This is a genomic window from Mesorhizobium sp. M2A.F.Ca.ET.043.05.1.1, from assembly GCF_003952445.1.
In the GTDB taxonomy this organism is placed as follows: Bacteria; Pseudomonadota; Alphaproteobacteria; order Rhizobiales; family Rhizobiaceae; genus Mesorhizobium.
The window spans coordinates 1,359,754-1,470,232 of record NZ_CP034446.1 but is presented as its reverse complement, the minus strand read 5'-3'; the positions used below and the strand labels follow the sequence as shown (position 1 = coordinate 1,470,232).

The following is a 110,479-nucleotide window of genomic DNA, read 5'->3' as shown; positions in this document are numbered from 1 at the left end:
CACCGCGAGGTTGAGCAGCGGCACGATGATGGCTGCCGCGAGCAGCGCGACGACCGTAATGGCAATGCGGTGGTCGGCGGAAAAGAAGCGCTGCGCGATCATGCTTCCACCGCCCTGCCCTTCAACGCGAACAGGCCGCGCGGGCGCTTCTGGATGAACAGGATGATCAGCACCAGGACGACGATCTTGCCGAGCACCGCGCCGGCATAGGGCTCGAGGAACTTGTTGACGATGCCGAGCGAGAAGGCGCCGACCAGCGTGCCCCACAGATTGCCGACGCCGCCGAACACCACGACCATGAAGCTGTCGATGATGTAGCCGCGGCCGAGATTGGGCGACACGTTGTCGATCTGGCTGAGCGCCACGCCGGCGATGCCCGCAATGCCTGAGCCCAGCGCGAAGGTCAGCGCGTCGACCCAGGGCGTCTTGATGCCCATGGAGGCCGCCATGCGCCGGTTGGCGGTCACGGCGCGCATCTGCAGCCCCCAGGGCGTGCGCTTCATGACGTAGAGCAGGACGCCGAACACCGCTAGCGCGAACACCAGGATCCACAGCCGGTTCCAGGTAATCGCGAGCTGGCCGATGTCGAACGAACCCGACATCCAGGATGGGTTGCCCACCTCCTGGTTGGTCGGCCCGAAAATGGTCCGCACCGCCTGCTGCAGGATCAGCGAAACGCCCCAGGTGGCCAGCAGCGTCTCCAGCGGACGGCCATAGAGGAAGCGGATGATGCCGCGCTCGATCGCGAGCCCGACAAGCGCCGCGACCAGGAAGGCGAGCGGCAGCGCGATCACCAGCGACCAGTCGAACAGGCCGGGAAACGAGGTGCGGATCACCTGCTGGACGACGAATGTGGTATAGGCGCCGAGCATGACCATCTCGCCATGCGCCATGTTGATGACGCCCATGACGCCGAAAGTAATGGCGAGGCCGATTGCCGCGAGCAGCAGCACCGATCCGAGCGAGATGCCGTACCAGATGTTCTGCCCCGCATCCCAAAATGCCAGCGTCGAATTGATACTCGCGATTGCGGCCGTCGCCGCTTCCTTGACCGCTCCGGAGGCGTTGGCCTCGACGGAGGTGAGGAGCGAGAGCGCGTCGCGGTCGCCGCGGGCGCCGATCAAGGCAATTGCGGCGAGCTTGTCCGTATCGGGCTTGTCCGAAACCAGTATGGAAGCGCCACGCGCCTGCTCCAGCAAAGCCTTGACGCTCGCCACGGTTTCACTGGCGATCGCCGCGTCGAGCGGCTCGATGTTCGCAGCATCAGGTGTCTTGAACATGGTGTCGGCGGCGGCGATGCGGACAGTCGGATCCTTGGAACCAAGCGTCAGCGTGCCCAATGCATCGCGGATGGTGCGACGCAAGGTGTTGTTGACGCCGATCTGGGTTAAGTCATCTGCGGAAGCCTCGCCCGCTGCCTCGCCGCTCAGCGGGTCGAAAAGCTGGATGCTGTCGCTGCCTTCCTTGCCGACAAACACCATCGAGTCGGCGGCGCGAATGTAAAGATTGCCTTCCGCCAATGCAGCAAGCGGCCGTTCGACAGCCGGATCGCCTGTGGCTGTCAACTCGCGAACGATAACTCCAGTCTCGGAAAAGTCCGCAGCTGTCGCGAATTTGGCGATGATGGCACGCAGATCGGCTTCCGCAGCGCCCGAGGACGACAGCGTCGTCAGCAGGAACAAAAGCGTGAGGCCAATCGCACGGAAAATCTTCATCGGTATTTGGCGGCCCTTGAGGGTTTAATGGGCGTCCGGACGGTGGAGGAAACCGTCCGGACGCACGCAGTCTTGGGCTCGGACCTGATGGTCCAGCCCGGGAGGATCAGTTCGTGCCCTTGCCGCCGCACTTGCCGGTTTTGACATTGAAGTTGCCGCAGCTGAGCGGCGCGCGCCAATCGGAAATCAGGTCCTTGGAATCGGGCAGGTAGTCGGACCATTCGTCGCCCATCACCAGGCCGGGCGTCTTAGAGACCGTCTGGAACTGGCCATTGGCCTGGATTTCACCGATCAGCACCGGCTTCGTGATGTGGTGGTTCGGCATCATCGCCGAATAGCCGCCGGTCAGGTTCGGCACCGAAACGCCGACCATGGCGTCGATGACCTTGTCCGGATCGGTGGTGCCGGCCTTCTGGACCGCCTTCACCCACATGTTGAAGCCGATATAATGAGCTTCCATCGGGTCGTTGGTGGTGCGCTTGTTGTTCTTGATGAACTTGTGCCAGTCGGCGATGAACTTCTTGTTCTCGGGCGTGTTGACGCTCTCGAAATAGTTCCAGGCGGCGAGATGGCCGACCAGCGGCTTGGTGTCGAGACCGGCGAGCTCTTCCTCGCCAACGGAGAAGGCCATGACCGGGATGTCCTCGGCCTTGATGCCCTGGTTGCCGAGTTCCTTGTAGAACGGCACGTTGGCATCGCCGTTGACGGTCGAGACCACCGCGGTCTTCTTGCCGGCCGAGCCGAACTTCTTGATCGCCGAGACCTCGGTCTGCCAGTCGGAGAAGCCGAACGGCGTGTAGTTGACCATGATGTCCTCGGCCGGCACGCCCTTCGACTTGAGATAAGCTTCGAGGATCTTGTTGGTGGTGCGCGGATAGACGTAGTCGGTGCCCTCGAGCACCCAGCGCTTCACGGAACCGCCATCGGCGCTCATCAGGTAGTCGACGGCCGGAATGGCCTGCTGGTTCGGCGCAGCGCCGGTGTAGAAGACGTTGCGCTCGCTCTCCTCGCCCTCATACTGGACGGGATAGAACAGGATGTTGTCGAGCTCCGAGAACACCGGCAGCACCGACTTGCGCGACACCGAGGTCCAGCAGCCGAACACCGCCGCGACCTTGTCCTTCGAGATCAGCTCGCGCGCCTTCTCCGCGAACAGCGGCCAGTTGGACGCCGGGTCGACGACCACGGCTTCCAGTTTCTTGCCGAGCAGGCCGCCCTTGGCGTTCTGCTCGTCGATCAGCATCAGCATGACGTCTTTCAGCGTCGTCTCCGAAATCGCCATGGTCCCCGACAGCGAATGGAGAATACCGACCTTGATCGTGTCTTCCGCCGCTTTGGCGGAAGCCGACGCCAGCAGGCCAGCCGCGACGACGCCCGCCGACAGGATCTTTGTTATTTTCGCGAAGTTACCCCTCATATGACACGCTCCCAAGCTTGTGTTTGCACCGCATCATAGACTGTGCAAGCGACGTGCCAGACGGGAATGCGCGCAACGGAATTGCGGGATAACGATGCGATTACAGCCGGTTACCCAGTAGCCGGGAAACTTTTCGATCTGCCGCCCCCGACCAAGTTGAGAAAAGTTTACGCAGTGCTGCCTAGATTTTGCCCAAATGGTAAAACTGCCTTAAAATTCATCATGCAGGCAAAGACTGGCTGATCGGCCCTGTTGCAGGGCCATGGCGAAATGGGGCAAGGTCGCCGCGCAAACGAGCGACGTCATGACCCTGCGAACGATCCTGAGCTTCCTGCTTCTGCTGTCCGCCGCCGGCAGCGCGCAAGCCGATTTCACCGACGGCAAGCTGCCCGACGGCGCCTATCACTGCGAGGTCTACCTGCTCGGCCTGTTCCTCGATCTCGGCGTGATCACCATCAAGGGCAACCTCTATAGCGGCCCGGTGACCTTCGGCGCCGCGCCGCAAGCCTACGACTACCAGATGAACCCCAATGGCGAGATCACCTGGCTTGGCCCGCTCGGCGGCTACACCAGCGGCGGCAACTCGATCTCGATGACCCAGGCGACGCTCGACGACCCGAGCGGCCCCTCCTTCGACATCATCATGAAGCAGCAGGACGGCGCCTTCACCGCCTCGACCTGCACCAGAAGATAGCCGCCGGCTTCACACAAAAAAAGCGCGGAACCCTTTCGGGTCCCGCGCCAGCAGGCAGTCGGGAGGATGAACGCAATTCCAGGAAAAGTGCTTAGCGGTTTTCCGTCCGGAATTGCGTCAGACAAAAAATAGCTGGAGCGGGTCGGCGGTAACGCCGAATCGCTTCAGATAGTTTTGGCCGACATCTGCGCCGCGATGTAGTCGGCCTGGCGGATCGCCAGTGTCACGATGGTCAGCGTCGGGTTCTCCGCCGCGCCGCTGGTGAACTGGCTGCCGTCGGAGACGAACAGGTTCTTGATGTCGTGCGACTGGCCGTGCTTGTTGACGACGCCGTCCTCGGGTTTCTCGCTCATCCGGTTGGTGCCGAGATTGTGGGTCGAAGGGTAAGGCGGCGTCGGGAAGGTTCGCGTCGCCCCGACAGCGGCATAGAGCGCCTGGCCTTGCTTGTAGGCATGGTCGCGCATCGCCGTGTCGTTGGGGTGATCGTCGAAATGGACGTCGGCGATCGGCATGCCGTGCTCGTCCTTTTCGTCCTTGTGCAGCGTGATGCGGTTCTCCTCGCGCGGCATGTCCTCGCCGACGATCCACAGGCCCGCCATATGATCGTAGTGGTCGAGCGCCGTGGTGAAGGAACGTCCCCAGCCGCCGGGATTGAGGAAGGCCGCCATGAACGGCAGCCCAAGCGACAATGTCTCCATCTCGTAGCCGCCGACGAAGCCGCGCGACGGATCGTGGCGCGCCTCGTCGCGGATGATGCCGGCCATGGTGGTGCCGCGATACATGTGCACCGGCTTGTCGAAAATCGCGTAGACCGAGCCGGTGGTGTGGCGCATGTAGTTCTTGCCCACCTGCCCCGACGAGTTGGCGAGCCCGTGCGGGAACTTGCTCGATTCCGAATTGAGCAGCAGGCGCGGGCTCTCGATCGAATTGCCGGCGACGGCGACGATGCGGGCCTTCTGCTCCTGCAGCTTGCCGTCCTTGTCGGCATAAACGACGCCGGTCACCTTGCCGGAAGCGTCATGGTTGATCTTGATCACCATCGAGTTCGGCCGCACCTCCAGATGCCCGGTCGCTTCGCCCTTCGGGATTTCGGTGTAGAGCGTCGACCATTTGGCGCCCCATTTGCAGCCCTGGAAGCAGAAGCCGGTCTGCTGGCAGGAATTGCGGTCGTCGCGCTGCACCGAATTGATCGCCATGTTGCCGGTGTGGCATTCCTTGTAGCCGAGCTTGTCGGCGCCGGCCTTGAGCACCTTGAAATTGTTGTTGCCCGGCAGCCGCGGCCAATTGTTGGTGCCGGTGACGCCCATCTTGGCTTCGGCCTTGGCGTAATAGGGCTCCATCTCGGCCAGCGTTACCGGCCAGTCGAGGAGGTTCGCGCCCTTGACCTTTCCGTAGGTCGTGGCCGCCTTGAATTCATGCTCCTGGAAGCGCAGCGAGGCGCCCGCCCAGTGCGTGGTCGAACCACCGACCGATTTCACGATCCAGGCCGGCAGGTTCGGGAAATCCTTGGCCACGCGCCAGTCGCCCGAGGTGGTGCGCTTGTCCTTCCAGGCGAGCTGGGCAAAGGAATCCCACTCGTCGTTGATGAAATCCTCATATTCGTGGCGTGCGCCCGCCTCGAGGATGACGACGTCGATGCCTTTCTGCGCCAGCTCGTTGCCGAGCGTACCGCCGCCGGCGCCGGAGCCGATGATGACGACCACGCCATCGTTCTTGAGATCAAATGATGCTGCCATGGTTTCCTCCCATGAAATCCGTCGAAATGCGGTTCAGGACAGAGCGGCCTACAGCCACTCGATGTCGTTGAAGCCGCGCGCGATGTAGCCGCCCTTGGAATAGGACTCGCCCTCATAGCCAAAGATCGGCCACAGCTCCTTCTGATTGTAGAGGCTGACGACGAGGCCGCCGCGCACCGCCTGGAAGAAGGGCGTCTTCTCGATGCCGGCGAGCAGCGCGACCCGCTGCTCTTCCCAGCCGATCCCGCGATAACCGCCCTTGCCGGCCTTCTTGTCGAGCTCGGCGATGCCCTTCTCGATCAGTTCCTTGTGGGCCGGGTCCTTGGCCGCCGTCTCGTCATGGCCCTTGACGGCAATGGCGTAGTATTTGTCCGGCACCTGGTCGTGCGGATAGATGTCGCGCGCCACCTGGATCAGCGTCGCCATCGTCTCGGGCTTCAGCGCCGAGGTTTCGAGACCCCAAGCGTGTTCGGGGCTGATGACGGCGCTGCCGGAGATGATGAGCAGCGCGCCGGCGCCGCCGCGCTTGAGAAGCTCTCGCCGCGAAAGCCCGGCTTTCTTCTCATAAACTGTAACCATGATTTCCTCCCTGCTTGCTGTTCGCGCCCCTGAGGGCGCCGTTGCTGGCGCCGCGCCTCTCCGCGGCGGAATGTCCCCTATTGGAAGCGCCCTCCTCGCTGCAGGACCTCGATCTTGTAGCCGTCGGGATCCTCGATGAAGAAGAAGCGGGCAATCCGCACCCCGTCGTGATTGAACTCGACGATCTTCCTCGGATTGAACCCGAGCGCGCCGATCCGGTCATGCTCGCTATCGAGATCGGCGACCGACACGGCGAGATGGCCGTAGCCGTCGCCCAGCGCATAGGGTTCGGTGCGCCCCTTGTTCACGGTCAGCTCCACCTCGAAGGGCGAGTCCGCATTGCTGAGATAAATCAGTGTGAAGGTCTCGAAATCGAGCCGCTGCGCCACCTCGAGGCCGAAGGCCTTGTTGTAGAAATCGACGGACCGTGCCTCGTCGAGAACCCTGATCATGGAATGGATCGCCTTCGCCAAATCGGACTCCGCAGCTTTCTTGATTTCGAAGCCGATTATGCGTGCTGGCGAAAAAAGGTGGTGGCAGCCGATTACCACGCATGCGGCTTGGAAATGGGTAGTCTCCCGGCGCGGGCGAGGATGGGCGCGCCTAAGGACGAAAGTCTGATTGCCGTTGCCGGCCATTGGATCGAAGATGACAAACGCAGGCAGTGTTCAAAAAGGCGCCGGCTCGCTCAATCGGCGCCCAAGACAAACAAAAACGGGAGGTACTGATGTGCAGAGTCTTCGCCGGACAAAACCCGGAAGGCTACCGGCAGATCAACCGGTCGATTCGCATCGACGGTCATTCGACCAGCATCCAGCTCGAGGCGACGTTCTGGGATCTGCTTGACGAGATCGCCGACAGCCAGGGACTGACGACACCGAAATTCATCTCGAAGCTCTATGACGAGGCGATCGAGATCAACGGCCAGATCCCGAACTTCGCCTCCATGCTGCGCACGACCTGCGCGCTCTATCTGCGCGGCCACCGGCCCAATGCCGAGGAACAGGCTGCGTTGAAGCGGGAAGCCGCCTAAGCCGCTGCCGCGACTTCGAGCGCCAGCCGGCTCATGTCGGTGAAGAGGGCCTGACGCTCCGCATAGTCCGTCAGCTCGCCGGTGGCGATGTGATCGACCACGGTGAGCAGCGACAAGGCGCGGGCGCCGAACTGTGCGGCAATCCGGTAGAGCGCGCTGGTCTCCATATCGACCGCCAGCGCCCCAAGCGCCCTCGGCTCGTCGAACCGCGCGCGGCCGTCGGGATGGTGGAACACGTCGCTACAGATTGTCAGCCCGGCGCTGCAGGCGATGCCGAGATCAGCCGCGCGTCGCAGCGCCAACGCATGCAGCGCCGGATCCGGTCCCGCCGGGTGGTACAGCCCGAACACCTGTCCGCTAACTGCACTCTCTGCCCGCACTTCGCTGGAGATGACGAGCCCGCGCAAGGGCACATCGTCCGACAAGCCGCCACTGGTGCCGGTGCGTATCAGCGTCTTCGCGCCATGATAGTCGAGCAATTCATGGGCGTAGATCAGGAAGGATGAAACGCCGATACCGGTCGCCTGGATGCTGACCGGCTTGCCGCGGAAGCGACCGGTGAAGCCCAGCGCGCCCCTTCGGCGGTTGACGCAGCGAGGCGCCTCGAGAAAGGTCTCCGCCATCCATTGAGCGCGCTCGGGATCGCCCGGCAACAGCACCGTTTCGGCATAATCGCCCCTGTCCGCCTCGATATGCGGCGTCACGCGCTGCTACCCTCTGATAGACCCATCCGGCGACCATCATGGCAGGGCCGTCGCAATGTGCAAGCGATAGCTCATTTGGAAGCAATTCCAGCGAGCTGTAAGGCCGGTCAGGCACCACCGCCTTCGCCTTGGGTCGTCCGTCCGCAATTGCGTCGGCGCTCTAGGATTCCAGCACGTCCTTGACGATCGTCGCCAATTGCTTGAGCGAGAACGGCTTCGGCAGGAAGCCGAAATGGGCGTCGGCCGGCAGGTTCTTGGCAAAGGCGTCCTCGGCATAACCCGAAACGAACACGAACTTGATGTCCGGCTGACGCTTGCGCAACTCGCCGAGCAATGTCGGCCCGTCCATCTCCGGCATCACCACGTCGGACACGACGATATCGACCTTGCCGCCGAGCGCCTCGAACACTTCCAGCGCCTCGACGCCGGACGACGCCTCATGCACGGTGTAGCCGCGCGACGTCAGCGCCCGCACACCGCCCATGCGCACGGCGTCCTCGTCCTCGACCAGAAGCACGGTGGCCGAGCCGGACAGGTCCTTGGCCGTGTCGGACGGCTTGGCCGGGGCCGCCGCCATGGCTGCCGGCGCTTCGCCGGGCTCGGCCTGCTTCTTCACCTCGGCGATGTGGCGCGGCAGGAAGATGCGGAACACCGTGCCCTTGCCGACCTCGGACTCGCAGAAGATGAAGCCGCCGGTCTGCTTGATGATGCCGTAGACCATCGACAGGCCGAGGCCCGTGCCCTTGCCCACTTCCTTGGTCGTGAAGAACGGCTCGAAGATCTTCTTCAGAACGTCGGGCGCGATGCCGCTGCCGGTGTCCTCGACATCGACGAGCACATAGTCGGCCGGCGTTAATTCGCGATAGGCGAAGGATTTGCACTCTTCCGCCGTGACGTTGCGGGTGCGCACGGTAAGATCACCGCCGCTCGGCATGGCGTCGCGCGCGTTGACGGCGAGGTTGACCACCACCTGCTCGAATTGGCCGATGTCGACCTTGACCGGCCACAGGTCGCGCCCGTGGTCGATCTTCAGCTTGATGTCGTTGCCGACAAGGCGGGCAAGCAGCATCCGGAGATCGGCCAGGACATCGGTCAGGTTGAGCACTTCCGGCCGCAGCGTCTGCTTGCGCGAGAAGGCCAGCAATTGCCGCACGAGCGAAGCCGCCCGATTGGCGTTCTGCTTGATGTTCATGATGTCGGGAAAGGACGGGTCCGACGGCCGGTGGTTGGTCAACAGAAGGTCGGACGCCATGATGATGGCGGTGAGCACGTTGTTGAAGTCGTGCGCGATACCGCCGGCAAGCTGACCGACCGCCTGCATCTTCTGACTCTGCGCCATCTGGCCCTCGAGCGCCTTCTGCTCGGTGGTCTCGACCGCATAGACGATGGCCGATTCCTCGGCGCCCTCGCCGCCCGCGCTGTCGGCGACGGCGTTGACGTAGAAGCGGATGTGGCGCTCCTCATTGCCGGGCAGCACGGAGTCGATCGGCTCGATATTGGCCTGCCGCTGCCTGGCCCTCTCGAGGGCGGCGGCGAAGGCCGGACGGTCGCGTTCGTGGACGATGGTCTCGAACCTCACCCGCCGGTCGACGGCGTCCCGGTCGACCACGGATGAAAACAGCTGCAGGAATGGCGCGTTGGTGCGCAGGATGCGCCCGCTCGCGTCGACGCCCGCGATAGCCATGGGAGTCGAGTTGAAGAAACGGGTGAAGCGGACCTCGGAAGCCCTGAGTTCCGCCGAAGCGTCCTCGCCCTGGGTACGGTTGAGCACGATGGTGCGGGTCGGGCCGTTCACGCCCTCGCGGCTTGCCGAAACCCGGTGCATGAAGCGCACCGGCAGCGCCTGGCCGCTCATGGTGGTGAGGTCAAGGTCGATGACGGCATTGCGGGTCGTGCCGGGATCGGCCTTGACCGAGCGGACCAGCGCCATGCCGTCGCCGGCGATGATTTCAGGCAGCGTGATGGCGCCCGGCGTGAAGGAGGCAAGGTCGATGCCCAGCCACTCGGCGAGCGTGGCGTTGATATAGGTGACGCGGCCTTCCTGGTCGGCCGAGAAGAACCCGGCCGGCGCATGGTCGAGATGGTCGATGGCCTTTTGCAGGTCGAGGAAGAAACGCTCCTGCTCCGCCCGTTCCTGCGAGATGTCGGCAAGCTGCCAGGCCAGCATCGGCAGCCTTTGCCCGGGCATGCTGAAGGCGCGGGCGCGGGCCCGGTACCAGCGCGCGCCGGGCTCGGCGCCGGGCTTGATCGACTGCGCCAGCCGGAACTCGCCGTCGCCCGCCTGGCCGTCGCGCAGGCCCGACGCCAGCCTGTAGATCGTCATCGAGGCCTCGGGAACATCAGACAAGAGACCTTCGACGGTCTTGAGATCGGCCGCCGAGGCGGCGCCCGTCATGTCGGCATAGGCGCGATTGGCGTAGACGACGCGGCCCTTGGTGTCGGTCACCAGCAGCCCCTGCGACATCGAGTCGACAAAGGCTTTCGACAATTCGTCGCCAGTCGACCGCGGCGCGATCTGCACGAAGCCAATCGCGGTCGCGAACAGGAAGCCGACGCCGATCATGGCGAGCACGCCGAGCATGCCGAGCAGGAATGGATCGCCGAGCCGCTCGCGGAAAAGTCCGAAGACGATCGCGGCGCCGGTCAAGACGACGATGAAGACGATGAGCCTGGTGACGGCGCCCGGACGCGTGTTCTGGTCGACGATCGGTACCGGATAGAAATCGCCGCGCGCTTCCTTGGCCATGTTCCCCCTGCTCGTGATTCCGGTGTCCGACGGGCGCGGACGGCCGGTTGAATCACATTCTCCTGTAGCGGAAAAGGCCCCGGCGGCAAATGTCCGATAAAATCAATGATTCATGTTTCAAACTGTTCACGATGGGTGATGTGAACTTGCGGCGGGCCGCCACCGCGGTCTAGTGTCGCCTGACCTCAAGAGGCGATTGGGTGCACCGATGCTGCAGTGGCTGGATAGCGTGGCGGGTCCGGGTTATGTCGCCGCAATCCTGTGGACGTTTGCAGCACTCATTTTGCTCGTCGTCATCCTGCTCGTCATCAAGGTGGTGCGCAATCTTACCTTCGGCACTTTCGTGGCCGGCGGCAGGAACCGCAAGACGCGCCTCGCGGTCATGGACGCGACCGCCGTCGACAGCCATCGCAGGCTGGTGCTGGTGCGCCGTGACGACATCGAGCATCTGATCCTGATCGGCGGGCCGACCGATGTCGTGGTCGAGCGCGATATCAGGCTGGCGGCGCCGCGCCGGCCGGCGCTGACCGGGGACAGCGGCCAGCAGCAGGCAACCGCCGCCGCGCGCACGCGCGCGCCGCAGCCGGCACCTCCGCCCGCCCCTGGCCCCGTCAGGCAACCGCCGCCTGCCGCCCAGCCAGCTGCCGCCGCACGCCCGCGCGCGCCGGCGGCGCCGAGCCAGCCGACCGCCAAGGTCACGCCCCTGCCGAGCTACGGAACGACCAACGGCAGCGCCAGATACACGCCGCCGCCCTCAAACGATTCCATCGACGACACATTGATGCACGAGCTCGAGACCTCTCTCGACGAGACGCACTCCCAGCCGGCAGCGCCAAGCAAACCCGCACCCAAGCCCTCGCTCGATGATGAGATGGCCAAGCTGCTTGGCGAACTGGGCAACCACAAGCGCTGACCTAAAGCATGTCTCCCGAAAGTGGGAACCGGTTTCGGGATAAAGACATGCGTAAAATCAAAACCTAAAGCGCATGAAGCGAATCTGAAAGGAACGCGACGCGCTTTAGCGGCAGCTTGCCGGAACGCGCGAACTCTCCACAGCTCAGGAGCTGAAAACAAAAATGGCCGGAAAACCGGCCATTTTTGACGTTTTTGCTTTCAGCTCGCGTCAGTCGTCGCGATAAACCTTCTCGCGGCGCTCGTGGCGTTCCTGCGCTTCGATCGACAACGTCGCGATCGGACGCGCGTCGAGCCGCTTCAGCGCGATCGGCTCCCCGGTTTCCTCGCAATAGCCGTAGGTGCCTTCGTCGATGCGCTGGAGCGCGGAGTCGATTTTCGAGATGAGCTTGCGCTGGCGATCGCGGGCGCGCAATTCGATGGCGCGGTCTGTTTCCGAGGAGGCGCGGTCGGCAAGATCCGGGTGGTTGGCGTTTTCCTGCTGCAGGATTTCTAGGGTTTCGCGCGCTTCGCGCAGAATGTCGTTCTTCCAGGTGATAAGCTTTTGGCGGAAGTACGATTTTTGCCGTTCGTTCATGAACGGCTCGTCTTCGGAGGGTACGTAATCGGCGGTAACGATGTCGTTCATTCGACTCACCCAACAACCCCAAATTTGGCGCCTATATATTCGGGGACAAGAGCCTGCACAAGCGGTATCGACGACAGTTTCACGCAATTGTTAGTCTCGCATCGGCAGCTCCGGCAACGACGTTGTTTCAACGGCATAAAACGAATTCGCATATGATTCGTTGCAGGTGCTCGCGCCGGCCATTGTGCATGACGCGGTTCTGGTGACTAATCGCGCTTTGCCTGTCAGGCAGCGCCATGGGGGGACGGTTGAGCAGACTTTATCTGTTGCGGCATGCCAAGGCTGGCTGGGCGCTGCCCGGCGTGCGCGATTTCGACCGCCCGCTCGATGCATCGGGCATGGCCGACGCCGAAGCGATGGGAGAGGCCATGCGGGCCCGCAACTACGTGCCGGATGTCACGCTTTGCTCCAATGCCAAACGGGCGCGGCAGACGCTGGAAGGCCTGGCGGGGCGCACCGACACCGGCCGGGTCCTGTTCTTCGACACGCTCTACAGCGAGGATGCGGCCGGCTATCTCGACATCATCCGCAAGAATGCCGGCGCCGACCAGCTTCTGGTGATCGGCCACAATCCCATGACCGAGGATCTGGCCATGGCGGTGTCGGGCGACGGCGACGAGGCGGCGCGCGGCATGATGAAGCACGGTTTTCCGACCTCGGGCCTCGCCGTGGTGCGCTTTCCCGGCAATCTTGCCGAGGCGGCGCAGGGCAGCGGCTACCTCGAAGCCTTTCTCACGCCCGCCGACCTCTGAGCCATTTCAAACGCCAGGTCCAGCGCCTATATCGGGCGCGGACGCGCAACCAGAGGCCTGATTTGGCATCATCGCTGACCACTTTCACCGACGAGGCAAGGATTGCGCTCGACACGCTGTCGGGCCGGACCGCCGGGCTCTTCTCCCCCTCATTGCGTCTTGGCGTCACCGGCCTATCCCGCGCCGGCAAGACGGTGTTCATCTCAGCCCTTGTCCACAACCTCATCCATGGCGGACGCCTGCCGCTCTTCGAAGCGCAAAAATCCGGCCGCATCGCCCGCGCCTTCCTCGAAGAGCAGCCGGACGATGCCGTTCCGCGTTTCCAGTACGAGGATCACGTCGCGGCCTTGGTGAACGACCGCGTCTGGCCGGACTCCACGCGCGCCATCTCGGAACTGCGGCTCACCATCGAATATGAGTCGGCTTCCGGCTGGAACCGGTTGTTCTCAGCCGGGAAACTGTCGATCGACATCGTCGACTATCCCGGCGAATGGCTGCTCGACCTGCCGCTGCTCGGCAAATCCTTCGCCGACTTTTCGCGCGAGGCGGTCGAGTTGGCTACCCTGCCCGTCCGCTCCGACCTGTCTCAAGCCTGGCGCGAACTGGCTTCCACCGTCAGCCCCGATGCCGACGCCGACGAGATGACGGCGCGGCGCTTGGCCGAGAGCTTTGCCGCCTATCTCAAGGCCTGCAAGCTCGACGAACGCGCCCTGTCGACGCTGCCGCCCGGCCGCTTCCTGATGCCGGGCGACCTCGAAGGCTCGCCGGCGCTCACCTTCGCGCCGTTGATGACGCTGTCCCAGGGCCGGCCGCGCTCCGGATCGCTGCAGGCGATGATGGAGCGCCGCTACGAGGCCTACAAAACGCATGTCGTCAAACCGTTCTTTCGCGAGCACATCACCCGCCTGGACCGGCAGATCGTGCTGATCGACGCCATGCAGGCGCTCAATGCCGGTCCGGCCGCCATGGCGGATCTGGAACGCGCCGTCACCGAGATCCTGTCCTGCTTTCGGCCCGGACGCGGCAATTTCCTCACCGATTTCTTCTCGCGTCGCATCGACCGCATCCTGGTCGCCGCGACCAAGGCAGACCATCTGCACCACGAAAGCCACGACCGGCTGCAGGCGATCGTACGCCGGCTGACCGACCGCGCCGTGGCGCGGGCGAACTTCAGCGGCGCCGCCGTCGATGTCGTCGCCATGGCCGCGGTCCGCTCGACCCGCGAAGGGTCGGTGAAGCAAGATCGCGAGACGCTGCCGGTCATCATCGGTACGCCGCTGAAAGGCGAGACGATCAACGGCGAGACGTTCGACGGAAAGACCGAAACCGCCATATTCCCGGGCGATTTGCCGGAAAAGGTGGATGCGGTGTTCGACAGGTCCGGATTATCGCCTGACAACGCCGAGCCGGCGATCCGCTTCGTGCGGTTCCGCCCGCCGAAGCTCGAGCGTACAGCCGAAGGCGTCACGCTGTCCTTGCCGCATATCCGGCTCGACCGCACGCTGCAGTTCCTGATCGGAGATCATCTGGCATGACCGCGCCCCGCAAACCGGCGGCCTTCCGCATCGAGCCTGAGACCGAGCCGAAGTCGCAAGTCACCCAGAGCCGCGCCGCCGCGGAGCAGCCGGCGCGCAGGCCGCGGGCCGCGCGGGCCGACGTGGCGGTCGTGATCCCCTCGGAGGTCGACGTTTTCGACGAGCCGGACATCGAGGCCGCGGCCCCGCCGCCGGCGACAGCGCCGCGAAAGCGTTCGCTGCTGGCGCGGCTGTTCTTCGGCGCCCTCGGTGTGCTCGTCTCGCTGGCGGTCGGCCTGTGGGCGGACCAGCTGATCCGCGACCTCTTTGCGCGCGCCGAATGGCTGGGCTGGCTGGCGGCCGGCATGGCGGGAATCGCGCTGCTGTCGCTGCTCGTCATCCTTATCCGCGAATTCCTTGCCATTGCTCGCCTTGCCGAAGTCGAGAAGATGCAGAAGCAGGCCCTGGATGCCGTGGCGCGCGACGATCCCAAGGCCGCGCGCGCTCTCGTTGATGAGCTCTCGGCCTTCGTCGCGGCAAAACCCGAGACCGCCGCCGGCAGGCGTTCGCTCGCCGAATTGCGCGGCGAGATCATCGACGGTGCCAATCTGGTGCGACTGGCCGAAACAGAGATCCTGTCGCCTCTCGATGCCCGCGCCAAAATCATGATCCTTGAGGCCGCCAAGCGCGTCTCCCTGATCACGGCGGTCAGCCCGCGCGCGCTGGTCGACATCGCCTATGTCGTGTTCGAGGCGGGCCGCCTGATCCGGCGGCTATCCGAGCTTTATGGCGGCCGCCCAGGCACGCTCGGCTTCTTCCGGCTGGCGCGCGGCGTGCTCGCCCATCTGGCGGTGACCGGCTCGATCGCTGTGGGCGACAGTTTCGTGCAGCAGATCGTCGGTCACGGGCTTGCCGCAAAACTCTCGGCAAAGCTCGGCGAAGGGGTCGTCAACGGCATGATGACGGCGCGCATCGGCATCGCGGCGATGGAGACCGCCCGCCCATTGCCATTCATTGCCGTGAAGCGACCAGGCGTCGGCGATTTCCTCTCGGCGCTGACCTCGTTCGCGGCCAAAAAAGACGGTCAGGCGGAGCAATAGAGTAAACGCGAAAGCCACCTCCAGTGACGAAGCATTAACCAATCTTCGCCATGGTCGATCAGGTCCCAAGAATAGACTCTGTCATGCCGGGTGTCGTCCATGAGAAGCGTAATCCTGTCCTGCGTGCTGCCTGCGACCGTTGCCATTGCCGCGCCGCTCGGATTGGTCGAAAAAGCCTTTGGCGCCGAGCCGGACAAGCAGTTCTTCCGTTCCGTCGAGGGCCGATGGGTAGGCCCTGGCGAGATCATCGCCGGCAAGTACAAGGGCACCAAATTCATCTGCGATTTCAATGGCTCGACGCCTGACGGCAAGGTCGGCATGACGCTGGACGGCAACTGCCGGGTCGGCGTCTTCACGCAGAAGATGTCCGCGACCGTCGAGCGCAAGGGTCGCGACGGCTACAGGGGCGCCTTCATGGGCGGCTCGACCGGCAACGGCATGGATATTGTCGGCGGCAACGTCGTCGACGCTCAGAAGGTCGTCTTCACCATCAACCGCAACCAGTTGAACGGCGTCATGCAGGCCCGCGTGCCCGACGACAATTCGATGACCGTGACGGTGGCGGTGCGTGTCGACAAACAGCTGGTGCCAGTGATCGGCATGAGCCTGAAGCGGGTCGATTCGGTCGAAGTCGGCGCTATCGCCAAGAACTGACCAGAGGCGCCGACCTTAGCGAAACAAAAAGGCGGCGGCCGCCTGGCCACCGCCTTCGCGTTACTCGACGGCTGCGCTCAACCCTTGAAGGTGGCAGTCAATTCGTCATAAGCCTTGCAAGCCTCGTCGAGGGTCGTCGCGCCCTGGTACTTGGCGGTCACGGCCTGAGCCTTTGCGGTCAGGTCGGCGGCCTTGCTTGGATCCTTGGTGATCGCCGCCTGAAGTGCGGCAGCCATGTCCTGCGCCTTCTTGGCGGCTATTTCCTGCGTGCATTCCGGCCCCTTGGAGCAAGCCGAGGCAGCCAACGCCGCAACACCTACGGCGACGAGCAAAAACTTCTTCATGTCAATTATCTCCTCAAAAAAGGCGGCCGCCCATCGCAGCCGCCTCCCATGGCCGAAGCCGAACGTGCCATAACCGCTGATTGTGGCGGCACGCAACGACCGGGCCGCATAAACTTGTGTAACCAGGCTGCAATATCGCGGCGTTCCAGGTTCAGGCCGCCCAATACATTGAGCACCTCACCGTTTTCGTGAAACGGTGAGGTGCTCTACCGGAACAAGTTCACCCGCGAGGCTGCGACAGCGCCAGCACGACTGTCGATGCGGCAAGGACGACGGTAAGGGTCAAAGGTCCCGAGGCGCCATAGGTGTCCACGACATAGCCGCCGACAACCGCGCCGGTGGTGATGGCAATCTGGAAAGAGACGACCATCAGGCTACCGGCCGCTTCCAGCGCATCAGGCGCCGCGCGCGACAGATTGGTTGGCAGCACGACGGGCCCCATGCCGAAGGCCAAGCCCCACAGCGTGACGAATCCGAAGGCCACGCCAATGTGCACACCCCAAAGCACCAATGCCAACGCCGCAATCGCCATCAACGCGGCGGTGACCACGAGGGCCAAGCGGATATCGGCGTCGGCCATGCGGCCTCCGGCAACGTTGCCGATCACGGCGGCGACGCCAAATCCGAGCAGGGCCAGGGCAATTGGCCCTGTTGCAAGCTGCGTCACCTGTTCGAGGAAGGGGCGCACATAGACCGAGCCGGCAAAATGCCCCGTCATCAGCAAAAGGATGGCCAGCATGCCGAGCTGAACGCCACGACGCCGTGTCAGCCGAAATACATCCGCAAGACTATTGCTGGCCGTGGCAGCGAGGGTCGGCAGGCTAAGCAACTGCAGCAGCATGGCAATCACAGCCAGCCCCGCCGTCAAGGCCATGGCGCTGCGCCATCCCATCCAGTCGCTGATCAACGCACCCGCCGATGGTGCGGCAATGGTGGCAAGCGAGACGCCGAGGGTGACGATGCCCATGCCTCGACCTGTGGCATTGGCGCCAACCAGCCGGGCCACGACGGCAACCGAGAGTGCCCAAAAGGCGCTGAGAGCAATTCCTAGCCCTGCCCGGCCCAACAGCAGCAACCAGAAATTGGGCGCCAGCGCCGCAAGGAGGTTGGAGCCGACCGCCAAGGCGCTGAGGCCAACCAGCACCGTCTTGCGGTTCAATCGGCCGATGAGAACATTGCTCAACATGGCCGTCACGGCGCCGACCGAAGCGGTGGCGGTAACCACCTGTCCGGCCGTTCCTTCGCTGATGCCGAGATCGCGCGCCATTGGCGTCAGCAGACCTGCCGGCAGGAATTCGGCTGACACCAGGGCAAAGCTGGTGGCCGCCAATGAAATGACCGAGAACCAGGTGGCTGCGTTCCACGTGGTCGGCGCGGCGGTATCGAGGTCCAATGCCTCGTCTTCAAGCTGTAATGTTGTGTCTGTCACCGGAAGGATCTCCAAGGAATGGAGGCCTTCAATAGACGAGTCCTTTCGGATGATATGTATCCTAAAATCCGAAATTCATATCCGATCGTCCGGAAATTGTGCGACGCACAACGCCAGGCGAGACATTGGTGATGCGTTTGAACGCGCGCGCGAAGGACGCTTCGCTGTCATAGCCCAAACGGGTAGCGACCTCGGCAACCGACAAGCCGTTTTGCCCCAGCAACTCGCGGGCAAGCTGCATACGCAGACGGGCGAGATAGTGGGCAGCGCCCTCCCCTAATACGGTGCTGAAGCGCTCGGCGAAAATCGAGCGCGATTGGCCTGCCAGGCCGGCAAGGCTTTCCAAGGTCCAGTTATGGCCGGGGTTTCGGTGCATGGCTGCCAGCGCACGTCCGATATGGGGGTCGCGGATAGCGGCAAGCCAACCGGTGGTCGCGGCTCCCGTGCAATTGACCCAGCAGCGGATGAGCCGGGCTGTCAGCAAGTCCGCCATGCGCGACAGAATCGTGGCGCTGCCCATCTGCGGTTGCGCGGCCTCGGCTGTCATAGCCGCCAGCAAAGGACGCATGACCGGGTCATTGCCGGCCACGTCGCAGCCTTTGATGACGGGCGGCATCAACGTGATCAATGGATCGAGCGCACAGACGCCCAAGGCCATGGAGCCGCAGAAAAGAGTGCTTGTCGCGCCCGTCCCTTCCCGCACCACCTCGCAGACATTGCTGCCCAACTTGGTCACCTGGCAGCTCTCGAGGGAGTCGCCGACAACGTCCGGCGCGCTGGCCAGCCGATGGGCTATGCCTTGCGGCAGCAGGACCAGGTCGCCATCGCGCAACTCCTGCCAGCCTTCCGCTTCAGTATAGATCCAGCACGGACCCTGGCCGACAAAGTGAAAGCGAAGCAGCCTCTGTTGCGGAAAGGCGATGCTCCATGGATGTCGCAGCTCGCAGCGGCCATAGTTCACGCCACTCAAGCGAAAGTCCTGCAGGACTTCGCTGAGCGCATCCATCGGGACATGCGGAAGCGGGCGGGACGAATAGTCAGACATTTTGCCATTATAGATGCCGAACGTCCGACAGGCAAGCGAAGGTCCCGCCCACGGCGCCTACCCTTCCAGTCAGTCTCCCGCCCTTGCCTCTCCCTCCCGGTGCATGCAAGGAGTGCTTCCAATGCATGTCGCCCAGAAGTGCGCAGCGGTTCTGGGATAACGACATGCATCCAGCAAATGCATGTCGCCCAGAAGTGTGCAGCGGTTCTGGGACAACGACATGCATCAAGCAAAGACCTGAAGCGCGTCCACCTGATTCTTTTCCAGGCGAACGCGCTTTTGAGCAACAGGATGACAGCCATGGCAGCTGAAACGTCGAGCAGCGATCTGGTGCAGGTGGTGGCGTTGCTCGCGGCCGGCGTCATCGCCGTGCCGATCTTCAAGCGCATGGGGCTGGGCTCGATCCTCGGCTACCTTGCCGCAGGCGTGGTCATCGGCCCGTTCGGCCTGCGCGTCTTTTCCGAATCGGGATCGATCCTCCACGTCGCCGAGCTCGGCGTCGTCATGTTCCTGTTCATCATCGGGCTGGAAATGCAGCCATCGCGGCTCTGGGGCCTGCGTCGCGAGATCTTTGGATTGGGTGCCCTCCAGGTCGGCGTCTGCGCGGTCCTGCTCACCCTCGTCGGACTGGCCGGAGGCTTTCCCATCGCGCAGTCCTTCGTTGCCGGGGCCGGCTTCGTGCTGACCTCGACGGCGATCGTCATGCAGCTGCTGGAAGAGCGCGGGGAGATCGCCACGCCGAAAGGCCAGCGCATCGTCTCCATCCTGCTGCTCGAAGATTTGATGATCGTGCCGCTGCTGGCGCTGGTCGCCTTCCTCGCGCCGGGCGGCGCCGAAACCAGTATTTCGGAGCGGCTGAGCGAAGTCGGCATCGGCATTGCCGCGATCGTCGGACTGGTCGTGGCCGGCCGTTACCTGCTCAATCCGCTCTTCCGCGTCCTGGCGGACGCGCGTGCCCGCGAGGTCATGACCGCCGCGGCCCTCCTGGTGGTGCTGGGATCGGCTCTCGCCATGCAGCTCTCCGGCCTGTCGATGGCGATGGGCGCCTTCCTCGCCGGCGTGCTCTTGTCGGAATCGACATTCCGACACCAGCTCGAAGCCGATATCGAGCCGTTCCGCGGCATCCTGCTCGGCCTGTTCTTCCTCGCAGTCGGCATGTCGCTCGACCTCGGCGTCGTTGCCCATAACTGGCGGCTCGTCGCCATCTATGTCGTCGCCTACATGGTCATGAAGGCGCTCGGCATCTACATCGTCGCGCGCATCCTGAAGAGCGGCCACCGCGAGGCGCTAGAACGCGCCGTCTTCATGGCGCAGGGCGGCGAGTTCGCCTTCGTGCTTTATTCGTCTGCCGCCGCGGTCGGCATCATCGACGGCCAGGCCAACGCAACGCTCACCGCCATCGTCATCATCTCGATGGTGCTGACGCCGCTCGCGATCCTGGCGCTGCGCTACCTCACCCCGCGCGACGAGCAGTCGCTCGACGGCGTGGACATCGCCGAGGGCCTCACCGGCAGCGCGCTGATCATCGGTTTCGGCCGCTTCGGCCAGATCGCAAGCCAGCCGCTGCTATTGCGGGGGCTGGACGTCTCGATCATCGACAACGAGGTGGAGATGATCCAGGCGGCGGCCAATTTCGGCTTCAAGGTCTATTATGGCGACGGCACAAGGCTCGATATCCTGCATGCGGCCGGTGCCGGGAGGGCCCGCGCGGTGCTGATCTGCGTCGACAAGCCGGACGCCGCCGTGCGCATCGCGCAGCTGATCAAGGCCGAATTCCCGCTGGTCACCATCCTGGCGCGCGCCTACGACCGCGGCACGGCGCTGCAGCTCATTCGTGCCGGCGTCGACTACCAATTGCGCGAAACCTTCGAATCAGCGCTGGTCTTCGGCGGCTCGGCGCTGGAGGCATTGGGCGTCGATCCGGAGGAGGTTGCCGAGGTCATCGAGGACGTGCGCCGTCGCGATACCGCTCGCTTCGAAACGCAGCTTGCCGAGGGCATCCGCGCCGGCCAGCGTTTCCTCAAGGGCAACATCGGCACGCCGATCCCGACGCCGCTCACGCAACCGCGCCGGGCCGGCCGCGCGCTGAACCAGGAAACAGCCGTCGTGCTGAACGAGGCAGAGACCAACAACTGAGGGGCAAGGCATGGCAGAGCTCGACGCGCGGGCGCTTTCGGTCACCAAATTCTGGCGCGACGCCGGCGAGGACGCCTGGTTCGAGAAGAACGACGCCTTCGACACCGATTTTCGCAGCCGCTTCCTGGAGTTGCATTACGCTGCCGCGCGGCGCGAATGCGACGATTGGAACGCCCATGCCGAAGGATCGCTGGCGCTGATGATCCTGCTCGACCAGTTCCCGCGCAACTGCTTCCGGGGCACCGGCCACATGTACGCGACCGACCCGCTGGCAAGGCATTTTGCCGACCGGGCGATCGCCGCCGGACAGGATCTGGAACTCGACGAGGCTCTGCGCGTCTTCCTCTACCTTCCTTTCGAGCACTCGGAATCGCTTGGCGATCAGAAGCGTTCGGTGGAGCTCACCGCCGCGCGAGCACCGAACGATCTTAAATATGCCGAGGAGCATCTGGAGATCATCGAGCGCTTCGGCCGCTTTCCGCATCGCAATCGGATGCTCGGTCGAGAAACGACGCCCGAAGAACAGGCGTTTTTGGACGGCGGCGGGTTCTCCGGCTGACCGGCAGCCTTAGCCGAGCCACCACTCCCGGCCGGAGGGCAGCCGCTCGATCCCCGATGTGTCGACGGCGCCGAGCCGTTCCGAGACGCTCCTGCCGCCGACCGACAGCCCCGGCGCGATCTCGGCCAACGGCGCCAGCACGAAGGCGCGCTCCAGCATACGCGGATGCGGCACTTCGAGCCCGGTCTCGTGGATAACCCGGTCGCCGAACACCAGGATGTCGACGTCGATCAGGCGCGGCCCCCAGCGCTCCTCGCGCACGCGCTTCAATCGCCTCTCGACGTCGAGGCAAAGGTCGAGCAGCGCGCGCGGCGAGAGCGCCGTCTCGATCGCGGCGGCGGCGTTGAGGAAATCGGGTTGGTCGAGCTTGCCCCAGGGCGGCGTGCGGTAGAGCGACGAGACCGCGGTGACGCGCGTCGCGTCGTCGCCATCCAGTATGCGCAATGCCGCGCCCATGGACTTCGCCGGATCGCCGAGATTGCCGCCGAGGCTGAGGTAGACGACGCTATTCTGGCCAGACAACGGTCACCTCGACATAATCGAGCACGCCGGGCACCGGGGCGTTCGGCTTGCGCACGGTGATCGCGGCCTTCCTGATCTGCGAGAACCGCGCCGTCAGCGCCTTTGCGACCTCCAGCGCCAGCGCCTCGATCAGGAAGCGGCGATGTCCGGTCACGATCTTCTCGATGACCGCGAAGGCGACGCCGTAATTGACGGTATCCTCGATGGAATCCTCCGTCAGCGGACGGCTGGGTTCGACGGTCAGCTCGGCATCGACATAGAAACGCTGGCCAAGCGTCTCCTCCTCGTCCAGCACGCCGTGGCGGGCGAAGAAGGCGCAGTTCTTCATACGGATGACGTACATGATCAGGGTCCGGGGGGAGGCTCGGTTTCGCGGGCAAGCATAGCATCGGTCAGCGCCAGCGCGTCCACGTTGATTGCGACATCGTGGACGCGAAACAGGTCGGCTCCCTTCAAGCGCAGGATGACGCTGGTGGCCGCCGTGCCGGCGGCCCGATCGCCAGGCTCGCGCCCGGTCGCGTTGCCGATGAAGCGCTTGCGCGAGGTCCCCGCCATCAGCGGATAGCCAAGCGCCTGAAGCTCGGAAAACCGCGCCATCAGGTCGAGGTTCTCAGCCGCCGTTTCCTTGGCGAAGCCGAAGCCTGCATCGAGCACGATCTGACTGTCGGCGACGTTGGCCGCACGCGCGATCTCGAGCGATTTGCGCAGGAACAGGAACTGGTCCTCGATCACATCAGGCAGTTTCTGCCGCTCGCGCCCGGTGTGCATGATGATGAGCCCGGCGCCGGTTTCGGCGGCGACGCGCGCGATGGCGGGCTCGCGCTGCAGCCCCCAGACATCGTTGACGATATGGGCGCCGGCGGCGACTGCGCGCCGCGCGGTATCCTCGCGATAGGTGTCGACCGAGATCAGCGCCTCGCCGGAAGCGGCGAGCGCCGCGATGACCGGCAGCACGCGGCCCTGCTCTTCTTCAGCCGTGATCGGAGCGAAACCCGGCCGCGTCGATTCCCCGCCGACGTCGATAACGGCGGCGCCCTCTTCCACCATCCGTCGCGCCTGCTCGAGCGCCTTTTCCGGCGCGATGAAGAAACCGCCGTCCGAAAAACTGTCAGGCGTCACGTTAAGGATGCCGACGACGACCGCCTTCGGACCGAGGTCGAGATAGCGCCCATGCGCCAACTGCCATCGCCTTGTCGTCATCGTCCATCAACCATGCGTGATCCGCCGGAAATCAATTCCGTTGCGCTGGCGACGGCCCTAAAGCAAGGTGCGTGAAGAGGCAATATGATGAAGCGTCCCCTGCTCTGCGCCCTGATGCTCGCGCTCGCCGCCACGCCGGCGGCCGCTGCGAATCTGGTGAAGACCTACAGCTATTTCAGCGTCGGCGGCCGCACGCTCGACGATATCCAGAACCAGCTGTCGAGAAACGGCCCCGAAGTGAAGAGCACCGGTTCGCGACATCCAGGCGCCACGCAGATGGCCTTTACGACCCGTATCAGCTACGCCCAGAGCGCGCAGTCCTGCCGCATCGCCGACGCGGCCGTCACCGTGAAGGTCAAGGTGATCCTCCCCGAGTGGCGGCGCCCGCGCAAGGCCGATCCCGACGTCAGGCTGTTCTGGGACACGCTCTCGGCCGACATCAAGCGGCATGAGGAACGCCATGTCGAGATCGCCAAGAACCATGCGCGCTTGCTCGAGGATGCGCTGAAGGCCAGCCCCGCGCAAAGGACGTGCGAACAGGCAAAAGGGGAGGCCGCATCGATCCAGGCAGCCGAACTCGCCAGGCACGATCAGGACCAGGTGCGCTTCGACCGGGTCGAGGGCGCCAATTTCGAAAGCCGCATCCTTCGGCTGATGCGCTATCGGATGCAGCGCATTGAAGCCGGCCAGTTGCCGCCGCCCTGACCAGAGGCAAGGCCATCCGGCCAATTTCGTCCAAGCATCGTGCCAGATAGGAAGAACTTTCGAGCGGTGGTCGAAATCGGCCTATACCGACCGACATATAGCGGGTTCGAAACACCCCCTATCCACGATGGGAAATGACAGGCGCGACCAGCCAAAGCCACCTTGGCGCGCCAAGCACCGGCCTTTGAAAGAATGATGCATGGACCAGACCGTCGAGACGATGGCGCCGAAAGCCGCGCCGATAAGCGAGAGCGAGAAGAACGCCATCATCGGCGGCGTGCTGTTGTCGATGCTGCTGGCAGCCCTTGACCAGACCATCGTCGCCCCCGCGCTGCCGACGATCGCGCTCGCGCTTGGCCATGCCGAGTATCTGCCGTGGATCGTCACCGGCTATCTTTTGACCGCGACCGCGATGGCGCCGCTCTACGGCAGGATCTCGGATGTCTATGGTCGCCGTTCCGTCATCTACGCCGCCATTATGATCTTTCTGTTCGGGTCGCTCGTCAGCGCGCTCGCGCCCAACATGCTGGTGCTGGTCATCGGCCGCGCCATCCAGGGCGCCGGCGGCGGCGGCCTGTTCGCCCTCGCCCAGACCGTCATCGGCGATCTCGTGCCGCCGCGCGAGCGCGCCCGCTACGCGGCCTGGATTTCCGGCACATGGGCGGTCGCCAGCGTCGCCGGCCCGCTGCTCGGCGGCGTCTTTGCCGAGCATTTGCACTGGTCGCTGATCTTCTGGATCAACCTCCCCATCGGCTTCCTGGCCATGGCGATCATCAACAACCCGCTGAAGAAGCTGCCGATCGCGGCCAAGAACCATCGCATCGACGGGCTGGGCGCCGTGCTGCTGGTTATCGCTACGTCGCTCCTGCTCCTGGCGCTGAACTGGGGCGGCAGCGCCTATCCCTGGTTATCGGGCGAAATCCTGGGGCTGGTGGCCTGCTCGGCCGTGTTCTGGGCTTTCTTCGTGCTGAGGCTGCTCAAAGCGGCCGAGCCCTTGATCTCCCTCGACGTGCTGGGCAACCCGATCGTGCTCGCCGGCACGCTGTCGATGTTCCTGTTGCAGGCCGCGAACATCGGCGCTTCGGTTTACCTGCCGGTCTACCTGCAGTCGGTGGTCGGTCTTTCGGTCAGCCAATCCGGTACCGCCATGCTCGGCCTGCTGCTCGGCACGGTTGCCGGCGCCACTTTCAGCGGGCGCATGATCCCGCGTTTCGTCCACTATAAGCGCATCGCCATGATCGGCGTCAGTCTTGCCATCGTCTGCGTTGGCGTGCTCAGTGCCATTGCGGGACACGCCTCGCTGCTCGAGGTCCTGATCCTGACCACGCTCACCGGCCTGGGCAGCGGAACGACCTTCCCGGTCGCCACCGTCTCGGTCCAGAACGCCGTCGACCGCGCTCACCTGGGCGTGGCGACCGGCGTGCTGACCTTCCTGCGCACGCTGGGCGGCGCGCTCGGCGTGGCGATCCTTGGCGCCGTGGCGCTGGGCTACGGCTTGCCGCTGTCGTCCGAAGGCGACGCGACGCGTATCGAATTGTCATCGGCCCTGCCGTTCGTGATGATTTTCCTCACCACCGGGATCACGCTTGTCCTTGCGCTGATCGTGCTGGCGCTCATGCCGGAAAAGGAACTGCGCGGCCGCGACGAGCACGCCGCGCCGGTGCTTGCGGAGTAATCTCTCCGAGATGCGTTGAGATTCAGGTCAGGCCGGCATCACCTGAATTCAACATACTCAGTCGTGGACGCCGAGCTTCTTCTGCAAGCTGGTCGATGAGGTCGTATATTGGAAGACGATGCGCTCACCCGGGCTGATGATGCGCTTGGCGGCCTGCGCCATCAGCGCCACCTCGTGAAAACCTGACAGGATCAGCTTCAGCTTGCCCGGATACCAGTTGATGTCGCCCACGGCAAAGATGCCCGGGATCGAGCTCTGGAACTTCTCCGTGTCCACCGGGATCAGGTTCTCATTGAGGTTGAGGCCCCATTCGGCGATCGGTCCGAGCTTCATGGTGAGGCCGAAGAAGGGCAGCATGCGGGTGCATGGCACCTCGACGTCGCCGTCCGGACCGCCCTTGATGGTCGCCGACGACAACTGGCCGTCGGTCCCGGCAAGCCCGCTGACCTGACCGACCAGGAATTTGAGCTGCTTCATCTCCTGCAAGGCATACATCTTGTTGACGCTGTCGGGTGCCGCCCGGAATTCGGGGCGGCGATGCACCAGCGTCACGCTCTTGGCGATCGGTTGCAGATTGAGCGTCCAGTCGAGCGCCGAATCGCCGCCGCCGACGATGACGAGATCGTGGCCGCGGAATTCCTCCATGCGCCGGACCGAATAAAACACGCTCTTGCCTTCATAGGCCTCGATGCCCGGAATGGGCGGGCGCTTGGGCTGGAACGAGCCACCGCCGGCGGCGATCACCACCACCTTGGCCTCGAACAGCTCGCCCTCGTCGGTGGCGACGCGGAAGCTGCCGTCGTCGAGCTTTTCCAGGCTGGAGACCATGCGGTTGAAAGTGAACTCCGGCTTGAACGGATGGATCTGCTCCATCAGCTTGTCGACCAGGCCTTGCGCGGAGATCGTTGGCCAGCCCGGAATGTCGTAGATCGGTTTTTCCGGATAGAGCTCGGCACACTGGCCGCCGGGACGGTCGAGAATATCGATGAGATGGCATTTCATGTCGAGCAGGCCGAGCTCGAACACGGCGAAAAGGCCGACCGGCCCGGCGCCGACAATGAGAACGTCCGTCTTGATGGTATCGGCCATGCGCTGCGCCCCTTCTGGGAATGGAGCGAGACTGCATGAGCTGTTGCCTGCTGCCAAGCAGCCAGCGCGAAGAAAACTGGAAGCCGGCTTTAGCCTTGGCGCTCGGGCACGCGCACGACAAGCCCGTCCAGCGCGTCGCGCACCTTGATCTGGCACGAGAGACGAGAATTCGGCCGGACGTCATAGGCGAAGTCCAGCATGTCCTCTTCCATCGCCTCCGGCTCGCCGACCTCGGCCGTCCATGCCTCGTCGACATAGACATGGCAGGTCGCGCAGGCGCAGGCGCCGCCGCATTCGGCCTCGATGCCGGGCACCGCGTTGCGGATGGCGTTTTCCATGACGGTCGAGCCGTTTTCGGCCTCCACGTCAAATCGGGTCCCGTCATGGGCGATGTAAGTCAGCTTGGTCATTAAGTCACCTGAGGAGTCGCGACGGAGATAATCACTCCACCGGACAAGTCAACTGCGGCGCGAAAGCGCCACGAAATGACGTTTTTCAAGAAGATAGTGCTAAGAGCAATTCCAGGAAAAGTGCGCAGCGGTTTTCCGCCCGGAATTGCGTAAAAATGAAGAGCTAGAGCGAGTCAGCGATTCCATGAAACGCTGAACCGCTCTAGCGGCTGATGCCCGCGATGAAGTCGCGCACTTCCTCGATCAGCATGCCGAGCCGCTTGAGCGCCCGGACGTCTTCCGGCTGCTTCTCGATGATCGCCGCGCATTCGGCGACCGCGAACGCGCCGATGCCGCGCGCCGAGCCCTTCAAGCCGTGCGCCAGAATTATCCTCTGCCTGGTGTCGGCGTCCGCGATCTGGTCACGAACGTTGAGCGACTGCTGCACGAACAGCGCCAGCACCTCCCGTTCGAGGTCGCGGTCACCCATTGTCTGGCGCGCCAGATGGCCGAGATCCACAGGTCGGGCTCGAGCCGTTCCGGAGGCATCTCCCCCCGGCATGGAAAACGCAATACCACTTTCGCCACGCATACGCACTGCAACTCCATAAAGCGGGCAGACGAGCCCAAGAAATAGGCGATTCCGGTCGCCAACGGGTTAACGATTGGAGGGGAAAAATGTTGTCACGGAGGCGACCGGATCACGCTTCCGTTAACCCTATATTTAAAGTTTTACGTATCGCCCGGAATGCATGTTTTCTTTACCCCTGTGTGTCATTACGATACGAAGGTCCATTTTTCAGCCTCCTGCTCGGGATAGACAAGCTAGAATCGGGCCAGAATCCGGCCAAAATCATAAGTCCCGCGGCAGCTAGTACAGGGTAGCGAAGGCATGGCTAAGAAACCAACGACGACCAAGTCTCTCGAGAATGACGTAGCCGCGGAACTGGAAAAGGCGCTCGACCTTGACCTTGCCGGCGACGAAGGCGGGCTCGACATGGCGGCGTCGATGGAGGATCTCGAAGCGCAGATATCGGCGGCGGCCGACGAGCTGGCGCGCGAAGGCCGCAGCCAGCGGACAGAGCCGGCGAACAACCCTCAGCCCTCCGCCCCTCAGCCTCCAAGGGCGCCCGCGGCCAAACCCGCCGAGCTGCGCCCTGTCGAGCCGCGCAACGGACAGCCGTCCGGCTTCACGCCCCCGGCCGGCTTCACGCCCGCCAATGACGACCGCCAGAAGGATTACAAGACACTGCTGCACAGCCTCAACCGGCGTGCATCGAGCACCGTCTACTGGGTGATCGCCTTTATCTCGCTGGCCTGGATAGCCGGCGCCGGCGGCTTGGCCAACCTCCTGTTCGGTCCTGGTATCTGGAAGATCCGTACCTTCGACCAGTTCTTCGCCCGTCCCGAGCTGATCGGCCTGGCGGTAGCCGCGATCGTTCCGGTCATCCTGTTCTGGGCGTTCGCCGCCATGATTCGGCGCGCGCAGGAAATGCGCATCGCCGCGCAGTCGATGACCGAGGTCGCCTTCCGCCTGGCGGAGCCGGAAAACCTCGCCCAGGATCGCGTCATGATGATCGGCCAGGCCGTTCGCCGCGAGGTGGCGGCCATGGGGGAAGGCATCGAGCGGACGCTCGCCCGCGCCGTCGAGCTCGAAACGCTCGTCCATGGCGAAGTCAGCCAGATCGAACGCTCCTATTCCGAAAACGAGGCGCGCATCCGTTCTCTGGTCGACGGCCTCGGCAGCGAGCGCGAGGCGGTCGTCACCCATGCCGAGCGCGTGCGCGCTTCCATTGCCAGCGCCCACGAGACGCTGCGCGACGAGATCGGCGCGGCCAGCGACATCATCCGCGACTCGATCCTCAACGCGTCGACCAAGCTGTCGATGACGATCAACAATTCCGGCGACACGCTGATCGATCGCATCAACGAAAGCTCGACGTCGATCTTCGATTCCGTCGAATCGCGCCTGGACAGCATCACCGATCGGCTTTCCACCTCCGGCGAGGCTTTCGCCAGCCTGCTCGACACCCGTATCGCCAAGCTGACCGACACCACGGACGGCCTCACCCGCTCGCTGACCGACCTGCTCGACGACCGCACGAACGGCATGGTCTCGCTGCTCGGCGGCGCTGCACGCACGCTGAACTCCGAATTCGAGGCGAGCCTTAGCGGCATCGAACGCACGCTGGCCGAACGCGGCCAGGCGCTCATCAGCGAATTCCAGACCCGCGCCGAAGCGCTCGACACCGGCACGCAGAAGCTCAACGCCGCCCTCGAAGCCCGCGCCCGCCAGATCAACGAGACGATGGTGGAACGCGCGAAGGAAATCGCCCATGCCTTCGCCGAGAGCAAGGACACGCTGTCGGCGATGATCGATCAGGGCAAGACCCAGATCGGCGCCGATATGGCCGACATCATCTCGTCCACCTCCTCCATGCTCGAAGCCCGCGCCACCGACTTCGCCGGCCGCATGGAAGCGGCCCGGCATGTGGTGTCGCGCTCCTTCGATTCCGATATCCAGCGGCTTGCCGATGCCCGTGTTGGCATCGAGGAAGCCGTCGAGAATCACAGCCGTTCGCTTTCCGAGAGCCGCGAACGCATGGCCGCTGCCATGCAGGAGGACCTGGCCAAGTTCGCCGAGGGCCGCGCTGCAATCGATGCCGCCGTCACCAACCAGGTGCAGAAGCTGGCCGAAGGCCGCGGCTTGATCTCGCGCGCGCTGGAAGAAGATCTGCGCAAGGTGAACGAGTCGCGCGCCGCCATCGACGCATCGCTTGGCAGCCATCTGGAGCAGCTCGAAGAGGGTCGCAACCGCCTATCCCAGGCTTTGAACGAAGACTCCGGCAGACTCGTCCAAGCCCGCACGATGATTGACGAAATGGTCGCCGGTCATGTCGGGAAGCTGGCCGAGGGCCGTAACATCCTGGCGCGCGCCCTGGAAGCCGATCTCGGCAAGCTGCAGGACAGCCGCGCCTCGATCGACGGCCTCGTCGCCAGCCAGGTCGAGAAGATCGCCGAGGGCCGCGCCGTGCTGGCCAAGGCGCTCGAAACCGACATCATCGGCATCAGGAACCTGGTCGAGACCCATTCGACCAAGCTCGCCGAGGACCGCGGCGAGCTCAGCCGCGCCCTTGAAAGCGATCTGAGCGGCATCCGTGGCCTCATCGACAGCCACGCCGGCAAGCTTGCCGAAGACCGCAGCCTGCTGTCGCAGACGCTGGAGGCCGACCTCGCCAAGCTGGCCGAAAGCCGTGCCTCGATCGACGGCCTCGTCGCCGGCCAGGTCGAGAAGCTCGCCGAAGGCCGCGATATCCTCAAGCGCGCCCTGGAGGCCGACCTCAACACCATCAAGGGTGCCATTGCGGGACACTCCGACAAGGTGCTGGAGGATCGCTCGCAGCTGTCGAAGGCCCTCGAAGCCGATCTGCAGGCCGTCAGCGGCGCCATTGCCGATCATCAGAACAAGCTGGCGCAAGACCGCTCGGCCCTATCGAGAGCCCTGGAGGATGACCTTCAGAATGTCAGTGGCGCCGTTGCCGAGCATCAGAACCGGCTCGTTCAGGACCGTTCGGTGCTGTCCAAGTCGCTCGAAGACGATCTCGCCAAGCTGGCGGAGAGCCGTTCCAGCATCGATGGGCTGGTCGCCGGCCAGGTCGAGAAGCTGGCCGAAGGCCGCGATATCCTCAAGCGCGCGCTGGAAGCCGATCTCAACACGATCCAGGGCGCAATCGTCGATCATTCGCAGAAGATCACCGGCCATCGCGCCGAACTCTCGCGAGCGCTTGACGCCGATATGGCCAATGCCAGCGGCCTCATGCAGACGCATGCCGACCAGTTGTCGCAGAGCCGCGCGACGCTGTCCAAAGCGCTGGAGGACGACCTCGCCAAGCTCGCCGAAGGCCGTTCCAGCATCGACGGTCTGGTCGCCGGCCAGGTCGAGAAGCTGGCGGAAGGCCGCGACATCCTCAAGCGGGCGCTGGAAGCCGACCTTGCCAAGCTCGCCGAGAGCCGCGCCTCGATCGACGGCCTTGTCGCCGGCCAGGTCGAAAAGCTCGCCGAAGGCCGCGATATCCTCACGCGCGCCCTTGAAGCCGACCTTGCCAAGCTGGCCGAAAGCCGCGCCGGCATCGACGGCCTCGTCGCCGGCCAGGTCGAGAAGCTCGCCGAAGGCCGCGATATCCTCACACGCGCCCTTGAAGCCGACCTTGCCAAGCTGGCCGAAAGCCGCTCCAGCATCGACGGCCTGGTCGCCGGCCAGGTCGAGAAGCTGGCGGAGGGCCGCGACATCCTCAAGCGCGCCCTCGAAGCCGACCTTCAGAAGCTGACGGAAAGCCGATCCGAGATCGACGACGTCATCGCCGGCCATGTCGGCAAGCTGTCCGAAGGCCGCGACATGCTGGCCCGCGCCTTGGAGGACGATCTCGCCAAGCTCGCCGATGCGCGCAAGGACGTCGACCGTTCGGTCTCCGGCCATATCGACCAGATCGCCGCGCGGAGCGGCGACATTTCGGCGGCGATCGCCGCCGATGTCGAGAAGATCGAGCAGGCCTTCAGCCGCCAGACCGGTGTCATCGAAGAACGCGCCAGCACCATGGAGCGCGCGCTGTCGACCGGTGTCGACAATGTGCGCGGCGTGCTGGAGAAGACCGCGGTGTTCGTGGCGGGCGCGTTGCGCGACAAGGTCATGGAAGTCACCAGTACCCTGCATGAGCAGGCCGGTGCGGCCTTCAGTGATGCCGATCGCAAGATCGCCGAGCGCGCCGAGCAGACCTCCGCCGCGCTGCTTGCCAGGGCCGAGGACATTGCCCAGGCCTTCGAGGCGGCTGACCGGCGCCTGCACGAGCGTGCCCAGGACACGTCCAACATGCTGATGGCGCGCGCCGACGACGCGTCGAACTCGCTCATGGCCCGCGCCGAGGAAACCGCCGACAAGCTGGCCACGCGCGCCGGCGAGATCGCCAACACCTTCGACGCAGCCGACCAGAAGCTGGTTGCCCGCGCCGTCGAGACGGCGCAGTCGCTGGCCGCCCGCGCCGGCGACATCCTGCGCAACTTCGAGGGCGCCGACGAGCGGCTGTCGATGCGCATCACCGAATCGGCCGAGGCATTGGCCGCCCGCGCCTCCGATCTCGGCCGCATCTTCGACAGCGCCGACCAGCAGCTTATGGCGCGCATCGCCGAGGGGTCGGAAGCGCTTTCGGCCCGCGCCGGCGAAATCGGCCGCATATTCGACGACGCCGACAACCGCCTGGTGTCGCGCATCGCTTCGACCAGCTCGACGATCGGCGAACACGCCGACACGATCGTCGGAGCCTTCGCCGCCACCGAGCAGCGTGTCGCCGACCGCGCCCGCCAGACCGGCCAGGAGCTCGCCGTGCATGCCCGCGAGATCGAGCAGGCGCTGGCCGGCGCCGACGAGCGGCTTGCCGCGAGCGCCGCCGCTGCCGCCGCGCGCGTCGAGGACCAGGTCGCGAGCGTGGAAAACCGCCTCGCCTACACCGCCGAGACGATGGGCCAGAAGCTCAGCGAGCAGGTCTCCAGCGCCGAGGCTCAGCTCATCTCGCGCGCCAATGTCATCGCCGAGACCTTCACGGCGGTCGGCCAGCATATCGGCCAGAGCACCAACGAAGCCGCGCGCACGATCGGCGCCAACACCCGCGAGCTCAACACCATGCTCGCGGCGCGTTCGGCCGAGATGGCGAAGATCCTCGACGAGACGGCCAAGCCGCTGGTGGAACGCTTCGCCCAGGGCGGCTCCGAATTGCAGCGCAGCATGGAAGAGGTCACAGAACGCGCGGCCGAGAAGCTGCGCAGCGAGAACACGAACCTCGTCAATGCTCTCGCCAGCCGCACGGCCGAAACGCTGTCGGCCGTCGAAGGCGCGCGTTCCTCGCTTGCCGACAGCGTGGCCGATCTCATCGGCCGCATGACGACCTCGAGCGCCCAGCTCGGCCAACTCATCGAACAGGCCGCTGTCAATCTCGGCCAGGTCGAGGAGCGGCTCTCCGGCAGCACGCAGAGCTTCGCCACGACCACCGAGAAGGCCGCACAGACCTTCGCCAGCTCGGCGCGTCTGGTCGATTCCAACACGACGCGGCTCACCGACCTGTCATCGGCGACTCTGCGCGAGGTGGCCGCGATCGCAACCAAGTTCGACGAGCACAGCCGGCTGCTCTCCAGCGCCTCGAACCTGCTCAGCTCCGCGCAGAGCAATCTCGAGCACACGCTGGAGCGCCAGTCCTCGCTGGAGGACCTCGCAGTCGGCCTGGTCAAGAAGTCGGAAGACCTCGAAAAGGTGATGCGCTCCTTCGAGAGCCTCGTCGGCCAGACGATGCAGACCGCCGAGGGCCGCACGATGGAATCGGCGGAGAAGATCCGCACGGCCATCGCCGAGGTCGTCGATTCGGCGACGCGCCGCTTTGCCGACGCGACCGAGGAGATGCGGCGCACCGCCGGCTCGATCAAGAGCGAGCTGGATCTCACCCGCGCCGAGCTGAAGAAGGGCGTCATCGAGATGCCGGAAGAGGCCAAGGAATCGACCTCGGCCATCCGGCGCGCCGTCGCCGAGCAGATCAACGCGCTCAAGGAATTGTCGGATATCGTTGCGAAATCCGGCCGCAGCGGCTCGAGCGAGCAGGGCGAACCGCGCGGTCTGCGCCCTGCTCCGCAGGCGCCGGCCCGCGCCGCCGAGCCGCCGCTGCGCCGCCCGCCGGCCCCACAGCCACAGCCACAGCCGCAACCGGCGGCGCGCGCGCCTCAAGCGCCGCTCGCCGAGACCACGCTGCGCGGCACGCTTGACCTCGAACGTCCCGCCGAGGCGCCGCGCCGTGAGAACGGCAAGACACAGCAGGGCGGCTGGGTGCGCGATCTCCTGACCAACGCCTCGCGCGAGGAAGAGCTGCGGCCGGCGGCGCCGGCGGAAGCGCCGCGCGCGGCGCCTGCCCAGCGCTCGCCGCTGCATGTCATGGAGTCGCTCAACTCGCTCTCCGTCGACATTGCGCGGGCCATCGACCACGACGCCTCGATCGAGCTGTGGAACCGCTACCGCCGCGGCGAGCGCGACGTGTTCACGCGCCGCCTCTATACGCTCAAGGGCCAGCAGACCTTCGACGAGATCCGCCGCAAATATCAGGCCGAGTCGGAATTCCGCGCCGCGGTCGACCGCTACTGCGAGGATTTCGAGAAGCTGCTCAAGGATGTCTCGCGCAACGATCGCGACAACATCATGGCGCAGACCTATCTGACCTCCGACACCGGCAAGGTCTACACCATGCTGGCCCACGCCAGCGGCCGGTTGCACTGAACGCCGGCAGGCAGAATCGTAAACCAAAAAGGCGGGTCTCGACCCGCCTTTTTCATGTCCACGATGTCGATTGTCGGCTTAGCCGGTGCTTACAGCAGGATGAATTGGAGTGGAGTCATTCATCCCGCTCCGACTCTTTGTTTTGTCGCATGGTCTTAATCCGAAAGCTCTGCAACTCTTTGCCGTCGCTGACCTTCTTTCGGGATCATGCTCTATGCCTCGCCGAGACGGACGTCGCTCGCGATCACCCGGTGGTGCTCGACAAATTCCAGACGATCGAGCAGGAAGCGGTCGTCTTCCGGGTAGTAGACCGCACGCTCCGGCTGCGGCCCGGCGAAGGCGCGAATGGCATCCATGTCGCGCCACCAGCTCAGCGTGGTGATTTCGCTGACGCCGTCGCCCAGCGTGCGCATCAGCATCTGGCAGCCGAGGTTGCCGGGCGTCTCTGAGTAGTCCTTCAACCCTGTCTTCACGATGTAGGCGACATACGCCTCCTCATCGGCCGTCCTGATGCGGCCGCTCCATTTGCGGAGAATGACTTGGGATTCGCTCATCATTGTCTAGATCATCTGGTCCGTCCAGCGGACGATGTCGGTCGCCGCCTGGCCGAAGGCATTGTCCAGCGCGCGGACGTAAGCCGCATTGCCGCTGCCGGAGACCGGCGCGCTCGCGGTGAAGTCCTTCGAGGCGCGCACCTCGCCGTTGCGGTCGTTCAGGATGCGCACGAACAGGTCGACGTCGGCATGCTCGCCGCCATTGACGCGCACCTCGAAGGAGCGCACCTCGACGATGATCTGGTAGTCGATGGCCAGCCCCTCGCCCGGCTTGCCTACGCCGGCAAAGCTGCCGGAACGCTGGAACGTCTCGGCCAGCCTCGCCTGCACGATCAGCGGCAGCCGGTCCGCCCATTGCGCGCCTTTCAGGAACTGGATCGAGCGGTCGGAAGGCCTGATGACGATGTTCTGGCTGTCCAGCGCCTTGAGCGCCGAGGGCTGGGCGATCAGGATCTGGCGGCGGCTGTGCGCATGCACGTCGACCGACGGCGCGGACAGTTCGAACGTGTCGAGCGGCGCCGGCTTGCCGCCCAGGACCGCGCAACCGGCAAGCGTAAGCACCAGCAATGCCGCCGCGGATGATCTCAAACTACCCGCTACCACCCTGACCGACTTCACGCGCGATCCCCGTTGTCCCCGATCAACCCGCATTCGCGGTTCATTTTCTTGGCGGTCGCGGCGGCCGAAGTCAACGCCGTGCCCTTCCGTCGAATTGCCGGACCTCGCCCTCGCCCCCGGACAGGATGCGCTGCGGATTGCGGCTGAGGTCGGTCACCGCTTCCTCGATGCGATTGATCGAGCGGCGGCTGTCCTGCACCAGCGCTTCCACATTCTGCAGCCCTTGGCCGGAGAAGCGTGACAGGTTGTCGACGATGGTGCCGAGGCGGGAGTTAAGGGTATCGGCCACCTGCTTGAAGGATTTGAGCGTCGCCCTCGCATCGGCCATCACGCCGTCGGCCTCGCCGGAGCCGAGAATCTTGTCCACCTTGGCCAGGATGCCGTCGACGCGCACCGAGGCGTCGTTGAGGCGCTGCGCAAGCTGGCGGGCATTCTTGATCGTGTCATTGATGTCGTCGGAACGGTTGGCGATCTTGTCGGTGACCTTGGCGATGTCCGAGGCCGCCTTGTCGGCGCTGGCGCTTGCTTTCTGGATATTGGCCAAAGCCTCCTTGACGTCGGCCGGATCGATGCCGTCGAGCACGCCGTTGACCTTGGCCAGTGTCCCTTGCGTCTGCTTGGCGAAATCGTTGATCGAGCCGACCGCCGTGTTGACGTTGCCGATGACGGTGTCGAACTGCTTCGAGGTCTCTTTCAGGTTCGCCGTCACCGTATCGACATTGGCCACAATGCTCTTGATCTGGTCCTTGTCGACGGAATTGAGCAGGCCTTCGGCGGCCTTCAGCGTGCTGTCGAGCCGTCCGGAGACATTCTTCAGCTGATCCGAAAGCGAGCTCACCGCCGACAGGAACTTGTCTATGCCGTCGGAATTCTTGGCCAGCGCGTCCGAGAAGGTCTGGACGTTCTTGATCGTCTGCGTCAGCGGCTCACGAACGTCCTTGGTAAAACCTTCGAGCTCGCTAAGCACCTTGTCGGCGCGGGTAAAGATGTTCTGAGCCGTCTGCAAAAGGTTGGTGACCGCGGACGGGTTGGCGACGATCTCGGCGACCCTGCCTTCCTTCTCCGCCTCGTCGAGCAACCTGGCTTCCTTGGGGTCGGCACCCTTGAGCTCGATATTGGCCTGGCCGCTGAGGCCGGTCAGTCCGATGTCGGCCTGCGTCGACTTGGTGATCGGCGTCCAGCGGGCGATTTCGGTGTCGGCAATGGCGACGGTCGGATCGTCGCCATCGATATAGACGTTTTTCACATCGCCCACCCTGACGCCGTTGAACAGCACCAGGCTGCCGCGGCTGAGGCCCGAGGCCGAGCCTGGGATGCGCACGCGCAGCATCGCCGTTTCGCCCCTGTCGCCGATGGCGGCCGTCCAATAGACGAAGGCGAAGGCCGCCAGGATCGCGCCCAGCGTGAAGATGCCGACGATGACGTAGTTGGCTCTTGTTTCCATCGCCCCACTTATCGCTATGCGCGCGCCGCAAGATCAAGTTGCCGGGCGCGTTTTCCGCGGAAATAGGATTTCACCCACGGCTCATCGCTCTTCAGCATGTCGTCGATCGTGCCTTCCACCAGAACCCGCTTCTTGCCGAGCACCGCGACGTGGTCGCAAGCGGTGAACAGCGTGTCGAGGTCGTGCGTGACCATGTAGACGGTGAGATCCATCGTGTCGCGCAGCTTGACGACCAGTTCGTCGAACTCGGCTGCGCTGATCGGGTCGAGCCCCGAGGTCGGTTCGTCCAGAAAGACGATGTCCGGATCGAGCGCAAGCGCACGTGCCAGCGCCGCGCGCTTGATCATGCCGCCGGAAAGTTCGGACGGGAACTTCTGCGCGGCGTCGGTCGGCAACCCGACCAGCTCGATCTTGAGCATGGCGAGCTCATCCATCAGCGCCTTGGGCAGGTCGAGATATTCGCGCATCGGCACCTGCACGTTCTCCAGCACCGTCAGCGCCGAAAACAGCGCCCCATGCTGGAACAGCACGCCGAGCCGCATATCGATGCGCAGACGATCGGCATCGCTTGCCTTGTCGACATCGACGCCGAACAGGCTGATCGTCCCCGACTGCTTCGGCATCAGTCCCAGTATGGTGCGCAGCAGCACCGATTTACCGGCGCCGGAGGCGCCGACAAAGCCGAGGATTTCCCCGCGCTTGATGTCTAGCGAAAGCTTGTCGAGGATCAGCTTGTCGCCGATGGCGACGGTGACGTCGCGAACCGAAAGCACGATCTCGCCATCGTTTGTGTGCTCCGCTGCCGTGGCGCCGTTGCCGTTCGCCATCTCAGAAGCCGATCGCTGCGTAGAACATGGCGAAAAGCCCGTCGAGGATGATGACGATGAAGATCGACTTCACCACCGACGCGGTGACGTGCAGGCCGAGCGATTCGGCACTGCCGCCGACTTTCATGCCCTCGACAGACGCAATGATGCCGATGATCAGGGCCATGAACGGCGCCTTGATCAGGCCGGCGAAGATGGTGCTGAGATCGATGGCGACGCGCAGCCTGTCGATGAACGCAGCCGGCGGGATGTCGGAATAGAGCCAGGCGGCGACGATGCCGCCGCCGAGCGCCGCGAAATTGGCGATGATGGTGAGGCATGGCAGCCCGATCACCAGCGCGACGAGCCGCGGAAACACCAGCACACCGATCGGATTGAGGCCGATCACCTTGAGCGCATCGACCTCCTCGCGCATTTTCATCGAGCCGATCTCGGCCGTGATGGCGCTGCCCGAACGTCCCGCGAGCATGATCGCCGTCATCAGCACGCCGAGCTCGCGCAGGATCAGCACGCCGACTAGGTCGACGACGAAGATATTGGCGCCGAAATAGCTGAGCTGATAGGCGCCCTGCTGGGCGACGATGGCGCCGACGATGGCCGACATCAGCACCACCACCGGGATCGCGCCGACGCCCATGCGATCGATCTGGTTGAAGATCGCGGCCGGATTGACTGCGTGACCGCGCCCGAGCTTCATCTGCGCGCCGCGGATCGTGGCGCCGAGGATATTCATCGAGGCGAAGAAATCGTCGCGCATCTCGTACACCCGCCGGCCAACCAGCTCCAAAGCGCGCAGGATGATGTTGGGCGGCCCGGACGGGCCCGATTCGGGCTCGCGGCGGACCGCGTCACCGACGGCGCCGAGCAGGATCGAGGCGACCTCGCTTTGCCCCTGCAAATGGACCTCGACGCCCTTCTTCTCGAAGGCGCTGGCCAGCCGGTCGATCAGCCAGGCCCCGGCCGTGTCCATCTTTTCGATGTGGGAAAGGTCGAGTATCAGCTGTTTCGCGCCGCTTCTCTGCTCGATCTTGCGCATGTCCGCATCGACCGCCGCCACGGTGCGCGTCGTCCACACGCCGGAAAACGCGCAGCCCAGCACTCCGCCCTCCTCGCCCACGGCGACGCGCGGGCGATGCTCGCCGTTCTCGGCGGCCTCGCCGCTTGCGTCGCGTTTGCGGATGGTCAACATGGCGTCCTGTTTAGCGTGGCGGGACTGGCGTGTCGATTTGCCGGCAGACTGGTGTCGCACAGCCGGAGAAGAAAATTATGGCGCGTGTCATTTCGGTCGAAATGGAGCGATTCCCGATCGCCGGCACCTTCACCATCTCACGCGGATCCAAAACCGAGGCCGAAGTCATCACCGTAACGATTGCTGACGGGGGACGTTCCGGGCGCGGCGAGTGCGTGCCTTACAAGCGCTACGGCGAGACCATGGAGGGCGTATATGCCGCCATCGAGGCCATGCGCGACCAAATCGCTGGCGGCATCGACCGGACCGCGCTGCTCGCTGCCATGCCGGCAGGCGCGGCACGCAATGCCATCGACTGCGCCCTTTGGGACCTGGAAGCCAAGCTGACCGGCACGCCCGTGGCGGCAGCGATCGGCGTCTTTCCGCCCAAGCCGCTGGAAACCGCCTACACGCTGTCGCTTGCCGAACCGGAAGCCATGGCCGCACAGGCGCGCGCCAATGCCGCGCGGCCTTTGCTTAAGGTCAAGATCGGCGGCGACAACGACATGGCGCGGATTCGCGCGGTGACGGAGGCCGCCCCAAAGAGCCGCATCATCCTCGATGCCAATGAGGGTTGGACGGACCAAAATGTCGAGGCGAACCTGGCCTTCGCCGCTCAGCACGGCATCAGGCTCGTCGAGCAGCCGCTGCCGGCGGGCAAGGACGACATCCTGCGCCGGATCGCGCATCCGGTGCCGATCTGCGCCGACGAAAGCGTGCATGCGGCGAAGGACCTCGACGCGCTGGTCGGTCTCTACGACGCCGTCAACATCAAGCTCGACAAATCCGGCGGCCTAACGGAGGCAGTGAGATTGCGCGACCGAGCCCGCGATCTCGGCTTCGGTATCATGGTGGGCTGCATGGTCGGCACATCGCTCGCCATGGCGCCGGCGGTGTTGCTGGCGCAGGATGCCGACTTCGTCGACCTCGATGGCCCGCTGCTTCTCGCACGCGATCGCGAGCCCGGCCTCGTCTACCAGGGATCGCTGGTTTCACCCCCCGACAGGGAGCTTTGGGGCTGAGCGCGCGGCAAGACCGATCAGCCCTATGCCGACGATCGCGATCGGGATCATCGCCCAGAAACCGTCGACGCCCAAGCGGTCGTAAAGCGGGCCGGAAGCGAGCGTCACCGCCGCCATGAAGAAGCCGTTGAAAAAATAGGCAATGCCTTGCGCCGCTCCCGTGCGCTCCTCGGAAACCGTCTCGCCGATCATCTTCTGCAGCCCGATCAACACCATCGCGACCGAGACCGAGTGCAGCGACTGGACAAGGAAGAAGCCGCCGACGCCAAACCCGAGCGGCCAGACGAGCGGAAAGGCGATCCAGCGCACGATCGAGCCGATGCCGGCGATCACCATCACCTTGACCACCGAGACCGACGAAAAAATCCGGTTGAAAAACAGGAACATGCAGACTTCGGAGACCACGCCCCAGGCCCAAAGCAGGCCGACGACGGAATCGCCGATGCCGATCGCCTTCCAGTAGATCGACACGAAGCCGTAGAGGAAGGCGTGGCTGGCGGTGATGACGCCGACACCGAGGGTGAAATAGAGGAAATAGCCGTTGAACAGGCTCGGCGCCTTGTGTTGGATTTCAGTGGCCGACAGCGGCGAGGCCTTGCGCGGCCGCCCCATGCGCGGCGCCCACAGACCCGCGGCAAGAGCCGCGCCAAGCGCCACGAAGATGATCACCGGAACGGCCTGCGGACCTGTGGCCGCCAGGATGAATCCGCCCGCGATATTGGCGCACAAATAGGCGATCGAACCCCATTTGCGCATCGCCGTGTAGTTGGAGCCGAAGCGCCGGACGCCTGACAGCGCCAGCGAATCGGCCATCGGCGAATGCGGCGTCCAGACGATGGTGAGCAGCAGCGACACGGCAAGCACGGTCGCGTAGGTGGCCGGCAGGAAATAGCCCGCCGAGACGCCCATCGAGGCTGCGACCAGCGTGATATAGACATTGGCGCGGTCCTTCGCCCGGTCGGCAAGCGCCGTCAGCATCGGCGTCGTCACCACGCGCAGGAACATCGGCGTCGCCAGGATCACCGCGATCTGCTCTGCATGGAACCCCTTTGCCTGCAGCCAGAGCGGAAAATAAGGCAGATGCGTGCCCTGCGACACGAACAAGGTCGCGAAGATCAGGCTGATGCGCAGTTCGAAATGGCTGGGCTTGATGCGTTGTTCGGGCGAGAGCGGCGGCAGCGACATGAATCGATCCAATTGCGTTGCAATCGACGGCCTGCAACGCGTTTCGATCCCTAACATGCGGCAAGGCAGGGCGGAACTGCCTGGACTAGTCGATCAAGGGCAAAGCTGTTGATGAGCAACGCAACGCCGCACGCTGATAGTGCGCATCCCGCGAATTTGTTGGTGCTTTGCAATTTGCATGGCAACATGCCCTATCCTCGACAGGAGGGTAGTTCTTGGCAAACCAATGCAGGAGCGAATTTGTCTGAGCGCGACGCCAAACTCCACGGTTCCTGGCGGTTGGTTTCTTTTGAAACCGAGGCTCGGGATTCAAAGGAGCGTAGTCAACCGTGGGGCGCCAACCCCAATGGCTACCTTGTTTTCGGCTCTGATGGGCGAATGATGGTCCTGGTTACGGCAACGGCGCGGGAGCCAGGAAATACAGATGAGAAATTGGCGGCGCTTTTCCGTACTTTGATGGCCTATACCGGACGGTATAGGATCGATGAGGATCGGTTTATCACAAAGATAGACTCGTCTTGGAATGAAGCCTGGAACGGCAGTGAGCAGGAACGATACTACAAGCTTGATGGAGATACGCTCCACGTCTTTACGGCCTGGATGCCGAATCCATTGGCACCAGGAAATCCGATAGGAAGGGGCATCCTCAGTTTTCGACGCGACTAGACGTTCCACAGCACAGGGATTTTGACTGGTCGGCCATGTTTGTGTTGGCAGGTGGCATGCCTTGGAGATTGGCCGAGCGCCCACCCAGTCGTCATCTACGGGCGGAACAAGGAGCGAAGCGACGCGCGCAGACCCGAGGATCCATTCCGTGACTTCCGAGCCGCTGCCGCGGTGCAGAATCCTGCTCCGCTGCGTTCTTCGATCAAAGTCACGGAATGGATTCCAGGGTCTCCGCGACGCCGCTACGCGGCTGCTCCGCCCTGGAATGACGAGGTTCGGGCGGCTTCGGCCACTCCCCAGCGTTGCACTGATTTCACGGAAAGCAACGGTGAAAATCGTGCCCGTCGACAAACGGCAACCTTTCAAAAATCCTGTAAAGACCACTAGTCTTGCCTTCGCCGAGTTCGCAACTGGTCGCTACGTTGCAGGTCGTCAACTCGACGTTGAGTCTGGCAAACAGGCAGCCACTTTACATGACCGCAGCGGCCTCGAAGGAAGGTCTGCATGACCCGGCCCGATAAGGGCTTGACGATATCGGGCTAACCTCGATAACCGAAATCATCCAGTTTCTTTTCCAGTCAGCCCCTCAGGCCGCCTGCGCCGCCCTGCCATTGAGGTCGATGATGTCGACCGGCACCAGCACATCCTTGCCTGCGGACGATTCCGGCAGCACATGCGCCCAGGTCAGGATTTCCATGCGGCCGTCGAAATGCTCGACAACCGCGGTGCAGCTCTCCACCCAGTCGCCGGTGTTGATGTACTGCACCTCCCCATAGCTCTCGATGGCGGCATGATGGATGTGTCCGCAGATCACGCCGTCGACATGCGAGCGCCGCGCTTCCTCGGAAAGCACGGTCTGGAACGAGCCGATGAAATTCACCGCCTTCTTCACCTTGACCTTGGCCCATGACGAGAACGACCAGTAAGGCAGGCCGAGCAGATGGCGCAGCTTCGTCACCACGCGGTTGATCAGCATCGCCGTGTCATAGGCATAGTCGCCGAGATAAGCGAGCCAGCGCTGGTTGTGCACCACCGTGTCGAACTGGTCGCCATGGATGACTAGCAGGCGCCGGCCGTCGGCGGTTTCGTGGATGGCGCGGTCGGCGACCACGATGCCGCCGAAATGCACGCCCTGGAACTGGCGCGCGAATTCGTCGTGATTGCCGGCGATATAGGTGATCGAGGCGCCCTTGCGCGCCTTGCGCAGCAGCTTCTGCACGACGTCATTGTGGCTCTGCGGCCAGTGCCAGCTGCGGCGCAGCCGCCAGCCGTCGACGATATCGCCGACCAGATAGATGATCTCGGCGTCGTGGTGGCGCAGGAAGTCGATCAGGAAATCGGCCTTGGCCGCTTTCGAGCCGAGATGCACGTCAGAAATGAACAGCGCGCGGAAAGTGCGGGGCTCTGGGGCTGACATCGCGATTTTACCCTTTGCTTTCGCGTGCCTATGCCCCGATTCATGCAACAACCGTATGACGGTTGCTTGCGGTTGGTCCAGCCCAGGCGCTAGCTTGGCGCCGCCAAAGCATCAGGAGAAAATCACCATGGATCTCGGCATTCGCGGCAAGAAGGCCATCGTCTGCGCCTCGAGCAAGGGGCTTGGAAAGGGTTGCGCCATGGCGTTGGCCGAAGCCGGCGTCGACCTCGTCGTCAACGGTCGCAACGCCGAGCTTCTCGCCAGGACCGCGCAAGAGATCCGCGAGAAATTCGGCGTCAAGGTAATCGAAGTTGCCGGCGATGTGTCGAAGCCCGAGGTGCAGAAGGCGATCCTTGCCGCCTGCCCCGATCCGGACATCCTGGTCAACAACAATGGCGGCCCGCCGCTGCGCGATTTCCGCGAGCTCGATCGCACGAAAATCCTCGAGGGCGTGACGCAGAACATGGTGACGCCGATCGAGCTCATCCAGGCGGTGATCGACGGCATGGCCAAGCGCGGCTTCGGCCGCATCGTCAACATCACTTCGCTGTCGGTCTATGTGCCGATCCCCGGCCTCGACCTGTCGTCCGGCGCGCGCGCCGGCCTGACCTCGTTCCTGGCCGGCGTGGCGCGCACGGTGATCGACCGCAACGTCACCATCAACAGCCTGCTGCCCGGGAAACTAGACACCGACCGGTTGCGCGGCCCGCATGAAGCAGGCACTCAGGAAGACCCGGGCACGGCAGCCGCGCGCAAGGCCCGCATCAGCGCCGACGTGCCGGCGAAACGTCTCGGCACGCCCGAGGAATTCGGCCAGATCTGCGCCTTTCTCTGTTCGGTCCATGCCGGCTACCTCACCGGCCAGAATATCCCGGTCGATGGCGGCCTCTACGTCAGCGCCTTCTGAGCATCGCCTGAAGCTCTCCAGCCAACCATCTGGAATCGGAAGATTATTTCTGCTCCGGCATTGTGAAGCTGGAGCCTGCGATTTGCGGTCGCGAAAAATCGCGGGCGCATGCTAAAAGGCTCCAAACCAGTATCGCAGGGAGGGGCCGCAATGGACGGCGAGAACAAGAAAACGGCCCGGTCGGACCTCGACGAGGCCGCCCTCTTCTTCCACAAGCACCCGAAGCCGGGAAAGCTTGAGATCCAGGCGACCAAGCCGCTCGGCAACCAGCGCGACCTGGCGCTTGCCTATTCGCCGGGCGTGGCCGCACCCTGCCTCGAGATCCGCGACGATCCGGCAACCGCCGCCGACTACACCGCCCGCGCCAATCTTGTCGGCGTCGTCTCCAACGGCTCGGCCGTGCTCGGGCTCGGCAATATCGGCCCGCTCGCCTCCAAGCCGGTGATGGAAGGCAAGGCCGTGCTGTTCAAGAAATTCGCCGGCATCGACGTCTTCGACATCGAGATCGACGCGCCGGAGATCGAGCGCATGGTCGAAACCGTCGCCGCGCTCGAACCGACCTTCGGCGGCATCAATCTCGAGGACATCAAGGCGCCGGAATGTTTCGAGGTCGAGGAGCGGCTGAAGGCCCGCATGGGCATTCCGGTTTTCCATGACGACCAGCATGGCACGGCGATCATCGTCGCCGCCGCGGTGCTCAATGGGCTGGAACTGGCCGGCAAGGCGATTTCCGACATCAAGATCGTCACTTCCGGCGCGGGCGCCGCAGCACTTGCCTGCCTCAACCTTCTGGTCTCGCTCGGCGCCCAGGTGGAAAACATCTGGGTTACCGACCGTTTCGGCGTCGCCTACAAGGGCCGCGTCGAGGAGATGGATCGCTGGAAGGACCCTTATGTGAAGGATACCGAGGCGCGCACGCTGGCCGATGTCATTTCCGGCGCCGACGTCTTTCTCGGCCTCTCCGCCGCCGGCGTGCTGAAGCCCGAGCTCCTGCAGCATATGGCGCCGAAACCGCTGATCCTGGCTTTGGCCAACCCCAATCCCGAGATCATGCCGGAGCTGGCGCGCGCCGCCCGGCCGGACGCCATGATCTGCACCGGGCGCTCCGATTTCCCCAATCAAGTCAACAATGTGCTGTGCTTTCCTTACATCTTCCGCGGCGCGCTCGATTGCGGCGCCAGCGCCATCAATGAGGAGATGAAAATGGCGGCGGTGCGGGCGATCGCCGCCCTTGCCCGCGAGGAGCCTTCGGACGTCGCCGCCCGCGCCTATTCCGGCGAGACGCCGATGTTCGGCCCCGATTTTCTTATCCCCTCGCCCTTCGATCCGCGCCTTATCCTGCGCATCGCGCCGGCGGTGGCGAAGGCCGCCTGCGACACCGGGGTCGCGACGCGGCCGATTGCCGACTTCGCCGCCTATATCGACAAGCTCAACCGCTTCGTCTTCCGCTCCGGCCTGGTGATGAAGCCGGTGTTTTCCTCCGCCAAGGCTTCAAGCGCCAAGCGCGTCATCTACGCCGATGGCGAGGACGAACGCGTGCTCCGCGCCGCCCAGGTGGTGCAGGAGGAAGGCATCGCCGAACCGACTTTGATCGGCCGCCCCCATGTGGTGGAGGTCCGCCTGAAGCGTTACGGCCTGCGCATTCGTCCCGGCGTCGATTTCGCATTGATCAATCCGGAAGACGATCCGCGCTACCGCCATTATGTCGACCTTTTGATCGAGCTCGCCGGCCGGCGCGGCGTGACGACGGAAGCCGCCCGCACCATGGTGCGCACCAACAATACGGTTATCGCGGCGCTCGCGCTGAAGCGTGGCGATGCGGATGCCATGATCTGCGGGCTCGAAGGTCGTTTCGAGCGGCACTTGCGCAATGTCTCGCTGATCATCGGGCCGCGCGCCGGCGTCAAGGACCGCGATCTGTCGGCGCTCTCCATGCTGATTTCGCAGCGGGGCATCATCTTTCTCACCGACACCTATGTCTCCATCGATCCCACAGCCGAGGAGATCGCGGAGATGACCGTTCTGGCGGCCGAGGAAATCAGGCGTTTCGGCATGGAACCCAAGGCCGCCCTGCTCTCCTTCTCCGATTTCGGCTCGCGCGACGCGCCGAGCGCATTCAAGATGCGGCAAGCCGCGGCGATCCTGGCGCGCATCGCGCCCGACCTTGAATGCGACGGCGAGATGCATGCCGATACCGCGCTTTCGGAACATCTGCGCCAGCGCGTCTATCCGCATTCCAGGCTGACGGGCGAGGCCAATCTGCTGGTCTTCCCGAACCTCGATTCGGCCAATATCACGCTGACGGCGCTGGGCGCGATGATGGATGCGCTGCATGTCGGGCCGATCCTGCTCGGCACCGACAAGCCCGCCCATATATTGACGCCGTCGGTGACCTCGCGCGGCGTCGTCAACATGACCGCGCTGGCCGTCGTCGAGGCGGCGCACAAGGCGCAGGCGCTTGTCGACCTGAATTGAGAACGACTCTGACCTTAGATGCCGATGGCGCATCGTTGTAAGCTGGTGATGCCCATCGCGGCCTCACCGTCGCGTTTGGGTATCCAAGCGCGAAAGACGAATGGGCAGGTGCGAGGGTTGAATGAGATTCGAACTGACCATGCTGGCCGCAAGTTGTGTGCTCTGTTTCATTCACATAGTTCTCGCCTCGCATTCGGCGAGCTTTCAGCGGGGTTATCGCTGGACGGCCAGCGCCCGAGACGCCGAAGTCCCTCCGCTCACCGGGATGGCGGGACGGCTGGAAAAGGCACTGCGGAACTTCGTCGAGACATTTCCAGTATTCGTGGCGGCGGTTTTTCTTGTCCACGCGGCCGGCCGTGAGACCTCGCTCAGCGAGTGGGGCGCCGGACTCTATTTTTCGGCCAGACTGGTCTATCTTCCGCTCTACGCATTCGGTGTTCCCCTGCTTCGCTCGCTCGTCTGGAACGTCGCGTTTGTTGGAATCGCCATGCTTCTGTTAGCTTCGGTGTGGCCCCTGCTAGGAAACAGTTAACCACGAGCACGCTAGCCTTCCGGCTACGGACAATCGGGGTGTCAGGCGGATGAAAGGGTTGAAGCTGACGCATCTCGCGGCGCTGCTTTCAGCGTTCGCCGCGTCGGCCGTTGCCGTGACCGAGCCGCAGGCAGCTTCCCGCACTTGCCGCCAGCTTGAAGCCGAACTCGCCGCGACACGCGGGGGCGGCGGCGGGCCGGGCCTCGTCCGCAAATATGACGACGCCATCGCTCGCCAGCGCGAGCAGCTTGCGAAGGCCCGCGGCCGGGCAAGCGATGCCGGTTGCGGCTTCACGCTGTTTTCGCGCAATGTCAGCCAGTGCGCGGCGATCAACGCCTCGATAGAGCGCATGAATGCCAATCTCGACACATTGCAGGCAAAGCGCGAGCGACTATCCGCCGGTGGCACGCGGCACGACCGCAGCCGTATCCTGGCGGCGCTCGATGCCAACAACTGCCGCGACGACGAGATCGCGCCGCGACGCGCGCCGCTTCAGGAGGCTTCCCGTGACAATGGCGGCGGCAATCTGTTCGAGCAGCTTTTCGGGCGCCAGGACCAGCAGCTCGAAACGCCCGACGCTCCTGACATGCCGGACACGGCGGACGTGCCGCTTGATGATCCGAGCGTGCGCAACATCCGCCGCGTCATCAACCAGCCGGACGGCATGGACCTGCCGCGCTTGGGCGGCGAGTTCCGCACCATGTGCGTGCGCACCTGCGACGGGTATTTCTACCCGATGTCCAACGCCGCCTCCGTCGGCGATTTCGAACGCGACCAGAAGAATTGCGAATCGAGCTGCCCCGGCACCGAGATGCAGGTCTTCTATTCGCGTGGGATGGACGACGATTCGGGATCGATGACCTCCTCGGTCACCGGCCAACCCTACAGCTCGCTGCCGACCGCCTATCTCTACAAGCAGGCCAATTATTCGCGGCCGCCCACTTGCGGATGCAACGCGCAGGCCGGGAATTTCACGATCATCGGCGGCAATCCGCCCAACCCCGAACAATCGCAGCCGGATGGGATGGCGCCCTTCATTCCCATGCCGGCGGTGAAGCCCGATCCGGGCGCCGATCCCGAAACGCTCGCCAATGCCGAAGGCGGGCTCGACCAGGACGCGATCAAGCGGCTGACCACCAAGGTGCCGGTATCGCCGGTCTCGATGCTGCCACCGGATCAGCGCAAGGTCAGGGTCGTCGGGCCAGCGTTCCTTCCCGACCCATCAGCGGCAATAGATCTGAAAGCTCCGGCCCCGAAGTCCGCCCGGTGAGCGCCAGTCTCAGCGGCATGAACAGCGGCTTGCCCTTACGCCCGGTCGCTTCCCTGATCTTGCCGGTCCAGTCCTTCCAGACCGTGCCGTTCCACGGCTCCTCCGGCAGCAGCTCGAATGCCTGGTGAAGGAAATCGCGGTCCTCGCCGGAAAACTCGGCCGGCTCCTGCGGGCCTTCGCTTAGGATTCGCCACCAGGCGACCGCATCCGACAGGCGGTCGAGATTGCCGCGCACCGCCAGCCAGAACGCCTCGGCCTTGTCGCCGGAAATGCCCAGCACCATCAGCCGGTCGCGGGCGTCCTCGAATGACATGTGATGCATCAGCGCGCGGTTGAGCACGAGGAGCTCGTCCGGATCGAACTTGGAAGCGGATTTGGATGTCGCCGCCGGGTCGAAATGGCTGGCAAGCTCGTTGAGGTCGTGCGCGGCGGTGACATTCTCCGACGTGCCGACTAGCACGGCCAGCGACGCGACCGCCATCGGCTCGATTCCGTCCTGGCGCAGGCTCTCGATCGACAGCGCGCCGGTCCGCTTCGACAGCCCCTCGCCCGTGGTGGTGGTGAGCAGATTGTGGTGGCCGAAGACCGGCGGCTCGGCGCCGAGCGCCTTGAAGATCGCGATCTGCACACCGGTGTTGGTGACATGGTCGTCGCCGCGGATGACATGGCTGACGCCCATCTCGATATCGTCGACCACCGAAGGCAGCGTGTAGAGATAGGTGCCGTCCTCACGCACCAGGACGGGGTCCGACAGCGAGGCAAGATCGACCGTCTCCTCGCCGCGCACCAGATCGCTCCAATGCACGTCCGTGCGCTCCGGCTGCAGCGGATCGCTGGTGAAATTGGGCAAAAGGAAGCGCCAATGGGGCTTGCGTCCATCCGACTGGTATTCAGCCACCTGCTCCGGCGTCAGCGTCAGCGCCTCGCGGCCATAGACCGGCGGCAGGCCGCGCGTGCGACGCACCTTGCGGCGCAGGTCGAGCTCTTCCGGTGTTTCGTAGCAGGCATAGAGCACCCGCGCCGCCTTCAGCCGCTCGACCGCCGCGTCGTAGATATCGAAGCGGCGCGACTGGTACTCGGTGACATCCGGGAAGATGCCCAGCCAGTGCAGGTCGTAAAGGATGGAATCGGCATATTCCTGCTTCGAGCGGGCAATGTCGGTGTCGTCGAAGCGCTGGATGAAACGGCCCTTGTTGTTGATGGCGAAAAGCCAGTTGAACAGCGCGGTGCGCGCATTGCCGATATGGATGCGGCCGGTCGGCGATGGAGCGAAACGGACGGTGACTGTCATGAGCGGGGCGTAGCGGATGCTTTTGGCGTTGACAAGGCGCGCCCCCGCACGAACGCAACAGATAGTGCAAGCCAGTTAAAATGAAAAGCCGCCGGCCAGACTGGCTTCGCGGCAGCCTGATAAACCGCGTCAAGTGCCGGGGGACCTGGGCTTCGCATGTCCCCGTTATCCACATATGTGACACACAAGATGTTGGGGTCACAAAAGCTACAAAAACGAATCCTTGACGGGTCGGAACGAGTCGCTTTTTATAGGCCATGCGCTCCTGTTGCGGGCGTGACCGGAGAGTTTCGAGGCCGGTCTTTTTTCCCGGATTTTGTGCGTTTTGCCCGGATTTCCGCCTGTTCACGAGGCCGGCGGAAGCGTTGGGATCTTTGGGGTTTGGGTGGGCGAAAGGGAGAATTGTCGGCCTGGAAAAAATCATCTGTTAACACTATATTTAGTGTTTGCAGGCAGGCTAGACGCTAGATAATGTGACCTTCCTCTACGGAGGGAATCGATCAAAGTTTCAGTTTAGGGACCCGCGAGGGTCGGCCTGCAGCCTGGGCAAATGCCTGGGAAAGCGTTCTGCTGCCTGCAAGCCGGCGCCTGCGACGAGGAGAGTGCCGGCGCTGCTCGCAATGCCGGCAAACGGCGGACTGCGCTTTTCGCCATGTGGGGCAGAAATCCCCGGGGAAAGGCGCTATATATAGACACAAAGGGACCGGACCAATGCGCATCGAGCGTCGCTTCACCAAGCCAGAGCAATCAGCCTACGCGGAGATCGAATTCCGCAAGGCCCTGTCGGAGATCAAGAATCCCGACGGCTCGGTCGTGTTCCGCCTCGACAACATCGATGTGCCGGCGCAGTTCAGCCAGGTCGCCGCAGACATCCTGGCCCAGAAATATTTCCGCAAGGCCGGCGTGCCAGCTCGGCTGAAGAAGGTCGAGGAGAACGACGTTCCCTCCTTCCTGTGGCGCTCGATCGCCGACGAGGCCGAGCTCGCGAAGCTGCCCGAGGCGGAGCGCTATGGTTCGGAAACCGACGCCCGCCAGGTCTTCGATCGTCTCTCCGGCACCTGGACTTATTGGGGCTGGAAGGGCGGCTACTTCAAGTCCGAGGAAGACGCGCGCGCCTTCCGCGACGAGCTCGCCTATATGCTCGCCACTCAGCGCGTCGCGCCGAACTCGCCGCAATGGTTCAACACCGGCCTGCACTGGGCCTATGGCATCGACGGCCCGAGCCAGGGACACTTCTATGTCGACCCCTTCACCGGCAAGCTGACCAAGTCGAAGTCGGCCTATGAGCATCCGCAGCCGCATGCCTGCTTCATCCAGAGCGTGCAGGACGACCTCGTCAACGAGGGCGGCATCATGGACCTGTGGGTGCGCGAGGCGCGCCTGTTCAAATACGGCTCCGGCACCGGCTCTAACTTCTCGATGCTGCGCGGCGAAGGCGAGAAGCTGTCCGGCGGCGGCCGCTCCTCCGGCCTGATGAGCTTCCTCAAGATCGGCGACCGCGCCGCCGGCGCCATCAAGTCGGGCGGCACGACGCGCCGCGCCGCCAAGATGGTCATCGTCGATGCCGACCACCCCGACATCGAGCAGTTCATCGACTGGAAGGTCAATGAGGAGCAGAAGGTCGCCTCGCTGGTGACCGGCTCCAAGATCGTCAAGAAGCACCTCGAAGCCATCATGAAGGCCTGCGTCAATTGCGAAGGCAATGGCGACGACTGCTTCGACCCGGCGCTGAACACCGCGCTGAAGCGCGAGATCAAGGCGGCCAAGAAGGACGCCGTGCCGGAGAACTACATCTACCGCGTCATCCAGTTCGCCAAGCAAGGCTACACCTCGATGGCGTTCAACACCTACGACACCGACTGGGATTCGGATGCCTATCTCACCGTGTCGGGCCAGAACTCCAACAATTCGGTTTCGCTGAAGGACAATTTCCTGCGCGCCGTCGAGGCCGATGGCGACTGGCAGCTCACCGCCCGCAAGGACGGCAAGGTGCTGAAGACGCTGAAGGCCCGCGACCTGTGGGAAAAGATCGGCTACGCCGCCTGGGCTTCCGCCGATCCGGGCCTGCACTTCAACACGACGATGAACGACTGGCACACCTGCGCCTCCGCCGGTGCGATCCGGGCTTCCAACCCGTGCTCGGAATACATGTTCCTCGACGACACGGCCTGCAACCTCGCCTCGATCAACCTTCTGCCCTACCGCAGGGAAGACGGCACGATCGACATCGCCGCTTACGAGCATACCGTTCGCCTGTGGACCGTCGTGCTCGAAATCTCGGTGATGATGGCGCAGTTCCCGTCCAAGGAGATCGCCAGGCTCTCCTACGACTACCGTACGCTCGGCCTCGGCTACGCTAATATCGGCGGCCTGCTGATGACCTCGGGCATCCCCTACGACTCCGATGAGGGCCGAGCGATCTGCGCCGCGCTCACCGCGATCATGACCGGCGTCGCCTACTCGACCTCGGCCGAAATGGCCTCCGAGCTCGGCGCCTTCCCGGACTATGACCGCAACGCCCAGAACATGCTGCGCGTCATGCGCAACCACCGCCGCGCTGCCTATGGCGACAAGGACGGCTACGAAAAACTCGCCGTCAATCCGGTGCCTCTCGTCGCCTCCGACCTGAAGCAGCCGGCTTTGGCCGAGCATGCCCGCGCCGCCTGGGACCGCGCCATCGAGCTTGGCGAGGAGCACGGCTACCGCAACGCGCAGGCGACCGTGATCGCGCCGACCGGCACGATCGGCCTCGTCATGGATTGCGACACCACCGGCATCGAGCCCGACTTCGCCCTGGTGAAGTTCAAGAAGCTCGCCGGCGGCGGCTACTTCAAGATCATCAACCGCGCCGTGCCGGAAGCGCTGCGCACGCTCGGCTACTCCGAAAGCCAGATCGCCGAGATCGAGGCTTATGCCGTCGGCCACGGTAACCTCAACCAGGCGCCCGGCATCAACCCGTCGACGCTCAAGGCCAAGGGCTTCAACGATGAGAAGATCGCGGCGCTCAACGCTGCGCTGAAGTCGGCCTTCGACATCAAGTTCGTGTTCAACCAGTGGACGCTCGGCGCCGACTGGGTGAAGGACACATTCGGCTTCACCGACGAGCAACTCGGCGACGTCTCGTTCGAGATGCTGCCGGCGCTCGGCTTCTCCAAGAAGGACATCGACGCCGCCAACATCCATGTCTGCGGTGCGATGACGCTCGAAGGCGCGCCCTTCCTCAAGGCCGAGCACCTGCCGGTGTTCGACTGCGCCAGCCCCTGCGGCAAGATCGGCAAGCGTTCGCTCTCGATCCAGAGCCACATCCTGATGATGGCGGCGGCCCAGCCTTTCATCTCTGGCGCCATCTCCAAGACCATCAACATGCCGAACGAGGCGACGGTCGAGGACGCCAAGAGCGCCTACATGCTGTCCTGGAAGTTGGCGCTGAAGGCCAACGCGCTTTATCGCGACGGCTCGAAGCTCTCGCAGCCGCTCAATGCCTCGCTGCTCGCCGATGGCGAGGAGGACGAGGACGAGGCGGTCGAGCAGCTGATCGCCGCGCCGGCCGCGCAGCGCGCTGTGCAGGTGACGGAAAAGATCGTCGAGCGCGTGGTGGAACGTCTCTACCGCGACCGCGAAAAGCTGCCGAACCGCCGCAAGGGTTACACGCAGAAGGCCGTCGTCGGCGGCCATAAGGTCTACCTGCGCACCGGTGAGTTCGACGATGGCCGCCTCGGCGAGATCTTCATCGACATGCACAAGGAAGGTGCTGCCTTCCGCGCCATGATGAACAACTTCGCCATCGCCATCTCGCTCGGCCTGCAATATGGCGTGCCGCTCGATGAATATGTCGAGGCCTTCACCTTCACCAAGTTCGAGCCGGCCGGCATGGTGCAGGGCAACGACGCGATCAAGAACGCCACGTCGATCCTCGACTACGTGTTCCGCGAGCTCGCCGTCTCCTATCTCGGCCGCCACGACCTCGCCCATGTCGACCAGTCGGATTTCGACAAGACGGCGCTCGGCCGCGGCATCACCGAAGGCAAGGCGACGCCCTTTTCCAAGGGCCTCTATCGCGGCGCCTCGCCGGTGAAGCTGGTGTCGGGCATCGGCAGCGAGCCCAAGGGCTTTGGCGGGGGTTCAAGTCCCTCTCCCGCTACCATCACCCCTGCCCGCGCAGCGCCGACCGCCTTCGCCGGTTCCAACGTGCTGGCGCTGAAGCCGGCCAGCGACGAGGCGCTCGCCTACAAACGCGACTATGAGGAACGCGCCAGGGAACTGGCCGAGGACATGGTGGAAGAGGAAGCCGAAGCCGCCGGCGGCGCCGAGGCGCTCTTCACCGACGCCGCCGCCAACGAAGCCGCCGAGGCGAAGAAGCTAGCCGCGACAAGGCGCCAGCAATCGCTGCTGCAAGGCTACACCGGCAACGAATGCTCGGAATGCCACAACTTCACCATGGTGCGCAACGGCACCTGCGAGAAGTGCGACACGTGTGGATCGACGAGCGGGTGCAGCTGAGAATCTGAGCCGCTAATAAAACGCAACATCATCGGCCCGGTCGTAAGATCGGGCCGATTTGCGTTAGACGTCAAAAAAGCGATTGTTGGATTTCGTTTTCGATCCCATGGTCGAGGCGGATAACCCCGTTAATCAACCACTGGGGGTAGGCTTTATGAGTTCCCATGGCGAGAACAAAGCCCTTCTTCGGATATTCCGCGCCAAATCGATCCGACATTTTCTGCAAAGTCTCTTTCTCTCCGTAGCGACGTTGCCACTTAAGAAAGGTGGCTTCAATTTCCCAATCTTGGCATGTTCCTTCGCGAACGCCATCATCGGTCTCGTATCTATACTTGAAGTAAAAAGGTGCCGGCTCGTAGGGGACCAGGCTCTTTCCTAAGAAGCCAAACAAGCTGTTAGCCTCCTGTTCATGCCACATTAGAAATCTAGCTTTTTCACTCTCAAATGTGTCACGATCCTTCCGCTCAATCAGAAATTCCGCGCTTCTTGGTCGAACGAGCGCCAAACTACGGCCTTGCTCCAGCTCGGCGGCGAGACTCGAAACAACGTGCCGAGCCAAAAACTGAGGTCGTGCCTTTTCAGACAGACTGCCTGTGATCACCAAAGATTTGTGTTCGAGCCGCCGGCTCTCACTTCGCTGGTCACCTTTTGGAAGGCTCCAACCCTATTCAATAGTATCCCATCTGCCGAACTTCTGGGCGTCCTCTAGCGTACGAAACGCGACGGGATACAAACGAATCCAGCTGCCGCTTAAGTTAATTCCCGCGCAGCAAACCAATTCCCCGTGGGTCTCCCCTACGCGTGGCGCCGCCTTTACTAGGATCACTGCTGAATCACGTTGCGTGACAGACGCCAATCAAGCCACCTTTAGACAAAAACCCTTCGGTACTCCAAGATGCTTAACCGCAGTATTTCTATTTTTCAATATCTCTTCGCAAACAATGGAACGGTGGCAGTCTTTATGGTCTCTCTCGAAACACATTAGGCAGATATTTTTTGTTTCAGACTGAGCAGATATCTCGCCAATTGTTTTTTTGGCAGCCTCGTTCGCAATATGGCTCCTGAAAATTCGTTCGAACCGGCGCCGATCACCCGCTCGAGCGGCCAAGCGACCCTCTTTTGGATCGCCCAGGATCTTCGCATGCTGATATTCGATTGCTGAATTTTCGAGGTGCTTCCTGAGCGAATTTTTTGAAAAGCCCGCCTTCCTAGATAGCGGCAAATCTCGCACATCAATAAGAATATCAATCTTTGCCGCTTTGAGAACGGACACGAAATCGCCGATTTCGGAACCTTCGTAGCCAATCGTCAGTAGCGCCATAGAATATCTCACTGCTCCGCTTCCATGGTCATAAGCGACCAAACTTGTCCGAAGCGTGACGCTCGACCTTGGAAGGTTTTAATGATCGATCACATCACCATCGAAGTCAGCGACCTCGACAAGAGCAAGCTCTTCTGTGAAAAGGCCTTCGCCCCCTTGGGCTACAGCCTCGCCTTCGGCAAGGACGGCATCTTCTGGGCCTTCGATGTCGGCAATGGCTGCCTGTTCGAGATCCAGCGCACAGGCGAGACGCCGCCGCTCACCCATCTGCATGTCGCCTTCCGGGCGAAGAGCAAGGCTGAGGTCGATGCGTTCCATCGCGCGGCGCTCGAGGCGGGCGCCGCCGACAATGGCGCGCCAGGGCCACGTCCGGATTATGGAGAGAATTACTACGCCTGCTTCGTGCTCGATCCCGATGGTTATAATATCGAGGCGATGATCAACGAGGGGTGAGGACCGATCGCCTTCGCGACTTCGTCATTCCAGGGCGGAGCAAGGAGCGAAGCGACGCGCGCAGACCCTGGAATCCATGCCGTGACGTCGAAGCGTTGCAGCGGTGCAGAATTCTGATTGGCCGCATTCTTCGCCGTGCGTCACGGCATGGATCCTCGGGTCAAGCCCGAGGATGACGAAAGCGCGAGTTGCGCCGCTGCTTATGCGTTGACGTACATCAAAGCCATATTATCCACGATCCCTACCATGTCGCCGTCAGCAATGACTTTCGGAGGCGAATATGGACCAGGAGATCAAAAACAAGATCCAGACGCTTTTAGACCAGCATCGGATCATGACGGTCGCAACCCTGAGGCCTGACGGCTGGCCGCAAGCGACCACTGTGGGCTACGTCAATGACGGCCTTACCCTCTACTTCCTCTGCGGCCTGGACAGCCAGAAGGCGGCAAATCTGGCGCGGGACGATCGCCTGTCGCTGACCATAGACCACGACGCGCCGCAGGTGATGGAGATCACCGGGCTTTCCATGGCGGCGCGGGCGCAACCTGTGGAAGACCGCGCCGAGGCCGAGAAGGTGTTGCGTATGCTGCCGATGAAATATCCGCCGCAAACCTCGATGCCCGGTCCGATGCCGACGCCGGATCAGGTCCGCATCTTCCGCGTGATGCCGACTGTGATCTCCGTGCTCGACTACTCGAAAGGCTTCGGCCACACGGATCTGGTCACCTGCTGAGCGCGGCATGGCGGCCAGCAATCCAATTGATCGATCGCATGATCCAGATCAAGGCGTGTCCATCGTTCCTGATGTCTCCTCGGCCGTTCTTTCCAAGGAGATGGAAATGCCTACAGAGAGCCTGATCGTCGTCACCGCCATCGTGGCCTATTTCGCGACCTTCATGGTCGTGCTCGCCTATGTGACGATGGCGGAGTCGCGACATCTGCCACGGAGGTAGTCGAGGCGATCGGAAGCGCCTCAGTCCGCGTCGGCCATCATCTGCCCGCCGCCACCCAGCCAGGCGCGCCATTGCCGCTCATCGCCGTGGAAGACGTTGAGGTCGATGCGGCCTGTCACGCCATGCGACAGGCCGGAGCCTGAATATTGCCAGAACAGCCATTTGCGGCCCGGATAGACTTTTGACGGATGAGCCGCCACCGCGCGCAGCCAGAACGGATAATCCAGGAAGGCGCCGCGCAAATTATCGCGATAGAAATCGGGGCTGGTGTAGATGATCGGGCGCTGGCCGTAATGGCGTTCCAGCTTGTCCATGAACACCTGCATCTTCTCCAGCACCTTTTCGCGCGAAGGCTTGCGCCTGCAGGAGGATTCGCCGTTCCACTCGACGTCGATGACGGGCGGCAATGCGCCGTCCATCTTCGGCACGTTGCGGATGAACCAGTCAGCCTGCTCGCCGGCGGTGCGGCACCAGTAGAAAAAATGATAAGCGCCGCGCTTCAGCCCGGCGGCATCAGCGTTGCGCCAGTTCTTCATAAACATCGGATCGAGATGATCGCCGCCATCCGTCGCCTTGATATAGGCGAAGTTAGCGCCCTGGGCGCGCAGCTTTTCCCAGTTGATGTTGCCCTGCCAGCGCGAGACGTCGACGCCATGCACGGCCAGATGGCGCGGCGAGGAGCGGCCGAAATTGATCGGCTTGGCATCGCGGAAGGCATAGCGCGTGACCGGCCCGGCAAGCATGGCCGGCGCGGCGCGTGACAGCCGCTTCGGCGGCGAGACGAGTGCCGCCTCCTGCACCGGCGGCTCGACGCTGTCCGGCAGGTCGCCCGTCGGGAAGTTCACCGTCTCCTCCTCGGCAAGGCCGAAGGGGCGCGAATTCTCGTCGTCAGCGCCCGCGTTACCTTCGTCAAGCAGCGGCGCCGGCGGCGTGATGCGCGCCATGCCCGACATCGACGCGGTCTCGACAGTCTTTTCCCTTACGGCGGTCTTCACGCCTTTCGACACCGGCGCGCTCGGCCGCACGACCGAGCTCGTCGTCTCGTTGGACGGCATCTGCAAGGCATCGACGCCCGACGTGGACGAGCAGCCGGCAAGGCAAAGCGCTGCGAGCACGAAACTGACGACGCCAAAAATCCGCATCTTTGACCTGTACGCAAGACAAAACAGACCGAAGGCAGGAACAGCGCCGCCGGAAGCCCCATTCCTAATGAGAAATTACCAACAAAGTTTGAATCAAAATTTACCTTTGGTCGGACCGGCCGATTCGTGAGCATCGCCGGGAAGGTTCCCGGTCAGCGCCTGAACACCCCGATCATCGGCCCGAGATTCCAGAAATCGTCGTTGCGGCCGATGCCGGGCGCATAGAGGCTTGAGATCGAGCCGTCGAGGAAAAGCGCATTCGGGCAGCCGAGCTGGTCGCGGAACAGGCGCGCGAATTGGTGGAAGGTCACGACATCGTCCGAGATCGCGAAGACCGCCACGCCGTCGGCGCGCACGCCGACGCCATCGCGGATTTTTCGCGAGGTGCCGTCCGCATGGAATTTCGGATGCAGCTTGCCGTCGATGACCAGCATCGGCCCGGACTGCGTGGCGTAATCGACGCGCGGCGGACGCTTGAGATAATCCTTGGTCGCGCGAACCCCTGCCTTGTTGGCGCTGAGATAGAAGATGCCGTTGGGCTGCATAGAGAAATTGCCGGTTCCCGATCCGGTCTTCGCCGGCGTGACCTGCTCGCCGCGCTCGACATAGAGCCCAACCGGAGCGAGGTTCGGATGGTACATGCCGGCATTGATGCCGAACAGCATGCTGCGCCCCGCCGCTTGCTGCGCGTCGCGCAGATTGTGCAGCGACCGGTAGAAGTCGCCATCCTTGTTCTTCCAGAACAGCTCGATGGAAAAATGCTTCGGATCGGCCTCACAGACCAGATAGGCCGCGTTCTCGAAAGTCTGGTTGCGGCAGGGCGGCAGCGCCGCCAGCCATTGGCCAAGCCCCATGCCGGCGCCTGCGGCGGCAGGCACCGCCGATTTCACCAGCGTGGCCAGCAACGGCACGGATTGCAGCAGCGTCCCAAGATCCATCAGCCCGTCCGGCGGTCAGCTGTCGATAATGCGGATTGGTCGAGTTTCAAGTCAACCAACCGGCCGCGACGCTGACCAGCAGCACGACGCCGAGCAGGCCGCGATAGATCACAAACGGCCAGGCAGAGAAGCGTTCGAGCACCCGCATCAGCCCCCATATCGCGAAGAAAGCCGAGATCGAGGCGACGACGAGGCCGACGGCGAGGATCGACCAGCCATGCGCGTCGAGATGCACCTTGTGCAGTTCATAGAGTTCCTTGAGGCCGGCGAGCGCAATGGCCGGCAGACCGAGCAGGAAGGAGAGGCGCGCCGCCTCCGGCCGGGCGAAGCCCAGCCCCATCGCCGCCGTCAGCGTCGAGCCCGAGCGTGAGACACCAGGGATAAGCGCGCCGACCTGGGCGACGCCAACCAAGAGCGCATCGAGGATCGACGCCTGGCGCAGCATTAGCTTGTGGCTGGCGAAGATCTCGGCGAGCGCCAAAAGGATCGCCATGGCTATACAGGCCCAGCCGATGACGGCGAGCCCGCGCAGCGGCGAATTGCAGGCGTTGAGCACACCGGAAAGCGCAAGGCCGGCAATGATGATCGGGATTGTGGCAAGGATGATGCTGATCGCCAGGCGGAAATAGCGGTCGCCGAAATCGCGGCGCGAGATCGCCGAGATCGATCCGAAGAGCACGTCCCTGACATCGCTCCAGAAATAGCTGATCACCGCCGCCAGCGCCGCCAGTTGCATCGCGGCCGAGAAGGCCGATCCGGGATCCTGCCAGCCGAGCACCGCCGGCACGATGCGCATATGCGCCGTGGACGAGATCGGCAGCAATTCGGTGATGCCCTGCACGATGCCCAGAAATGCCACTTTGGCATAACCCAGGCCGACAAAGCCGGTATCCAGTCCTTGAGTGCAGACGTCGGTCATCTCAACCCTTTTCCCTGCGCCTCGATCCCTGCCCGAGGCAAAAGTGAATCGTCTTCGAAAAGCCCCTCTGGGAGAGGCTTAGCCTCACGATAGCGTGATTCCAACTCACGGATTTGTAAGGTGCCGCTAATCCTGCTTGACAACGGTTGGCACCATATTATCATTCGCTAATCTTACACTGTAAGGCATATCGGAGGAGCATGCCATGTCGACCGCCGCCCTCTCGGAACTCGAGCCCGTTGTGCCGCCGGAAACGCACCCCCCGGAAATCGCGATCAAGGAGGTATCGCGCGACATCAGCCGCGCCATCGAGCGCGCCGAAGTCGCGGCCTGGCGCGACCTTTACGACGCGGCGCCCGCCGATTTCGCGGCACGGCAAGGGCTGTCGATCGCGAGCGACGGCGATCTGGTCTGGACCACCTGCACGACGATTCCGTTCATCCATTTCAACTGCGTGAAGAATATCGGCGTCGATGGTCCGGCGACCGAGGAACAGCTCGACGCGCTGCTCGCGCATTATCGCAATGCCGGCATCACGCGGCCGTGGTTCTACACCAGCCCGCACACTGAGCCGGCGCGGCTGAGATGCTGGCTGGAGGCGCGCGGCCTGCAGCATCAGGGCGGCTGGGAACGCATCTATCGCGACGCGACGCCGCTGCCAGCCGAACCGCTCTTCCCCGGCGACCCGCTGATCCCGGTAGATGATCCCGTTATCGAGGAGGTGACCCCCAGGACGGCTTCGCAATGGGCTTCTTTCATCGATGCCAAATACAGGCTCCCCACCTCGCCCTGGCTCACCGCGCTTGTCGGCCGCAAGGGTTGGCGCCACTACATGCTGAAACGTGGCGGCGCGGTCGCCGCGGTGCGCTCGCTTTTCATCGGCTCTGACGGCGCCGCCTGGAGCGGCATCGACGCTCCGGTGCCCGGCATCATGGCGCCGAGCTTCGATCTGGATGCCATGCTTGGGGAAAGGCTGGTTCGCGACGGCATTGCGGCCGGCGCGAAGCTGTTTGTCGCCGATATTGAAGCGCCGCTCCGCGATCGCGACGGACCGGCCTATCGCAACTACGACCGGCTCGGCTTCAAGCTCGCCTATTTACGCAATCACTACGCTTACCTGCCGGCGTATTCGAGCTGACCATTTCCTGGAGCTGCCTCAGCGGTACAGCCACTGCTTCAGGCAGCTTCTTGCCACCACATGGGCCGGCGGCACCGAAGCCTGGTCGATACGGGAATCATCGCCGGCCTTGTCTCGCGCCTTTTCCAGGAGCAGGCGAAGCTCGGCCGGCCGCACGCGGTCGCGCGCCATCACGAGCTGGATCATCGGGTCGTTCAAAAGCTCGTCCAGGGTGTTGATGCTCTCGCTCATCCGTCGCCTCCTCGATGCCTGCCCGCATGGCGCTTAGATAGGCAGCCAAAGATGGCCCGCCAATGACGCTTTGCCGGCTATGTCGTGCAGCGGAGATGAAATTTTTGTGCAGGGCTCTTCCCCTTCTCCCCTTGTGGGAGAAGGTGGCCGCGAAGCGGCCGGATGAGGGGTGCTCCAGGGAAAGCCAGCGTCTCACTCCGCTGGAACACCCCTCATCCGTCTCGGCGCTAGCGCGCCGATCCACCTTCTCCCACAAGGGGAGAAGGTAAAACGCTACGCCGGCGGCGCGCCTTCATATTGCGGCAGGCCGTCGTCGAGCATCAGCCAGGGCTGCTTCGAGGCAGTCCAGAAATGCATGTCCGGCTTGAACAGCGACGGGTCGTCGAGCGAGCCGGAGGTGACGCCGAGAATGTTTCTGGAATCGCGGCGCGAGAACAGGGTTGTGCCGCAAGCCGGGCAGAAGCCGCGCTTGAGGTCCGGCGTGGAGTTGATGGTCGCCACCGGCCCTTCGATGGTCACATCGTCGATGCGGAACAGGAGTCGCGCGTTGAAGGCCGCGCCGATCGCCCTCTGGCAGATCCGGCAATGGCAGACGCGCTCGTTGATCGGCTCCGCCTCGGCCCTGTAACGCACCGCGCCGCACAGGCACCCGCCCTCATATTTCGCCATCACCGACACCCGTTTCGAGGAAATGCCGGCAAGGTAGCGACCGGCATGAGAGGGTCAAACAAAAAACACTGATAGGATGCGATCGCCTGCGCTGATATGGGTGGCTTAACGACGTGTCCGCGCCTGCGATTGACAATAGCCCGCCGCCGCGCCCTGCTTATGGCGTCCGACGGGAGGGAGATTGATGGCCGACATCGACACGATCGCGATCGCACCCTTGTTCGGTCCGCCCTCGCCCGCCCGCGACCAGACCGACTTGAGGATCATGGCCGCGGCGTCGGGCATCGGCTTCATGTCAATCCGCGATTTTCCCGGCGACGATTGGCTGACGCAGCGGAACCGGGCGCGGCTGCTGGCGATCTTTTCGCTGCCGGAGGCTGAAAAGCAGAAGCTGCTGCGCTGGAATTTCGACCGCACCAAACAAAATGTTTATCGCGGCTGGTTTCCGCTGCAGCCTGGCGCCGTCTCCTATAAGGAAGGCATCGACATGGGGCCGGACGTCGCCGACGCGCGCACCAAACCCTCCGGCCTCGATGCCGGCGATCCGCTCTGCGAGGCCACGCCGCTCCCGCCGGAAAGCGCCCTGCCCGGCTGGCGCGAGGCTGCCTCCGGCTACTACAAGGCGATGGAGACGGTCGGCAACGCACTGCTGCGCTCGGTCGCGCGCGGCCTGGGGCTGACCGAGACCATCTTCGATAAGGATTTCGAGGGCGGCATCTCCACATTGCGTCTGATCCGCTACCCGCTGCGCGACCCGAACAGCGGCGTCGACCTCAGCGGGCCCGACTTCTCCGTGCTGCACAAAGGCGAGATGCGGACGATCATCGGCCGCGAGCATGCCGATTCCGGTTTCGTCACCTTGCTGGCGCAGGACGGCGTCGAAGGCCTGCAGGCAAAAAACCTTGCCGGCGAGTGGATCGACGTGCCGCCCGCCGACAACACGCTCGCCGTCAATTTCGGCCAGCTGCTGGAGCGCTGGACCGCCGGCCGGGTGCGCGCGACCCGGCATCGGGTGATCGCGCCCAAACAGGCGCGCTTCTCGATTCCGTTCTTCTGTGAGCCACGCGTCGACGCCGAGATCGCGCCGCTGCCGCTAGAGGGCGCCGAGCCCTTCGAGCCGTTCCTTTATGGCGACTATCTCTGGGACACGGCGACGAAATTCGTCGAAATGAGCGGCGTCAGGCATCTGCGCCAGCCGCGACGGGCCAAGGCTTCCTGAATCAGAGGAATCAGTGGCGCTTGGCCTGGACGAGATAGGCATCGATCATGGTCTCGCCCAGCCATTTCGCGGCTTCGAGCCTGTGCAGTCCCTCAACCAGGATGTGGCGCTTGCCGTCGTGCCGCACCTGGATCGGCGTCTTCATGCCGTTCTCGAGGATATCCTCGGCGAGATGGCGCACGGTCTCGGGATGCAGCGTCTTGCGCCGCGCCGTCGGCACGTAGATGTCGTCGACCTTGACCTTTTGCACACGCAGCATGTCGGCTCCCTGGCACTGAACAACGCCCAATGAATAATCCGTTTGCCGGATATCGACAAACGCGGGTCCCTGCTGGCCCGATGCTTTCCATTTGACGCTTGGCCGGCCGATGGTCTCAATGACGGCTTCGTGATCTCAGGTCCAGCTTGATGCAATTGCCCACCGAATTTCCCGATTTCGGGCTGACGCCCGAGCAGCGCCGCGAGGCGGTGCGCGGCCATTATTACGAATGGCCGGGGATGGACGGTGAGCGCGGCGAAATCTGGGGGTACAGCGACCGGTTTTCCTATCGTCCGGGCGAAATAGTCACGCTTTTCGTCAGTTCGACGGCGCCGCAATTCAGCATCGCGATCATTCGCGACGGAGACGGCGAAACCAAAGTCTTCGAGGGAGCAGGCCTGTCGGCGCGCTGGCAGGACACGCCCGACCAATGCTCGGTCGAAGGTTGCGGCTGGGAGGCGTCGTTCGAATTCCGCGTCGGCGACGACTGGCCGTCGGGCGCCTATCGCATCGCGCTTCTTGTCGAAGGCCGCGACGGCAACCCGATCCGCAGCCACCATCTTTTCATCGTCGCGCCCCGGCCCGGCCGCAAGCCGGGCCGCCTGCTGCAGGTCGCCGCGACCGGCACCTGGACCGCCTACAACACCTGGGGCGGCTCGAACCACTATCAGGGCATCACCGGTCCGAACCGCGACCAGTACGCAACGACGGTGTCGATTGAGCGTCCTTGGTGCCGCGGCTTCGTCGTGCTGCCAAAGGACGCGCCGCGCGTGCCGCTCGAAGTCGCCGTGCCGCCGAAGACCGTGCCACGCTATCCACACATGGAGTGGGCCTTTGCCACCGGGCATTCGAAGAAATACGCATCGTCCGGCTGGGCAAGCTATGACAGCCATTTCTTCCGCTTCGCCGAACGCGCCGGCTACCAGGTCGATCTCGCCAGCCAGCACGAGCTGCATTTCTCGCCCGAGATCCTCGACGGTTACGACTGTGTCGTCTTCGTCGGCCACGATGAATACTGGACCTGGGAGATGCGCGACGCGGTCGACAACTATGTGACCCGCGGCGGGCACGCGGCGCGCTTCGCCGGCAATTTCATGTGGCAGACGAGGCTGGAGGATCAAGGCCGCCGCCAGGTCTGCTACAAATACAAGGCGCGCGCCGAGGACCCGGCCTATCGCGGCGGCGACGTCACCCGCGCCACCAATTCCTGGGAAGCGCCCGAGATCGGCCGCCCCGGCAGCGCCACCTTCGGCCTCAATGCGACGCGGGGTGTCTATGCCGGCTGGGGCGGCTGCGCCCCGCGCGGCGTACGCGGCTTTCCGGTCTACCGTCCCGAGCACTGGGCCTTCGCCGGCACCGGCATCTATTATGGCGACCTGCTCGGCGCCGACAGCCATGTCTATGGCTACGAGGTCGACGGCCTCGATTTCGAGATCCGCGGCGGCCTGCCCTACCCGACCGCGGACAGCGGCGCGCCCGACGGCCTGCAGGTGCTGGCCGTCGGCATGGCGAGCCAGGTCGAGGAAAGCGCCGACATCCCGATCGAGGACCAGTTCCTCGCCGACGAGGATGGCCGCTTCACCGCCGAGACGCTTTTCGGCGAGGCGAGCGACGCCAATCTCGACAAGGTCAAGCGCGGCAACGGCATGATCGTCAATTTCCCGCGCGGCAAGGGCGAGGTGTTTCACGCCGGAAGCTGCGAATGGGTCGCCGGCCTGCTAAGGCAGGACGCGATGGTCGAACGCGTGACCAAGAATGTTCTCGACCGCTATCTTGGCCGAGACGAGAGGGGCAAATGAACACTGCGCAGTCGATCGAAACAGTCAGCCGGCCGAACCTTTTCCACTTCACACGCCGGCCCCAGCCGATGGTGGATCGCGCCGATGGCATCTATCTGTGGGACAAGAGCGGTCGCCGCTACATCGATGGGTCGAGCGGCGCGGTCAACGTCAATGTCGGTCACGGCAATCGCAACGTCATCGATGCGATGAAGCGGCAGCTCGACCGCGTCAGCTTCGCCTACATCTTCCAATTCGAGAACGAACAGGCCGTCGCGCTGGCGCGGGACTTGGCCGAGCGGCTTCCGAACGGGCTCGAGCGCATTTATCTCGTTTCCGGCGGTTCCGAGGCGGTCGAGGCCTGCCTCAAGCTCGCGCGCCAATGGGCGGTCGCGACAGGCCAGGACAAGCGCTGGAAAATCATAGGTCGCATGCCCTCCTATCACGGCATCACGCTTGGCACGCTTGCCGTCACCGGCGACGATGTCCTGACCAAGACATTCGACCCGGTCGGACGGCCGATGCCGTTGGTGCCGGCGCCGTTTTTTCATCGCGACCAAGATAATCTGTCGCTGGAAGAGCGCGGCGTCCGCTACGCTGACATGCTTGAGGAAAAAATTCTGGAGCAAGGCCCCGAAAGCGTGCTTGCCTTCATCATGGAGCCGATTGGCGGCGCGGCGACGGCGGCACTGGTGCCGCCCGACAGCTATTTTCCCCGCATCCGGGAAATCTGCGACCGCTACGGCATCCTGTTGATCCATGACGAGGTGATGACCGGCGTCGGGCGCACAGGCAAGTTCCTGGGCGGCGACCATTGGAGCTGCCGGCCGGATATCGTCGCGCTATCGAAAGGGCTGAGCTCCGGCTATGCGCCCTTGGGGGCGCTTGCCGCGACAGAGAGGATCGTCGGGCCCGTCGTTGCGGCGGGCGGCTTCCTGCATGGCCATACCTATGGCGGTAACCCCGTCGCCTGCGCGGCCGGTATTGCCGTCCTCGGCGAGGTCGACCGCCTTGGCCTGGTCGAGAATTCCGCCGTCATGGGCGAAGTGCTGAGGGGCGAACTCGAAGCGCTGTCGGGTCGCTTTCCTTTCATTGCCGACGTGCGAGGCAAGGGGCTGTTCATGGGTGCGGAGCTCTACGCCGACCCCTTGGCCAGGACGCCGTTGCCACAAAATCTCAACGCCAATTTGCGGCTCATCGACCTGGCCTTCGAGCGTGGACTCATCATCTACTCGCGGCGCGTGCGCGGCGGGCCGGTGAGTGATAATTTCATGGTCTGCCCGCCTTTGATCACAACCCGCGAACAGATTGGCGAGATCATCGCGGTGCTTGGCGACACGCTGGAGGCACTTGCCGCCGAACTTGACCTGCCGGTCAATCACTGAGCCCTCGCCAAGGGAGGAGCCGATATGGATAGAGTGCTTGTCTCGGCCTGCCTGCTCGGAAGCAAGGTGCGCTACAACGGCTCGTTTCGGCTCGATCACCATCCCGTACTGGCGCGGTGGCAGTCGGAAGGCCGGATCGTGCAGATTTGCCCAGAGGTGGCGGCAGGTTTTTCGACGCCGCGTCCGCCGGCGGAAATCCAGGGCGCGGGCGACGGCCATGCGGTCCTGCAGGGCCATGGCAGGGTGATCGAGCAAACCGGCAGCGATGTCACGCTCCTTTACCGCGAAGCCGGGCAACTGGCGCTCGACCTCGCGCGGGAAACCGGATGCCGCTATGCCGTATTGACGGACGGCAGCCCATCATGCGGCAGCAGTTTTATCTATGACGGGAGCTTTTCAGGGGCCCGCGTGGCTGGCCAAGGCACGACCACCGCGCTGCTCGAGGAAAACGGCATCCGTGTCTTTTCCGAAGACAGGATCGGCGAGCTTGACGACCTGTTGACCGGCTCCAGCGCCGCCGGACATGCGGGCTGACCGATGCGGGAGCAGGCCACCGACATTCTACTCCGCCCCGGCACCATCGACGACGTCGAAACAATCTACGCCGCGCTGCTGCGTCTCGGCACCCATACCGGCGCCCACCAGGAGATCAAATCCACCGCCGACGACCTCCGCACTTACGGCTTCGGCGAAAAGCCCGCCTTCTCGACCCTGATTGCCGAGATCGGTGGCGAGTTCGCCGGGCTCTGCCTGCATTTCCCGATCTTCTCGACCTGGATGGGCCGTCCGGGCGTCTATGTGCAGGATCTTTATGTCGAGGATCGTTTTCGCGGTCGCCGCATCGGCGAAAAACTGCTGCGGCGCGTCGCGAAAGAGTGCCGCGCGGCGGGCGGCGTCTATCTGAGGCTCTCCGTCGATACCGACAACGAGACCGCCAAGACCTTCTATGAGAAGTTGGGCATCGGCTGGTCGAGCTACGAACAGGTGCAGAAGATCGTCGGCGATGCCTTTTTCGCCTTTGCCGACGCTCCGGAGGAATGACGATGAAAGCCTTCTATGCCGAAGAGCAGAAGCGCCACGATCCCAAGGCTTTCCTTTCGAGCGGCGCGCCGCAGCCCAATCCGGAAAAGCCGGAGCGGGTCGAGAGATTGTTAGCCGGTGCAAGATCGGCCGGTTTGACGGTCGAACGCCCGAAAAATCATGGACTTGGCCCAATCGCGGCGGTGCATACGCCTGAATATCTCGACTTCCTCGAGCACATCTTCATGCGCTGGCAGCGCATCGAAGGCGCTTCGGCGGAAGTCATTCCGAATATCCATCCGATCGCTCGCAACGGCTCCTATCCGGACTCGGCGGTCGGCCAGGCCGGCTATCATATGGCCGACACCGCCTGCCCGATCTCGGCCGAGACCTGGAACAGCGCGTTGTGGAGCGCCTGGAGCGCGGTGGAGGCCGCTGAAGCGGTGATGGCCGGCGCGCCGTCGGCCTATGCGCTCTGCCGTCCGCCTGGACATCACGCTTTCGCCGATGTCGCCGGCGGCTTCTGCTTCATCAACAATTCGGCCGTGGCCGCGCAGGTTCTGCGCAAGAGTTCCGCCCGCGTCGCCATCCTTGATGTCGACCTGCACCACGGCAACGGCACGCAAGACATCTTCTACGCCCGGCCCGACGTGCTGACCGTCTCGCTGCATGCCGATCCGGTGCGCTTCTATCCCTTCTTCTGGGGACATGCCGACGAGCGCGGCGAAGGCCCCGGGCTCGGCTACAATCTCAACCTGCCGCTGCCGCGCAAATCCGACGACGCGGCTTTTCTCGAAGCGCTGGCGACGGCCTTCCAGCGCATCCGCGCCTTCGCGCCGGAAGCACTGGTCGTGGCGCTCGGCCTCGATGCCTTCGAAGGCGATCCGTTCGGCGGCCTATCGGTGACGACGCCAGGCTTCTCGCGCATCGGCGAAGCGATTGCCGGGCTCGGCCTGCCCACGGTCATCGTCCAGGAAGGCGGCTATCTCTGCGATGCGCTGGGCGACAACCTCACCGCTTTCCTGACCGGCTTCGGTGGCAAGAAAGACTAGCGCTGCTGCCGCAGCATCGCGATCACGCGGTGCACGCTTTCCAGCGTCTCCTCGATCTCGCCCGCCGTGTTGTAATGAGCAATGCCGATTCGCACGACGCCCTGCTCGGCTGGAATGCCGAGCTGGTGGACGATCTCCCACGCGTAATTATGGCCCGACCACAGGAAGATATTCTCGGCGTTCATCTGCCGCACGATTGTTTCCGGCGCGATGCCCTCGACCGTGAAGGAAACGGTCGGCACCCGCTCGGCGAGGCGCTCCGGATCGGTGATGCCGCGGATGATCAGGCCCTCGATATCGGAGAGACCCTCGATCAGTCGCCGGGCCAGGGCATTCTCGTAAGCGATCGAAACGTCGAAAGCCTTGGCGATCCGCTGCCGCCGCGATCCGCCCTCGCCGGCGGCGGCGCCGAGATCGGCGAAATAGTCGATTGCCGCCGTCAGCCCGGCCATCAGCTCGATCTGCGGCGTGCCGAGTTCGAACCGCTCCGGCAGCCCGTACGACGAACAGCGGCATTTGTAAGGCTTGAGGCCATCGATGACGTCACGCCGTCCCCACAATATGCCCATATGCGGCCCGAAGAATTTGTAGGCCGAGCAGATCAGGAAATCACAACCGAGCGCCTGCACGTCGATGAGCCCATGCGGCGCGAACTGCACGGCGTCGACATAGACCAGCGCGCCGGCCTGCCTGGCGATCGCCGTCAGCGCTTTCACCCGGTTGATCGATCCGGTGAGGTTCGATGCATAATTCAGCGCGACGAGCCGCGTCTTGTCCGAAAGCAGCGCCTTCAGCGCCGTCTCCTCCACCTGCCAGCTCCGCTCGTCGAACGGCAAGAAGCGCACGACCAGGCCGAGATCCTCGGCAAGCTGCAGCCAGGGCGAGACATTGCCTTCATGGTCCATGCGCGTGACGATGATCTCGTCGCCCGGCTTCATTGTTCGGCCAAGCGTGCGCGACATGTGGTAGGTGAGCGTCGTCATGTTGGCGCCGATGACGATCTCCTCGACGTTCGATGCGTTGAGGAAATCGGCCATCGCGGCATGTGCCCCGTCGACCACCTGCTGCGCAGCGACCGTCGTTTCGAAGAAGCCGCCCAGATTGGCGTTGGTCGAGAGCAGGCAGCGCGACACCGCGTCCGCTACCGTCAGTGGCACCTGCGTGCCGGCCGGGTTGTCGAGATAGATGCGCCGGCGCCATTTATCGGTCAGCGAAAGCGCCGGAAACCTGCCGCGCACGGCCTCGATCGGAAAATCCGCCATCATCTCCCCCTTATCCTCTCAACGATTGCCCGTCACGGACACGGATTGCCGACGCGCTGGTGGATGGCGTCGACCGCTTTCTGCATCTCTTCCGTCCAGGTCACATCGACCGAGGACAGCGCCGTCTCGAGCTGCGCGATGGTAGTCGCGCCGACGATGTTCGCCGTCACGAAGGGCCGGCTCGCCACATAGGCATTGGCGAAAAGCGCCGGCTCCATGCCGAAGGAGCGCGCCAGCTCATTGTATTGAAGCAGCACTTCCGCCGCATTCGGCGTCTCGTAGCGCTGGCCGCGGTTGAAGAGCTGCGAGCGCGAGCCCTGCGGCCGCGCGCCATGGTCGTATTTGCCGGTCAGGTAGCCCTGCGCCAGCGGAGAATAGGGAAGGAACGCGATCTGCTCGCGCTCGCAGACCTCGGCAAGGTTCACCTCGAAGGTGCGGTTGACGAGGTTGTAGGCGTTCTGCAGCGAGGCGACGCGCGGACCCACGCCCTTTTCGGCTTCGAAGACGAAGCGCATGACACCCCAGGAGCTTTCGTTCGAGAGACCGAGGTGGCGGATCTTTCCGGCCTTCACCAGTTCGTCGAAGACGGCGAGCGTTTCGGCAACAGGCGTCTCGTCTCCCGGAGTGCCTGCCGCATCCGGGCGCCGCGCCACCGCTCCCACGCGCGTCGGATTCGAGCCCCACGGAATGTCCCGGTCCGGCCAGTGGATCTGATAGAGATCGATATAGTCGGTGCCGAGCTTGGCCAGCGACTTCTCGACCGCGTCGAAGATGTCGGCGCGCACCAGCTTCGAGGGACGATCGCCGCGGAACCACGTGTTGGCCGTGCGGCCGACCACTTTCGAGGCAAGGATGACCTTGTCGCGGTTGCGATTGGCCTTCATCCAGCTGCCGATGGTCTTCTCGGTCCGCCCTTGCGTCTCGGCCTTGGGCGGGATCGGGTAAAGCTCGGCCGTGTCGATGAAATTCACCCCGCGCGAGAACGCCAGGTCCATCTGCGCGTGGCCCTCCGCTTCGGTGTTCTGCTGCCCCCAGGTCATCGAGCCGAGGCAGATTTGCGAGACAAGGAGGTCGGTCCGACCGAGGCGGCGTTTGTGCATGGGATTTCTCCGGCGGGAGTTTTGCGCGGACAGCGCGGGGAGGAAATCCAACATAGAGCAAGACGCTTGCGTTTGGCAAAGCGCACAGTTTGGAGATTGGCCGAAGCGCCAGTCAGTTCGTCATCCACGGGCGGAGCGAGGAGCGTAGCGACGCAGCGCAGACCCGAGGATCCATGCCGTGACTTCAAGGCGCCGCAACGGTGCAGAATTTTTGCTCCGTTGCACCCAACGATCAAGGTAACGGCATGGATCCCAGGGTCTTCGCGACGGAGCTTCGCGGCTGCTCCGCCCAGGGATGACGAGGTTGGAAGGCTTCGACCAACCCCCGGCGCATGCGCCGATTAGAGAAACGAACGGCAAAACCTTCGCCCCGACAGCCTGCAACCTATCAAAATCCATGGGTGGGAGGAACTACCGCCTGACCCCGGCCAAAGCCCGCCGCTTGGCCTCGTCGATCAGCATGTTGGCCACCTGCATGCGGATCATGGCGCGCTGGCGCAGATGCGGCGCGACCCGATCCGGATGGTTGGCGAAAGCAAAATTGCGCCGGATGCGGCCGAAATCGGCATTCTTCGCTGGCTGGTCGAGGCCGAGCTCGCCGGCAATAGCTTCGGGATCGATCGACGGCAGCTGCTCCTCGGGCCGCTGCTCTTCACCCGCGAGCGACAGCTTTGCCTGGTCGAGAAGCGCGGCGAACTCCGCGGCAAGGTCGGCGGCGGACTCGCGGTATTCGGCGGCGACACTTTCGCTCGCGACCTTGATGCGCCCGGAATGAAGCTCATCGGCAACGGACAGATAGTCGAACGGAATAGACGGCCGGGCGCCCTCCTCTTCGCCTTTCTCCGAGGCGACGATCAGGTCGTCGAGCAACGAAGCGAAATCGAGCTTGTTCCCGGTGCCGATCTCAGCCTCCCTCGTGACGGCGTGCGTTGATGCCGCTGAAAATAGGGCGCCCACGTTAAAAATGACTTCTGGCGACGTTAACAATTGCAGGCATTTGCCGCCCTGGAGCCATCAAGCAAAAAGCCGGACCGCATTTTCGTGCAGTCCGGCAAGGTCGCCAGGAGTGGCGAGGAAAAAGCCAGCCATGGGCCGGCATAGCCCCTACGGTCGAGCCCGCCGAAAAGTTTCACAAAAAATCGATTGTGGCCGGAAATCTGATGCGGCATGGCAGCCATGCAATTGCTGCACTGCACAATTTTAGCAAATCGATTATATTTTGTTGTTGGGAGGGCCAACAGGGGCAACTGTCATGGGGTTCTTCACTGAAATGTTCGCTCGGCCACGGCCGCAGGAGCACCAGCGCTACCGCGCGGCACTCGCGCTTCTGAACGCGATGAGCAATGCCGACCGTGCCGATATCGGCATCAAGCCGGCGGATTTTCCGCGCATCGCGCGCGAAATGTCGGCCCGCTGAACAACGCTGAACCAAACGGGTTTCCCGGGTTGCCGGGAAACCTTCAACCTGTTCAAGAGTCAGCGATTTCCGAGGAAGGTCTGCTTCCCGAGCGGCACGCCATTGTGGCGCAGGATGTCGTAGGCCGTCGTGACATGGAAATAGAAATTCGGCATCGCGAAATACAGCAGGTACTGCAGGCCGGGCAGCGTGGTTTCGCGCCCGCCAAGCCTTAATTCGATCGTCCGGTCCTCCGAACCTTCCAGATCGGCCGCCGAGAACGTCGCCAGATGATCGAGCGTCTTGGCAATTCGGGCCTGCAGCTCGGCAAAGCTCGCTTCATTGTCCTCATATTTCGGCACCTCGCGGCCGGCGAGCCGCGACGGCGCGCCCTTGGCATGGTCGGTGGAGATCTGGACCTGCCTGGCCAGCGCGTACATGTCAGGCGCCAGCCGCGCGGTGAGGAACACCTGCGGATCGATCTTGCGCTCGCCGGCATTCTGCTCCGCCGCCGTCAGCACGCTGGCCAGCGCCTTCAGCCGGGCGGAAAAGACGCCCACGGAAATATCGTACATGGACACAGTCACGAGCAATCTCCCAAGGCGGCCCCAGCGCCGCGGCCCGTGACCTAACGCCTCCGGCTACGATTCTTCAAGCGTTCATGCCTCCACGTCACCGCTCCGCCGCAATCGCCATGGTAGTATTTCTGTTATCGAGCGGAGATTCCCGATGAGACATGTCTTTGTCGCTGCGGCTGCCTTCTTTTCCCTGTCCAGTATCGGCCAGTCCGCGTTTGCGGCCGATGCGCCCTATATCGACGACAGGTCCAGCGCCGACGCCGTCATCCGCTCGCTTTACAGCGCCATCAATCGCCACGAATTCGCCCGCGCCTGGGGTTATTTCGGCGATACGAAGCCAGCCAAGGATTTCAACGCTTTCGTGAAAGGCTATGACGGCACCGATACCGTCGACGTCAAGACCGGCGCTGTATCGGACGAAGGCGCCGCCGGCAGCATCTATTACAGCGTCCCGGTCGCCATCCAGGCCACCGACAAGAAGGGCGAGGCCAAGGTCTTCGCCGGCTGCTACACCGTCCGCCAGGTCAATGCGCAGATCCAGGAGCCGCCCTTCCAGCCGATCTTCATCGACAAGGGCACGTTGAAGCAGTCGACCGAGGATTTCGACAGCGCCGTGCCGGCGAGCTGCGGCGACGGCCCGCCGCCGCCCAAGAAGGACGAAGCGCTGGAGCAGGCCAAGAAGGCGTTTCTCGCCACTTATGTCGGGCAGTGCGACAAACAGGATCCCGAAGGCAAGCCGATCGGTGAGCCCGAGGCCCATTCGATCCACTACAAGGACAAGGACGCTCAAGCCGCCGACCCGGAGCGCGAGACGCGGCTGTTCCGCTTCTTCTGCTCGATGGCCGCCTACAACGAAACCGCAGTCTACTACCTCGCCGATGACCTCAACGGCGTGACCCAGCTGCAGTTCACCGAGCCGGATCTCGACATCCGCTATGAGAACAACAACAGCGAAGGCAAGGTCGAATCGATCCACATCATCGGTTTCAAGACCAGCGGCTGGGCAACCAACTCGGACTATGACGAGAACACGAAAACCATCACCACATCCGACAAATGGCGTGGCGTCGGGGATGCCTCGTCTTCGGGGACCTATCTGTTCCGCAACGGTGACTTCTCGCTTGTCCAGTACGACGTCGATGCTTCCTATGACGGCGAGATCAATCCGCAGACGATCATCGATTACAACACTGCGCCTTGAACACGGGACGCGCCTATCAAGGCGTCTTCGTCAGCATCCAGTTCAGCGTGCCGCGCCAGTCCACCATGCGGATCGGCGTGCCATGCGTGCCGGTCTCGAACCGCACGAAGCGTGTCGGATAGGATTTTTTGGCCAGGATCGAGCGGAAGAAGGCTTCCTGCTTTTCTACCGGGAAGACCACGTCATGGCTGCCCTGCCCGAAGAACACCGGCACGCGGCGCTTGAAGGCGGGGCTGGTCAAAAAGCTGTCGTCCCAGAGCGAGCCGAGCAGCAGCAGCCCATTGATCCGGCCGCCGGTATCTTTCCGCGCGGCGAGCTTCCAGCAGATCATGCCGCCCATCGAGCCGCAGGCGACGAAGATTTTCGCGCCGGGCGATTGTTGGGCGTAGTGATCGATGAGTGCAGCGACCTGCGCCGCGCCCTTGTCGCCGAAATCGGGGAAGTCGGGCGAGAGGTAGAGCCCGCCATTCTGGGCCATCAGATTCTTGATGCGGTTGAAGTTGCCGCCGAAAGTAAAATCGTCGACGCCTTGTTTGCGGCTGCCGCCCTGTCCATGCAGGTAGAGCACGATGATGGAAGCGCCTTCCGTCCTGCCGACCGCGACATGCCTGACATCGCCGGCGTCGGTCTTCAGCATCAGGTCCTGCTGCACCTTGCGCACGCCGGGGTCGGTATATTGAGCGCGCACCCGCTTTTCGGGCACCTCGTCGCGCTGGTTGATGTCGCGCATCTCATGATAGTCGAGCACCGTATAGGCGCCATTATCGCCGGTGGACAGCGCCGCTGGATAAGCGAAGAGGTCGTCCTTGAACGGTTTTAGCGAAAGCGTCTGGCTGTGGGCAGCCTGGACGGCAAAACCGGTTGCAACGAGCAGGGCGAGGAGGAAGCGGAAAAACATGCCGAGAGGCATGCGAAATTCGGCTTCGGTTTGTCAATCCTGCAGGACGCCGCCCGCCCCTTCCAGCGCCTCGCGCGTGTCGACATCGATCGATGCGCCCTGCCCGATCTCGACATCGATGACGTCGAGGCCTTCGGCTTCGACCAGGTGTCGCGCGCCGGTATCACCCTCGAGCTGCGCAACCGCCGCGAAAAGCGATCGCGGCAAAAGCACCGGATTTCCGCGCTTGCCCTGATGCGAGGCGCGCACCACGGCGTGACCGCCGGAGCGGCGGAACGCATCGATCAGGCTGTCGAGGTCCTTCGACGAAACGCCGGGCATGTCGCCGAGAACGATCATCGCGCCAACCGCGTCGGGCGCGACCTTCGCAATGCCCGCCTTCAAGGACGAGGCCAGGCCATCGGCGAAATCGGGATTGTCGGCGAGTTTCACCTCAAGGCCTCCAAGCGCTGAACGCACCCGCTCGCGCTGATGGCCGGTGACGACGATGGTGCTCGCGGCCTTTGAGCCCAGCGCGCGGGAAGCGGTACGGCGCACCAGCGGCTCGCCGTCGAACAGCGCCAGAAGCTTGTTCGGCCCGCCCATGCGGCTCGAGCGGCCGGCGGCCAGAAGCACGATATCGACCTTCAGCGCCGACCTGGCGGGGTGCGGCGCCGGCTCGCGCGGCTGCGGCCTGGTCGGAATTTCCATCAAAAGCCCGCCGACGCCCATGCCGGCAATGTCGCCGGCCGTCACATCGAGCCCGGCAATCAGGCGATCGAGCACCCAGTCGAAGCCGTTCTCCTTCGGGCTGCGCGCGCATCCGGGCGCGCCGACGACGCGCTTGCCGTCGAGTGTTCCGAGCACCAGCAGATTGCCGGGATCGACCGGCATGCCGGCGCGGATGACGGTGCCGCCGGCACGTTCGATCGCAGCCGGCACGACATCGGCGAAATCGCTCATCGCCGAGGCGCCGAAGATCACCACCATGTCATTGTCGCGCGCCAGCTGGGTTGCGGCCGCGGCGACAGGGGCAATCTCATGCGGCGTGCGCCGCTCGGCCGTCAGCCGGCCGCCGGAACGCGCCAGCCGCGCCTCGGTGACGCGCAGCGTCTTGTCAAGCACGCTCGGCTTCACGCCGGGAAGCACCGTCTGGATGATGCCGACTGTGATGGGACGATAGGCGTTGACGGCAAAGATCTCGCGGCCGACGCAAATCCTCACCACGCTGTCCACCAGGTTTGCGGCGACGGCAAAGGGGATGATCTTCACGGTCGCGACCATCTGGCCCTTCTCGACCGGCGCATGCTGCGCCAGCGTAGCGACGGTGATGGCCGGATCGACGGCATTGATGGCGTCGATCATCCCGGCATTGACGGTAAACACGCCCGAGGCCCCTGCATGCAGGTTCACCCGCCCGGTGGCGGCCGGCTTGACCTCGATGTTGCGGTGGCTCATGCCGGCCGCGATTTTCGTGGCGGCGGCATCCTCACCGAGATCGTCCTCGGCAAGCACCGCCGCGACGACTTCGACTACACCCGCTGCCTTCAGTGCAGCGACATCCTCGCGGCTCAGCCGGTGCGCCTTGCGGAACCGCTTTTCGCCCGCGGCCGTCGCATGCGCCAGCACCGCCCCTTCCGCCTCGTCGATCGGAACCGGCCCGAATTTCACGCCACGGCGCCTTTTGCTTCCAGACCGCGCGAGCGGAAGGCGTGGATGGTCTGTGCGAGCACCGCGACAGCGATCTCGGCCGGGCTGGCCGCCCCGATGTCGAGGCCGATCGGCGCGTGGATGCGGGCGATCTGGTCGGCGCCGGCGCCGAGCGCGAGCAAGCGCTCGACGCGCTTGGCGTGGGTCTTGCGGCTGCCAAGCGCCCCGACATAGAAGCAGCGGGCGTCGAGCGCCGCCTTCAGCGCAAAATCGTCGATCTTCGGATCATGGGTGACTGCGGCGAGCGCCGTGTAGCTGTCGAGCGGCGCGCGCTTCAACACATCCTCCGGCCATTCGGCATGCAGCGCGACGTCGGGAAAGCGCTCCGGAGTCGCAAAGGCGGTGCGCGGGTCGATGATCTCGACGGGATAGCCGGCGATCCTGGCCATCGGCGCCAGCGCCTGGCTGATATGCACCGCGCCGATCACCACGAGGCGCGGGCGCGGCAGATGAGCGTTGAGAAAGAAGGTCCGCCCTTCCGCCTCCACCGACCGCGAATTGCCGGTGCGGAACGCATTGGCGATCGCCGCCCCGAGATCGCCCGCGACAGGATCGCCCTCGCGCACAATGCGGTCGCGGCCGTCGCCAAGGTCGGTGACCAGCACCGCGGCGCGGCGGGCGCGGCGTTCTTCGTTGAGGGTCTTCAGAATGTATGGATCCACGGCGGTCAGCCCAGCCTTTCGACATAGACCTTGATGCGGCCGCCGCAGGAAAGGCCCACCTGCCAGGCCGTTTCGTCGGCGACGCCGAACTCCAGCATTCTGGCCTTGCCCGAGCCGATGACGTCGATCGCCTCGGTCACCACGGCGCCCTCGACACAGCCGCCGGAGACAGAGCCATGGAAATTCCCTTCAGCGTCGATGACCAGATGGCTGCCGACCGGACGCGGCGCCGAACCCCAGGTCTCGACCACGGTCGCGATGGCGACATCCTTGCCGTCCTTCATCCAGCTCTCCGCGATGATCAGCGGATCACGGGCCTCATCGAGATAAATGCTCTCATCCATCGTCGCTTCTCACAAAGTCTGTTTTCCCGCCGGGACATTCCCTGACAGAGCATATGGCTATGCGGCCCGCCTCCCGCCAGTTCGCAGCCAGCGGCGCGGATCGACCGAGGCCGCCGGCCGCCGGTCGAGCGAGGTGCAAAGATCGGTCAGCGCATCGAGATTATGCACTGCGCGGAACTCGTCGACATGCGGCAGCATCGCTTTGACGCCGCGGGCACGCGCCTCGAAGCCGTCGAAGCGCAACAGCGGGTTGAGCCAGATCAGCCGCCGGCAGGACTTGTGCAGCCGCTCCATCTCCTGCGACAGGCCGGTGACGTCGTCGCGCTCCAGCCCGTCGGTGATGAGAAGAACCACGGCGCCCTGCCCCAGCACGCGCCGTGACCACAGCTGGTTGAATTCGGCGAGCGTATCGCCGATGCGGGTGCCGCCCGACCAGTCCTTCACAGCCGCCGAGCATTCGGCAAGCGCCTCGTCCGGATCGCGATGGCGCATCTGCCGGGTCAAATTGGTCAGCCGCGTGCCGAAGACGAAGGCGTGCACGCGCCGGCGCTTCTCCGTCAGGGCATGCAGGAAATGCAGGAAGATGCGGGTGTACTGGCTCATCGAGCCGGAAATATCGGCAAGCACCACCAGCGGCGGATGCACTTCGCGCGCCGATCGGAATTTCGGCAGGATAAGCGCGCCGCCGGTTCGCGCCGCCGAGCGCATCATGGCGCGCGGATCGATGCGGCGCCCCTGCGCGTCAGCCCTGAAGCGCCGCGTGCGGACGAGGTCGAAGGGAAGTTGCAAGGCCATGATCGCCTTTTTGGCCTCGGCCATTTCGCGGGCGTCCATCTGGGCGAAATCCTTGCCGCGCAGCACCTCATTGCCGGAAAAAGTCATCCGCGCATCGACCTCGATCTCCGGCACTTCCCGGGCCGGCCGGCTCTTCTGGTGGCCTTCGAACATCGCCTGGCTGACGCGGTTCTCGGCCGCCCGAGGCTTTTGCTTTTCGCTTGTGTCCAGGGCGACCGGCGAAAACATCGCCAGCAGCTTCTCGATCAGCTCGCGCGATTTCCAGAACAGGCGGAAAGCCTCGTCGAAGACCGGATGATCCTCGTGCCGCGAGACCAGCACCGCATGCAGCGTCCAGTAGAAATCGTCGCGCGAGCCGATGCCGGCGGCAAGCACCGCCTCGATGGCGTCCTTCACCGAGGCCGGCCCGACGCGCATGCCGGCCTTGCGCAAGGCGCGAGCGAAATAGACGATATTATCGGCGATGCGCCCATCGGCGCGCGCCTCTTTGGGTTCCGGACGCGGCGACGGCATCGCCCCTACTCCGCCGCCGAAAGCTCGGCCTTCACCTCATTGAGGATGCGCCGGCCCTCGCCCTCACCGATGCGGGCAATATCGTCCTGGTATTTCAAAAGCACGCCGATCGTGTCGGACACGGTCTCCGGGTCGAGCGCCACCTTGTCGAGCTCGGTGAGCGCGCCGGCCCAGTCGATGGTTTCGGCAACGCCTGGCGCCTTGAACAGCTCGACCTGGCGCAGCTTCTGGACAAAGGACACGACCTCCGCCGACAGCCGGCGGTTCGCCTGCGGCACCTTGCGGCGCACGATCTCCAGCTCGCGTTCCGCATTCGGATAATCGACCCAGTGATAAAGGCAGCGCCGCTTCAGCGCGTCGTGGATCTCGCGCGTGCGGTTGGTGGTTATGATGACGATCGGCGGCTCTTCCGCCTTGATTGTGCCAAGCTCGGGAACCGTAACCTGGAAGTCCGACAGGATTTCCAGCAGGAACGCTTCGAACGCTTCGTCGGTGCGGTCGAGCTCGTCGATCAGGAACACCGGCGCCGCGCCGGCCTTGCCGGTCAGCGCGTCGAGCACCGGGCGGCGGATCAGGTATTTTTCGGAGAATACGTTACGCTCCATGTCGGAGCGCACGACCTTGCCGGCCGCCTCCTCCATGCGGATCTCGATCATCTGCGCGGCATAATTCCACTCATAGACGGCCGAGGAGACGTCGAGCCCCTCATAGCATTGCAACCGGATCAGCCGGCGGCCGAGGGCGTCGGCCAGTACCTTGGCGATCTCGGTCTTGCCAACGCCCGCCTCGCCTTCGAGGAACAAGGGCCGCTTCATGCGCAGTGAAAGAAACAGCACGGTCGCCAGCGAGCGGTCCGCGACATAGTCCGCAGCGGTCAAAAGATCGAGCGTTTCGTCGATCGATTTCGGCGCGGGGCGCGGCGCGGTCATCTTGTCTCCGTGGGTCCCGCTTGCACGTTTCAAAGGACGTGATAGTCGCGGTTATAGTAGATCAGCGGCCGCAAATTATCGCCGATGCGCAGGCCTGTCACCTTGCCAAAAAGCACACGGTGGGTGGCAAGATCCTTGGCGTCGATGATCTCGCAGTCGAACACGGCAAGGGCCCCTTTCAGCGTCGGCGCGCCGGTCGAGATCACATCCCACTCGGCCAGCGCAAAGCGTTCGTCCGCCGGCAACCCGGTGACACCGGAAAAGCCTACCGAGACGGCTTCCTGATCCGAGGCAAGCGTGTTGAGCGCGAACCTGCCGTTCTTGATGAAAGCCTCGTTCTTGGCGTTCTCGCGGTTGAGGCAGACCAGAACCGTCGGCGGCGTGTCCGAAACCGAACAGGCGGCGATCACCGTCGCGCCGCGTTTGCCGCCGGGCCCGTCCGTGGTCACCACATGCACATGGCCGGCAAAATGCGCCATCGCATCGCGATAGTGCTGCGGCCCGATGTCATTGATCTTCAGCACGCGATAATCCACCTGTCGGAACAAGCCCGTTATATATGGCGGCATATTGCACGCCACAAGTTATCTATCACGGGCGAAGTGCTTGACCGCAATCCGCAAATTCGCGTGTTGCGCGCCGCTTAGCCAGCCTTTAGGCATTTCCTGAAATAGTGTCGGGACTGTATTCCCGGCATGGAGGATATCTTAGCCCGAATGCGTCTTCTCACGACGACATCAGCCGTGCTGTTCTGGCTGTCGCTGGCCGCGAGCGCCGAGGCCGAGACGCTGGTCGGCGTTGCGGCGCCGCTTTCCGGTCCGTCGGCGATCCTGGGCAAGCAAGTTGAGGATGGGGCAGCCTTAGCGGCAGAGACGAACGGCCTTGCGATCAAGACTGCAGACGATGCCTGCACCGCCGATGGCGGCGCCGCGGCGGCAAAGGAATTCGTCGACGCCAAAGTCGATATCGTGGTGGGCTTTCTCTGCACCGAGGCGATCGAGGCGGCGCTGCCGATCCTGAAGGACGCCAACATACCGGTGATCACGGTCGGCGTGCGCACCGAAAGCCTGACCGACCGGCGCGCCAAGACCGGCTGGCCGGTCTACCGGCTCGGCCCGCGCGGCGACGATGAGCGCAACGCGGTCGCCGCCGAGCTCACCCGGCTGTGGCGCGACGACCTCTTCGCCATAATCGATGACGGCACCATCTATGGCCGCGAGATGGCCGAGACTTTTCGCGCTGCGGCCGAGCAGGCTGCCTTGAAACCGGTCTTCACCGACACTTTCAGGCCGCAGCTCGACAACCAGATCGGGTTGGTCGGCCGGCTGAAGAAGGCCGGCGCGACAAAAGTATTTGCCGGCGGCGACGGCGACGATGTCGCCATCATGGGCCGCGATGCCGCCCAGCTCGATGCGGGCATCACCTTTGCCGGCGGCGAGAACCTGCGCACGCCGCCAGGCGACGTGCCCTACGCCGCCGGCACGTTGATGATCGCGCCGCCGGAATGGTCGGAGGTCGCGGACCCAAGGATCGTGCAGGCCTTCGGCGCAAAAAACATCGTGCCGGACGGCTACACGCTGCCGTCCTATGCAGCAGTCGAGATCGCCAAGATCGCGCTGGCTGGCGCGGAGAGCTCTGGCCAACCGCTCGGCGAGGCGCTGACCGGCCATGATTTCGCGACCGCGATCGGCACCATCCGCTTCGACGACAAGGGCGACCTCAGCCAGAACCCGTTCCGCGTCTTCCGCTTCGACGGCACGCATTTCGTACCGCTGGAGGGCAAGTGATGTTCCGCACCGGACCGCGCAATCTGATCACCGACGTTGCTGGTCTTCGCGTCGGCAATGCCGCCGACGCCAGGCTTAAATCCGGCGTCACGGTGGTGCTCTGCGACGAACCTGCCGTGGCTGGCGTCCAGGTGCTGGGCGGCGCGCCGGGCACGCGCGAGACCGACCTGCTCGAGCCGCAGAATTCGATCGCGACCATCCACGCCGTCGTGCTGTCCGGCGGCTCCGCCTTCGGCCTCGACGCCGCCTCCGGCGTGCAGGCGGCGCTGCGCGAGAGAGACATCGGCGTTGAGGTCGGCGGCTTCCGCGTGCCGATCGTGCCGGCCGCGATCCTGTTCGACCTGCGCAATGGCGGCGACAAGAAATGGGGCCGTTATCCGCCCTATCGCGAGCTCGGCTATGACGCCGTGCAGGCGGCAACAATGGATTTCGCCATCGGTACATTGGGCGCCGGCGCGGGCGCGCTGACCTACGGGTTGAAAGGCGGGCTGGGCTCCGCCTCGACCGTGCTCGACAGCGGCGTCACCATCGGCGCGCTCGCCGCCGTCAATCCGACCGGCTCCGTCACCGTCGGCCGCAGCCGCCATTTCTGGGCGGCGCCCTTCGAGATCGGCCACGAGTTCGGCGGCCTGGGCTATCCCGATCCACTGCCGCAAGACGCCAGGAAGATCCTGCTGAAATACCGCGACCGGCGTGTTGGCGGACATGGGGAAGCCGGCAGCACCACCATCGCCGTTATCGCCACCGACGCCGTGCTGACCAAGGCCGCGGCCAAGCGGCTGGCGATTTCGGCGCATGACGGCTTCGCCCGCGCCATCTGGCCGACCCATACGCCGGCGGACGGGGATCTGGTGTTTGCGCTGGCGACGGGCAGGAGCGGCATCGAGCTCGGCGCCGATGCCGCGATCGACCTGTTCGCAGCGGCTGGCGCGACCATGGCGCGCGCGATCAGCCGCGGCGTCTACGCCGCTACGCCTGCCGAAGGCGATCTGTTTCCCGTCTGGTCGTCGCGCTGATTGGGCCGGCGCCGATCAGGTCGGGTCGGACTTTTCTTCCTCGAAGGTGACGGCGACATCGGAATTCGCGGAAAGCCAGACCTTCTGGCCGTCGATCTCCGCGACCAGGGCGAGCGAAATGTAATGATGATGGCCCTTGTGCGAGCCCATGCCGCTGTCGGCCTTGGTCAGCTTGATCCGGTCGCCCTCGACCTTGTCAACGGTGCCGATATGGACGCCATCGGCGCCGATCACTTCCATATGTCCGCGTATCTTGCTGATGTCGGTGCTCATGCTGGTTCTCCGCTGGATTTGCCCTTTCGGATGCGAGACGGCCGACAATAACAAATGAACGCCGAATTGGATGCATCGCGGCGCGTCTCGTTCACCATGGCGTGATAGGCATGAATTCACCTTCACGCTGCTGACGGCATTCCACCAGTTCCTCGCGCTTGGCGTTCGCTCCATTTTCCGCTGGGCTTTGCGGCACTTGTCGGGGTTAGCATCCGGTTTGCGCGGCAGCAGCGTTGAGCATTGGGCCCGCCTCTGTTAGGACGCGGCCGACGCTTCTCCCAGGCAGGACTGAAAACAGATGATCCCTCGCTATTCCCGGCCGGAAATGGTCGCCATCTGGTCGCCCGAAACCCGCTTCCGCATCTGGTTCGAGATCGAGGCGCATGCCTGCGATGCGCTGGCGGAGCTGGGCGTCATCCCGAAGGAAGCGGCAAGGACCATCTGGGAAAAAGGCGGCGCAGCCAAGTTCGACGTCGCCAAGATCGACGAGATCGAGCGCGTCACCAAGCATGATGTCATCGCTTTCCTCACCCATCTCGCCGAATTCGTCGGACCGGATGCCCGCTTCATCCACCAGGGCATGACCTCGTCGGACGTGTTGGACACCTGCCTTGCGGTGCAATTGACCCGCGCCAGCGATATCCTGCTCGACGACATCGACGCCCTGCTCGCCGCGCTGAAGCGCCGCGCCTTCGAGCACAAGGACACCGTCACCATCGGCCGCAGCCACGGCATCCACGCCGAGCCGACCACTTTCGGCGTCAAACTGGCGCAAGCCTATGCCGAGTTCTCGCGCTGCCGCGACCGGCTGGTGCACGCGCGGGAGGACATCGCCACCTGCGCGATCTCCGGCGCGGTCGGCACCTTCGCTAACATCGAGCCTTATGTCGAAGAGCATGTTGCGGCAAAGCTCGGCCTGAAGCCTGAGCCGGTGTCGACGCAAGTCATCCCGCGCGACCGGCATGCCATGTTCTTTGCCACGCTGGGCGTGATCGCCTCGTCGGTCGAACGCCTCGCCGTCGAGATCCGCCATCTGCAGCGCACCGAAGTGCTGGAAGCGGAAGAGTATTTCTCGCCGGGCCAGAAGGGCTCGTCGGCCATGCCGCACAAGCGCAATCCGGTGCTGACCGAAAACCTCACCGGCCTCGCCCGCATGGTGCGGTCGATGGCCCTGCCCGCCATGGAAGACGTGGCGCTGTGGCATGAGCGCGACATTTCGCATTCCTCTGTCGAGCGCATGATCGGGCCGGACGCGACGGTGACGCTGGATTTCGCGCTGGCGCGCCTGACCGGCGTCGTCGACAAGCTGCTCGTCTATCCCGAGAATATGGAGAAGAACCTCAACAAGTTCAGAGGCTTGGTCCATTCGCAGCGTGTGCTGCTCGCGCTGACGCAGGCCGGCCTGTCACGCGAGGACGCCTATCGCCTGGTGCAGCGCAACGCCATGAAAGTCTGGGAGCAGGGCGCCGATTTCCTGGAGGAGTTGCTGGCCGACAAGGACGTGACGGCGGCCCTCTCCGAAGCCGAGATCCGCGAGAAATTCGACCTCGGCTACCACACCAAGCATGTCGATACGATCTTCAAGCGGGTGTTCGGGGAAGCTTGAGGTCTTCCTTCTCCCCGTTCACGGGGAGAAGGTGCCCGAAGGGCGGATGAGGGGCAGCGCCGGCGTCGGCGGTTTTCATCCACCTTAGCAATCTCGGAGGTTTGCGCTGCCCCTCATTGCCCTGCCGGGCATTTCTCCCCGTATAGTGACGGGGAGAAAGACGCTGTCACCGACGCTGGCTCAAGCCTTGCCCGGGACCGTCCTGATCACCGTGCCCCACGGGTCTTCCCGCGAAGTCTCATCCTTAACATTGTCCGAGCGCATCTCGACCCAAGCCAAGCCTGAGCGTGACGGATCGCGCCTTCCCGCGCCAGCGCTTTGCCAAGCATTGGCGCCGATATGGTGGTGGTAATGGCCGGACGACAGGAACACCGCCTGGCTGCCATATTTGGCGACGGTGTCGAAGGCGAACTGGTCATGCCACCAGGCTTCCGCATCCTCGGGCCGGCCGACGCGCAGATGCACATGGCCGACAATGGTGTTTTCGGGCGCGCCCTGCCAGCCGGCATCGCCCGCCGGCACGCTGCCCACCACCGCCGGCAGGTTCAGCCGCTCGGTCGCCATGGCAACCTTGTCGCCATTCCATTTCCAGTCCTGCGGACGGCGGTCGGCATAGATCTCGATGCCGTTGCCTTCCGGATCGGTGAGATAGAGCGCCTCGCTGACCAGATGGTCCGAGGCGCCTTCTATGCCGATGCGGTTGGCGGCGGCGTGGCTGATCCAGCGTCCAAGGTCCGCTCGCGACGGCAACAGGAACGCGGTGTGGAAAAGGCCGGCGCTGCGCGGATCGTCGGGCTTCGCCGAAGCATCCTGTTCAAGCACCAGCAATGGCCGGTTGGCGGCGCCAAGCGTAATCGCGCCATCGGCGCGGCTCAGTTCCTGCAGGCCGACGACCGCGCGATAATAGGCGGCAAGGCTCTCGGCATCGCGCGCCTTCAGCCCGACACGCGACACGCTGACCGGGGTGGTCGCGGCAAAAGGCAGTTCGCTCATCAAACTCTCCGTTCGGGCGACACCTATTCCCAAACGGGAGTTCCAGGCCGCCAGCTCTTGTTCCCCCTCCAAATCGTCGATTGCGATCGTTCACACAAGAGAGCAAGAATCGAACAAGTTGTTCACAATTGCGACATCAGCGATATTGGCAACGGGGTTGCGGACCCCACAGCCGCTCGCTACATCCGCGCAATGAAAGTCAAAGACGCAGATATCCTGATCGTGCCGGGCTACACCAATTCCGGCCCCGAGCACTGGCAGACCCGCTGGCAGTCGAAACTGTCGACGGCGCGCCGGGTCGAGCAGGCGGAGTGGACCAAGCCCGTGCGCGAGGACTGGACGGCGAGCGTGGCGAACGCCGTCAACGAGGCTGAGCGGCCCGTGGTGCTCGTTGCGCATTCGCTTGGCGTCACGGCCGCGGTGCAGGCCATCCCGCAATTCAGGAAGCCCGTCGCCGGCGCCTTCTTCGTCGCGCCGCCGGATGTGTCCAATCCGGAAATCAGGCCGAGGCACCTGATGACCTTCGGCCCTTATTCGCGCGATCCCCTGCCCTTCCCGTCAATCGTGATTGCCAGCCGCAATGACCCGTTCTGCGCCTTCGAGGTCGCCGAGGACATTGCCGCCGCCTGGGGATCGCTCTTCATCGACGCCGGCGAGGCCGGCCATCTCAACCATGACGCCGGCTTCGGCCCGTGGCCCGAGGGTTCGATGACCTTCGCCAAATTCCTGACGGAGCTGAAGCAGCCCTAAGGCCGACCTCAAGCGCCGATGGAATCCCGCATGCTCTTCAACAGGGTCTTCGCGCCGAGCGAGATCAGCGTGTGGTCCGAGCCCATGGCGAGCAGCCGATAGCCCATCGACACGACGCGGCCGGCAATCGCCGGCTCGATCACGTAGATCGCCGCATGCTTTCCAGCCTTGCGCGTCCGCTCGGCGATCGAAGCGACCGTCTCCATCATGCTTTCCAGCGTCGAATTGACGGTCGTTCCGTTCGACCAGGCGATCGAGAAATCCGACGGACCGACGAAGATGCCGTCGATGCCGGGCGTATCAAGGATACCGTCGAGCGCCTCGAAAGCCGCCCGCGTCTCGACCATCGCGAAGGCCATGGTGCGCTGGTTCGAGTCGCGCAGCCATTCGGCGTGGTCGCCCTTGCCGTGCCGCGGGAATGCGTAGGTCGGCCCCCAGGAGCGCTCGCCCATGGGCGGATATTTCATCGCGGCGGCGAACTGCCGTGCGTCGGCCACCGAGTTCACCATCGGCGCGATCACTGCCTCGGCGCCGAAATCGAGCGCGCGGCTCGCCATGTCGAAGCGCCCGACCGGAATGCGCACCAGAGCGGGCTTGTTGGCGGCCAGCACCGGCGCCAGGCCGCGCAGCACGCTGTCCTCGTGGTGGCCGCCATGCTGCATGTCGAGGGTGACGGCGTCGAAATCCTGCTTGGCAATGATTTCCACCGTCAGCGCGTCCGGCACCCCGGACCAGGCGGTGAACAGCGTTTCGTCGGCGACCAGGCGGGATTTGAGCGACATCGGACCTTCCTTGATGACAACCCGCAGTTCAGCCGGAAACGACGGCAAAGGCAAAGAAAAACCGCCCGGTTTGGCCGGGCGGTCGATTGGTCCAGCTAGAATCCCGCCTCAGGCATTCTTGATCTGCTCGATCGCCTGGGCCATCAGTTCGTCCATGGTGCGGCGGATCTGATGGTCCGACTGGTTGACGCCGGCGGCATCGAAATCCTTGCGAATCTTGCGGAAGACGTCGTGGTCGCCGGCCTCCTCGATATCGGAGACCACCACTTCCTTGGCATAGGCTTCGGCATCGGCGCCGGATTTGCCCAGCTTCTCGGCGGCCCACAGGCCAAGCGCCTTATTGCGCCGGGCCGCGGCCTTGAAGCGAAGTTCCTCGTCGAAGGCGAATTTGCGCTCAAAGCCCTCTTCGCGGTCTTTCATGCTGCTCATGACGTCCCTCCGATCAATCCGATTCGCGTTCGCGGTGAATATGTGTGATGGGCAAGCACAAATCAAAAGGCCGCGACCCGGTCAATATACTTCGTCGCATGCTGCGCTGCGGCATTTCAGTCCCGAAAGCGGTTGATTCGCCGGATTTGGCGATTGAGCAAACCAGGCGATTGCGATAACACCGGCATTGAACGCCACCGTCGCCATACTAATTTAGGCAGACGGACAGGAACCGGTCATTTGCCGCCTGCCCGCAGACCCAGAGAAAAAATCAGATGAAAAATCGCCGCCGAATCTACGAAGGCAAGGCCAAGATCCTCTATGAGGGACCTGAGCCCGGGACGCTGATCCAGTTCTTCAAGGACGACGCCACCGCCTTCAACAAGAAGAAACATGAAGTGGTCGATGGCAAGGGCGTGCTCAACAACCGCATTTCCGAGCACATCTTCAATCACTTGAACCGCATGGGCATCCCGACCCACTTCATCCGCCGGCTCAACATGCGCGAGCAGTTGATCAAGGAAGTCGAGATCATCCCGCTCGAGGTCGTCGTGCGCAATGTCGCCGCCGGCTCGCTGTCCAAGCGCCTCGGCATTGAGGAAGGCACGGTGCTGCCGCGCTCGATCATCGAATTCTATTACAAGGCCGACGCGCTCGACGATCCGATGGTATCGGAAGAGCACATCACCGCCTTCGGCTGGGCGAGCCCGCAGGAGATTGACGACATCATGGCGCTGGCCATCCGCGTCAACGACTTCCTTTCCGGCCTGTTCCTCGGCGTCGGCATCCAGCTTGTCGACTTCAAGATCGAATGCGGCCGCCTTTTCGAGGGCGACATGATGCGCATCGTCGTCGCCGACGAGATCTCGCCGGATTCCTGTCGGCTGTGGGATGTCGCCACCCAGGACAAGCTCGACAAGGACCGCTTCCGCCGCGACATGGGCGGCTTGGTCGAGGCGTATCAGGAAGTCGCCCGCCGTCTCGGCATCATCAACGAGAACGAGCCGCCGCGCCCGACGGGTCCGGTCCTCGTCGCCTCTTCCGATGCGCCCAAGGGGCTGAAGCACTAAATGCCGACGGGCCTGCCGGATAATGGCAGGTCCAGCGCCTGATCCATCACTTAGGAGTATCGATGAAAGCCCGCATCACCGTGACCCTCAAGAACGGCGTCCTCGACCCGCAGGGCAAGGCGATCGAGCATGCGCTCTCCGGATTGGGCTTCGACGGCGTCGGCCAGGTTCGCCAGGGCAAGGTGTTCGACATCGAGCTCACCGGAACCGACAAGGCCAAGGCCGAAGCCGATCTCAAGGCCATGTGCGACAAGCTTCTGGCAAACACGGTGATTGAGAACTACGCGGTGGAGATCGCCTGACATGAAATCAGCCGTCGTCCTTCTGCCTGGCCTCAACCGCGACCGCGACATGATCGCGGCGCTGACCAAGATTTCCGGCCAGGCGCCAGCGACCATCTGGCAGACCGACACCGAAATCCCCGATGTCGACCTGATCGCCATCCCCGGCGGCTTCTCCTTCGGCGACTACCTGCGCTGCGGCGCGATCGCGGCGCGCATGCCGGTGATGCGGGCGGTGGCCGAAAAGGCCGCCAAGGGCGTGCCCGTTATCGGCGTCTGCAACGGCTTCCAGATCCTGGTCGAGGCGGGACTGCTGCCCGGCGCCCTGATGCGCAACGCCTCGCTGAAGTTCGTCTGCCGCCAGGTGAAGCTCGAGATCGCCAACGCCAACACCATGTTCACCCGGCACTACAAGCCCGGGCAGATCATCCGCTCGCCGGTGGCGCATCATGACGGCAATTACTTCGCCGACGCCGAGACGCTCGCCCGGCTCGAAGGCGAAGGCCAGGTGGTGTTCCGCTACGCCGAAGGCACCAATCCCAACGGCTCGATCAACGATATTGCCGGCATCGTCAACGACAAGGGCAACGTGCTCGGCCTGATGCCGCATCCCGAAAACCTGATCGAGGCGGCGCATGGCGGCAATGATGGACGCGCGTTATTCGAAAGCGCGCTCGGCCTCGCGGCTTGATCCTTTAACAATCCTATCGGAACGCGGGGGCGGACTGACCATGAGACCGACGATCGTTCGCCTTGCTCTCCTGGCCGCCGCCGGGCTCGCCTTGGCTTCCTGCCAGTCCAGCCCCAAGACGACGCCGGTTCCCTCGGGCAAAAGCGCCTCGCTGCTTGCCATGGAACAGGTCGCCATTTCGGCGCATAAATGCTGGATCGCCAGCAAGGATCCGGCCTTCAAGGCTTACCAGATGGCCAATGAGCTCAATTCCTACAGCGGCACGCCGCGCTTCCTGCTGGTGCCCGCCAAGCATTATGGCGGCAAGCCGCTGCTGGTCGTGCAGGCGCAGGGCAACTCCAGCCGCGTCGACGTGTTCGGGCCGCTGATGAACGAGCCGCTCGGCGCCCGCATCGGCTCCGACATCGCCAGATGGCAGGCCGGAAACCCGTCCTGCGCGGCTACCGCTTGAGGCCGCCCATGGGCCGGTTCCTGCAGATCGCGGGACTGGTCATCGGGCTGATTGCGCTTGTCCTGCAAGCCGCGATCACCATTCCGGCGTCGATGGCGGCCGGGCGCAGCCTGCTAGGCTCGATCGTCTTTCTTCTCAGCTTCTTCACCATCTTGACCAACATCGCCGCCGTGATGGTGCATGCTTCGCTGCTGTCACCCACCGGCTATGCCTGGTTCCCGGCCTTCGCCGGGCAGCGCATGCGCGCCGGCGTCGCGGTGTCCATCACGCTGGTCTTCATCGTCTACGCGACCGTGCTGGCAGGGCTTTGGCAACCACAGGGCCTGTTCCTGCTTTGCGACATCCTGCTCCACTACGTCACGCCGCTGATCTTCGTGCTGTGGTGGCTCATTGCCGGCGCGGATGGCTCGACGCGCTGGCGCGATATCTCCTGGTGGATGATCTATCCGCTGGCCTATCTCGCCTACGCGCTGATCCGCGCGCCCTTCGCCGGCGAAGTGCCCTATCCGTTCCTCGACGTGGCCAAGAACGGCGCGGCCAGCGTCGCCGTTTCGGCCGTGGGCGTCACGGCGCTGTTCGTCGGATTGAGCGTGCTTGCCGTGCTGATCGATCACGGCATCGGCGGGTTGCGGAGGAAACCCGCAACCCGCGTCCAATCGGGCCGCCGATAGAGCAATTCCAGGAAAATTGTGAGCGGTTTTCCGTCCGGAATTGCGCAAAAACAAGGAGATATTGCGTTTCACCGTTTCTGCGAAACGCACTAGATCATCACTCCCAGAACGACCTGATGCCTTCGCGATGGGCATCGCAGCGCGAGATGCCGATGTCCTTGAGCTGCTCGTCCGTCATCTCAAGCAGCGCGAGGCGGCCGCGCCGACGCTCGAGCATGCGGTCGATCTGCCTGGCGATGGAACGGAGCACAACCACCATGCGGCTGACAAAGCCGCGATGGGCCAAGGGCTCGGCCTGCGCGCCAAAAGCCGGGCGAGCGTAGCGAATTGTCTCAATTGTATCCATTGTCGTTCTGCCTTGTCCCGATTGTACCTTTTCAATCGCGGATTCGATATGGATTGACTCATCGCGCGGCGCAATATAGAAAATTGTCACCATGACAAATTGGCTCCCTGACCTCTCCACTGGCTCCGGTCCGCTCTATCAGCGTCTTGCTGACAGCATTGAGTCAGATATCGACAAGGGCGTCATCGATGCCGGTGCAAAACTGCCGCCGCAGCGCGACCTCGCCTATGACATCGGCACGACCGTCGGCACCATCGGCAGGGCCTATCAGCTGCTGCGTGAACGCGGCCTGGTGAGCGGCGAGGTCGGTCGCGGCACCTATGTGCTCGGCCAGCGCGCCGAGGCGCCGAAACCCGACGTCGAACCTGGCTTGCAAGGCACGCGCCCCATCGACGCGCCGAGCGGCAAGCTGCGCTTCGACAGCACCGCCGCGCCCGATGTCGGCCAGGGCGCGGTGATCGCCGACATCCTGGCGCGCACGGCGCAGGAGCACCCGCACGAAATCTCGAGCTACACGCGGGATTTCCCCGAACGCTGGTACGAGGCGGGCAGCCGCTGGCTGGCCCGCAACGCCTTCCGCCCCGCGCCCGATTCGATCGTGCCGACGCTGGGCACGCATGCCGCGGTCATGGCGGCGATCGCGGCGCTGACCATGCCCGGCGACTACGTCGTCTTCGAGCACCTCACCTATTCGCAGATCGCGCGCAGCGCCGGGCTGATCGGCCGCCGTATCGCGCTGGTCTCGACCGACGACAACGGCATCGACCCGGACGATTTCGAGCGCGTCTGCGCCCAGAAACACCCAAAGGTCATGTTCCTGATGCCGACCGCGAAGAACCCGACGCTTGTGACGCTGTCGGCGGAGCGGCGCCAAGCGATCGCTTGGATCGCGCGCGAATACAATGTCGCGCTGGTCGAGGACGACCTTTACGGCGAGCTCACCGACGATCCGACACCGTTGCTGGCCGAATATGCGCCGGAACGCACCATCGTCGCTGGCGGCTTGTCGAAGTCGGTCGCCGCCGGCGTGCGCGGCGGCTGGCTTTCCTGCCCGCCGGCCTACCGCCACCGCATCCGTGTCGCGCACAAGATGATAACCGGCGGCCTGCCTTTCCTGTTGGCCGAGGTCGGCACGAGGCTGGTGACGTCGGGCCAGGCAAGCGAGATCCGCAAGCGCTGCATTGCCGAAATCCAGACGCGCCTCACCATCGTGCGCGAGGTGCTGGCGGGCTTCGACTTCAAGGCGCGGGACAACGTCCCCTTCGTCTGGCTGACACTGCCCGACCCGTGGCTGTCCGGCACCTTCAAGAACGCCTGCCTGGCGCAAGGCGTGCTCATCGACGACGAGGACGAGTTCAAGGCCGGCCGCTCCGAGCAGGTCTTTCACGGCGTGCGCTTCGGCGTCTCGCAACCGCGGCAAAGCCAGGATGTCGCCGGCGGCGTCGCCGTCATCCGCCGCCTGCTCGACGAAGGCCGCGCCGGCTACGACAGTTTTTCCTGATCAAGCCTGAAAGCCCAGACCTTAGCACCGACGGAGTGGCAGTTTTCCGGCGTTTTCCCTATCTGGTGGGGGTGTATCGCGCGAAAGCTTGCGATAAGAGGAGACTCGAAGAACCTCCCCTCTCCCACGGACAAAAATCGCCGCTCATGACCATTTCCAATTCCGTGCCGATCACCCCCGAGCTCGTCGCCGCGCACGGGCTGAAGCCCGATGAATACCAGCGCATCCTGGATCTGGTTGGCCGCGAGCCAAGTTTCACCGAGCTCGGCATCTTCTCGGCGATGTGGAACGAGCACTGCTCCTACAAGTCCTCGAAGAAATGGCTGCGCACGCTGCCGACCAGCGGTCCGCAGGTCATCCAGGGTCCAGGCGAGAATGCCGGCGTGGTGGATATCGGCGACGGCGATTGCGTCGTCTTCAAGATGGAGAGCCACAACCACCCCTCCTACATCGAACCCTATCAGGGCGCGGCCACCGGCGTCGGCGGCATCCTGCGCGACGTCTTCACCATGGGCGCGCGGCCGGTCGCGGCGATGAACGCGCTGCGCTTCGGCGCGCCTGACCATCCCAAGACCCGGCATCTCGTCGCCGGCGTGGTTTCCGGCGTCGGCGGCTACGGCAATTCCTTCGGCGTGCCGACGGTCGGCGGCGAGGTCAACTTCGACGCCCGCTACAACGGCAACATCCTGGTCAACGCCTTCGCGGCGGGCCTTGCCAAGACCAACGCCATCTTTCTGTCGCAGGCCAAGGGTGTCGGCCTGCCGGTCGTCTATCTCGGCGCCAAGACCGGACGCGACGGCGTCGGCGGCGCCACCATGGCCTCGGCCGAATTCGACGACAAGATCGAGGAGAAGCGCCCGACCGTGCAGGTCGGCGATCCCTTCACCGAAAAATGCCTGCTGGAAGCCTGCCTCGAGCTGATGGCATCGGGCGCTGTCATCGCCATCCAGGACATGGGCGCGGCCGGCCTCACCTGCTCGGCCGTCGAAATGGGCGCCAAGGGCGACCTCGGCATCGAGCTCGACCTCGACAAGGTGCCGGTGCGCGAGGAACGCATGAGCGCCTATGAGATGATGCTGTCGGAAAGCCAGGAGCGCATGCTGATGGTGCTGCGCCCCGAAAAGGAAGAGGAAGCCGAGGCGATCTTCCGCAAATGGGGGCTCGACTTCGCCATCGTCGGCAAGACCACCGACGACCTGCGCTTCCGCGTCATCCACCAGGGCGACGAGGTCGCGAACCTGCCGATCAAGGAATTGGGCGACCAGGCGCCGGAATATGACCGCCCCTGGGTCGAGGCGAAGAAGCCGGCGCCGTTGGCGGCCAACGATGCGCCCAAGGCCGATGTCGCCGACGCGTTGCTGAAGATGCTCGGCGGTCCCGATCTCTCCTCGCGGCGCTGGGTGTGGGAACAATACGACACGCTAATCCAGGGCAACTCGCTCCAGCTTCCGGGCGGCGACGCCGGCGTGGTGCGCGTCGAGGGCCATCCGACCAAGGCCCTCGCCTTCTCCTCCGACGTCACGCCCCGCTACTGCGAGGCCGACCCGTACGAAGGCGGCAAGCAGGCGGTCGCCGAATGCTGGCGCAACCTGACCGCCACCGGTGCGCTGCCGCTCGCCGCCACCGACAACCTCAATTTCGGCAATCCGGAGCGGCCCGAGATCATGGGACAGTTCGTCGGCGCAGTTAAAGGCATCGGCGATGCCTGCCGCGCGCTCGCTTTCCCGATCGTCTCCGGCAATGTCTCGCTCTACAACGAAACCAATGGCCGCGGCATCCTGCCGACGCCGACCATCGGCGGCGTCGGGCTGATCGCCGATTGGTCGAAGATGGCGCGCATCGGCTTTGCCGCCGAGGGCCAGATGATCGTGCTGGTCGGCGCGCCGTCGAGCTGGGGCAGCCATCTCGGCCAGTCCGTCTATATGCGCGACATCCATGGCCGCGCCGACGGTCCGCCGCCGCCGGTCGATCTCGCGCGCGAAAGGCGCGTCGGCGACCATGTGCGCTCGCTGATCGCATCCGGCATCGTCACCGCCTCGCACGACGTCTCGGACGGCGGCTTGGCGATAGCGCTGGCCGAAATGGCGATGGCCTCCGGCATTGGCGCCGCCATTCCGGGGCTCACCGGCACCGATCCGATCCCGGTCTGGTTCGGCGAGGACCAGGGCCGCTACCTGCTGACGCTGTCGCTCGATCCGCAAAGCGGCGAATGGGACAGTATCCGCGAGGAGCAGAGCAAGCTCGGCATCTTCGCGCCCTGGATCGGCACCACCGGCGGGCGTGACTTGAAACTGGGTGACGCACGGCCGGTCCCGGTGAGCGAGCTGAAGGCCGCCCATGAAGGCTGGTTCCCGCGCTTCATGGACCAGGCGAATTGACCAGGCTGACCGCCAGGGCGCTGATCGCAGTTGTCTTCTGGCCTTCGCTGTTCTTCTTCTGGTTCCTCGGCCCGTTCGTTTTCTTGTTGCTGTCGACCACCTCGAGCGAGGTGTGCGCACGGCTGGAAACCCGCGCCGAGTTCCTGGCGGCGGCCAACGGTGCGCTGCCAATGCTCGTCTTGCAGACCCTGATCTACGCGGTTCCGATCGTCTGCCTGGTGCTGTGGGACAGGCTCGCGCCAGAGCCGGCGCGGACACAGCATATCGCGACCTGCATCAAGCTCTTCATCATTGCCGCGATCACCGGAGCGACTTGGGACTATGGCTCGTCCCTGGTCTGCGACGGCTATGGCCAATCCTTCTTCTCGTCCGCCTGGCGAATGACGAGTTATCTTCCGATCGTCGGCCTGCTGATCAACATCCCGCTTTATATACTCACCTTCAGCCTTGGCCGGGCCTTCTCGACCCGCGATGACATCACCGAAGACGGCGTGATCCATTCGAAGCAGAACAATTCTTAGGCCGCTGTCGCGGACGGAACGGCTTCAATCCGGGCCGGAAAGGTTTTAGGCTCGCGAGTCAGATCATACCGGTGCTGCCTAGCTGCTCGCCGCACGAGACAGGATTTTGCCATGGCAATGGATGCCCACGACATCGAAAAACTGATCAAGGAAGGCATTCCGGACGCAAAGGTGACGATCCGTGATCTCGCCGGCGACGGCGACCATTACGCGGCCGAGGTCGTTGCCGAAAGCTTCCGGGGCAAGAGCCGGGTCCAGCAGCACCAGATGGTCTATGACGCGCTGAAGGGCAATATGGGCGGCGTGCTGCACGCGCTGGCGCTGCAGACCAGCGTCCCGGACTGAACGCAGCACCCTCTCAGGCTTGGCACAAAATCGCGTTAATCCCTTGCGCCATTCAAGTAGCGTCGCGGCTAACGTCTTGTTTCAGCCACCCTATGGGTTTATTTGAAGGACATGCTTCGAGCCTGACTCCCACAGGCATGAAAGGATTGTCCATGACCGGCATCAGCGACTACATCGACAATGAAGTGAAGAGCAACGACGTCGTGCTCTTCATGAAGGGCACCCCGGGCTTCCCGCAATGCGGTTTCTCCGGCCAGGTGGTGCAGATCCTCGACTACATCGGGGCCGACTACAAAGGCGTGAACGTGCTCGACTCTGCCGAACTGCGCCAAGGCATCAAGGACTATTCCAACTGGCCCACCATCCCGCAGCTCTATGTGAAGGGTGAATTCGTCGGCGGTTGCGACATCGTGCGTGAAATGTTCCAGGCCGGCGAGTTGCAGGACTTCCTGGTCGAAAAGGGCGTCAGCGTCAAAGGCGCGGCCTGATTCAATCTTGCTCGCCGGCGGAGGCTAACTCTTCGGCCGGCAAGCATCGCCCGGGGCTGCCCCCACCTCGGCAATCATGAACCCGGATCGCGGGGATGAGACGAACCAGCGCGCCGGCCAGCCGGCGCTTGTTCGTTGAAAGATCGGACTTTGCCGTGGACAAGCAGGTAGAAGCGTCGCAACGGGCAAGCAGCTTGCCCATTCCGCGCTGGGAATTCATTGCGCTTTGCGCAGCGCTGATGGCGCTCAACTCCCTGGCCATAGACATCATGCTACCGGCGCTGCAGCAGATCGGCGCCTCGCTTGGCGTCGAGAGCGAGAACCACCGCCAATATGTCATCACCGCCTATATGCTCGGCTTTGGCGGCGGACAGCTTTTGTTCGGGCCCATTTCGGATCGCTTTGGACGCCGCGCGCCGCTGGTCTTTGGCTTGGTGGTCTATGTCGTGGCTGCGGCTGCCGCCGCCATAGCGCCCAGTTTCGCCTTGCTGCTGACCTGGCGTCTCATCCAGGGCATCGGCGCGGCTGCGACCCGCGTCATCGCCGTCTCGATCGTGCGCGACACGTTCGAAGGCCGGCTAATGGCCGAAGTGATGTCGCTGATCTTCATGGTGTTCATGGCCATCCCCGTCATCGCTCCAAGCATCGGCCAGTTCGTCATGCTGTTCGCCACCTGGCACTGGATTTTCGTGACCATGGCCATCGGCGCGCTGATCGTTTCGACCTGGGCTCTGCTGCGCCTGCCGGAGACGCTGCATGCGGAATATCGCCGGCCGCTCACGGTAAGCTCGGTCGTCGGCGGCTTCCGCATCGTGCTCACCAACCGGCTCACGCTTTGCTATGCCTTCGCTAGCACCTTCATCTTCGCCGCCATGTTCGGCTTCATCAGCTCGGCGCAACAGATCTACATCGACATCTTCCACGTCGGCGAATTATTCCCGCTGATCTTTGCCGGTGTCGCCGCCGTGCTTGCCTTTTCCAATTATCTCAATTCGCGGCTGGTCGGACAGATCGGCATGCGCCGTCTGTCGCAAGGCGCGCTGCTCATCTTTCTGTGCATCAGCCTTGCCTGGCTGGTCGTTTCGTTGGAGATGCAGATGCCGCTCTGGCTCTTCATCACCTTCTTTGCCGGCGCGATGCTGCCTTTCGGCGGTCTTGGCGCGAATTTCAACGCTCTCGCCATGGAGCCGCTCGGCGAGCTTGCCGGCACGGCGGCATCCATCCTTGGCTTCATGCAGACTTTTCTCGGTGCCCTGATCGGCGCGGCTATCGGCCAGGCGTACAACGGCACGGTCACGCCCCTGGCCGCGGGCTTCTGCAGCGTCTCGGTCGCGGCCTTGCTGATGATCCTGATCGCCGAGCGGGGCAGGATGTTCCAGCCCCACAATCCCCCTGTTTCGGGGCACGTCACCGATCTGCATTAGGTTGTCGTCTGGCTGACGATTGCCGGCCGGGGCGCGGTTTATGCCTATTCGGCCCAGAGCTCGCGGCGCAACTCGTCCCAGCTTTGCTTGTCCGGTGCGACCAGCAGGCCGCCGTCGACATGCGACGGCAGATAGGCGCTGCCGTCGACGCGCGCGACATGGCCGCCGGCTTCCTGATGGATCAGCGCGCCGGCGAGATGATCCCAGGGCATCAGCTTGTTGTAGAGCACGAAATGGGCGTGACCGCTGGCAAGCAGCCGGTATTCATGCGCCGCGCAGCGATAGGCGAATTGCGACAGCGTCTTGGTCTGGTTGCGGGCGAGCCGCGAGCGCTCAGGCTCTTCGAGGAACTGCCAGGAAACGGCGCCGGTCATCTGCGACATCGGCACCGGCGCCGCGACGCGGACCTTCTCCAGCGCGCCATGCGCGTGGCGGATATGGCTGCCCGCGCCCTTGGCGCCGATCAGCCAATCCTTGCCGACCGGATCGTGGATGATGCCGGCGACGGTCTCGCCATTGACGACGACGCCGGCCATGACGCCGAACAGCGGCACACCGGAGGCGAAGTTGAAAGTGCCGTCGACCGGATCGATGACGAAGGCAAGCGCGGCATCGCCAAGGCCCGACAGCAGCGCCGGATTGTCGGAGCAGGCCTCCTCGCCAACCACCATAGCGTCTGGATAGCGCTCGCGCAGCCGGCCGGTGATCAGCCTCTCGGCGTTGACGTCCGCCTCGGTGACGAGGTCGGCAGCGGACGTCTTCTGGCGCACGTCGCCCTCGCCCAGCTTGCGGAAGCGCGGCATAATTTCCGCCCTGGCGGCCTCCGCGAGAAGTTCGGCCAGCCAGTCGATCGCGCGGTCGTCAAATGTCATCGGAAATGTCTTGCCCTGTGGTGAGGCGCGCATCGAGCGCGGCGAAGTCGAACAGCTTCCTGTCCAGGAGATGCGAGGGCCTTACATTGGTCATGGCGCGGATCATCGTGTCCTTGCGGCCCGGCATGCGCTTCTCGATGTCGTCGAGCATCGCCTTCATGGCGTTGCGCTGCAGCCCTTCCTGGCTGCCGCAGAGGTCGCAGGGAATGATGGGGAATTTCATGGCGTTGGCGAATTTTTCGAGGTCGGCCTCGGCGCTATAGGCGAGCGGCCGCAGCACCATGACGTCGCCCTCGTCATTGAGAAGCTTGGGCGGCATGGCGGCGAGACGCCCGCCATGGAACAGGTTCATGAAGAAGGTCTCGAGGATGTCCTCGCGGTGATGGCCGAGCACCAGCGCCGAACACCCCTCCTCGCGCGCGATGCGATAGAGATGGCCGCGCCGCAGCCGCGAACAGAGCGAGCAATAGGTGCTGCCCTGCGGCAGCTTGTCGGTCACCACCGAATACGTGTCCTGGTATTCGATGCGGTGCGCGATGCCATTGGCGTTGAGATAATCGGGCAGGATGTGTTTTGGGAAATTCGGCTGGCCCTGATCGAGATTGCAGGCAAGCAGATCGACCGGCAGCAAACCGCGCCATTTGAGGTCGAGCAAAAGCGCCAGCAGGCCGTAGGAATCTTTGCCGCCCGAGAGCGCGACCAGCCAGCGTTCGCCCGGCTTCACCATGGCGAAATCCTCGATCGCCTGGCGGGTGAGCCTCAACAGCCGCTTGCGAAGCTTGCTGAATTCGACCGAGGACGGCACGTCGCGGAACAGTGGGTGGAAACCGCCATCGGTCTCGTCGTCGATCGGCTCCAGGGATTTGAGGTCTGGCAGCATGTTCATGGCGCCGGCTCCGCGTTGTCAGCGCTCCGCTTAGCGGACCTGATCGCCAAAGAAAAGGCCGCCTCGAGGGCGGCCTTGGATGTTGCGGCTGATTGATGTCGATCAGCGCGAGTAGAATTCGACGACCAGGTTCGGTTCCATCTGCACGGCGAACGGTACGTCCGACAGCCCCGGAACGCGTGCGAAGGTCGCGGTCATCTTGTTGTGGTCGGCTTCGATATAGTCCGGCACGTCGCGCTCGGCGAGAGCGACCGATTCCAGAACGATCACGAGCTGCTTCGACTTCTCGCGCACCTCGATGACGTCGCCCGGCTTGCAGCGATACGAACCGATGTTCGTGCGCTTGCCGTTGACGTTGACGTGGCCATGGTTGACGAACTGACGGGCGGCGAAGATGGTCGGCACGAACTTGGCGCGATAGACGATCGCGTCGAGGCGCGACTCCAGCAGGCCGATCAGGTTCTCGGAGGTGTCGCCCTTGCGGCGGTTGGCCTCTTCATAGACCTTGCGGAACTGCTTTTCCGAAACGTCGCCATAGTGACCCTTCAGCTTCTGCTTGGCGCGCAGCTGCAGGCCGAAGTCGGAAAGCTTGCCCTTGCGGCGCTGGCCATGCTGGCCGGGGCCGTATTCACGCTTGTTGACCGGGGACTTCGGGCGGCCCCAGATGTTTTCGCCGAGACGGCGGTCGATCTTGTATTTCGCGGATTCGCGCTTGCTCATCGCATTCCCTTTCAAAACAATATACCCGGAACCCCATGGCTCCGGGCGAAGGAAACGCGCCCTCCTCTGGCCTCCGTTTTCGAGACCTGACAGAGTTTCCCACGCAAAGCGACGGCAAACCCACGGGACACGTCAAAAGAAACCACTGGGCGTCGCCACCCGGTGTTGGGGGGCCTGTTAAACACAGATTTAACCGCTGTCAAGCTTGCGGCTGGCGACGCCGACGGCAACTCGATATCATCCCTGCGTTGCATGCGGCGTTGGCCGTGGCGGAAAGTTGCACGCCGGCGGCATAGGGCGGCGTCTTCGGATCCAAACGCCCAGCAAATGATGAAGGGACTGGAGCAGAGGAGTGCGAATTCCCATGAAGAAATTCTTCCTTACCCTGACCGGAGCCGCCGTCTTGGCCGGTTCGATGGCGGTCATGACGCCAGAACCGGCCATGGCCAGGCATTGGCACGGCCACAAGCAGGTGTGCCGCGTGGTGGTGAAGAAAAGAGTCGTCTGGCGCCACGGCCACCGCCATGTCGTGCGCTATAAGACGAAATACTGCTGGTGGCGCCGCTAGCCTTCTTTCGGCAAGACCTCAACGGAAGCCCGCGGCCAACACCGCGGGCTTTTCATCCGATCGCGATCTATGACTTCTTGCTGGGCAGGCCCTTGCGCTTGGTCTCGGCGAACTCTTCGAGCTGCTTCTCGCTCATCGACTCATACATCTCGCGCGACGCGCCTTTGAGCTCGCTCTTCTTGGTCTCACCACGCTTGGCGGAAAGCGCTGCGCCGGCTGCCTTTTGCTGGGCTTGCGATGTGGCAGGCATGGTCGTTTCTCCAATGCTTGAGAGCAATTCCAGGAAAGGTGTGAAACGGTTTCCGTCAGGAACTGCGTCAATCAGATAGAGCAGAAACGCCGCGCCTCGGCGCCAGTTCCGGCGTCCGCATCGTCAATCCCCGGAAGCCCGATCTTCGCTGGCAGACTTCCCGCGTCCGGGACGCCAGTGTAGGACAACGGCATGAAATCGCTGACCGATCCCTCACAGGCACTCTCCACCGGCCTCGCGAAGATCCGCACCGAGTTCCACGTGCCGGATGAATTTCCGCCGGAGGTGATGGCTGCGGCGGAAGCGGCGGCCAGGCGTGTGCCCAGCCAGCATGCCGACCGCACCGCAATGCCTTTCGTCACGCTCGATCCGGCGAGTTCCACTGATCTTGATCAGGCCTTTTCGATTGAGGCGAGCGGCGGCGATCTCCTCTTGCATTATGCCATCGCCGACGTGGCCTGGTTCGTCGAGGACGGCGACGCGATTGATCTCGAAGCCTGGAACCGAGGCGAGACGCTTTATTTGCCGGACGGCAAGGCCGGGCTCTACCCGCCGGTGCTTGCCGAGGCCGCGGCGAGCCTGTTGCCCCATGGACCCCGCCCGGCGGTCATCTTCACGGTTCGGGTTGCCGGGGACGGCGCGGTGAAGCTGGACGGCGCGGAGCGGGCGATCATCCAAAGCCGCGCCAAGCTCGCCTATGACAGCGTCAAGGCTTCAGATGTTCCGGCCGGCTTCGCGGAACTGGCGCGGCGTATGGCGGCAAACGAAGAGCGTCGCGGTGCTTCGCGCGTCGATCCGCCCGAGCAGGAGGTGGAAAGGCTCGCCGACGGCACGTTCCGGCTTTCGTTCAGGCCGCTGCTGCAATCCGAACAGGACAATGCAGCACTTTCGCTGGCCGCCAATATGGCGATCGCCGACGCCATGCTGGCGCACAAGACCGGGCTGTTCCGGGTGATGTCGGGGCCTGATGCCTCCAAGGTGCAAAGGCTGCGCAGCGCGGCGCAGGCGCTCGGCCTGTCCTGGCCGGCCTCCACCAGCCTGCGCGACTATCAGCGCACGCTCGATCCGGCCGATCCGCAACAGGCGGCGCTGATGCTGGAAATCCGCCGAGCGGGCAACGGCGCGTCCTACCAGCCCTATCAGCAGGGCGTCGTCCCCTGGCATGAGGCGATGGCCGCAACTTATGCGCATGCCACGGCCCCGCTCAGGCGGCTTGCCGACCGCTACGTCGTGCGCTGCGCGCTGGCAATCGCCAACGGTCAGCCCGTGCCGCAGGCGGTCAGCGACGCCTTCGCCAGGTTGCCGAAGGTGATGGGGCGCGGCGATGCCCGAGCCTCGCAGATCAACCATGCGGCCATCGACCTTGCCGAGGCGGTGATGCTCAAAGGACACGAGGGTGAGACGTTCAAGGCCGTCGTCACCGACTTCGTCGATCATGGCGTGCGCGCGCAGCTTGCCGACATGCCTGTCGTCGCCAACGTGAAAGCCTCCGGGCTCAGGCAGGGCGACGATCTCACGGTGAAACTGGTCTCGGCCGATCCGGATCAACGCAGCATCCTCTTCGAGACTGCCGGCTAGAGCGCGGTCAGTCCAAATCCTTGGATCAGGCGTCGCGTGGCGAAATCCGCCTTGCCTGAGGTGAAGACGGCGAGATCGGGCTCGCTCTCACCCGATGTCTCGCCAACAGGGTCGAGCAGCGACATGGCGCGCCGGGCAATCGCTTCGGCCGGATCGATCCAGTCGACCGGCCAGGGCGCGGTCTTGCGCATGCGGTTGATGAGAAACGGATAATGCGTGCAGGCGAGCACCACGATATCGGTGCGGTTGCCCTCGCGCTCGATGAAACAAGGCGCGATTTCGGCGCGCACGGCTTCTTCATCGACAAAGCCTTGGCGCATATAGATTTCGGCCAACCCCGCCAGCCGGTCGCTACCGACCAGGCGCACATGGCATTTCTGCGCCCATTTGCTGATCAGGTCGCGCGTGTATTGGCGTTTCACCGTGCCGGGTGTCGCCAGCACGGAGACGAGGCCGGATCGCGTGCGCTCGGCCGCCGGCTTGATTGCCGGCACGGTGCCGACAAACGGATGTCCGGGGAATTTGTCGCGCAGCGCGTCGATCACCAGCGTCGACGCGGTGTTGCAGGCTATGACCGAAATCGCCGGCTGCAGCCGGTCGAGCAATTTGCCGAACAGCGTAAGGATGTGTTCCTTGAGAGCCGGCTCTTCCCAGGCGCCATAAGGAAAAGCCGCGTCGTCGGCGACATAGACGAAGCGGCGGTCGGGCATCAGCACGCGCGCCTCGCGCAGCACCGTCAGACCGCCGACGCCGGAATCGAACATCAGGATCGGGCGCTGGCTTGATCGATCGCTCATTGTCATCCGGTCATAGAGCAATTCCAGGAAAAGTGTGAAACGGTTTTCCGTCCGGAATTGCGTCAAAACAAAGAGAGGCGGCAGGTCCGTGATTGGACCGCAGGCACTTCTATCGCGAATGATCTTGGTCTTGAAGAGGCGAATGCGAGCAGCTTTTGCGCAGCTGTCTCGCAGGCTCGCTCATATGCCGCGCTTGCCGAAGCCGGCGGGGCGCGGCCGGCCGAAGGGCTGCGGCGCGGGCGGCACGCGGGGAGTTGCAGCGGCAGCCGCGGCGCGTGGAGCGGCCGGCGCAGCGGTGCGCGCAGTGCGAGCCGATGCCGGCAGCGGACCGTCGAAGTCGAAAACATCCGTCAGCTCGTCGATGTTGCTTCCTGCGACGGGCTTCGCCCAGAGAATTGTGCACCAAAGGCCGAATATCGAAAGCCCAAGCAGGTTCAGCCCGCCCGGGATGCTCTCGGGATCGTCGAATTTGACGACCAGCAGCACGCCCGCCTGCAGAAGAGCATAGACGGCGGAAAGGGCGACATAGGCCCACAGGATCCAGCGGCGTCCATTGGCGTCGCGGGTGCGGCGCGAGGCGATGTTGCCGCGCAGCGCGACAAAGATAAGCGAGGCGATCAGGACGGCGCCCGCCATGCCCTGCCGCGCCGGGCCAGGTGCCGAATTGATCAGTCCTTCGAAACCGATCGTGCCGACAATGCAGACAACGATCACCACGGCTTCGGCAACAGCAAGACCGAGAGAGTAAAGGAAAAAGCGCAGCCGGCCAATATTGGACGTAAACATGTGCCACCCCCACTATTGCAGCAAGGATGAGGCATAACCGAATAAAAATCGGTTACTTCAAATGCTCATAGCTTACGGATTTTAACTTTCTTCGTCTTTGGCGCGACTTCGCGCAGCCGCCGGCAGCCGCCTCGGATCATCCCCAGGCGAGCCATCGCCGCGCGGCATGGCCGGCGAGAACCGGTCGAGCGAGGAGATGATGCCGCGCAGAACCTTCAGCTCCGGCTCGGCAAAGCCCGCGCGCGTCAATACGGCGCGCAGATTGTCGACCATCTTCGGCTTCTTTTCTTCCGGGCGGAAGTAGCCTCGCGCCTCCAGCGCGTTCTCCAGATAGGCGAACAGGCTGTGCAGCTGCTCCTTGGTCGCCGGCACCAGCTCCGGCCCGGAGAAATTGGTCTCAATCTCGTCGGCAAGGCCGGACTTCATCCATTCATAGGACATCAAAAGCACCGCTTGCGCGATGTTGAGCGAGGAGAACCCCGGATCGACCGGAAAAGTGACAATCTCGTCGGCAAGCCCGACCTCGTCATTATAGAGGCCGAAGCGCTCGCGCCCGAACAGAATGCCGGTGCGCTGGCCCGCCTCGACGCGTGCCCTCAGCGCCCTGCCCGCTTCCACCGGCCCACGCACAGGCTTGAAGCCGTCGCGCTCGCGCGCCGTCGTGGCGAAGACGAAGTTCAGGTCGGCAACGGCCGACGCCAGATCGTCGAAGACCCGGGTGGCGTCGATGACATGATCGGCACGACTGGCGGCCGCGCGCGCCTTCTCGCTCGGCCAGCCATCGCGCGGGTTGACAAGGCGCAGTTCCGACAAGCCGAAATTCGCCATGGCGCGGGCGACCATGCCGATGTTCTCGCCGAGCTGCGGCTCGACCAGGATGATCGCCGGTCCGGCGGAGGCGGTCTTGGCTGTATCTTCGGTGGCTGGCATGGCTGTGGGTAACCGGGGTTTGCGGCGTTTCGGCGTCCCCTGCCACATCTCGTCCGGAAAATGAAGCATTCACAACAGCGGCACACGTCCATCCCGGCGCGGATCGTGGTTTGCGCGCTGAAAAAGCCTTTGATATACGCTCCGCATCCCCGGCCGAAACCATGCGGGCAAGGCCGTCCAGTTCCCCCAGCAACGAGGCACTCTTTCCATGGCGAAGATCAAGGTGGCGAACCCGGTCGTCGAACTCGACGGCGACGAGATGACCCGCATCATCTGGCAGTTCATCAAGGACAAGCTGATCCACCCCTATCTCGACCTGAAGCTTGAATACTACGATCTCGGCATCGAGCACCGCGACGCCACCAACGACCAGGTGACGATCGACTCGGCCAACGCCATCAAGAAATGGGGCGTCGGCGTGAAATGCGCGACGATCACCCCGGACGAGGCGCGCGTCGAGGAGTTCAAGCTGAAGAAGATGTGGAAGTCGCCCAACGGCACCATCCGCAACATCCTTGGCGGCACCATCTTCCGCGAGCCGATCATCATGAAGAACGTGCCGCGCCTGGTGCCGGGCTGGACCAAGCCTATCGTCGTCGGTCGTCACGCCTTCGGCGACCAGTATCGCGCCACCGACTTCCGCTTCCCCGGCAAGGGCAAGCTGACGATCAAGTTCGTCGGCGAGGACGGCCAGGTGATCGAGCACGAGGTCTATGACGCGCCGGGCGCCGGCGTGGCCATGGCCATGTACAATCTCGACGAGTCGATCCGCGAGTTCGCCCGCGCCTCGCTGAACTACGGCCTGCTGCGCAACTTCCCGGTCTACCTGTCGACCAAGAACACCATCCTCAAGGCCTATGACGGCCGCTTCAAGGATATCTTCCAGGAGGTCTATGAGAAGGAATTCGAGGCCGAGTTCAAGGCAAGGAAACTCTGGTACGAGCACCGCCTGATCGACGACATGGTCGCTTCGAGCCTGAAATGGTCCGGCGGCTATGTCTGGGCGTGCAAGAACTATGACGGCGACGTGCAGTCCGACACCGTCGCGCAAGGTTTTGGCTCACTCGGCCTGATGACCTCGGTGCTGATGACCCCCGATGGCAAGACGGTGGAAGCCGAAGCCGCGCACGGCACCGTGACCCGCCACTACCGCCAGCATCAGAAGGGCGAGGAAACCTCGACCAATTCGATCGCCTCGATCTTCGCCTGGACGCGCGGCCTCGCCCACCGCGCCAAGCTCGACGACAATGCCGAGCTGAAGCGCTTCGCCGAGACGCTGGAGAAGGTCTGCATCCAGACCGTCGAAAGCGGCTTCATGACCAAGGACCTGTCGCTGCTGATCGGCCCCGACCAGCCCTGGCTCTCTACCACCGGCTTCCTCGACAAGATCGACGAGAATTTGCAGAAGGCAATGGGGTGAGGAGTGGTGCGCGAAGCGCATGAAAAGCCCCAAAATGGGCTTTTCAAGCGACGAACGCCCGGAGCCATAGCGCAGGGCCGGGCCGTGTGACAAAGTCCCTTAGTGTCGAAGGCTCCGAAAGGAGCCTTCGTTTTTTTGTGGGTTAAGCAAAAAGAGCGGAAGCGATGGCCAAGCCGATCCTCTATGGCGCCGACTACAGCGTTTATGTGCGCATCGCGCGGATGACGTTGGAGGAGAAAGGCATCGGCTACGAGCTGGTGCCGCTCGACATCTTCGCCGCCGACGGCATTTCCGCCTGGTATCTGGAACATCACCCGTTCGGCCGCATCCCGGCCTTCGAGCATGACGGCTTTCGCCTGTTCGAGACCGGCGCAATTGCGCGCTATGTCGACGAAGCCTTCGAGGGTCCGGCCCTTCAGCCTACTGATCCGCGCCTTCGAGCGCGGATGAACCAGATCATCGGCATGCTCGATGCCTATGGCTACCGCGCCATGGTCTGGGATGTGGCGGTCGAGCGGCTGGAGAAAACGCCGCCGGATGAGGCGCTGATCGCCGCCGGGCTCCGCCAGGCCGAGACCGTGCTCAAGGTCCTGACATCGCTGAAGGCAAAAGGACCCTGGTTGCTTGGCGAGCAACTGACGCTGGCCGACCTGCACGCGGCGCCGATCATCGCCTATTTCCTGAAGGTCGAGGAAGGGCGCAGCCTGTTGGCGCGGTTTGCGGAAATCCGAGATTGGTTTGCGCGCGTGGCTGATGGTGCGAGCTTTGTGCGGACTGAAAAGGTCGCTTAAAGCGCGTCGCCCTTTAAAGGATTCGGGATTCCCAGAGTGACGGTTTGATGATTCATTGCGGTGGAAGGGAGAACCGTGATGGGCAAGCCGTTACCGATGGCGTTGCGTAAGCGTGTTGCGGCGTTTGTGGATGAGGGCAACAGCAACCGTGAGGCGTCGCGTCATTTTAGGGTTTCGCCGAAGTTCGTGAACGATCTGATGAAGCTGCGCGCCGAGAGAGGTACGCTTGAGCCGCGCCGGCAAGGCCACGGCCCTGGCGGCGGCAAGCTGGCCGCTCATGCCGACTTCGTGCGCCAGCGGATGGCCGAGAATGGCGATCTGACGCTCGACGAACTGTGCGTGGAGCTGGACGGGCGCGGCATCACGGTGCACCGGTCGAACGTGGCCCGTCTGCTTCACCGGCTGGGCCTCAGTCACAAAAAAAGACACTCCGGGCGAGCGAGCACCAGCGTCCCGACATCCGGCAGGCGCGCGAGCATTGGATCGGGCGGCGCAAACCGTTCTTCGACAAGGCCTTGACGCGCCTCGTCTTCATTGACGAGACCTCGACCAACACACGGCTGACCAAGCGAACCGGCTGGGCGCCCAAGAGCCAACGTTATCGAACATCCGCGCCGTTCGGCGGCTGGAAGACGCAGACCTTCATCGCCGGCTTGAGATGCCATGCCATGATCGCGCCTTGGATCATCGATGCGCCGATGAACAAGGCGCGTTTTGAACTCTATGTCGAAACCCAGCTTGCACCCGAACTCAAACCGGGCGACGTCGTCATCCTCGACAATGTCGCCTTCCACAAGAGCGAGCGGGCGGCCGAGCTGGTGCGCCAGCGCGGTGCCTGGCTGCTGCCGCTGCCGGCCTACTCGCCGGACCTCAACCCAATCGAAATGGCCTTCTCGAAACTCAAGGCGCTGCTCAGAAAGAAGGCCGCGCGATCCTTCGACGACTTATGCAACGCGCTCAAGGACATATGCGACCTGTTCGACCCGCTACAGTGCAGAAACTTCTTCAAAGCTGCCGGATATGAGGCAAATTAAACGCGACGTGCTTTTAGGCCGAGTGAATTTCCTCAACGTCGGCATCGCCCCTCATTGCCCTGCCGGGCATTTCTCCCCGTAAACGGGGAGAAAGAAGCGGTTGCAACGCCGGCGCCTTTCCTGCACCTGCTGACCTTTGGCGAAAGCCGCGATAGCAGCGCCTTCTCCCCGTTCAACGGGGAGAAGATGGCGGCAGCCAGATGAGGGGCAGCGCTGACCTCGCAGAACTAGGAACCGGCCTACGCTAAGCCAACCATCTTAAGCCGCCTCCAGCGCGGCCTTCACCGCCGCAATCGCGTCATTGGCCTTGGACGCATCTGGACCGCCGGCCTGCGCCATGTCGGGACGGCCGCCGCCGCCCTGCCCGCCAAGCGCTGCGGACGCGACGCGGACGAGATCGACGGCGCTGAAGCGGCCGGTCAGGTCGTCGGTGACGCCAACGACCACGCTTGCCTTGTTGTCCTCGCCGGCGCCGACAAAGACGACCACGCCCGAGCCGAGCGTCTTCTTGCCGGCATCGGCCAGTGGCTTCAGGTCCTTCGGCGCCACGCCGCTGACCGCCTTACCAAGGAAACCGACGCCGGCGACCGTCTCGTTGGCAGCCGGGGCATCGGCAACGGCCGAGCCGCCGCCCAGCGCCAGCTTCTTGCGCGCTTCGGTCAGCTCCTTTTCGAGCTTCTTGCGCTCCTCGAGCAGTGTCTCGACGCGCGCCGGCACATCGGCCGGCGAGATCTTCAGCGTCGCCGCGGCGGCCTTCAGGCGCTTGTCCTGTTCGTCGAGATGCCTGCGTGCCGCCTCGCCGGTCAGCGCCTCGATGCGGCGCACGCCGGCCGCCACAGCACTGTCCGAGAGAATGCGAACCAGGCCGATATCGCCGGTCGAGCGGACATGCGTGCCGCCGCAAAGCTCGACCGAATAGGGACGATTGGCCTTGGCGCCGTGCAGGCCGGTGCCCATCGACACGACGCGCACCTCGTCGCCATACTTCTCGCCGAACAGCGCCATCGCGCCCTCGGCGATGGCGTCATCGACCGACATCAGCCGCGTCGTCACCGGGCTGTTCTGCACGACGATCTCGTTCGCCATGCGCTCTACCTCCTCGAGCTCATCGGCCGAGATCGGCTTGTTGTGCGAGATGTCGAAGCGCAGGCGATCGGGCGCGACCAGCGAGCCCTTCTGCGCGACATGGGTCCCCAGCACCTCGCGCAGTGCCTCATGGATGAGATGCGTCGCCGAATGGTTGGCGCGCAGCTTCGAGCGGCGGGCATGGTCGACCTTGAGCTCGACGGCGGCACCGATCTTCACCGTGCCTTTGACCACTTTGCCCAGATGCACGAACAGACCGTCGGCCTTCTTCTGGGTATCGGAAACCTCGATCGAGAAGCCCTCGCCGGAGATCACGCCGGCGTCGCCCATCTGGCCGCCGGATTCGCCATAGAACGGCGTCTGGTTGACGACCACGGCGACCGCGTCGCCCTGGGAGGCGCTGTCGATCGTCTTGCCGTCCTTGACCAGCGCCTGGACGATGCCTTCTGCGGCTTCAGTCTCGTAGCCGAGGAATTCGGTGGCACCCGTCTTTTCGCGCACCGAGAACCACACAGTCTCGGTCGCGGCTTCGCCCGAGCCCGCCCAATGCGCGCGCGCCTCGGCCTTCTGCCGCTCCATCGCGTCGGTGAAGCCG

At 63.8% G+C, this 110,479-nt stretch carries 109 protein-coding genes (2 of these 109 running past the window's edge); 51 read left to right on the top strand and 58 right to left on the bottom strand.

From position 1 onward, the window contains the following. The 3 genes from urtC to urtA all read right to left on the bottom strand — a co-directional run. Nucleotides 1-102: the beginning of an urea ABC transporter permease subunit UrtC gene (gene urtC / locus EJ069_RS06970; RefSeq protein WP_126060670.1), read on the bottom strand. The gene continues 1,122 nt to the left of window position 1, outside the view; the window shows 102 of its 1,224 coding nt (coding positions 1-102); the start codon lies at nucleotides 100-102; its stop codon lies beyond the left edge, outside the window. Next, nucleotides 99-1,715, bottom strand: a complete 1,617-nt coding sequence (urtB, locus tag EJ069_RS06965) for an urea ABC transporter permease subunit UrtB (protein WP_126060669.1) — start codon at nucleotides 1,713-1,715, stop codon at nucleotides 99-101. Before urtB ends, urtC begins: the two co-directional genes overlap by 4 nt. A 106-nt stretch (nucleotides 1,716-1,821) precedes the next feature. Continuing rightward, a complete protein-coding gene (gene urtA / locus EJ069_RS06960) occupies nucleotides 1,822-3,132 on the bottom strand; it encodes an urea ABC transporter substrate-binding protein (protein ID WP_126060668.1) in 1,311 nt (436 codons plus the stop codon). 304 nt (nucleotides 3,133-3,436) lie between these two features. Between urtA and EJ069_RS06955 the strand changes: the two genes are divergently transcribed. Continuing rightward, entirely contained in the window at nucleotides 3,437-3,826 is a 390-nt protein-coding gene (locus EJ069_RS06955; RefSeq protein WP_126060667.1) for a hypothetical protein, read from the top strand. 164 nt (nucleotides 3,827-3,990) lie between these two features. On the opposite strand, the gene EJ069_RS06950 is transcribed toward EJ069_RS06955, so the two are convergent. The 3 genes from EJ069_RS06950 to EJ069_RS06940 all read right to left on the bottom strand — a co-directional run bounded on the left by EJ069_RS06950 (nucleotide 3,991) and on the right by EJ069_RS06940 (nucleotide 6,614). Beyond that, nucleotides 3,991-5,562 (bottom strand): GMC family oxidoreductase, encoded by a 1,572-nt coding sequence (locus EJ069_RS06950; protein ID WP_126060666.1) that lies wholly within the window; start codon nucleotides 5,560-5,562, stop codon nucleotides 3,991-3,993. A gap of 48 nt (nucleotides 5,563-5,610) precedes the next feature. Next, a complete protein-coding gene (locus tag EJ069_RS06945; protein WP_126060665.1) occupies nucleotides 5,611-6,141 on the bottom strand; it encodes a gluconate 2-dehydrogenase subunit 3 family protein in 531 nt (176 codons plus the stop codon). A 77-nt stretch (nucleotides 6,142-6,218) separates the two neighbouring features. Next, complete coding sequence (locus tag EJ069_RS06940; RefSeq protein WP_042642790.1) at nucleotides 6,219-6,614, bottom strand: VOC family protein; 396 nt, start codon at nucleotides 6,612-6,614, stop codon at nucleotides 6,219-6,221. Nucleotides 6,615-6,868: 254 nt separating this feature from the next. Here EJ069_RS06940 and EJ069_RS06935 point away from each other — a divergent pair, with 254 nt between their 5' ends. Then, the gene (locus EJ069_RS06935; protein WP_126060664.1) at nucleotides 6,869-7,174 is read left to right on the top strand and encodes a ribbon-helix-helix domain-containing protein; all 306 of its coding nucleotides are present in this window, start codon (nucleotides 6,869-6,871) and stop codon (nucleotides 7,172-7,174) included. Here EJ069_RS06935 and EJ069_RS06930 read toward each other — a convergent pair. Further along, nucleotides 7,171-7,878 (bottom strand): DeoD-type purine-nucleoside phosphorylase, encoded by a 708-nt coding sequence (locus EJ069_RS06930; RefSeq protein WP_126060663.1) that lies wholly within the window; start codon nucleotides 7,876-7,878, stop codon nucleotides 7,171-7,173. The genes EJ069_RS06935 and EJ069_RS06930 overlap by 4 nt on opposite strands. Before the next feature lie 160 nt (nucleotides 7,879-8,038). Then, on the bottom strand, nucleotides 8,039-10,624 hold the full coding sequence (locus EJ069_RS06925; protein WP_126060662.1) for an ATP-binding protein: 2,586 nt from the start codon (nucleotides 10,622-10,624) through the stop codon (nucleotides 8,039-8,041). A 208-nt stretch (nucleotides 10,625-10,832) separates the two neighbouring features. On the opposite strand from EJ069_RS06925, the gene EJ069_RS06920 reads away from it, so the two are divergent. After that, the gene (locus EJ069_RS06920) at nucleotides 10,833-11,537 is read left to right on the top strand and encodes a flagellar biosynthetic protein FliO (protein ID WP_126060661.1); all 705 of its coding nucleotides are present in this window, start codon (nucleotides 10,833-10,835) and stop codon (nucleotides 11,535-11,537) included. Nucleotides 11,538-11,747: 210 nt separating this feature from the next. On the opposite strand, the gene dksA is transcribed toward EJ069_RS06920, so the two are convergent. Continuing rightward, nucleotides 11,748-12,164 carry an RNA polymerase-binding protein DksA gene (gene dksA, locus EJ069_RS06915; RefSeq protein WP_040972254.1) on the bottom strand — a complete coding sequence of 139 codons (417 nt, stop codon included), beginning with the start codon at nucleotides 12,162-12,164 and terminating at the stop codon, nucleotides 11,748-11,750. Between the two features lie 248 nt (nucleotides 12,165-12,412). On the opposite strand from dksA, the gene EJ069_RS06910 reads away from it, so the two are divergent. From EJ069_RS06910 to EJ069_RS06895, 4 genes are all read left to right on the top strand, one after another. Then, nucleotides 12,413-12,916 (top strand): histidine phosphatase family protein, encoded by a 504-nt coding sequence (locus tag EJ069_RS06910; protein WP_126060660.1) that lies wholly within the window; start codon nucleotides 12,413-12,415, stop codon nucleotides 12,914-12,916. 62 nt (nucleotides 12,917-12,978) lie between these two features. Continuing rightward, on the top strand, nucleotides 12,979-14,451 hold the full coding sequence (locus tag EJ069_RS06905; RefSeq protein ID WP_126060659.1) for a YcjX family protein: 1,473 nt from the start codon (nucleotides 12,979-12,981) through the stop codon (nucleotides 14,449-14,451). After that, nucleotides 14,448-15,530 carry a TIGR01620 family protein gene (locus EJ069_RS06900; RefSeq protein ID WP_126060658.1) on the top strand — a complete coding sequence of 361 codons (1,083 nt, stop codon included), beginning with the start codon at nucleotides 14,448-14,450 and terminating at the stop codon, nucleotides 15,528-15,530. The genes EJ069_RS06905 and EJ069_RS06900 overlap by 4 nt, the downstream gene beginning before the upstream one ends. 99 nt (nucleotides 15,531-15,629) lie before the next feature. Further along, entirely contained in the window at nucleotides 15,630-16,184 is a 555-nt protein-coding gene (locus tag EJ069_RS06895; RefSeq protein WP_126060657.1) for a hypothetical protein, read from the top strand. Nucleotides 16,185-16,261: 77 nt separating this feature from the next. Here the strand turns inward: EJ069_RS06895 and EJ069_RS06890 are convergent, their stop codons facing one another. The 3 genes from EJ069_RS06890 to EJ069_RS06880 all read right to left on the bottom strand — a co-directional run bounded on the left by EJ069_RS06890 (nucleotide 16,262) and on the right by EJ069_RS06880 (nucleotide 19,002). Beyond that, complete coding sequence (locus tag EJ069_RS06890; RefSeq protein ID WP_245456449.1) at nucleotides 16,262-16,624, bottom strand: hypothetical protein; 363 nt, start codon at nucleotides 16,622-16,624, stop codon at nucleotides 16,262-16,264. Between the two features lie 124 nt (nucleotides 16,625-16,748). Next, on the bottom strand, nucleotides 16,749-17,957 hold the full coding sequence (locus tag EJ069_RS06885) for an MFS transporter (protein WP_126060656.1): 1,209 nt from the start codon (nucleotides 17,955-17,957) through the stop codon (nucleotides 16,749-16,751). A 61-nt stretch (nucleotides 17,958-18,018) separates the two neighbouring features. After that, a complete protein-coding gene (locus EJ069_RS06880) occupies nucleotides 18,019-19,002 on the bottom strand; it encodes an AraC family transcriptional regulator (protein WP_189476209.1) in 984 nt (327 codons plus the stop codon). A 300-nt stretch (nucleotides 19,003-19,302) separates the two neighbouring features. On the opposite strand from EJ069_RS06880, the gene EJ069_RS06875 reads away from it, so the two are divergent. After that, nucleotides 19,303-21,138 carry a monovalent cation:proton antiporter-2 (CPA2) family protein gene (locus tag EJ069_RS06875; protein ID WP_126060654.1) on the top strand — a complete coding sequence of 612 codons (1,836 nt, stop codon included), beginning with the start codon at nucleotides 19,303-19,305 and terminating at the stop codon, nucleotides 21,136-21,138. Between the two features lie 10 nt (nucleotides 21,139-21,148). Further along, nucleotides 21,149-21,697: a DUF924 family protein gene (locus EJ069_RS06870; RefSeq protein ID WP_126060653.1), complete on the top strand. Its 549-nt coding sequence runs from the start codon at nucleotides 21,149-21,151 to the stop codon at nucleotides 21,695-21,697. Between the two features lie 9 nt (nucleotides 21,698-21,706). Here EJ069_RS06870 and folK read toward each other — a convergent pair whose 3' ends face one another. Genes folK through folP form a run of 3 tightly spaced genes read right to left on the bottom strand, consistent with a single transcriptional unit; the run spans nucleotide 21,707 to nucleotide 23,419 of the window. Further along, nucleotides 21,707-22,219, bottom strand: coding sequence for a 2-amino-4-hydroxy-6-hydroxymethyldihydropteridine diphosphokinase (folK, locus tag EJ069_RS06865; protein WP_126060652.1), 513 nt, complete (start codon nucleotides 22,217-22,219; stop codon nucleotides 21,707-21,709). Beyond that, the gene (folB, locus tag EJ069_RS06860; RefSeq protein ID WP_042647736.1) at nucleotides 22,203-22,562 is read right to left on the bottom strand and encodes a dihydroneopterin aldolase; all 360 of its coding nucleotides are present in this window, start codon (nucleotides 22,560-22,562) and stop codon (nucleotides 22,203-22,205) included. The genes folK and folB overlap by 17 nt, the downstream gene beginning before the upstream one ends. A 2-nt stretch (nucleotides 22,563-22,564) precedes the next feature. Continuing rightward, entirely contained in the window at nucleotides 22,565-23,419 is an 855-nt protein-coding gene (gene folP, locus EJ069_RS06855; RefSeq protein WP_126060651.1) for a dihydropteroate synthase, read from the bottom strand. A gap of 84 nt (nucleotides 23,420-23,503) precedes the next feature. Here folP and EJ069_RS06850 point away from each other — a divergent pair, with 84 nt between their 5' ends. Continuing rightward, nucleotides 23,504-24,124: a DUF922 domain-containing protein gene (locus EJ069_RS06850; protein ID WP_126060650.1), complete on the top strand. Its 621-nt coding sequence runs from the start codon at nucleotides 23,504-23,506 to the stop codon at nucleotides 24,122-24,124. A gap of 199 nt (nucleotides 24,125-24,323) precedes the next feature. Continuing rightward, nucleotides 24,324-25,799 carry an MDR family MFS transporter gene (locus tag EJ069_RS06845; protein ID WP_126060649.1) on the top strand — a complete coding sequence of 492 codons (1,476 nt, stop codon included), beginning with the start codon at nucleotides 24,324-24,326 and terminating at the stop codon, nucleotides 25,797-25,799. A gap of 57 nt (nucleotides 25,800-25,856) precedes the next feature. Here EJ069_RS06845 and EJ069_RS06840 read toward each other — a convergent pair whose 3' ends face one another. From EJ069_RS06840 to EJ069_RS06830, 3 genes are all read right to left on the bottom strand, one after another. Next, on the bottom strand, nucleotides 25,857-26,888 hold the full coding sequence (locus EJ069_RS06840; protein WP_126060648.1) for an NAD(P)/FAD-dependent oxidoreductase: 1,032 nt from the start codon (nucleotides 26,886-26,888) through the stop codon (nucleotides 25,857-25,859). Nucleotides 26,889-26,977: 89 nt separating this feature from the next. Then, nucleotides 26,978-27,298 carry a 2Fe-2S iron-sulfur cluster-binding protein gene (locus tag EJ069_RS06835; protein ID WP_112129386.1) on the bottom strand — a complete coding sequence of 107 codons (321 nt, stop codon included), beginning with the start codon at nucleotides 27,296-27,298 and terminating at the stop codon, nucleotides 26,978-26,980. Nucleotides 27,299-27,500: 202 nt separating this feature from the next. Beyond that, nucleotides 27,501-27,869, bottom strand: coding sequence for an Hpt domain-containing protein (locus EJ069_RS06830; protein ID WP_126060647.1), 369 nt, complete (start codon nucleotides 27,867-27,869; stop codon nucleotides 27,501-27,503). 300 nt (nucleotides 27,870-28,169) lie between these two features. Here EJ069_RS06830 and EJ069_RS06825 point away from each other — a divergent pair, with 300 nt between their 5' ends. Further along, nucleotides 28,170-34,583, top strand: a complete 6,414-nt coding sequence (locus EJ069_RS06825; protein ID WP_126060646.1) for a kinesin — start codon at nucleotides 28,170-28,172, stop codon at nucleotides 34,581-34,583. Nucleotides 34,584-34,795: 212 nt separating this feature from the next. Here EJ069_RS06825 and EJ069_RS06820 read toward each other — a convergent pair whose 3' ends face one another. The 5 genes from EJ069_RS06820 to EJ069_RS06800 are packed head-to-tail and all read right to left on the bottom strand — an operon-like array spanning nucleotide 34,796 to nucleotide 39,215. Next, on the bottom strand, nucleotides 34,796-35,137 hold the full coding sequence (locus tag EJ069_RS06820) for a hypothetical protein (RefSeq protein ID WP_126060645.1): 342 nt from the start codon (nucleotides 35,135-35,137) through the stop codon (nucleotides 34,796-34,798). Between the two features lie 6 nt (nucleotides 35,138-35,143). Further along, entirely contained in the window at nucleotides 35,144-35,788 is a 645-nt protein-coding gene (locus EJ069_RS06815; RefSeq protein WP_126060644.1) for an ABC-type transport auxiliary lipoprotein family protein, read from the bottom strand. 37 nt (nucleotides 35,789-35,825) lie between these two features. Continuing rightward, nucleotides 35,826-37,199 (bottom strand): MlaD family protein, encoded by a 1,374-nt coding sequence (locus EJ069_RS06810; protein ID WP_126060643.1) that lies wholly within the window; start codon nucleotides 37,197-37,199, stop codon nucleotides 35,826-35,828. 14 nt (nucleotides 37,200-37,213) lie between these two features. Then, nucleotides 37,214-38,026, bottom strand: coding sequence for an ABC transporter ATP-binding protein (locus EJ069_RS06805; protein WP_126060642.1), 813 nt, complete (start codon nucleotides 38,024-38,026; stop codon nucleotides 37,214-37,216). 1 nt (nucleotide 38,027) lies between these two features. Beyond that, the gene (locus EJ069_RS06800; protein ID WP_126060641.1) at nucleotides 38,028-39,215 is read right to left on the bottom strand and encodes an ABC transporter permease; all 1,188 of its coding nucleotides are present in this window, start codon (nucleotides 39,213-39,215) and stop codon (nucleotides 38,028-38,030) included. A gap of 77 nt (nucleotides 39,216-39,292) precedes the next feature. Between EJ069_RS06800 and dgcA the strand changes: the two genes are divergently transcribed. After that, the gene (gene dgcA, locus EJ069_RS06795) at nucleotides 39,293-40,276 is read left to right on the top strand and encodes an N-acetyl-D-Glu racemase DgcA (protein ID WP_126060640.1); all 984 of its coding nucleotides are present in this window, start codon (nucleotides 39,293-39,295) and stop codon (nucleotides 40,274-40,276) included. Here dgcA and EJ069_RS06790 read toward each other — a convergent pair. Continuing rightward, nucleotides 40,247-41,461 carry an MFS transporter gene (locus EJ069_RS06790; RefSeq protein WP_126060639.1) on the bottom strand — a complete coding sequence of 405 codons (1,215 nt, stop codon included), beginning with the start codon at nucleotides 41,459-41,461 and terminating at the stop codon, nucleotides 40,247-40,249. The two genes, dgcA and EJ069_RS06790, sit on opposite strands and share 30 nt — an antisense overlap. Before the next feature lie 111 nt (nucleotides 41,462-41,572). Here EJ069_RS06790 and EJ069_RS06785 point away from each other — a divergent pair, with 111 nt between their 5' ends. Further along, nucleotides 41,573-42,127, top strand: a complete 555-nt coding sequence (locus tag EJ069_RS06785; RefSeq protein ID WP_210211324.1) for a lipocalin-like domain-containing protein — start codon at nucleotides 41,573-41,575, stop codon at nucleotides 42,125-42,127. A gap of 586 nt (nucleotides 42,128-42,713) precedes the next feature. On the opposite strand, the gene EJ069_RS06780 is transcribed toward EJ069_RS06785, so the two are convergent. Next, nucleotides 42,714-43,544, bottom strand: coding sequence for a UDP-2,3-diacylglucosamine diphosphatase (locus tag EJ069_RS06780; protein WP_126060638.1), 831 nt, complete (start codon nucleotides 43,542-43,544; stop codon nucleotides 42,714-42,716). A gap of 127 nt (nucleotides 43,545-43,671) precedes the next feature. Here EJ069_RS06780 and EJ069_RS06775 point away from each other — a divergent pair, with 127 nt between their 5' ends. The 4 genes from EJ069_RS06775 (at nucleotide 43,672) to EJ069_RS06760 (ending at nucleotide 48,728) form a co-directional block, all read left to right on the top strand. Beyond that, nucleotides 43,672-44,451 carry an SDR family oxidoreductase gene (locus EJ069_RS06775; protein WP_126060637.1) on the top strand — a complete coding sequence of 260 codons (780 nt, stop codon included), beginning with the start codon at nucleotides 43,672-43,674 and terminating at the stop codon, nucleotides 44,449-44,451. 150 nt (nucleotides 44,452-44,601) lie between these two features. Then, complete coding sequence (locus EJ069_RS06770) at nucleotides 44,602-46,926, top strand: NADP-dependent malic enzyme (RefSeq protein ID WP_126060636.1); 2,325 nt, start codon at nucleotides 44,602-44,604, stop codon at nucleotides 46,924-46,926. 121 nt (nucleotides 46,927-47,047) lie between these two features. Beyond that, the gene (locus tag EJ069_RS06765) at nucleotides 47,048-47,458 is read left to right on the top strand and encodes an MAPEG family protein (protein ID WP_126060635.1); all 411 of its coding nucleotides are present in this window, start codon (nucleotides 47,048-47,050) and stop codon (nucleotides 47,456-47,458) included. Nucleotides 47,459-47,507: 49 nt separating this feature from the next. Then, nucleotides 47,508-48,728: a DUF2865 domain-containing protein gene (locus tag EJ069_RS06760; RefSeq protein ID WP_126060634.1), complete on the top strand. Its 1,221-nt coding sequence runs from the start codon at nucleotides 47,508-47,510 to the stop codon at nucleotides 48,726-48,728. Here EJ069_RS06760 and gltX read toward each other — a convergent pair. Continuing rightward, nucleotides 48,646-50,019 carry a glutamate--tRNA ligase gene (gltX, locus tag EJ069_RS06755; protein WP_126060633.1) on the bottom strand — a complete coding sequence of 458 codons (1,374 nt, stop codon included), beginning with the start codon at nucleotides 50,017-50,019 and terminating at the stop codon, nucleotides 48,646-48,648. The genes EJ069_RS06760 and gltX overlap by 83 nt on opposite strands. A 711-nt stretch (nucleotides 50,020-50,730) precedes the next feature. On the opposite strand from gltX, the gene EJ069_RS06750 reads away from it, so the two are divergent. Beyond that, complete coding sequence (locus EJ069_RS06750) at nucleotides 50,731-54,519, top strand: vitamin B12-dependent ribonucleotide reductase (protein WP_126060632.1); 3,789 nt, start codon at nucleotides 50,731-50,733, stop codon at nucleotides 54,517-54,519. 70 nt (nucleotides 54,520-54,589) lie between these two features. On the opposite strand, the gene EJ069_RS06745 is transcribed toward EJ069_RS06750, so the two are convergent. Together EJ069_RS06745 and EJ069_RS06740 are read right to left on the bottom strand one after the other, a co-directional pair. Beyond that, nucleotides 54,590-55,120: a hypothetical protein gene (locus EJ069_RS06745; protein WP_126060631.1), complete on the bottom strand. Its 531-nt coding sequence runs from the start codon at nucleotides 55,118-55,120 to the stop codon at nucleotides 54,590-54,592. A 255-nt stretch (nucleotides 55,121-55,375) separates the two neighbouring features. Further along, nucleotides 55,376-55,840, bottom strand: coding sequence for a DUF488 domain-containing protein (locus EJ069_RS06740; RefSeq protein WP_126060630.1), 465 nt, complete (start codon nucleotides 55,838-55,840; stop codon nucleotides 55,376-55,378). A gap of 81 nt (nucleotides 55,841-55,921) precedes the next feature. Here EJ069_RS06740 and EJ069_RS06735 point away from each other — a divergent pair, with 81 nt between their 5' ends. Both EJ069_RS06735 and EJ069_RS06730 read left to right on the top strand, forming a co-directional pair. Further along, nucleotides 55,922-56,293: a VOC family protein gene (locus tag EJ069_RS06735; protein WP_126060629.1), complete on the top strand. Its 372-nt coding sequence runs from the start codon at nucleotides 55,922-55,924 to the stop codon at nucleotides 56,291-56,293. 280 nt (nucleotides 56,294-56,573) lie between these two features. Beyond that, nucleotides 56,574-57,026: a pyridoxamine 5'-phosphate oxidase family protein gene (locus tag EJ069_RS06730; protein WP_126060628.1), complete on the top strand. Its 453-nt coding sequence runs from the start codon at nucleotides 56,574-56,576 to the stop codon at nucleotides 57,024-57,026. A gap of 240 nt (nucleotides 57,027-57,266) precedes the next feature. On the opposite strand, the gene EJ069_RS06725 is transcribed toward EJ069_RS06730, so the two are convergent. The 3 genes from EJ069_RS06725 to EJ069_RS06715 all read right to left on the bottom strand — a co-directional run bounded on the left by EJ069_RS06725 (nucleotide 57,267) and on the right by EJ069_RS06715 (nucleotide 60,245). After that, on the bottom strand, nucleotides 57,267-58,388 hold the full coding sequence (locus EJ069_RS06725; RefSeq protein ID WP_126060627.1) for a GH25 family lysozyme: 1,122 nt from the start codon (nucleotides 58,386-58,388) through the stop codon (nucleotides 57,267-57,269). A gap of 152 nt (nucleotides 58,389-58,540) precedes the next feature. Next, nucleotides 58,541-59,326: a phosphodiester glycosidase family protein gene (locus EJ069_RS06720; RefSeq protein ID WP_126060626.1), complete on the bottom strand. Its 786-nt coding sequence runs from the start codon at nucleotides 59,324-59,326 to the stop codon at nucleotides 58,541-58,543. 46 nt (nucleotides 59,327-59,372) lie between these two features. Continuing rightward, complete coding sequence (locus EJ069_RS06715) at nucleotides 59,373-60,245, bottom strand: undecaprenyl-diphosphate phosphatase (protein WP_126060625.1); 873 nt, start codon at nucleotides 60,243-60,245, stop codon at nucleotides 59,373-59,375. 205 nt (nucleotides 60,246-60,450) lie between these two features. On the opposite strand from EJ069_RS06715, the gene EJ069_RS06710 reads away from it, so the two are divergent. Then, complete coding sequence (locus EJ069_RS06710) at nucleotides 60,451-61,383, top strand: hypothetical protein (RefSeq protein ID WP_126060624.1); 933 nt, start codon at nucleotides 60,451-60,453, stop codon at nucleotides 61,381-61,383. Nucleotides 61,384-61,401: 18 nt separating this feature from the next. Here EJ069_RS06710 and EJ069_RS06705 read toward each other — a convergent pair whose 3' ends face one another. Further along, nucleotides 61,402-61,614 carry a hypothetical protein gene (locus tag EJ069_RS06705; RefSeq protein ID WP_126060623.1) on the bottom strand — a complete coding sequence of 71 codons (213 nt, stop codon included), beginning with the start codon at nucleotides 61,612-61,614 and terminating at the stop codon, nucleotides 61,402-61,404. A 273-nt stretch (nucleotides 61,615-61,887) separates the two neighbouring features. Then, a complete protein-coding gene (locus tag EJ069_RS06700) occupies nucleotides 61,888-62,283 on the bottom strand; it encodes a GFA family protein (RefSeq protein ID WP_126060622.1) in 396 nt (131 codons plus the stop codon). A 184-nt stretch (nucleotides 62,284-62,467) separates the two neighbouring features. Here EJ069_RS06700 and EJ069_RS06695 point away from each other — a divergent pair, with 184 nt between their 5' ends. Continuing rightward, nucleotides 62,468-63,502: a 2OG-Fe(II) oxygenase family protein gene (locus tag EJ069_RS06695; RefSeq protein WP_126060621.1), complete on the top strand. Its 1,035-nt coding sequence runs from the start codon at nucleotides 62,468-62,470 to the stop codon at nucleotides 63,500-63,502. 10 nt (nucleotides 63,503-63,512) lie between these two features. Here EJ069_RS06695 and EJ069_RS06690 read toward each other — a convergent pair whose 3' ends face one another. Further along, the gene (locus EJ069_RS06690; RefSeq protein ID WP_042644583.1) at nucleotides 63,513-63,761 is read right to left on the bottom strand and encodes a ParB N-terminal domain-containing protein; all 249 of its coding nucleotides are present in this window, start codon (nucleotides 63,759-63,761) and stop codon (nucleotides 63,513-63,515) included. 149 nt (nucleotides 63,762-63,910) lie between these two features. On the opposite strand from EJ069_RS06690, the gene EJ069_RS06685 reads away from it, so the two are divergent. Genes EJ069_RS06685 through EJ069_RS06665 form a run of 5 tightly spaced genes read left to right on the top strand, consistent with a single transcriptional unit; the run spans nucleotide 63,911 to nucleotide 68,996 of the window. Continuing rightward, on the top strand, nucleotides 63,911-65,560 hold the full coding sequence (locus tag EJ069_RS06685) for a N,N-dimethylformamidase beta subunit family domain-containing protein (protein ID WP_126060620.1): 1,650 nt from the start codon (nucleotides 63,911-63,913) through the stop codon (nucleotides 65,558-65,560). Then, entirely contained in the window at nucleotides 65,557-66,924 is a 1,368-nt protein-coding gene (locus tag EJ069_RS06680; protein WP_126060619.1) for an aspartate aminotransferase family protein, read from the top strand. Before EJ069_RS06685 ends, EJ069_RS06680 begins: the two co-directional genes overlap by 4 nt. Nucleotides 66,925-66,948: 24 nt before the next feature. Then, complete coding sequence (locus EJ069_RS06675) at nucleotides 66,949-67,458, top strand: DUF523 domain-containing protein (protein ID WP_126060618.1); 510 nt, start codon at nucleotides 66,949-66,951, stop codon at nucleotides 67,456-67,458. Nucleotides 67,459-67,461: 3 nt separating this feature from the next. Then, nucleotides 67,462-67,965 carry a GNAT family N-acetyltransferase gene (locus tag EJ069_RS06670; RefSeq protein ID WP_126060617.1) on the top strand — a complete coding sequence of 168 codons (504 nt, stop codon included), beginning with the start codon at nucleotides 67,462-67,464 and terminating at the stop codon, nucleotides 67,963-67,965. 2 nt (nucleotides 67,966-67,967) lie between these two features. Continuing rightward, the gene (locus EJ069_RS06665) at nucleotides 67,968-68,996 is read left to right on the top strand and encodes a histone deacetylase family protein (RefSeq protein WP_126060616.1); all 1,029 of its coding nucleotides are present in this window, start codon (nucleotides 67,968-67,970) and stop codon (nucleotides 68,994-68,996) included. On the opposite strand, the gene EJ069_RS06660 is transcribed toward EJ069_RS06665, so the two are convergent. From EJ069_RS06660 to EJ069_RS06650, 3 genes are all read right to left on the bottom strand, one after another. Then, entirely contained in the window at nucleotides 68,993-70,258 is a 1,266-nt protein-coding gene (locus EJ069_RS06660) for a cysteine desulfurase-like protein (RefSeq protein WP_126064647.1), read from the bottom strand. The two genes, EJ069_RS06665 and EJ069_RS06660, sit on opposite strands and share 4 nt — an antisense overlap. Nucleotides 70,259-70,290: 32 nt before the next feature. Then, entirely contained in the window at nucleotides 70,291-71,358 is a 1,068-nt protein-coding gene (locus tag EJ069_RS06655) for an aldo/keto reductase (protein ID WP_126060615.1), read from the bottom strand. Between the two features lie 411 nt (nucleotides 71,359-71,769). Further along, the gene (locus EJ069_RS06650; protein WP_126064646.1) at nucleotides 71,770-72,228 is read right to left on the bottom strand and encodes a hypothetical protein; all 459 of its coding nucleotides are present in this window, start codon (nucleotides 72,226-72,228) and stop codon (nucleotides 71,770-71,772) included. A 382-nt stretch (nucleotides 72,229-72,610) separates the two neighbouring features. Here EJ069_RS06650 and EJ069_RS06645 point away from each other — a divergent pair, with 382 nt between their 5' ends. After that, nucleotides 72,611-72,775: a DUF1127 domain-containing protein gene (locus EJ069_RS06645; protein WP_095818565.1), complete on the top strand. Its 165-nt coding sequence runs from the start codon at nucleotides 72,611-72,613 to the stop codon at nucleotides 72,773-72,775. A gap of 59 nt (nucleotides 72,776-72,834) precedes the next feature. On the opposite strand, the gene EJ069_RS06640 is transcribed toward EJ069_RS06645, so the two are convergent. Continuing rightward, nucleotides 72,835-73,341 (bottom strand): DUF1993 family protein, encoded by a 507-nt coding sequence (locus EJ069_RS06640; protein ID WP_126060614.1) that lies wholly within the window; start codon nucleotides 73,339-73,341, stop codon nucleotides 72,835-72,837. A gap of 142 nt (nucleotides 73,342-73,483) precedes the next feature. Here EJ069_RS06640 and EJ069_RS06635 point away from each other — a divergent pair, with 142 nt between their 5' ends. Beyond that, nucleotides 73,484-74,533: a DUF1176 domain-containing protein gene (locus EJ069_RS06635; protein ID WP_126060613.1), complete on the top strand. Its 1,050-nt coding sequence runs from the start codon at nucleotides 73,484-73,486 to the stop codon at nucleotides 74,531-74,533. Nucleotides 74,534-74,549: 16 nt separating this feature from the next. Here EJ069_RS06635 and EJ069_RS06630 read toward each other — a convergent pair whose 3' ends face one another. From EJ069_RS06630 to EJ069_RS06600, 7 genes are read right to left on the bottom strand one after another with little or no spacing between them, the layout of a single operon-like run. Next, nucleotides 74,550-75,431: an alpha/beta fold hydrolase gene (locus EJ069_RS06630; RefSeq protein ID WP_126064645.1), complete on the bottom strand. Its 882-nt coding sequence runs from the start codon at nucleotides 75,429-75,431 to the stop codon at nucleotides 74,550-74,552. A 33-nt stretch (nucleotides 75,432-75,464) separates the two neighbouring features. After that, on the bottom strand, nucleotides 75,465-77,081 hold the full coding sequence (locus EJ069_RS06625; protein WP_126060612.1) for a molybdopterin-binding/glycosyltransferase family 2 protein: 1,617 nt from the start codon (nucleotides 77,079-77,081) through the stop codon (nucleotides 75,465-75,467). After that, nucleotides 77,078-77,782, bottom strand: a complete 705-nt coding sequence (locus tag EJ069_RS06620; protein ID WP_126060611.1) for an XdhC family protein — start codon at nucleotides 77,780-77,782, stop codon at nucleotides 77,078-77,080. Before EJ069_RS06620 ends, EJ069_RS06625 begins: the two co-directional genes overlap by 4 nt. Nucleotides 77,783-77,787: 5 nt before the next feature. Continuing rightward, nucleotides 77,788-78,126 carry an XdhC family protein gene (locus tag EJ069_RS06615; protein ID WP_126060610.1) on the bottom strand — a complete coding sequence of 113 codons (339 nt, stop codon included), beginning with the start codon at nucleotides 78,124-78,126 and terminating at the stop codon, nucleotides 77,788-77,790. A gap of 57 nt (nucleotides 78,127-78,183) precedes the next feature. Further along, nucleotides 78,184-79,434 (bottom strand): VWA domain-containing protein, encoded by a 1,251-nt coding sequence (locus EJ069_RS06610; RefSeq protein WP_126060609.1) that lies wholly within the window; start codon nucleotides 79,432-79,434, stop codon nucleotides 78,184-78,186. 5 nt (nucleotides 79,435-79,439) lie between these two features. Beyond that, entirely contained in the window at nucleotides 79,440-80,363 is a 924-nt protein-coding gene (locus EJ069_RS06605) for a MoxR family ATPase (protein ID WP_126060608.1), read from the bottom strand. 29 nt (nucleotides 80,364-80,392) lie between these two features. Next, the gene (locus EJ069_RS06600) at nucleotides 80,393-80,887 is read right to left on the bottom strand and encodes a flavin reductase (protein ID WP_042644630.1); all 495 of its coding nucleotides are present in this window, start codon (nucleotides 80,885-80,887) and stop codon (nucleotides 80,393-80,395) included. A gap of 192 nt (nucleotides 80,888-81,079) precedes the next feature. Here EJ069_RS06600 and EJ069_RS06595 point away from each other — a divergent pair, with 192 nt between their 5' ends. Both EJ069_RS06595 and EJ069_RS06590 read left to right on the top strand, forming a co-directional pair. Continuing rightward, a complete protein-coding gene (locus EJ069_RS06595) occupies nucleotides 81,080-82,150 on the top strand; it encodes a branched-chain amino acid ABC transporter substrate-binding protein (protein ID WP_126060607.1) in 1,071 nt (356 codons plus the stop codon). Continuing rightward, complete coding sequence (locus tag EJ069_RS06590) at nucleotides 82,150-83,166, top strand: P1 family peptidase (RefSeq protein WP_126060606.1); 1,017 nt, start codon at nucleotides 82,150-82,152, stop codon at nucleotides 83,164-83,166. Before EJ069_RS06595 ends, EJ069_RS06590 begins: the two co-directional genes overlap by 1 nt. Before the next feature lie 15 nt (nucleotides 83,167-83,181). Here EJ069_RS06590 and EJ069_RS06585 read toward each other — a convergent pair whose 3' ends face one another. Beyond that, a complete protein-coding gene (locus tag EJ069_RS06585; RefSeq protein ID WP_040982323.1) occupies nucleotides 83,182-83,439 on the bottom strand; it encodes a DUF2171 domain-containing protein in 258 nt (85 codons plus the stop codon). A 298-nt stretch (nucleotides 83,440-83,737) separates the two neighbouring features. Between EJ069_RS06585 and purB the strand changes: the two genes are divergently transcribed. Further along, nucleotides 83,738-85,045, top strand: a complete 1,308-nt coding sequence (gene purB, locus EJ069_RS06580; protein ID WP_126060605.1) for an adenylosuccinate lyase — start codon at nucleotides 83,738-83,740, stop codon at nucleotides 85,043-85,045. Nucleotides 85,046-85,225: 180 nt separating this feature from the next. On the opposite strand, the gene EJ069_RS06575 is transcribed toward purB, so the two are convergent. After that, entirely contained in the window at nucleotides 85,226-86,038 is an 813-nt protein-coding gene (locus tag EJ069_RS06575; RefSeq protein ID WP_126060604.1) for a VOC family protein, read from the bottom strand. Nucleotides 86,039-86,230: 192 nt separating this feature from the next. Between EJ069_RS06575 and EJ069_RS06570 the strand changes: the two genes are divergently transcribed. Next, nucleotides 86,231-86,788, top strand: a complete 558-nt coding sequence (locus EJ069_RS06570) for an alpha/beta hydrolase (protein WP_042644628.1) — start codon at nucleotides 86,231-86,233, stop codon at nucleotides 86,786-86,788. Nucleotides 86,789-86,796: 8 nt separating this feature from the next. Here the strand turns inward: EJ069_RS06570 and EJ069_RS06565 are convergent, their stop codons facing one another. Continuing rightward, entirely contained in the window at nucleotides 86,797-87,570 is a 774-nt protein-coding gene (locus tag EJ069_RS06565) for an HpcH/HpaI aldolase/citrate lyase family protein (RefSeq protein ID WP_126060603.1), read from the bottom strand. 108 nt (nucleotides 87,571-87,678) lie between these two features. Beyond that, nucleotides 87,679-87,999, bottom strand: coding sequence for a DUF1476 domain-containing protein (locus EJ069_RS06560; protein WP_042644542.1), 321 nt, complete (start codon nucleotides 87,997-87,999; stop codon nucleotides 87,679-87,681). A 275-nt stretch (nucleotides 88,000-88,274) separates the two neighbouring features. Between EJ069_RS06560 and purC the strand changes: the two genes are divergently transcribed. From purC to EJ069_RS06535, 5 genes are all read left to right on the top strand, one after another. Further along, a complete protein-coding gene (gene purC / locus EJ069_RS06555) occupies nucleotides 88,275-89,069 on the top strand; it encodes a phosphoribosylaminoimidazolesuccinocarboxamide synthase (protein ID WP_042644540.1) in 795 nt (264 codons plus the stop codon). Between the two features lie 62 nt (nucleotides 89,070-89,131). Next, nucleotides 89,132-89,371 carry a phosphoribosylformylglycinamidine synthase subunit PurS gene (purS, locus tag EJ069_RS06550; RefSeq protein WP_040995386.1) on the top strand — a complete coding sequence of 80 codons (240 nt, stop codon included), beginning with the start codon at nucleotides 89,132-89,134 and terminating at the stop codon, nucleotides 89,369-89,371. A 1-nt stretch (nucleotide 89,372) separates the two neighbouring features. After that, nucleotides 89,373-90,041 (top strand): phosphoribosylformylglycinamidine synthase subunit PurQ, encoded by a 669-nt coding sequence (purQ, locus tag EJ069_RS06545; RefSeq protein WP_126060602.1) that lies wholly within the window; start codon nucleotides 89,373-89,375, stop codon nucleotides 90,039-90,041. 40 nt (nucleotides 90,042-90,081) lie between these two features. Then, on the top strand, nucleotides 90,082-90,492 hold the full coding sequence (locus EJ069_RS06540; protein WP_189476206.1) for a hypothetical protein: 411 nt from the start codon (nucleotides 90,082-90,084) through the stop codon (nucleotides 90,490-90,492). 8 nt (nucleotides 90,493-90,500) lie between these two features. Beyond that, nucleotides 90,501-91,163, top strand: coding sequence for a Pr6Pr family membrane protein (locus EJ069_RS06535; protein WP_126060601.1), 663 nt, complete (start codon nucleotides 90,501-90,503; stop codon nucleotides 91,161-91,163). A 97-nt stretch (nucleotides 91,164-91,260) separates the two neighbouring features. Here the strand turns inward: EJ069_RS06535 and EJ069_RS06530 are convergent, their stop codons facing one another. Beyond that, complete coding sequence (locus EJ069_RS06530; RefSeq protein WP_126060600.1) at nucleotides 91,261-91,509, bottom strand: DUF1127 domain-containing protein; 249 nt, start codon at nucleotides 91,507-91,509, stop codon at nucleotides 91,261-91,263. A gap of 91 nt (nucleotides 91,510-91,600) precedes the next feature. On the opposite strand from EJ069_RS06530, the gene EJ069_RS06525 reads away from it, so the two are divergent. The 6 genes from EJ069_RS06525 (at nucleotide 91,601) to EJ069_RS06500 (ending at nucleotide 98,166) form a co-directional block, all read left to right on the top strand. Then, complete coding sequence (locus EJ069_RS06525; RefSeq protein ID WP_126060599.1) at nucleotides 91,601-93,010, top strand: PLP-dependent aminotransferase family protein; 1,410 nt, start codon at nucleotides 91,601-91,603, stop codon at nucleotides 93,008-93,010. A 146-nt stretch (nucleotides 93,011-93,156) separates the two neighbouring features. Then, the gene (purL, locus tag EJ069_RS06520) at nucleotides 93,157-95,388 is read left to right on the top strand and encodes a phosphoribosylformylglycinamidine synthase subunit PurL (RefSeq protein ID WP_126060598.1); all 2,232 of its coding nucleotides are present in this window, start codon (nucleotides 93,157-93,159) and stop codon (nucleotides 95,386-95,388) included. Further along, nucleotides 95,385-95,909, top strand: coding sequence for a hypothetical protein (locus tag EJ069_RS06515; RefSeq protein WP_126060597.1), 525 nt, complete (start codon nucleotides 95,385-95,387; stop codon nucleotides 95,907-95,909). The genes purL and EJ069_RS06515 overlap by 4 nt, the downstream gene beginning before the upstream one ends. Before the next feature lie 111 nt (nucleotides 95,910-96,020). After that, nucleotides 96,021-96,254, top strand: coding sequence for a BolA family transcriptional regulator (locus tag EJ069_RS06510; protein WP_006206026.1), 234 nt, complete (start codon nucleotides 96,021-96,023; stop codon nucleotides 96,252-96,254). A gap of 152 nt (nucleotides 96,255-96,406) precedes the next feature. Next, entirely contained in the window at nucleotides 96,407-96,742 is a 336-nt protein-coding gene (gene grxD / locus EJ069_RS06505; protein ID WP_040981263.1) for a Grx4 family monothiol glutaredoxin, read from the top strand. A gap of 155 nt (nucleotides 96,743-96,897) precedes the next feature. Further along, nucleotides 96,898-98,166 carry a multidrug effflux MFS transporter gene (locus EJ069_RS06500; protein WP_126060596.1) on the top strand — a complete coding sequence of 423 codons (1,269 nt, stop codon included), beginning with the start codon at nucleotides 96,898-96,900 and terminating at the stop codon, nucleotides 98,164-98,166. A gap of 44 nt (nucleotides 98,167-98,210) precedes the next feature. Here the strand turns inward: EJ069_RS06500 and EJ069_RS06495 are convergent, their stop codons facing one another. The 3 genes from EJ069_RS06495 to rpsD form a co-directional block, all read right to left on the bottom strand. After that, nucleotides 98,211-99,038, bottom strand: coding sequence for an inositol monophosphatase family protein (locus tag EJ069_RS06495; protein ID WP_126060595.1), 828 nt, complete (start codon nucleotides 99,036-99,038; stop codon nucleotides 98,211-98,213). Further along, complete coding sequence (gene ttcA / locus EJ069_RS06490; RefSeq protein WP_126060594.1) at nucleotides 99,028-99,924, bottom strand: tRNA 2-thiocytidine(32) synthetase TtcA; 897 nt, start codon at nucleotides 99,922-99,924, stop codon at nucleotides 99,028-99,030. Before ttcA ends, EJ069_RS06495 begins: the two co-directional genes overlap by 11 nt. 102 nt (nucleotides 99,925-100,026) lie before the next feature. Further along, on the bottom strand, nucleotides 100,027-100,644 hold the full coding sequence (rpsD, locus tag EJ069_RS06485; protein WP_040981269.1) for a 30S ribosomal protein S4: 618 nt from the start codon (nucleotides 100,642-100,644) through the stop codon (nucleotides 100,027-100,029). 364 nt (nucleotides 100,645-101,008) lie between these two features. Here rpsD and EJ069_RS06480 point away from each other — a divergent pair, with 364 nt between their 5' ends. Continuing rightward, nucleotides 101,009-101,212, top strand: coding sequence for a hypothetical protein (locus EJ069_RS06480; RefSeq protein WP_126060593.1), 204 nt, complete (start codon nucleotides 101,009-101,011; stop codon nucleotides 101,210-101,212). Between the two features lie 67 nt (nucleotides 101,213-101,279). Here the strand turns inward: EJ069_RS06480 and EJ069_RS06475 are convergent, their stop codons facing one another. After that, nucleotides 101,280-101,462 carry a DUF3008 family protein gene (locus EJ069_RS06475; RefSeq protein WP_126060592.1) on the bottom strand — a complete coding sequence of 61 codons (183 nt, stop codon included), beginning with the start codon at nucleotides 101,460-101,462 and terminating at the stop codon, nucleotides 101,280-101,282. A gap of 192 nt (nucleotides 101,463-101,654) precedes the next feature. Here EJ069_RS06475 and EJ069_RS06470 point away from each other — a divergent pair, with 192 nt between their 5' ends. Next, on the top strand, nucleotides 101,655-103,040 hold the full coding sequence (locus EJ069_RS06470; protein WP_126060591.1) for an RNB domain-containing ribonuclease: 1,386 nt from the start codon (nucleotides 101,655-101,657) through the stop codon (nucleotides 103,038-103,040). On the opposite strand, the gene murI is transcribed toward EJ069_RS06470, so the two are convergent. The 3 genes from murI to EJ069_RS06455 form a co-directional block, all read right to left on the bottom strand. Continuing rightward, nucleotides 103,037-103,837, bottom strand: coding sequence for a glutamate racemase (gene murI, locus EJ069_RS06465; protein ID WP_126060590.1), 801 nt, complete (start codon nucleotides 103,835-103,837; stop codon nucleotides 103,037-103,039). The two genes, EJ069_RS06470 and murI, sit on opposite strands and share 4 nt — an antisense overlap. Before the next feature lie 180 nt (nucleotides 103,838-104,017). Next, complete coding sequence (locus EJ069_RS06460; RefSeq protein ID WP_126060589.1) at nucleotides 104,018-104,623, bottom strand: hypothetical protein; 606 nt, start codon at nucleotides 104,621-104,623, stop codon at nucleotides 104,018-104,020. 81 nt (nucleotides 104,624-104,704) lie between these two features. Continuing rightward, on the bottom strand, nucleotides 104,705-105,553 hold the full coding sequence (locus EJ069_RS06455; RefSeq protein ID WP_126060588.1) for an RNA methyltransferase: 849 nt from the start codon (nucleotides 105,551-105,553) through the stop codon (nucleotides 104,705-104,707). Nucleotides 105,554-105,761: 208 nt separating this feature from the next. On the opposite strand from EJ069_RS06455, the gene EJ069_RS06450 reads away from it, so the two are divergent. From EJ069_RS06450 to EJ069_RS33145, 4 genes are all read left to right on the top strand, one after another. Further along, nucleotides 105,762-106,973, top strand: a complete 1,212-nt coding sequence (locus tag EJ069_RS06450; protein ID WP_112127719.1) for an NADP-dependent isocitrate dehydrogenase — start codon at nucleotides 105,762-105,764, stop codon at nucleotides 106,971-106,973. Between the two features lie 164 nt (nucleotides 106,974-107,137). Further along, nucleotides 107,138-107,764: a glutathione S-transferase family protein gene (locus EJ069_RS06445; protein ID WP_126060587.1), complete on the top strand. Its 627-nt coding sequence runs from the start codon at nucleotides 107,138-107,140 to the stop codon at nucleotides 107,762-107,764. A gap of 78 nt (nucleotides 107,765-107,842) precedes the next feature. Beyond that, a complete protein-coding gene (locus EJ069_RS33150) occupies nucleotides 107,843-108,283 on the top strand; it encodes a transposase (protein WP_245456268.1) in 441 nt (146 codons plus the stop codon). Beyond that, nucleotides 108,223-108,798 (top strand): IS630 family transposase, encoded by a 576-nt coding sequence (locus tag EJ069_RS33145; protein ID WP_245456627.1) that lies wholly within the window; start codon nucleotides 108,223-108,225, stop codon nucleotides 108,796-108,798. The genes EJ069_RS33150 and EJ069_RS33145 overlap by 61 nt, the downstream gene beginning before the upstream one ends. Nucleotides 108,799-109,056: 258 nt before the next feature. Here EJ069_RS33145 and alaS read toward each other — a convergent pair whose 3' ends face one another. Continuing rightward, nucleotides 109,057-110,479, bottom strand: the 3' portion of a protein-coding gene (gene alaS / locus EJ069_RS06435; protein ID WP_126060586.1) for an alanine--tRNA ligase. It continues 1,247 nt past the right edge of the window; 1,423 of the gene's 2,670 nt are visible here — the last part of the coding sequence; its start codon lies off the right edge, out of view; its stop codon occupies nucleotides 109,057-109,059.

What these genes read in the sequence shown, in the direction of transcription:
- urtB (WP_126060669.1), bottom strand. Translation starts at nt 1,715, where the DNA reads ATGAAGATTTTCCGTGCGATTGGCCTCACGCTTTTGTTCCTGCTGACG.
- urtA (WP_126060668.1), bottom strand. Translation starts at nt 3,132, where the DNA reads ATGAGGGGTAACTTCGCGAAAATAACAAAGATCCTGTCGGCGGGCGTC.
- EJ069_RS06955 (WP_126060667.1), top strand. Translation starts at nt 3,437, where the DNA reads ATGACCCTGCGAACGATCCTGAGCTTCCTGCTTCTGCTGTCCGCCGCC.
- EJ069_RS06950 (WP_126060666.1), bottom strand. Translation starts at nt 5,562, where the DNA reads ATGGCAGCATCATTTGATCTCAAGAACGATGGCGTGGTCGTCATCATC.
- EJ069_RS06945 (WP_126060665.1), bottom strand. Translation starts at nt 6,141, where the DNA reads ATGGTTACAGTTTATGAGAAGAAAGCCGGGCTTTCGCGGCGAGAGCTT.
- EJ069_RS06935 (WP_126060664.1), top strand. Translation starts at nt 6,869, where the DNA reads ATGTGCAGAGTCTTCGCCGGACAAAACCCGGAAGGCTACCGGCAGATC.
- EJ069_RS06925 (WP_126060662.1), bottom strand. Translation starts at nt 10,624, where the DNA reads ATGGCCAAGGAAGCGCGCGGCGATTTCTATCCGGTACCGATCGTCGAC.
- EJ069_RS06920 (WP_126060661.1), top strand. Translation starts at nt 10,833, where the DNA reads ATGCTGCAGTGGCTGGATAGCGTGGCGGGTCCGGGTTATGTCGCCGCA.
- dksA (WP_040972254.1), bottom strand. Translation starts at nt 12,164, where the DNA reads ATGAACGACATCGTTACCGCCGATTACGTACCCTCCGAAGACGAGCCG.
- EJ069_RS06900 (WP_126060658.1), top strand. Translation starts at nt 14,448, where the DNA reads ATGACCGCGCCCCGCAAACCGGCGGCCTTCCGCATCGAGCCTGAGACC.
- EJ069_RS06895 (WP_126060657.1), top strand. Translation starts at nt 15,630, where the DNA reads ATGAGAAGCGTAATCCTGTCCTGCGTGCTGCCTGCGACCGTTGCCATT.
- EJ069_RS06880 (WP_189476209.1), bottom strand. Translation starts at nt 19,002, where the DNA reads ATGTCTGACTATTCGTCCCGCCCGCTTCCGCATGTCCCGATGGATGCG.
- EJ069_RS06875 (WP_126060654.1), top strand. Translation starts at nt 19,303, where the DNA reads ATGGCAGCTGAAACGTCGAGCAGCGATCTGGTGCAGGTGGTGGCGTTG.
- EJ069_RS06870 (WP_126060653.1), top strand. Translation starts at nt 21,149, where the DNA reads ATGGCAGAGCTCGACGCGCGGGCGCTTTCGGTCACCAAATTCTGGCGC.
- folB (WP_042647736.1), bottom strand. Translation starts at nt 22,562, where the DNA reads ATGTACGTCATCCGTATGAAGAACTGCGCCTTCTTCGCCCGCCACGGC.
- folP (WP_126060651.1), bottom strand. Translation starts at nt 23,419, where the DNA reads ATGACGACAAGGCGATGGCAGTTGGCGCATGGGCGCTATCTCGACCTC.
- EJ069_RS06850 (WP_126060650.1), top strand. Translation starts at nt 23,504, where the DNA reads ATGATGAAGCGTCCCCTGCTCTGCGCCCTGATGCTCGCGCTCGCCGCC.
- EJ069_RS06845 (WP_126060649.1), top strand. Translation starts at nt 24,324, where the DNA reads ATGGACCAGACCGTCGAGACGATGGCGCCGAAAGCCGCGCCGATAAGC.
- EJ069_RS06840 (WP_126060648.1), bottom strand. Translation starts at nt 26,888, where the DNA reads ATGGCCGATACCATCAAGACGGACGTTCTCATTGTCGGCGCCGGGCCG.
- EJ069_RS06835 (WP_112129386.1), bottom strand. Translation starts at nt 27,298, where the DNA reads ATGACCAAGCTGACTTACATCGCCCATGACGGGACCCGATTTGACGTG.
- EJ069_RS06830 (WP_126060647.1), bottom strand. Translation starts at nt 27,869, where the DNA reads ATGCGTGGCGAAAGTGGTATTGCGTTTTCCATGCCGGGGGGAGATGCC.
- EJ069_RS06825 (WP_126060646.1), top strand. Translation starts at nt 28,170, where the DNA reads ATGGCTAAGAAACCAACGACGACCAAGTCTCTCGAGAATGACGTAGCC.
- EJ069_RS06820 (WP_126060645.1), bottom strand. Translation starts at nt 35,137, where the DNA reads ATGAGCGAATCCCAAGTCATTCTCCGCAAATGGAGCGGCCGCATCAGG.
- EJ069_RS06815 (WP_126060644.1), bottom strand. Translation starts at nt 35,788, where the DNA reads ATGCGGGTTGATCGGGGACAACGGGGATCGCGCGTGAAGTCGGTCAGG.
- EJ069_RS06810 (WP_126060643.1), bottom strand. Translation starts at nt 37,199, where the DNA reads ATGGAAACAAGAGCCAACTACGTCATCGTCGGCATCTTCACGCTGGGC.
- EJ069_RS06805 (WP_126060642.1), bottom strand. Translation starts at nt 38,026, where the DNA reads ATGGCGAACGGCAACGGCGCCACGGCAGCGGAGCACACAAACGATGGC.
- EJ069_RS06800 (WP_126060641.1), bottom strand. Translation starts at nt 39,215, where the DNA reads ATGTTGACCATCCGCAAACGCGACGCAAGCGGCGAGGCCGCCGAGAAC.
- dgcA (WP_126060640.1), top strand. Translation starts at nt 39,293, where the DNA reads ATGGCGCGTGTCATTTCGGTCGAAATGGAGCGATTCCCGATCGCCGGC.
- EJ069_RS06790 (WP_126060639.1), bottom strand. Translation starts at nt 41,461, where the DNA reads ATGTCGCTGCCGCCGCTCTCGCCCGAACAACGCATCAAGCCCAGCCAT.
- EJ069_RS06785 (WP_210211324.1), top strand. Translation starts at nt 41,573, where the DNA reads ATGAGCAACGCAACGCCGCACGCTGATAGTGCGCATCCCGCGAATTTG.
- EJ069_RS06780 (WP_126060638.1), bottom strand. Translation starts at nt 43,544, where the DNA reads ATGTCAGCCCCAGAGCCCCGCACTTTCCGCGCGCTGTTCATTTCTGAC.
- EJ069_RS06775 (WP_126060637.1), top strand. Translation starts at nt 43,672, where the DNA reads ATGGATCTCGGCATTCGCGGCAAGAAGGCCATCGTCTGCGCCTCGAGC.
- EJ069_RS06770 (WP_126060636.1), top strand. Translation starts at nt 44,602, where the DNA reads ATGGACGGCGAGAACAAGAAAACGGCCCGGTCGGACCTCGACGAGGCC.
- EJ069_RS06765 (WP_126060635.1), top strand. Translation starts at nt 47,048, where the DNA reads ATGAGATTCGAACTGACCATGCTGGCCGCAAGTTGTGTGCTCTGTTTC.
- EJ069_RS06760 (WP_126060634.1), top strand. Translation starts at nt 47,508, where the DNA reads ATGAAAGGGTTGAAGCTGACGCATCTCGCGGCGCTGCTTTCAGCGTTC.
- gltX (WP_126060633.1), bottom strand. Translation starts at nt 50,019, where the DNA reads ATGACAGTCACCGTCCGTTTCGCTCCATCGCCGACCGGCCGCATCCAT.
- EJ069_RS06750 (WP_126060632.1), top strand. Translation starts at nt 50,731, where the DNA reads ATGCGCATCGAGCGTCGCTTCACCAAGCCAGAGCAATCAGCCTACGCG.
- EJ069_RS06740 (WP_126060630.1), bottom strand. Translation starts at nt 55,840, where the DNA reads ATGGCGCTACTGACGATTGGCTACGAAGGTTCCGAAATCGGCGATTTC.
- EJ069_RS06735 (WP_126060629.1), top strand. Translation starts at nt 55,922, where the DNA reads ATGATCGATCACATCACCATCGAAGTCAGCGACCTCGACAAGAGCAAG.
- EJ069_RS06730 (WP_126060628.1), top strand. Translation starts at nt 56,574, where the DNA reads ATGGACCAGGAGATCAAAAACAAGATCCAGACGCTTTTAGACCAGCAT.
- EJ069_RS06725 (WP_126060627.1), bottom strand. Translation starts at nt 58,388, where the DNA reads ATGCGGATTTTTGGCGTCGTCAGTTTCGTGCTCGCAGCGCTTTGCCTT.
- EJ069_RS06720 (WP_126060626.1), bottom strand. Translation starts at nt 59,326, where the DNA reads ATGGATCTTGGGACGCTGCTGCAATCCGTGCCGTTGCTGGCCACGCTG.
- EJ069_RS06715 (WP_126060625.1), bottom strand. Translation starts at nt 60,245, where the DNA reads ATGACCGACGTCTGCACTCAAGGACTGGATACCGGCTTTGTCGGCCTG.
- EJ069_RS06710 (WP_126060624.1), top strand. Translation starts at nt 60,451, where the DNA reads ATGTCGACCGCCGCCCTCTCGGAACTCGAGCCCGTTGTGCCGCCGGAA.
- EJ069_RS06705 (WP_126060623.1), bottom strand. Translation starts at nt 61,614, where the DNA reads ATGAGCGAGAGCATCAACACCCTGGACGAGCTTTTGAACGACCCGATG.
- EJ069_RS06700 (WP_126060622.1), bottom strand. Translation starts at nt 62,283, where the DNA reads ATGGCGAAATATGAGGGCGGGTGCCTGTGCGGCGCGGTGCGTTACAGG.
- EJ069_RS06695 (WP_126060621.1), top strand. Translation starts at nt 62,468, where the DNA reads ATGGCCGACATCGACACGATCGCGATCGCACCCTTGTTCGGTCCGCCC.
- EJ069_RS06690 (WP_042644583.1), bottom strand. Translation starts at nt 63,761, where the DNA reads ATGCTGCGTGTGCAAAAGGTCAAGGTCGACGACATCTACGTGCCGACG.
- EJ069_RS06685 (WP_126060620.1), top strand. Translation starts at nt 63,911, where the DNA reads ATGCAATTGCCCACCGAATTTCCCGATTTCGGGCTGACGCCCGAGCAG.
- EJ069_RS06680 (WP_126060619.1), top strand. Translation starts at nt 65,557, where the DNA reads ATGAACACTGCGCAGTCGATCGAAACAGTCAGCCGGCCGAACCTTTTC.
- EJ069_RS06675 (WP_126060618.1), top strand. Translation starts at nt 66,949, where the DNA reads ATGGATAGAGTGCTTGTCTCGGCCTGCCTGCTCGGAAGCAAGGTGCGC.
- EJ069_RS06670 (WP_126060617.1), top strand. Translation starts at nt 67,462, where the DNA reads ATGCGGGAGCAGGCCACCGACATTCTACTCCGCCCCGGCACCATCGAC.
- EJ069_RS06665 (WP_126060616.1), top strand. Translation starts at nt 67,968, where the DNA reads ATGAAAGCCTTCTATGCCGAAGAGCAGAAGCGCCACGATCCCAAGGCT.
- EJ069_RS06660 (WP_126064647.1), bottom strand. Translation starts at nt 70,258, where the DNA reads ATGGCGGATTTTCCGATCGAGGCCGTGCGCGGCAGGTTTCCGGCGCTT.
- EJ069_RS06655 (WP_126060615.1), bottom strand. Translation starts at nt 71,358, where the DNA reads ATGCACAAACGCCGCCTCGGTCGGACCGACCTCCTTGTCTCGCAAATC.
- EJ069_RS06645 (WP_095818565.1), top strand. Translation starts at nt 72,611, where the DNA reads ATGGGGTTCTTCACTGAAATGTTCGCTCGGCCACGGCCGCAGGAGCAC.
- EJ069_RS06635 (WP_126060613.1), top strand. Translation starts at nt 73,484, where the DNA reads ATGAGACATGTCTTTGTCGCTGCGGCTGCCTTCTTTTCCCTGTCCAGT.
- EJ069_RS06630 (WP_126064645.1), bottom strand. Translation starts at nt 75,431, where the DNA reads ATGTTTTTCCGCTTCCTCCTCGCCCTGCTCGTTGCAACCGGTTTTGCC.
- EJ069_RS06615 (WP_126060610.1), bottom strand. Translation starts at nt 78,126, where the DNA reads ATGGATGAGAGCATTTATCTCGATGAGGCCCGTGATCCGCTGATCATC.
- EJ069_RS06610 (WP_126060609.1), bottom strand. Translation starts at nt 79,434, where the DNA reads ATGCCGTCGCCGCGTCCGGAACCCAAAGAGGCGCGCGCCGATGGGCGC.
- EJ069_RS06605 (WP_126060608.1), bottom strand. Translation starts at nt 80,363, where the DNA reads ATGACCGCGCCGCGCCCCGCGCCGAAATCGATCGACGAAACGCTCGAT.
- EJ069_RS06595 (WP_126060607.1), top strand. Translation starts at nt 81,080, where the DNA reads ATGCGTCTTCTCACGACGACATCAGCCGTGCTGTTCTGGCTGTCGCTG.
- EJ069_RS06590 (WP_126060606.1), top strand. Translation starts at nt 82,150, where the DNA reads ATGTTCCGCACCGGACCGCGCAATCTGATCACCGACGTTGCTGGTCTT.
- EJ069_RS06585 (WP_040982323.1), bottom strand. Translation starts at nt 83,439, where the DNA reads ATGAGCACCGACATCAGCAAGATACGCGGACATATGGAAGTGATCGGC.
- purB (WP_126060605.1), top strand. Translation starts at nt 83,738, where the DNA reads ATGATCCCTCGCTATTCCCGGCCGGAAATGGTCGCCATCTGGTCGCCC.
- EJ069_RS06575 (WP_126060604.1), bottom strand. Translation starts at nt 86,038, where the DNA reads ATGAGCGAACTGCCTTTTGCCGCGACCACCCCGGTCAGCGTGTCGCGT.
- EJ069_RS06570 (WP_042644628.1), top strand. Translation starts at nt 86,231, where the DNA reads ATGAAAGTCAAAGACGCAGATATCCTGATCGTGCCGGGCTACACCAAT.
- EJ069_RS06565 (WP_126060603.1), bottom strand. Translation starts at nt 87,570, where the DNA reads ATGTCGCTCAAATCCCGCCTGGTCGCCGACGAAACGCTGTTCACCGCC.
- EJ069_RS06560 (WP_042644542.1), bottom strand. Translation starts at nt 87,999, where the DNA reads ATGAGCAGCATGAAAGACCGCGAAGAGGGCTTTGAGCGCAAATTCGCC.
- purC (WP_042644540.1), top strand. Translation starts at nt 88,275, where the DNA reads ATGAAAAATCGCCGCCGAATCTACGAAGGCAAGGCCAAGATCCTCTAT.
- purS (WP_040995386.1), top strand. Translation starts at nt 89,132, where the DNA reads ATGAAAGCCCGCATCACCGTGACCCTCAAGAACGGCGTCCTCGACCCG.
- purQ (WP_126060602.1), top strand. Translation starts at nt 89,373, where the DNA reads ATGAAATCAGCCGTCGTCCTTCTGCCTGGCCTCAACCGCGACCGCGAC.
- EJ069_RS06540 (WP_189476206.1), top strand. Translation starts at nt 90,082, where the DNA reads ATGAGACCGACGATCGTTCGCCTTGCTCTCCTGGCCGCCGCCGGGCTC.
- EJ069_RS06535 (WP_126060601.1), top strand. Translation starts at nt 90,501, where the DNA reads ATGGGCCGGTTCCTGCAGATCGCGGGACTGGTCATCGGGCTGATTGCG.
- EJ069_RS06530 (WP_126060600.1), bottom strand. Translation starts at nt 91,509, where the DNA reads ATGGATACAATTGAGACAATTCGCTACGCTCGCCCGGCTTTTGGCGCG.
- EJ069_RS06525 (WP_126060599.1), top strand. Translation starts at nt 91,601, where the DNA reads ATGACAAATTGGCTCCCTGACCTCTCCACTGGCTCCGGTCCGCTCTAT.
- purL (WP_126060598.1), top strand. Translation starts at nt 93,157, where the DNA reads ATGACCATTTCCAATTCCGTGCCGATCACCCCCGAGCTCGTCGCCGCG.
- EJ069_RS06510 (WP_006206026.1), top strand. Translation starts at nt 96,021, where the DNA reads ATGGCAATGGATGCCCACGACATCGAAAAACTGATCAAGGAAGGCATT.
- grxD (WP_040981263.1), top strand. Translation starts at nt 96,407, where the DNA reads ATGACCGGCATCAGCGACTACATCGACAATGAAGTGAAGAGCAACGAC.
- EJ069_RS06495 (WP_126060595.1), bottom strand. Translation starts at nt 99,038, where the DNA reads ATGACATTTGACGACCGCGCGATCGACTGGCTGGCCGAACTTCTCGCG.
- ttcA (WP_126060594.1), bottom strand. Translation starts at nt 99,924, where the DNA reads ATGAACATGCTGCCAGACCTCAAATCCCTGGAGCCGATCGACGACGAG.
- rpsD (WP_040981269.1), bottom strand. Translation starts at nt 100,644, where the DNA reads ATGAGCAAGCGCGAATCCGCGAAATACAAGATCGACCGCCGTCTCGGC.
- EJ069_RS06480 (WP_126060593.1), top strand. Translation starts at nt 101,009, where the DNA reads ATGAAGAAATTCTTCCTTACCCTGACCGGAGCCGCCGTCTTGGCCGGT.
- EJ069_RS06475 (WP_126060592.1), bottom strand. Translation starts at nt 101,462, where the DNA reads ATGCCTGCCACATCGCAAGCCCAGCAAAAGGCAGCCGGCGCAGCGCTT.
- EJ069_RS06470 (WP_126060591.1), top strand. Translation starts at nt 101,655, where the DNA reads ATGAAATCGCTGACCGATCCCTCACAGGCACTCTCCACCGGCCTCGCG.
- murI (WP_126060590.1), bottom strand. Translation starts at nt 103,837, where the DNA reads ATGAGCGATCGATCAAGCCAGCGCCCGATCCTGATGTTCGATTCCGGC.
- EJ069_RS06460 (WP_126060589.1), bottom strand. Translation starts at nt 104,623, where the DNA reads ATGTTTACGTCCAATATTGGCCGGCTGCGCTTTTTCCTTTACTCTCTC.
- EJ069_RS06455 (WP_126060588.1), bottom strand. Translation starts at nt 105,553, where the DNA reads ATGCCAGCCACCGAAGATACAGCCAAGACCGCCTCCGCCGGACCGGCG.
- EJ069_RS06450 (WP_112127719.1), top strand. Translation starts at nt 105,762, where the DNA reads ATGGCGAAGATCAAGGTGGCGAACCCGGTCGTCGAACTCGACGGCGAC.
- EJ069_RS06445 (WP_126060587.1), top strand. Translation starts at nt 107,138, where the DNA reads ATGGCCAAGCCGATCCTCTATGGCGCCGACTACAGCGTTTATGTGCGC.
- EJ069_RS33150 (WP_245456268.1), top strand. Translation starts at nt 107,843, where the DNA reads ATGGGCAAGCCGTTACCGATGGCGTTGCGTAAGCGTGTTGCGGCGTTT.